This is a genomic window from Paraburkholderia sp. EG304 (genome assembly GCF_046543485.1).
GTDB classification, from domain to species: Bacteria; Pseudomonadota; Gammaproteobacteria; order Burkholderiales; family Burkholderiaceae; genus Paraburkholderia; species Paraburkholderia youngii.
Window position 1 is genome coordinate 344305 of the sequence record NZ_JBKGUA010000001.1, and the last position, 114152, is coordinate 458456.

The 114152-nt window shown below is 64.8% G+C and carries 103 protein-coding genes and 2 pseudogenes (2 of these 105 only partly in view); 68 read left to right on the forward strand and 37 right to left on the reverse strand.

Going from position 1 to position 114152, the window contains the following annotated elements:
• From bamA to ACLFKU_RS01625, 8 genes are all read left to right on the forward strand, one after another.
• Positions 1-824, forward strand: partial view of an outer membrane protein assembly factor BamA gene (gene bamA / locus ACLFKU_RS01590; protein ID WP_368587330.1) — the end only. 1489 nt of this gene lie to the left of the window's left edge; only the last 824 of its 2313 coding nucleotides appear in the window; its start codon lies beyond the left edge, outside the window; the stop codon is at positions 822-824.
• A 90-nt stretch (positions 825-914) separates the two neighbouring features.
• Positions 915-1436, forward strand: a complete 522-nt coding sequence (locus tag ACLFKU_RS01595; RefSeq protein ID WP_026225318.1) for an OmpH family outer membrane protein — start codon at positions 915-917, stop codon at positions 1434-1436.
• Positions 1437-1520: 84 nt separating this feature from the next.
• Positions 1521-2633, forward strand: a complete 1113-nt coding sequence (gene lpxD / locus ACLFKU_RS01600) for a UDP-3-O-(3-hydroxymyristoyl)glucosamine N-acyltransferase (RefSeq protein WP_410847954.1) — start codon at positions 1521-1523, stop codon at positions 2631-2633.
• Between the two features lie 185 nt (positions 2634-2818).
• Positions 2819-3283 (forward strand): 3-hydroxyacyl-ACP dehydratase FabZ, encoded by a 465-nt coding sequence (fabZ, locus tag ACLFKU_RS01605; protein WP_006048683.1) that lies wholly within the window; start codon positions 2819-2821, stop codon positions 3281-3283.
• 100 nt (positions 3284-3383) lie between these two features.
• Positions 3384-4172, forward strand: a complete 789-nt coding sequence (lpxA, locus tag ACLFKU_RS01610; protein WP_176108295.1) for an acyl-ACP--UDP-N-acetylglucosamine O-acyltransferase — start codon at positions 3384-3386, stop codon at positions 4170-4172.
• Positions 4173-4175: 3 nt separating this feature from the next.
• Positions 4176-5345, forward strand: coding sequence for a lipid-A-disaccharide synthase (gene lpxB / locus ACLFKU_RS01615; RefSeq protein WP_410847955.1), 1170 nt, complete (start codon positions 4176-4178; stop codon positions 5343-5345).
• Positions 5342-6091 carry a ribonuclease HII gene (gene rnhB, locus ACLFKU_RS01620; protein WP_368587327.1) on the forward strand — a complete coding sequence of 250 codons (750 nt, stop codon included), beginning with the start codon at positions 5342-5344 and terminating at the stop codon, positions 6089-6091. Before lpxB ends, rnhB begins: the two co-directional genes overlap by 4 nt.
• Before the next feature lie 105 nt (positions 6092-6196).
• A complete protein-coding gene (locus ACLFKU_RS01625) occupies positions 6197-6985 on the forward strand; it encodes a TrmH family RNA methyltransferase (RefSeq protein WP_410847956.1) in 789 nt (262 codons plus the stop codon).
• A 58-nt stretch (positions 6986-7043) separates the two neighbouring features.
• On the opposite strand, the gene ACLFKU_RS01630 is transcribed toward ACLFKU_RS01625, so the two are convergent.
• A complete protein-coding gene (locus ACLFKU_RS01630; RefSeq protein WP_013089690.1) occupies positions 7044-7859 on the reverse strand; it encodes a pyruvate, water dikinase regulatory protein in 816 nt (271 codons plus the stop codon).
• A gap of 491 nt (positions 7860-8350) precedes the next feature.
• Here ACLFKU_RS01630 and ppsA point away from each other — a divergent pair, with 491 nt between their 5' ends.
• The 3 genes from ppsA to ACLFKU_RS01645 all read left to right on the forward strand — a co-directional run bounded on the left by ppsA (position 8351) and on the right by ACLFKU_RS01645 (position 12420).
• Positions 8351-10753 carry a phosphoenolpyruvate synthase gene (gene ppsA / locus ACLFKU_RS01635; protein WP_368587325.1) on the forward strand — a complete coding sequence of 801 codons (2403 nt, stop codon included), beginning with the start codon at positions 8351-8353 and terminating at the stop codon, positions 10751-10753.
• Between the two features lie 116 nt (positions 10754-10869).
• Complete coding sequence (locus ACLFKU_RS01640) at positions 10870-11325, forward strand: NfeD family protein (protein ID WP_410847957.1); 456 nt, start codon at positions 10870-10872, stop codon at positions 11323-11325.
• Between the two features lie 147 nt (positions 11326-11472).
• Positions 11473-12420, forward strand: coding sequence for an SPFH domain-containing protein (locus tag ACLFKU_RS01645; RefSeq protein ID WP_176108302.1), 948 nt, complete (start codon positions 11473-11475; stop codon positions 12418-12420).
• 101 nt (positions 12421-12521) lie between these two features.
• Here the strand turns inward: ACLFKU_RS01645 and smpB are convergent, their stop codons facing one another.
• Entirely contained in the window at positions 12522-12968 is a 447-nt protein-coding gene (gene smpB, locus ACLFKU_RS01650; RefSeq protein ID WP_013089686.1) for an SsrA-binding protein SmpB, read from the reverse strand.
• Positions 12969-13068: 100 nt separating this feature from the next.
• Here smpB and ACLFKU_RS01655 point away from each other — a divergent pair, with 100 nt between their 5' ends.
• The gene (locus ACLFKU_RS01655) at positions 13069-13506 is read left to right on the forward strand and encodes a type II toxin-antitoxin system RatA family toxin (protein ID WP_013089685.1); all 438 of its coding nucleotides are present in this window, start codon (positions 13069-13071) and stop codon (positions 13504-13506) included.
• The gene (locus ACLFKU_RS01660) at positions 13503-13835 is read left to right on the forward strand and encodes an RnfH family protein (protein WP_410847958.1); all 333 of its coding nucleotides are present in this window, start codon (positions 13503-13505) and stop codon (positions 13833-13835) included. Before ACLFKU_RS01655 ends, ACLFKU_RS01660 begins: the two co-directional genes overlap by 4 nt.
• 71 nt (positions 13836-13906) lie before the next feature.
• Here the strand turns inward: ACLFKU_RS01660 and ACLFKU_RS01665 are convergent, their stop codons facing one another.
• Positions 13907-14893, reverse strand: coding sequence for a DMT family transporter (locus ACLFKU_RS01665; RefSeq protein WP_410847959.1), 987 nt, complete (start codon positions 14891-14893; stop codon positions 13907-13909).
• Between the two features lie 63 nt (positions 14894-14956).
• On the opposite strand from ACLFKU_RS01665, the gene ACLFKU_RS01670 reads away from it, so the two are divergent.
• The 4 genes from ACLFKU_RS01670 to guaA all read left to right on the forward strand — a co-directional run bounded on the left by ACLFKU_RS01670 (position 14957) and on the right by guaA (position 19173).
• Positions 14957-15136: a hypothetical protein gene (locus ACLFKU_RS01670; RefSeq protein WP_410847960.1), complete on the forward strand. Its 180-nt coding sequence runs from the start codon at positions 14957-14959 to the stop codon at positions 15134-15136.
• Positions 15137-15187: 51 nt separating this feature from the next.
• Complete coding sequence (gene guaB / locus ACLFKU_RS01675; protein WP_410847961.1) at positions 15188-16648, forward strand: IMP dehydrogenase; 1461 nt, start codon at positions 15188-15190, stop codon at positions 16646-16648.
• 6 nt (positions 16649-16654) lie between these two features.
• Complete coding sequence (locus tag ACLFKU_RS01680; RefSeq protein ID WP_410847962.1) at positions 16655-17374, forward strand: hypothetical protein; 720 nt, start codon at positions 16655-16657, stop codon at positions 17372-17374.
• Positions 17375-17589: 215 nt separating this feature from the next.
• Complete coding sequence (gene guaA / locus ACLFKU_RS01685) at positions 17590-19173, forward strand: glutamine-hydrolyzing GMP synthase (RefSeq protein ID WP_013089680.1); 1584 nt, start codon at positions 17590-17592, stop codon at positions 19171-19173.
• Positions 19174-19303: 130 nt separating this feature from the next.
• On the opposite strand, the gene ACLFKU_RS01690 is transcribed toward guaA, so the two are convergent.
• Positions 19304-19744 carry a KUP/HAK/KT family potassium transporter gene (locus tag ACLFKU_RS01690; protein ID WP_410848073.1) on the reverse strand — a complete coding sequence of 147 codons (441 nt, stop codon included), beginning with the start codon at positions 19742-19744 and terminating at the stop codon, positions 19304-19306.
• A gap of 111 nt (positions 19745-19855) precedes the next feature.
• Positions 19856-21173: pseudogene (locus ACLFKU_RS01695) on the reverse strand (KUP/HAK/KT family potassium transporter); the annotation flags it as partial.
• A gap of 436 nt (positions 21174-21609) precedes the next feature.
• Here ACLFKU_RS01695 and ACLFKU_RS01700 point away from each other — a divergent pair.
• The 12 genes from ACLFKU_RS01700 to ACLFKU_RS01755 all read left to right on the forward strand — a co-directional run bounded on the left by ACLFKU_RS01700 (position 21610) and on the right by ACLFKU_RS01755 (position 33002).
• Complete coding sequence (locus ACLFKU_RS01700) at positions 21610-22650, forward strand: DUF2827 family protein (protein ID WP_410847963.1); 1041 nt, start codon at positions 21610-21612, stop codon at positions 22648-22650.
• Positions 22651-22771: 121 nt separating this feature from the next.
• Entirely contained in the window at positions 22772-23371 is a 600-nt protein-coding gene (locus ACLFKU_RS01705) for a 2'-5' RNA ligase family protein (protein ID WP_410847964.1), read from the forward strand.
• A 516-nt stretch (positions 23372-23887) separates the two neighbouring features.
• The gene (locus tag ACLFKU_RS01710; protein WP_368587594.1) at positions 23888-24289 is read left to right on the forward strand and encodes a DnaJ family domain-containing protein; all 402 of its coding nucleotides are present in this window, start codon (positions 23888-23890) and stop codon (positions 24287-24289) included.
• Complete coding sequence (gene tadA, locus ACLFKU_RS01715) at positions 24286-25026, forward strand: tRNA adenosine(34) deaminase TadA (RefSeq protein ID WP_410847965.1); 741 nt, start codon at positions 24286-24288, stop codon at positions 25024-25026. Before ACLFKU_RS01710 ends, tadA begins: the two co-directional genes overlap by 4 nt.
• A gap of 26 nt (positions 25027-25052) precedes the next feature.
• The gene (ldcA, locus tag ACLFKU_RS01720; RefSeq protein WP_410847966.1) at positions 25053-25979 is read left to right on the forward strand and encodes a muramoyltetrapeptide carboxypeptidase; all 927 of its coding nucleotides are present in this window, start codon (positions 25053-25055) and stop codon (positions 25977-25979) included.
• A 318-nt stretch (positions 25980-26297) separates the two neighbouring features.
• Complete coding sequence (locus ACLFKU_RS01725; RefSeq protein WP_368587591.1) at positions 26298-27011, forward strand: GntR family transcriptional regulator; 714 nt, start codon at positions 26298-26300, stop codon at positions 27009-27011.
• 368 nt (positions 27012-27379) lie between these two features.
• Positions 27380-28861 carry an NCS1 family nucleobase:cation symporter-1 gene (locus ACLFKU_RS01730; RefSeq protein WP_410847967.1) on the forward strand — a complete coding sequence of 494 codons (1482 nt, stop codon included), beginning with the start codon at positions 27380-27382 and terminating at the stop codon, positions 28859-28861.
• A 56-nt stretch (positions 28862-28917) separates the two neighbouring features.
• Positions 28918-29736 (forward strand): aspartate/glutamate racemase family protein, encoded by an 819-nt coding sequence (locus ACLFKU_RS01735; RefSeq protein WP_410847968.1) that lies wholly within the window; start codon positions 28918-28920, stop codon positions 29734-29736.
• Positions 29737-29946: 210 nt separating this feature from the next.
• Positions 29947-30897: an allantoinase PuuE gene (puuE, locus tag ACLFKU_RS01740; RefSeq protein WP_410847969.1), complete on the forward strand. Its 951-nt coding sequence runs from the start codon at positions 29947-29949 to the stop codon at positions 30895-30897.
• Entirely contained in the window at positions 30894-31415 is a 522-nt protein-coding gene (gene uraD, locus ACLFKU_RS01745) for a 2-oxo-4-hydroxy-4-carboxy-5-ureidoimidazoline decarboxylase (RefSeq protein WP_410847970.1), read from the forward strand. The genes puuE and uraD overlap by 4 nt, the downstream gene beginning before the upstream one ends.
• A gap of 67 nt (positions 31416-31482) precedes the next feature.
• Positions 31483-32493, forward strand: a complete 1011-nt coding sequence (gene alc, locus ACLFKU_RS01750; RefSeq protein ID WP_410847971.1) for an allantoicase — start codon at positions 31483-31485, stop codon at positions 32491-32493.
• A complete protein-coding gene (locus ACLFKU_RS01755; protein ID WP_410847972.1) occupies positions 32490-33002 on the forward strand; it encodes an ureidoglycolate lyase in 513 nt (170 codons plus the stop codon). The genes alc and ACLFKU_RS01755 overlap by 4 nt, the downstream gene beginning before the upstream one ends.
• 97 nt (positions 33003-33099) lie before the next feature.
• On the opposite strand, the pseudogene ACLFKU_RS01760 reads toward ACLFKU_RS01755, so the two are convergent.
• The 4 genes and pseudogenes from ACLFKU_RS01760 to uraH form a co-directional block, all read right to left on the reverse strand.
• Positions 33100-34444, reverse strand: a pseudogene (locus tag ACLFKU_RS01760) (type II toxin-antitoxin system HipA family toxin).
• Positions 34441-34707, reverse strand: coding sequence for a helix-turn-helix domain-containing protein (locus ACLFKU_RS01765; RefSeq protein ID WP_008920757.1), 267 nt, complete (start codon positions 34705-34707; stop codon positions 34441-34443). The pseudogene ACLFKU_RS01760 and the gene ACLFKU_RS01765 overlap by 4 nt, the downstream one beginning before the upstream one ends.
• Positions 34708-34983: 276 nt before the next feature.
• Complete coding sequence (locus ACLFKU_RS01770) at positions 34984-36177, reverse strand: urate hydroxylase PuuD (protein ID WP_368587102.1); 1194 nt, start codon at positions 36175-36177, stop codon at positions 34984-34986.
• Between the two features lie 170 nt (positions 36178-36347).
• Positions 36348-36701, reverse strand: coding sequence for a hydroxyisourate hydrolase (gene uraH / locus ACLFKU_RS01775; RefSeq protein WP_410847973.1), 354 nt, complete (start codon positions 36699-36701; stop codon positions 36348-36350).
• Positions 36702-37200: 499 nt separating this feature from the next.
• Here uraH and ACLFKU_RS01780 point away from each other — a divergent pair, with 499 nt between their 5' ends.
• Complete coding sequence (locus ACLFKU_RS01780) at positions 37201-38589, forward strand: 8-oxoguanine deaminase (protein ID WP_410847974.1); 1389 nt, start codon at positions 37201-37203, stop codon at positions 38587-38589.
• A gap of 106 nt (positions 38590-38695) precedes the next feature.
• Here the strand turns inward: ACLFKU_RS01780 and ACLFKU_RS01785 are convergent, their stop codons facing one another.
• Positions 38696-39628 (reverse strand): LysR substrate-binding domain-containing protein, encoded by a 933-nt coding sequence (locus ACLFKU_RS01785; protein WP_129960693.1) that lies wholly within the window; start codon positions 39626-39628, stop codon positions 38696-38698.
• Positions 39629-39900: 272 nt separating this feature from the next.
• On the opposite strand from ACLFKU_RS01785, the gene ACLFKU_RS01790 reads away from it, so the two are divergent.
• The 4 genes from ACLFKU_RS01790 to ACLFKU_RS01805 all read left to right on the forward strand — a co-directional run bounded on the left by ACLFKU_RS01790 (position 39901) and on the right by ACLFKU_RS01805 (position 44827).
• Entirely contained in the window at positions 39901-41499 is a 1599-nt protein-coding gene (locus ACLFKU_RS01790) for an ABC transporter ATP-binding protein (protein WP_368587098.1), read from the forward strand.
• Between the two features lie 93 nt (positions 41500-41592).
• Complete coding sequence (locus tag ACLFKU_RS01795; RefSeq protein ID WP_410847975.1) at positions 41593-42699, forward strand: ABC transporter permease; 1107 nt, start codon at positions 41593-41595, stop codon at positions 42697-42699.
• Between the two features lie 40 nt (positions 42700-42739).
• The gene (locus ACLFKU_RS01800) at positions 42740-43669 is read left to right on the forward strand and encodes an ABC transporter permease (RefSeq protein WP_176108325.1); all 930 of its coding nucleotides are present in this window, start codon (positions 42740-42742) and stop codon (positions 43667-43669) included.
• Positions 43670-43732: 63 nt separating this feature from the next.
• Positions 43733-44827 carry a BMP family ABC transporter substrate-binding protein gene (locus tag ACLFKU_RS01805; RefSeq protein WP_368587095.1) on the forward strand — a complete coding sequence of 365 codons (1095 nt, stop codon included), beginning with the start codon at positions 43733-43735 and terminating at the stop codon, positions 44825-44827.
• A 112-nt stretch (positions 44828-44939) separates the two neighbouring features.
• Here ACLFKU_RS01805 and ACLFKU_RS01810 read toward each other — a convergent pair whose 3' ends face one another.
• Entirely contained in the window at positions 44940-45149 is a 210-nt protein-coding gene (locus tag ACLFKU_RS01810; protein ID WP_018435559.1) for a dodecin, read from the reverse strand.
• A gap of 265 nt (positions 45150-45414) precedes the next feature.
• On the opposite strand from ACLFKU_RS01810, the gene ACLFKU_RS01815 reads away from it, so the two are divergent.
• The gene (locus ACLFKU_RS01815; RefSeq protein ID WP_410847976.1) at positions 45415-46356 is read left to right on the forward strand and encodes an NAD(P)-dependent oxidoreductase; all 942 of its coding nucleotides are present in this window, start codon (positions 45415-45417) and stop codon (positions 46354-46356) included.
• A gap of 93 nt (positions 46357-46449) precedes the next feature.
• Positions 46450-48042: an ABC-F family ATPase gene (locus ACLFKU_RS01820; RefSeq protein ID WP_368587093.1), complete on the forward strand. Its 1593-nt coding sequence runs from the start codon at positions 46450-46452 to the stop codon at positions 48040-48042.
• A gap of 92 nt (positions 48043-48134) precedes the next feature.
• Here ACLFKU_RS01820 and ACLFKU_RS01825 read toward each other — a convergent pair whose 3' ends face one another.
• The 3 genes from ACLFKU_RS01825 to ACLFKU_RS01835 form a co-directional block, all read right to left on the reverse strand.
• Positions 48135-48923 carry a uracil-DNA glycosylase gene (locus tag ACLFKU_RS01825; RefSeq protein WP_410847977.1) on the reverse strand — a complete coding sequence of 263 codons (789 nt, stop codon included), beginning with the start codon at positions 48921-48923 and terminating at the stop codon, positions 48135-48137.
• A gap of 153 nt (positions 48924-49076) precedes the next feature.
• Positions 49077-49280 (reverse strand): DUF1289 domain-containing protein, encoded by a 204-nt coding sequence (locus ACLFKU_RS01830; protein WP_013089654.1) that lies wholly within the window; start codon positions 49278-49280, stop codon positions 49077-49079.
• Positions 49281-49404: 124 nt separating this feature from the next.
• The gene (locus ACLFKU_RS01835) at positions 49405-50706 is read right to left on the reverse strand and encodes an Nramp family divalent metal transporter (protein ID WP_368587090.1); all 1302 of its coding nucleotides are present in this window, start codon (positions 50704-50706) and stop codon (positions 49405-49407) included.
• Between the two features lie 534 nt (positions 50707-51240).
• Here ACLFKU_RS01835 and ACLFKU_RS01840 point away from each other — a divergent pair.
• The 4 genes from ACLFKU_RS01840 to ACLFKU_RS01855 all read left to right on the forward strand — a co-directional run bounded on the left by ACLFKU_RS01840 (position 51241) and on the right by ACLFKU_RS01855 (position 55345).
• Positions 51241-52341 (forward strand): polyamine ABC transporter substrate-binding protein, encoded by a 1101-nt coding sequence (locus tag ACLFKU_RS01840; RefSeq protein WP_410847978.1) that lies wholly within the window; start codon positions 51241-51243, stop codon positions 52339-52341.
• A 93-nt stretch (positions 52342-52434) separates the two neighbouring features.
• Entirely contained in the window at positions 52435-53601 is a 1167-nt protein-coding gene (locus ACLFKU_RS01845; RefSeq protein ID WP_368587088.1) for an ABC transporter ATP-binding protein, read from the forward strand.
• Positions 53598-54530, forward strand: a complete 933-nt coding sequence (locus tag ACLFKU_RS01850) for an ABC transporter permease subunit (protein WP_410847979.1) — start codon at positions 53598-53600, stop codon at positions 54528-54530. Before ACLFKU_RS01845 ends, ACLFKU_RS01850 begins: the two co-directional genes overlap by 4 nt.
• Complete coding sequence (locus ACLFKU_RS01855) at positions 54527-55345, forward strand: ABC transporter permease subunit (protein WP_368587086.1); 819 nt, start codon at positions 54527-54529, stop codon at positions 55343-55345. Before ACLFKU_RS01850 ends, ACLFKU_RS01855 begins: the two co-directional genes overlap by 4 nt.
• A gap of 198 nt (positions 55346-55543) precedes the next feature.
• Here ACLFKU_RS01855 and ACLFKU_RS01860 read toward each other — a convergent pair whose 3' ends face one another.
• On the reverse strand, positions 55544-57034 hold the full coding sequence (locus ACLFKU_RS01860; protein ID WP_410847980.1) for a flavin-containing monooxygenase: 1491 nt from the start codon (positions 57032-57034) through the stop codon (positions 55544-55546).
• 210 nt (positions 57035-57244) lie between these two features.
• On the opposite strand from ACLFKU_RS01860, the gene ACLFKU_RS01865 reads away from it, so the two are divergent.
• Positions 57245-57913 (forward strand): TetR family transcriptional regulator, encoded by a 669-nt coding sequence (locus ACLFKU_RS01865; protein WP_368587084.1) that lies wholly within the window; start codon positions 57245-57247, stop codon positions 57911-57913.
• A 93-nt stretch (positions 57914-58006) separates the two neighbouring features.
• Here ACLFKU_RS01865 and ACLFKU_RS01870 read toward each other — a convergent pair whose 3' ends face one another.
• From ACLFKU_RS01870 to ACLFKU_RS01880, 3 genes are all read right to left on the reverse strand, one after another.
• A complete protein-coding gene (locus tag ACLFKU_RS01870) occupies positions 58007-59191 on the reverse strand; it encodes a tetratricopeptide repeat protein (protein WP_410847981.1) in 1185 nt (394 codons plus the stop codon).
• A 178-nt stretch (positions 59192-59369) separates the two neighbouring features.
• On the reverse strand, positions 59370-60050 hold the full coding sequence (locus ACLFKU_RS01875; RefSeq protein WP_368587082.1) for a PspA/IM30 family protein: 681 nt from the start codon (positions 60048-60050) through the stop codon (positions 59370-59372).
• Positions 60051-60509: 459 nt separating this feature from the next.
• Positions 60510-61172 carry a hypothetical protein gene (locus tag ACLFKU_RS01880; protein ID WP_410847982.1) on the reverse strand — a complete coding sequence of 221 codons (663 nt, stop codon included), beginning with the start codon at positions 61170-61172 and terminating at the stop codon, positions 60510-60512.
• A 556-nt stretch (positions 61173-61728) separates the two neighbouring features.
• Here ACLFKU_RS01880 and ACLFKU_RS01885 point away from each other — a divergent pair.
• On the forward strand, positions 61729-64230 hold the full coding sequence (locus tag ACLFKU_RS01885) for a penicillin-binding protein 1A (RefSeq protein WP_410847983.1): 2502 nt from the start codon (positions 61729-61731) through the stop codon (positions 64228-64230).
• Positions 64231-64774: 544 nt separating this feature from the next.
• Here ACLFKU_RS01885 and ACLFKU_RS01890 read toward each other — a convergent pair.
• From ACLFKU_RS01890 to ACLFKU_RS01900, 3 genes are read right to left on the reverse strand one after another with little or no spacing between them, the layout of a single operon-like run.
• Positions 64775-66349 carry an efflux transporter outer membrane subunit gene (locus ACLFKU_RS01890; protein WP_410847984.1) on the reverse strand — a complete coding sequence of 525 codons (1575 nt, stop codon included), beginning with the start codon at positions 66347-66349 and terminating at the stop codon, positions 64775-64777.
• Between the two features lie 14 nt (positions 66350-66363).
• The gene (locus tag ACLFKU_RS01895) at positions 66364-69492 is read right to left on the reverse strand and encodes an efflux RND transporter permease subunit (RefSeq protein WP_410847985.1); all 3129 of its coding nucleotides are present in this window, start codon (positions 69490-69492) and stop codon (positions 66364-66366) included.
• Positions 69489-70637 (reverse strand): efflux RND transporter periplasmic adaptor subunit, encoded by a 1149-nt coding sequence (locus ACLFKU_RS01900; RefSeq protein WP_368587077.1) that lies wholly within the window; start codon positions 70635-70637, stop codon positions 69489-69491. Before ACLFKU_RS01900 ends, ACLFKU_RS01895 begins: the two co-directional genes overlap by 4 nt.
• A 217-nt stretch (positions 70638-70854) precedes the next feature.
• Between ACLFKU_RS01900 and ACLFKU_RS01905 the strand changes: the two genes are divergently transcribed.
• Positions 70855-71472, forward strand: coding sequence for a TetR/AcrR family transcriptional regulator (locus ACLFKU_RS01905; protein WP_368587076.1), 618 nt, complete (start codon positions 70855-70857; stop codon positions 71470-71472).
• Positions 71473-71556: 84 nt separating this feature from the next.
• On the opposite strand, the gene ACLFKU_RS01910 is transcribed toward ACLFKU_RS01905, so the two are convergent.
• Positions 71557-71769, reverse strand: a complete 213-nt coding sequence (locus ACLFKU_RS01910) for a hypothetical protein (RefSeq protein ID WP_368587075.1) — start codon at positions 71767-71769, stop codon at positions 71557-71559.
• A 266-nt stretch (positions 71770-72035) separates the two neighbouring features.
• Here ACLFKU_RS01910 and ACLFKU_RS01915 point away from each other — a divergent pair, with 266 nt between their 5' ends.
• On the forward strand, positions 72036-73103 hold the full coding sequence (locus tag ACLFKU_RS01915; RefSeq protein WP_410847986.1) for a LysR family transcriptional regulator: 1068 nt from the start codon (positions 72036-72038) through the stop codon (positions 73101-73103).
• A gap of 31 nt (positions 73104-73134) precedes the next feature.
• On the opposite strand, the gene ACLFKU_RS01920 is transcribed toward ACLFKU_RS01915, so the two are convergent.
• The 6 genes from ACLFKU_RS01920 to ACLFKU_RS01945 all read right to left on the reverse strand — a co-directional run bounded on the left by ACLFKU_RS01920 (position 73135) and on the right by ACLFKU_RS01945 (position 79385).
• Positions 73135-73365: a DUF2795 domain-containing protein gene (locus ACLFKU_RS01920; protein ID WP_368587074.1), complete on the reverse strand. Its 231-nt coding sequence runs from the start codon at positions 73363-73365 to the stop codon at positions 73135-73137.
• A 192-nt stretch (positions 73366-73557) separates the two neighbouring features.
• Positions 73558-73812 (reverse strand): hypothetical protein, encoded by a 255-nt coding sequence (locus ACLFKU_RS01925; RefSeq protein WP_368587073.1) that lies wholly within the window; start codon positions 73810-73812, stop codon positions 73558-73560.
• A gap of 216 nt (positions 73813-74028) precedes the next feature.
• Positions 74029-75366, reverse strand: coding sequence for a C45 family autoproteolytic acyltransferase/hydolase (locus ACLFKU_RS01930; RefSeq protein ID WP_410847987.1), 1338 nt, complete (start codon positions 75364-75366; stop codon positions 74029-74031).
• A gap of 153 nt (positions 75367-75519) precedes the next feature.
• On the reverse strand, positions 75520-77253 hold the full coding sequence (locus ACLFKU_RS01935) for a ClcB-like voltage-gated chloride channel protein (RefSeq protein ID WP_410847988.1): 1734 nt from the start codon (positions 77251-77253) through the stop codon (positions 75520-75522).
• A 112-nt stretch (positions 77254-77365) separates the two neighbouring features.
• Positions 77366-78103: a glutathione S-transferase gene (locus ACLFKU_RS01940; RefSeq protein WP_410847989.1), complete on the reverse strand. Its 738-nt coding sequence runs from the start codon at positions 78101-78103 to the stop codon at positions 77366-77368.
• A gap of 202 nt (positions 78104-78305) precedes the next feature.
• On the reverse strand, positions 78306-79385 hold the full coding sequence (locus tag ACLFKU_RS01945) for a YeiH family protein (protein ID WP_410847990.1): 1080 nt from the start codon (positions 79383-79385) through the stop codon (positions 78306-78308).
• Positions 79386-79522: 137 nt separating this feature from the next.
• Here ACLFKU_RS01945 and ACLFKU_RS01950 point away from each other — a divergent pair, with 137 nt between their 5' ends.
• The 8 genes from ACLFKU_RS01950 to ACLFKU_RS01985 all read left to right on the forward strand — a co-directional run bounded on the left by ACLFKU_RS01950 (position 79523) and on the right by ACLFKU_RS01985 (position 87399).
• On the forward strand, positions 79523-80413 hold the full coding sequence (locus ACLFKU_RS01950; RefSeq protein WP_410847991.1) for a LysR family transcriptional regulator: 891 nt from the start codon (positions 79523-79525) through the stop codon (positions 80411-80413).
• Between the two features lie 167 nt (positions 80414-80580).
• The gene (locus tag ACLFKU_RS01955) at positions 80581-81375 is read left to right on the forward strand and encodes a sugar phosphate isomerase/epimerase family protein (protein WP_410847992.1); all 795 of its coding nucleotides are present in this window, start codon (positions 80581-80583) and stop codon (positions 81373-81375) included.
• A 100-nt stretch (positions 81376-81475) separates the two neighbouring features.
• Positions 81476-82459 carry a sugar kinase gene (locus tag ACLFKU_RS01960; protein ID WP_410847993.1) on the forward strand — a complete coding sequence of 328 codons (984 nt, stop codon included), beginning with the start codon at positions 81476-81478 and terminating at the stop codon, positions 82457-82459.
• A gap of 113 nt (positions 82460-82572) precedes the next feature.
• Positions 82573-83862 (forward strand): MFS transporter, encoded by a 1290-nt coding sequence (locus ACLFKU_RS01965; protein ID WP_410847994.1) that lies wholly within the window; start codon positions 82573-82575, stop codon positions 83860-83862.
• Positions 83862-84827 (forward strand): 2-hydroxyacid dehydrogenase, encoded by a 966-nt coding sequence (locus tag ACLFKU_RS01970; protein WP_410847995.1) that lies wholly within the window; start codon positions 83862-83864, stop codon positions 84825-84827. The genes ACLFKU_RS01965 and ACLFKU_RS01970 overlap by 1 nt, the downstream gene beginning before the upstream one ends.
• Positions 84828-84881: 54 nt before the next feature.
• Complete coding sequence (locus tag ACLFKU_RS01975) at positions 84882-85955, forward strand: LacI family DNA-binding transcriptional regulator (RefSeq protein ID WP_368587255.1); 1074 nt, start codon at positions 84882-84884, stop codon at positions 85953-85955.
• 84 nt (positions 85956-86039) lie between these two features.
• Positions 86040-86939 (forward strand): YhfC family intramembrane metalloprotease, encoded by a 900-nt coding sequence (locus tag ACLFKU_RS01980; RefSeq protein WP_410847996.1) that lies wholly within the window; start codon positions 86040-86042, stop codon positions 86937-86939.
• 94 nt (positions 86940-87033) lie between these two features.
• Positions 87034-87399, forward strand: coding sequence for a DUF3022 domain-containing protein (locus tag ACLFKU_RS01985; protein WP_018435589.1), 366 nt, complete (start codon positions 87034-87036; stop codon positions 87397-87399).
• 18 nt (positions 87400-87417) lie between these two features.
• Here the strand turns inward: ACLFKU_RS01985 and ACLFKU_RS01990 are convergent, their stop codons facing one another.
• The gene (locus ACLFKU_RS01990) at positions 87418-87855 is read right to left on the reverse strand and encodes a PGDYG domain-containing protein (RefSeq protein WP_368587253.1); all 438 of its coding nucleotides are present in this window, start codon (positions 87853-87855) and stop codon (positions 87418-87420) included.
• 112 nt (positions 87856-87967) lie between these two features.
• The gene (locus ACLFKU_RS01995; protein ID WP_368587252.1) at positions 87968-88486 is read right to left on the reverse strand and encodes a Spy/CpxP family protein refolding chaperone; all 519 of its coding nucleotides are present in this window, start codon (positions 88484-88486) and stop codon (positions 87968-87970) included.
• Positions 88487-88804: 318 nt separating this feature from the next.
• Between ACLFKU_RS01995 and ACLFKU_RS02000 the strand changes: the two genes are divergently transcribed.
• Positions 88805-89263 (forward strand): Lrp/AsnC family transcriptional regulator, encoded by a 459-nt coding sequence (locus ACLFKU_RS02000; RefSeq protein WP_008922942.1) that lies wholly within the window; start codon positions 88805-88807, stop codon positions 89261-89263.
• A gap of 257 nt (positions 89264-89520) precedes the next feature.
• A complete protein-coding gene (locus ACLFKU_RS02005) occupies positions 89521-90618 on the forward strand; it encodes a saccharopine dehydrogenase C-terminal domain-containing protein (RefSeq protein WP_410847997.1) in 1098 nt (365 codons plus the stop codon).
• A 109-nt stretch (positions 90619-90727) separates the two neighbouring features.
• On the opposite strand, the gene ACLFKU_RS02010 is transcribed toward ACLFKU_RS02005, so the two are convergent.
• The gene (locus ACLFKU_RS02010) at positions 90728-91309 is read right to left on the reverse strand and encodes an AAA family ATPase (RefSeq protein WP_410847998.1); all 582 of its coding nucleotides are present in this window, start codon (positions 91307-91309) and stop codon (positions 90728-90730) included.
• Positions 91306-91452, reverse strand: a complete 147-nt coding sequence (gene cydX, locus ACLFKU_RS02015) for a cytochrome bd-I oxidase subunit CydX (RefSeq protein ID WP_026228716.1) — start codon at positions 91450-91452, stop codon at positions 91306-91308. The genes ACLFKU_RS02010 and cydX overlap by 4 nt, the downstream gene beginning before the upstream one ends.
• Before the next feature lie 238 nt (positions 91453-91690).
• Between cydX and ACLFKU_RS02020 the strand changes: the two genes are divergently transcribed.
• From ACLFKU_RS02020 to ACLFKU_RS02080, 13 genes are all read left to right on the forward strand, one after another.
• Positions 91691-92143, forward strand: coding sequence for a hypothetical protein (locus tag ACLFKU_RS02020; protein ID WP_368587250.1), 453 nt, complete (start codon positions 91691-91693; stop codon positions 92141-92143).
• A 189-nt stretch (positions 92144-92332) separates the two neighbouring features.
• A complete protein-coding gene (gene corA, locus ACLFKU_RS02025; RefSeq protein WP_368587249.1) occupies positions 92333-93310 on the forward strand; it encodes a magnesium/cobalt transporter CorA in 978 nt (325 codons plus the stop codon).
• Between the two features lie 315 nt (positions 93311-93625).
• A complete protein-coding gene (locus ACLFKU_RS02030; RefSeq protein ID WP_410847999.1) occupies positions 93626-94600 on the forward strand; it encodes a sugar ABC transporter substrate-binding protein in 975 nt (324 codons plus the stop codon).
• A 353-nt stretch (positions 94601-94953) separates the two neighbouring features.
• Positions 94954-96546: a sugar ABC transporter ATP-binding protein gene (locus ACLFKU_RS02035; protein WP_410848000.1), complete on the forward strand. Its 1593-nt coding sequence runs from the start codon at positions 94954-94956 to the stop codon at positions 96544-96546.
• Complete coding sequence (locus ACLFKU_RS02040) at positions 96546-97637, forward strand: ABC transporter permease (protein ID WP_410848001.1); 1092 nt, start codon at positions 96546-96548, stop codon at positions 97635-97637. The genes ACLFKU_RS02035 and ACLFKU_RS02040 overlap by 1 nt, the downstream gene beginning before the upstream one ends.
• A 115-nt stretch (positions 97638-97752) precedes the next feature.
• Entirely contained in the window at positions 97753-98796 is a 1044-nt protein-coding gene (locus ACLFKU_RS02045; RefSeq protein WP_368587245.1) for a LacI family DNA-binding transcriptional regulator, read from the forward strand.
• A 48-nt stretch (positions 98797-98844) separates the two neighbouring features.
• On the forward strand, positions 98845-99774 hold the full coding sequence (gene rbsK, locus ACLFKU_RS02050; protein ID WP_410848002.1) for a ribokinase: 930 nt from the start codon (positions 98845-98847) through the stop codon (positions 99772-99774).
• Between the two features lie 363 nt (positions 99775-100137).
• A complete protein-coding gene (locus tag ACLFKU_RS02055) occupies positions 100138-101916 on the forward strand; it encodes a methyl-accepting chemotaxis protein (RefSeq protein ID WP_410848003.1) in 1779 nt (592 codons plus the stop codon).
• A gap of 366 nt (positions 101917-102282) precedes the next feature.
• Entirely contained in the window at positions 102283-103044 is a 762-nt protein-coding gene (locus ACLFKU_RS02060) for a 2-keto-4-pentenoate hydratase (protein WP_368587242.1), read from the forward strand.
• Between the two features lie 721 nt (positions 103045-103765).
• Entirely contained in the window at positions 103766-105688 is a 1923-nt protein-coding gene (locus ACLFKU_RS02065; protein WP_176126234.1) for a PrkA family serine protein kinase, read from the forward strand.
• 162 nt (positions 105689-105850) lie between these two features.
• Positions 105851-107122, forward strand: coding sequence for a YeaH/YhbH family protein (locus ACLFKU_RS02070; RefSeq protein WP_176108374.1), 1272 nt, complete (start codon positions 105851-105853; stop codon positions 107120-107122).
• Between the two features lie 237 nt (positions 107123-107359).
• Positions 107360-108883: a SpoVR family protein gene (locus ACLFKU_RS02075; protein ID WP_018435604.1), complete on the forward strand. Its 1524-nt coding sequence runs from the start codon at positions 107360-107362 to the stop codon at positions 108881-108883.
• Positions 108884-109172: 289 nt separating this feature from the next.
• Positions 109173-110480 carry an MFS family transporter gene (locus ACLFKU_RS02080; RefSeq protein ID WP_368587241.1) on the forward strand — a complete coding sequence of 436 codons (1308 nt, stop codon included), beginning with the start codon at positions 109173-109175 and terminating at the stop codon, positions 110478-110480.
• 100 nt (positions 110481-110580) lie between these two features.
• On the opposite strand, the gene ACLFKU_RS02085 is transcribed toward ACLFKU_RS02080, so the two are convergent.
• Both ACLFKU_RS02085 and ACLFKU_RS02090 read right to left on the reverse strand, forming a co-directional pair.
• A complete protein-coding gene (locus tag ACLFKU_RS02085; protein ID WP_176108377.1) occupies positions 110581-110802 on the reverse strand; it encodes a hypothetical protein in 222 nt (73 codons plus the stop codon).
• A gap of 133 nt (positions 110803-110935) precedes the next feature.
• Entirely contained in the window at positions 110936-112048 is a 1113-nt protein-coding gene (locus ACLFKU_RS02090; RefSeq protein ID WP_410848004.1) for a glycosyltransferase family 2 protein, read from the reverse strand.
• A 2-nt stretch (positions 112049-112050) separates the two neighbouring features.
• Here ACLFKU_RS02090 and ACLFKU_RS02095 point away from each other — a divergent pair, with 2 nt between their 5' ends.
• Complete coding sequence (locus tag ACLFKU_RS02095; RefSeq protein WP_368587239.1) at positions 112051-112233, forward strand: hypothetical protein; 183 nt, start codon at positions 112051-112053, stop codon at positions 112231-112233.
• A gap of 39 nt (positions 112234-112272) precedes the next feature.
• Here ACLFKU_RS02095 and ACLFKU_RS02100 read toward each other — a convergent pair whose 3' ends face one another.
• The 3 genes from ACLFKU_RS02100 to ACLFKU_RS02110 all read right to left on the reverse strand — a co-directional run.
• Positions 112273-112500 (reverse strand): hypothetical protein, encoded by a 228-nt coding sequence (locus ACLFKU_RS02100; protein WP_368587238.1) that lies wholly within the window; start codon positions 112498-112500, stop codon positions 112273-112275.
• A 77-nt stretch (positions 112501-112577) separates the two neighbouring features.
• Positions 112578-113507, reverse strand: a complete 930-nt coding sequence (locus ACLFKU_RS02105) for a LysR family transcriptional regulator (RefSeq protein ID WP_410848005.1) — start codon at positions 113505-113507, stop codon at positions 112578-112580.
• 94 nt (positions 113508-113601) lie between these two features.
• Positions 113602-114152: the end of a DHA2 family efflux MFS transporter permease subunit gene (locus ACLFKU_RS02110; RefSeq protein ID WP_368587236.1), read on the reverse strand. 850 nt of this gene lie beyond the right edge of the window; 551 of the gene's 1401 nt are visible here — the last part of the coding sequence; its start codon lies off the right edge, out of view — the gene reads right to left on this strand; the stop codon is at positions 113602-113604.

Sequence of the window (114152 nt, forward strand, 5' to 3'; positions counted from 1 at the left end):
ACCGTACCTACCAGCCGCTGTACTACTCGACCGATTCGAGCTTCAAGATCGTCACGATGGGCGGCGACCTCAAGTTCGGCATTCCGTTCTCCGAAGTCGATACCGTCTACTTCGGCGCGGGCTTCGAACAGAACCAGCTGGACGTCGATGCAAATACCCCGGCTTCATATAAGCAATACGTGAATGACTTCGGCCGGGTGTCGAACAACGTGCCGCTTACGGTTGGCTGGTCGCGCGATGCGCGCGACAGCGCGCTCGTGCCAAGCCGCGGCTACTTCGCGCAGGCGAACGCGGAATACGGCACGCCGATCGGCGGCACCCAGTACTACAAGGCCGACATCAACGCGCAGTACTATTACTCGTTTGCGCGCGGCTTTGTGCTGGGCTTCAACTTCCAGGGCGGCTATGGTAACGGCCTTGCTGGCAAGCCTTATCCTATCTTCAAGAACTATTACGCGGGCGGTATCGGTTCGGTGCGTGGTTACGAGCCGAGCTCACTGGGTCCGCGTGACAAAACGACCGGCGATCCGATCGGCGGCTCGAAGCTGCTGGTGGGCAATATCGAGTTGACGTTCCCGCTGCCAGGCACCGGCTACGACCGCACGCTGCGTGTGTTCACCTTCCTGGACGCTGGTAACGTCTGGGCGGACGCGAGCACGGCAGCGACGTCGACTGGCGCGAACGGCCTGCGTTACGGCTACGGTGTGGGTCTCGCATGGATCTCGCCGATCGGCCCGCTCAAGTTGAGCCTTGGCTTCCCGCTCACGAAGCACACGGGCGACCAGTATCAGAAGTTCCAGTTCCAGATCGGGACCGCGTTCTGATTGGGGCGACGGGCGCTCCCGGCGGCCGGCTGCGGCGGCGGGTGCTCCCGGCGGCGAGCCCGGCCAAACTACAGTATCGAGAGGATGACTTTGCTAACCGGTATGTTTTCGAAACGTGTAGCGTGCGCATTGGCGCTGGCAATGACCCTCGGGGTCGGCATGGCGCACGCGCAGGAGGCGAGAATCGCCGCGGTGAATTCCGACCGCATCCTGCGCGAATCGGCTGCGGCGAAAGCCGCGCAGCTGAAGCTCGAGGCCGAATTCGCGAAGCGGGACAAGGATCTGGCCGACATGGCGCAAAAGCTCAAGTCGATGTCCGATGCACTCGACAAGAATGGCGCGACAATGTCAGCGACCGATCGCGCGCAGAAGCAGCGCGACCTGTCGCAGCTCGACTCGGACTTCCAGCGCAAGCAGCGTGAGTTCCGCGAAGACCTGAACCAGCGCCGCAACGAGGAACTCGCGGCGGTGCTCGATCGCGCGAACAAGGTCATCAAGCAGATCGCCGAAACGCAGCACTATGATCTGATCGTGCAGGAAGCCGTGTATGTGAGCCCGCGCATCGATATCACCGACCAGGTGCTAAAGGCACTGGCGGCATCGGGCAACTAAGGGCAACCGGGGGCGGCGTACGGTGGCCCGCGCGCATTGGCGCGCGCCCTCGCAATGATTGAACAGGTTGGAGACAGGATAGGCATGGCATTTAAGCTCGAGGACATCGTCCAGCGGTTCGGCGGTGAGGTTGTCGGTAACGGGTCGCAGCGCGTGAGCAGTCTCGCGCCGCTCGACCAGGCAGGCCCGGACCAGTTGGCGTTCCTCGCCAATCCGAAATATCTGTCGCAAGTCGAAACGACCCGCGCCGGCGCGGTGCTGATCAATGCCGGCGACCTCGAGAAGCTCGCTTCACGCGAAGGTCGAAACTTCATCGTCACGCCGAATCCCTACGCTTACTTTGCGCGCGTCGCGCAAACCTTCATCGAGCTCGCCGCGCCGAAGCCCGTCCCCGGCGTGCATCCGAGCGCAACCATCGATCCTTCCGCGCAGGTCGCCGCGAGCGCGATGATCGGTCCGCGTGTCACCGTGGAAGCGGGCGCGGTGATCGGCGAGCATGCGCGGCTCGACGCCAACGTCGTGATCGGCCGCGGCACGCGTGTCGGCGCGAACGCGCATCTGTATCCGAACGTGACCGTGTACCACGGCTGCAAGCTCGGCGAGCGCGTGATCGTGCACGCGGGCGCGGTGATCGGCTCGGACGGCTTCGGCTTCGCGCCCGACTTCGTCGGCGAGGGCGATGCGCGCACCGGCAGCTGGGTGAAGATTCCGCAGGTCGGCGGCGTATTGATCGCGAACGACGTCGAAATCGGTGCGAATACCACGATCGACCGCGGCGCGATGGCCGACACGATCATCGAGGAGTGCGTGAAGATCGACAACCTCGTGCAGATCGGCCACAACTGCAAGGTCGGCGCCTACACGGTGATCGCGGGCTGCGCAGGTATCGCTGGCAGCACGACCATCGGGCGTCACTGCATGATCGGCGGCGCGGTCGGCATTGCCGGACACGTGACGCTTGCCGATCATGTGATCGTCACCGCGAAGTCGGGCGTGTCGAAATCGCTGCTGAAGCCCGGCATGTACACGAGTGCGTTCCCCGCCGTGAACCACGCGGACTGGAACAGGAGCGCGGCGCTGTTGCGCAATATCGACAAGCTTCGCGATCGCATCAAGGCGCTGGAGAGCGCCGCCGCCGACAAGGCCGGCAGCGCCACTGACGGCGCCGCAGGTCAACCCGCAGGCAACAAGATCTGACAGATATCCCGGCGACCCACCGGCACCGCGTAAAATAGTGGTCGAGCATCATGAAGCAAAGCCGGTGGCCGTGACCGGGTGGCACGGCCACCGGTCATCCAAGGCGCCGGTCGCGCGCGTTTTCAACCCACCTGCACCAGCATCCGCAGTCATCATCGCGCAGTCAATGCGTGAGCAGAAACACCATGAGCACCGAAAAAATCAATCTCGACATTCATAAGATTCTCACGCTGCTGCCGCATCGTTATCCGATCCTGCTGGTCGACCGGGTGCTCGAACTCGAACCGCACAAGAGCATCAAAGCGTTGAAGAACGTGTCGATCAATGAGCCGTACTTCCAGGGACATTTCCCGACGCGGCCGGTGATGCCAGGCGTGCTGATCCTCGAAGCGCTCGCGCAGACCGCGGCGCTGCTGACGTTCTCGGAAGAGCCGAGCGATCCGTCGAACACGCTGTACCTGTTCGTCGGCATCGACAACGCGCGCTTCAAGCGCGTGGTGGAACCGGGCGATCAGCTGATCCTGAACTGCACGTTCGAGCGTCACATGCGCGGCATCTGGAAGTTCAAGGCGCGCGCCGAAGTGGATGGCGTCGTCGCGGCTGAAGCCGATCTGATGTGCGCGGTGCGTCACACGGACAAAGACGCGTGAAGCCGGCGTCCGGGCAGATCGCGGCGCGGCACGGCAAGTGCGCGGCGGCCCCGGCGTCAAGGCCATCCACACAACGCAACAGAATCAGAAGCGAGGACGCATGAGCAGGATCCATCCCACCGCGATCATCGAAGCGGGCGCGCAGCTCGACGAATCCGTCGAAGTCGGGCCCTATGCGGTGATCGGCGCACACGTGACGATCGGTGCGCGCAGCACGGTCGGCTCGCACAGCGTGATCGAGGGCTATACCACGATCGGCGAAGACAACCGCATCGGCCATTACGCATCGGTCGGCGGCCGTCCGCAGGACATGAAATACCGTGACGAGCCGACGAGGCTCGTGATCGGCAACCGCAACACGATCCGCGAATTCACCACGATCCACACCGGCACGGTGCAGGACGCGGGCGTCACCACGCTCGGCGACGACAACTGGATCATGGCCTACGTGCACATCGGTCACGACTGCCACGTCGGCAGCAACGTGATCCTGTCGAGCAACGCGCAGATGGCCGGCCACGTGACGATCGGCGACCACGCGATCATCGGCGGCATGTCGGGCGTGCATCAGTTCGTGCGCATCGGCGCGCACGCGATGCTCGGCGGCGCGTCGGCGCTCGTGCAGGACGTGCCGCCCTATGTGATCGCTGCGGGCAACAAGGCCGAGCCGCACGGCATCAACGTCGAAGGGCTGCGCCGCCGCGGTTTCTCGGCTGACGCTATCTCGGTGCTGCGCTCCGCATATCGCGTGCTGTACAAGAACGGCCTGTCGCTCGAAGAAGCGAAGGTGCAATTGAAGGAACTCGGTTCGGCCGGCGGTGACGGCGACGCCCCGGTGCAGACGCTGCTCGCGTTCGTCGAAGCGTCGCAGCGCGGCATCATCCGCTAACCGATGACGTTGCAACCCAGTCCGCTGCGCGTCGCGATGGTGGCCGGCGAGCCGTCCGGCGACCTGCTGGCCGCATCGCTGCTCGACGGTCTCGCCAGCCGGTTGCCGGCCGCCACGCAGTACTACGGCATCGGCGGTCCGCGCATGATCGCCACGGGCTTCGACGCCCACTGGCCGATGGAAAAGCTGACGGTGCGCGGCTATGTCGAAGCACTGCGGCACATCCCCGAAATCCTCGGTATCCGCAACGAGCTCAAGCGTCAATTGCTTGCCGAGCCGCCGGCCGTGTTCGTCGGTGTCGACGCGCCCGACTTCAATTTCGGGCTCGAGCATGCGCTGCGCGACGCCGGCATTCCGACCGTGCACTTCGTCTGCCCGTCCATCTGGGCATGGCGTGGGGGGCGCATCAAGAAGATCGCCAAGGCGGTCGACCACATGCTGTGCGTGTTCCCGTTCGAAACCGCGCTGCTCGAAAAGGCGGGCGTCGCGGCGTCGTACGTCGGGCATCCGCTGGCCGATCAGATCCCGCTCGAACCCGACACGCTCGGCGCGCGCCGCGCGCTCGGTCTCGCGGAAAGCGGGCCGGTGATCGCGGTGCTGCCGGGCAGCCGGCGCTCCGAGATCGACCTGATCGGCCCGACGTTCTTCGCGGCGATGGAGATGATGCAGCACCAGGAGCCCAGCGTGCGCTTCGTGATGCCGGCGGCCACGCCCACGTTGCGCGCGCTGCTGCAGCCGCTCGTCGATGCGCACCCGGGCCTCGCGCTGACCATCATCGACGGCCAGTCGCAACTCGCGATGACCGCCGCCGACGCGATTCTCGTGAAGAGCGGCACCGTCACGCTGGAAGCCGCGCTGTTGAAAAAGCCGATGGTGATTTCGTACAAGGTGCCCTGGCTAACCGGCCAGATCATGCGCCGCCAGGGCTATCTGCCGTACGTGGGCCTGCCGAACATTCTGGCCGGGCGTTTCGTGGTGCCGGAGATCCTGCAGCACTTCGCGACGCCGCAGGCGCTCGCCGAGGCGACGCTGAAACAGTTGCGCGACGAAGCGAACCGGCGCACGCTGAAGGAAATCTTCACGGAGATGCACCACGTGCTGAAGCAGAACACCGCGCAGCGCGCGGCCGAAGTCGTGGCGAGCGTCGTCGAGCAACGGGCGGGGCGGCCATGACCCCGCCGCGCGCGCCTCGCCGCAAGACTGCGGCCGCCGTTCGGGTCGTCGCGCAAGCCGGCCTGAACTTCGAAAGCGCCGACGACATCGTCTGCGGCGTCGACGAAGCAGGGCGCGGACCGCTGGCCGGACCGGTCGTCGCGGCAGCGGTGATTTTCGATCCTGCGAAACCGATGATCCGCGGCCTCGACGATTCGAAGGCGCTCACCGCACTCAAGCGTGAAGCGCTGTACGAGAAGATCGTCGATCGCGCGCTCGCGTATTGCATCGCATCGGCGACGGTCGAGGAAATCGATTCGCTGAACATCCTGCACGCGACAATGCTCGCGATGAAGCGCGCGGTCGAGGGCTTGTCGGTCGTGCCGACGCTCGTGAAGGTCGACGGCAACCGTTGCCCGACGCTCAGCATCCGTAGCGAAGCGGTGATCGGCGGCGACGCGCTCGTGAAGAGTATCTCGGCGGCGTCGATTCTCGCGAAGGTCGCGCGCGACCGCATGCTGCTCGAGCTGCACGAGGCGTATCCCGTGTATGGCTTCGACGCGCACGCCGGTTATGGTACGCCGCAGCATCTCGCGGCGCTGCGCGATCATGGGCCGTGCGAGCATCATCGGCGCTCGTTCGCGCCGGTGCGCGAAGCGCATCTGCGGCTCGGCACAGGCGTGCCGCTGCCATCGGCGGACGCCGTCATCGTGGCCGACGCGCTGCTGCTCGACGACGATGCATTCGGCGACGCCGGCCTCGCGTGACCAGCGCCATCAGCACGGCTCGAACGCGGTTCGCGCTCGAGCGCCGCTGATTCCCTACTGATTTGCCACTGATCCCATTTCCATTTCTCACCGCCTTCGCTGCCTGTGAAAGCCATCACCTCGCGGGACAATCCGCTCTACAAGCGCCTGAAGGCACTGGCCGGCTCGACGCATCAACAGCGCCGCAGCGGCCATGCGCTGCTCGAGGGCTTCCATCTTGCGAGCGCGTATCTCGACGTCGCCGGTCAGCCGGAGCTCTGCGTCGTCACCGACGGCGCGCTGCGTCACGACGAAGCGCAGGCGATCGTCTCGCGCATCGACGAGCATCGGCTCGTGACGCTGCCGGATGCGTTATTCGGACAGTTGTCGAATGTGGTGCATGGCGTCGGGATTCTGCTGCTCGTCGAGAAGCTGGACGCGCCGCTGCCCGAGCGCGTCGAGCAAAACTGTCTGGTGCTCGACGGCGTGCAGGACGCGGGCAATGTCGGCTCGATTCTGCGCAGTGCGGCGGCCGCGGGCATCGAACACGTGTTCTGCGCGCCGGGCACGGCCTACGCGTGGTCGTCGAAGGTGCTGCGCTCCGGCATGGGCGCGCACTTCCTGTTGCAGATTCATGAGGATGTCGACGCGAGCGCGTTGATCGAACGTCTGGCGGTCCCGGTCGTCATCACCGATTCGCACGGCGCCGCAGCGATTTATGACTGCGACCTGAGCGGGCCGCTTGCGTGGGTGTTCGGCAACGAAGGGGCGGGCGTGTCGCAGGTGTGGCGCGATGCCGTGTCGTTGCGGGTGACGATTCCGCAGCCTGGCGGCATGGAATCGCTGAATGTGGCGGCCGCGGCGGCCGTCTGCGTGTTCGAGCAGTGCCGGCAGCAGCGCGGCCGTAAAAAGTAGACGTCAGTGGCGTTGCGCGGGCGCTGGCCCGGCAACGCAACGCCTGCTCCGCGGTCGCTCAATACGACGGCCGATCCAGCTTGATCTCCTGCAGGATCGTCGTCGCGATCTCCTCGATCGACTTGTGCGTCGACGACAGCCACTTGATCCCCTCGCGCCGCATCATCGCTTCTGCTTCGTTGATCTCATAGCGGCAGTTTTCCAGCGCCGCGTACTTGCTGCCCGGCCGCCGCTCGTTGCGGATCTCCGACAGCCGCTGCGGATCGATCGACAACCCGAACATCTTCTGCCGATGCTCGAGCAGCGGCGTGGGCAGCTTGCCGCGCTCGAAATCTTCGGGAATCAGCGGATAGTTCGCCGCTTTCACGCCGTACTGCATCGCCAGATAAAGGCTCGTCGGCGTCTTGCCGCTGCGCGACACGCCGACGAGGATCACGTCGGCGTCCGCGAGATTGCGGTTCGATTGACCGTCGTCGTGCGCGAGCGAGAAATTGATCGCCTCGATGCGGTTCTTGTACTCCTCGGTGTCCGCGTTCTGGTGACCGCGGCCCATCGCGTGGCTCGACTTCAGCTCCAGCTCCTGCTCGAGCGGCTCGACGAAGGTTTGGAACATGTCGAGCACGAGTGCGTTCGAATCCTTCACGATCTGATTCGACGAGCTATCGACGAGCGTGGTGAACACGATCGGACGACGGCCGTCCTGCACGACCGCTTCGTTGATTTTTTCGAGCGTTGCGTAGGCCTTCTCGGTCGAGTCGACGAATGGCACGCGGACCAGGCGGAATTTCTGGTCGAACTGGGAGAGGATCGAATGCGCGAAGGTTTCGGCAGTGATCCCGGTACCGTCTGAGACGATGAATACGGTGGGCGGCATCAGTGGGGCTGTGAACGTGAAAGGCAAATGAGCGGGCAAAGCGCGGCACTAGAACGCGCTTGGATCGAACCGCAGCGGCGCGCGGCCGGCCTCGCAAAAGCCCGATGGCTGCGCCGGGGCGCGATTCGAGACGCAATTCTCGACCGACCGCCACATTTGGGGAGTCGGCACGGTAGAATAGCGGCAACCTGTTGGATAAGCAATTGCAGGCGATTGGCCGCTAAATTACTGCGAACGGTCGTTCAACCTCACGTCATCTGACCTGAACATGCGTTGAACGCAAGAGATCGAGCGGTAAGTGCGTTGATTGGCGTTCTTCGCCGCCGTCTCCGTCATGCACGCGCCGGTGTCCCCGTGCAACCGCATTCGAGCGTTAACAGCGATTGCTTATCTAACAGGTTGTGCAAGACACGGGGTCGAGCTTCCAATGGGCTGCCCGTGTTCAAGCCCACTTGCACAGTCGTGAATTTCTTTCACACTTAGGGGCTTGTATGACTAACGCAGTTACCGTCGCAAAGGACAAGGCGTATGTAGTTCCGTTCGAGCAGTTGCGGATGACCGACGTGGAAATCGTCGGCGGCAAGAACGCGTCGCTGGGCGAGATGATCAGCCAGCTCGCGGAAGCCGGTGTGCGCGTGCCGACCGGCTTCGCGACCACCGCGCTCGCGTTCCGTGACTTCCTGCAGCACAACAACCTGACCGAACGCATCGCCAAACGTCTCGAGACGCTCGACGTCGACGACGTGAAGGCGCTCGCCGAAGCGGGCAAGGAAATCCGTCAATGGATCGTCGACGCACCGCTGCAGCCGCAGCTCGAAGCTGACATTCGCGCGGGGTTCGACACGCTGCAAAAGAGCTCGCCCGAAGAGCTCTCGTTTGCCGTGCGTTCGTCCGCGACCGCGGAAGACCTGCCCGACGCATCATTCGCCGGTCAGCAGGAAAGCTATCTGAACGTGGTCGGCATCGACGACGTGCTCGATCGCATGAAGCACGTGTTCGCGTCGCTGTACAACGACCGCGCCATCTCCTATCGCGTCCACAAGGGCTTCACGCATGCTGAAGTCGCGTTGTCGGCGGGCGTACAGCGCATGGTGCGCTCGGACGTCGGCGCAGCGGGCGTGATGTTCACACTGGATACCGAATCGGGCTTCAAGGACGCTGTCTTTATCACGTCGAGCTATGGCCTCGGCGAAACCGTCGTGCAGGGCGCGGTGAATCCGGACGAGTTCTACGTCTTCAAAACCACGCTCGCGCAGGGCAAGTACCCGATCATCCGCCGCTCGATCGGCTCGAAGCTGATCAAGATGGAGTTCACGAAGCCGGGCGAGCCGGGCCGCGTGAAGACCGTCGACGTCGCGCACGAGCAGCGCAACCGTTTCTCGATCACCGACGAAGACGTGATCGAACTCGCGAAGTACGCGGTCATCATCGAGAAGCACTACCAGCGTCCGATGGACATCGAGTGGGGCAAGGACGGCCGCGACGGCAAGATCTTCATCCTGCAGGCGCGTCCGGAAACGGTGAAGAGCCAGGGCGGCGGCAAGGCCGAGCAGCGCTTCAAGCTGAAGGGCCAGTCGAACGTGCTGGCAACGGGCCGTGCGATCGGTCAGAAGATCGGCGCGGGTCCGGTGCGCGTGATCCACGATCCGTCGGAGATGGACCGCGTGCAGCCGGGCGACGTGCTCGTCGCCGACATGACCGACCCGAACTGGGAGCCCGTCATGAAGCGTGCGTCGGCGATCGTCACGAACCGTGGTGGCCGCACCTGCCACGCGGCGATCATCGCGCGTGAGCTGGGCGTGCCGGCGGTGGTCGGCTGCGGCGACGCGACCGACGTGCTGAAGGACGGCGCGCTCGTCACGGTGTCGTGCGCGGAAGGCGACGAGGGCAAGATCTACGACGGTCTGCTCGAAACCGAAGTCACCGAAGTGCAGCGCGGCGAACTGCCGGCGATTCCGGTGAAGATCATGATGAACGTCGGCAATCCGCAGCTCGCGTTCGACTTCTCGCAACTGCCGAACGCAGGTGTGGGTCTCGCGCGACTCGAATTCATCATCAACAACAACATCGGCGTGCACCCGAAGGCGATCCTCGAGTACCCGAACGTCGATCAGGACCTGAAGAAGGCGGTCGAAAGCGTCGCGCGCGGTCACGCGTCGCCGCGCGCGTTCTACGTCGACAAGCTGACCGAAGGCATCGCGACGATCGCGGCGGCGTTCTATCCGAAGCCCGTCATCGTGCGTATGTCGGACTTCAAGTCGAACGAGTACAAGAAGCTGATCGGCGGTTCGCGCTACGAGCCCGACGAGGAAAACCCGATGCTGGGCTTCCGCGGCGCATCGCGCTATATCGCGGAAGACTTCGCCGAGGCGTTCCAGATGGAATGCGTCGCGCTGAAGAAGGTGCGTGAAGAGATGGGCCTCGACAACGTCGAGATCATGGTGCCGTTCGTGCGTACGCTGAAACAGGCGGAGCGCGTGGTCGGATTGCTCGCGAAGTTCGGCCTGAAGCGCGGCGAGAACGGCCTGCGCCTGATCATGATGTGCGAAGTGCCGTCGAACGCGATCCTCGCCGAAGAGTTCCTGCAGTACTTCGACGGTTTCTCGATCGGCTCGAACGACCTGACGCAGCTCACGCTCGGCCTCGACCGCGACTCGGGCATGGAGCTGCTCGCCGTCGATTTCGACGAACGCGATCCGGCGGTCAAGTTCATGCTCAAGCGCGCAATCGAAACCTGCTTGCGTCTGGACAAGTACGTCGGTATCTGCGGCCAGGGGCCGTCGGATCACCCGGACTTCGCGCAATGGCTGACGGACGAAGGCATCAAGTCGATCTCGCTGAACCCCGACACGATCATCGATACGTGGCAGCAGCTGGCAAAGGCAAAGGCGTAACTCGCGAGGTATCGAATGCCGCTTCGCTAGCGGCATTCCGCACGCGTTAGAGCACGTCCGCTTCGTGCTATAAACACCCCGGTAGATCCGGGGTGTTTTGCTTTGTGGAGGTCGACGTGGCGCCTGGTGGACTGTTCTGGTGGATCGGGGCGGGTGTGCTTGTCGTGATGGAACTGATGAGCGGCACCTTCTATCTGTTGATGATCGCGTTCGGCTTCGTCGCGGCCGCGCTTGCGCGCATTGCCGGCGCCGGGCCCGATCTGCAGTTCGTGGTGGCGGCGCTGGTCGCGCTTGCGGCGGTCGTAGTGCTCAGACGCTCGCGCTTTGCCCGTCGCAGACGCGAGCAGGCGTCGCGCAATCCCGATGTCAACCTGGACATCGGCCAGACGCTGAATGTGCCGGCGTGGCAGGGGCGCAAAGCTCGTGCGACCTATCGTGGCGCCGCATGGGACGTCGAGCTGGCCGCGGGCGAGCCCGAAGACGCGCAGGTCTACGAGATCAGGGAATTGCGTGGCAGTTGTCTGGTCGTCGTCGCGAGCCGGCAACCGAAGGCGCGCACGAGCACGACCTGACGATCTGAACGGGAGTCTTGGGTGCGGTGTTCGCCACACGCGCTCATCGATATCCCTTCACAAAGCGAAGCACCAAAGCCTAATCTGAACACGCAGGCCCGACCAACCTGCGCACAACAATTCGAAGCAGAATCGGAGGGTAGCGATATGGATTCAACCATCGTCGGGGCAGTGCTGCTGATCGTCGTGATCGTGCTCGCGTCGCAGACCATCAAGATCGTGCCGCAGCAGCATGCGTGGGTGCTCGAGCGCCTCGGCCGTTATCACGCGACGCTGACGCCGGGTCTGAGCTTCGCGTTTCCGTTCGTCGATCGGGTCGCGTACAAGCACGTGCTGAAGGAAATTCCTCTGGAAGTGCCGAGCCAGGTCTGTATCACGCGCGACAACACGCAACTGCAGGTCGACGGCGTGCTGTATTTCCAGGTCACCGATCCGATGAAGGCCTCGTACGGATCGAGCAACTTCGTGTTCGCGATCACGCAGTTGTCGCAGACCACGCTGCGCTCGGTCATCGGCAAGCTGGAGCTCGATCGCACCTTCGAGGAGCGCGATTTCATCAATCACAGCATCGTGTCCGCGCTCGACGAGGCGGCCTCGAACTGGGGCGTAAAAGTGCTGCGCTACGAGATCAAGGACCTGACGCCGCCGAAGGAAATCCTTCACGCGATGCAGGCGCAGATCACCGCCGAGCGCGAAAAGCGCGCGCTGATCGCGGCCTCGGAAGGGCGCAAGCAGGAGCAGATCAATATCGCGTCGGGCGGCCGCGAGGCGGCGATCCAGACGTCCGAAGGCGAGCGGCAGGCGGCGATCAACCAGGCGCAGGGCCAGGCCGCGGCGATTCTGGCGGTGGCCGAGGCAAACGCGCAGGCGATCCAGAAGATCGCCGCCGCGATCCAACTGAACGGCGGGATGGACGCGGTCAATCTGAAGGTGGCCGAACAGTACGTGAACGCGTTTTCGAACCTCGCGAAGCAGGGCACGACACTGATCGTGCCGGGCGACATGTCGAACATGAGTTCGATGATCGCGTCGGCGCTGACGATCGTGAACAAGGGCAGGGCGGCAGCGGAGCCGCCGCGAAGCGACCTGCGCTGACGAACCAGGCAATCAGCGCGCAACGAGCGCGTGACAAAAAGCAAAATGGCCCGCATATCGATGTGCGGGCCATTTTTGCATGAGCCGGAAATGAACCGCGCTTACGTCGGCGAGCGCATCAAACGCGCCTTCTCGCGCTCCCAGTCGCGCTTTTTCTCGGTCTCGCGCTTGTCGTGCATCTTCTTGCCCTTCGCGAGACCGATCTCGCATTTGACGCGACCGTTCTTGTAGTGAAAATTCAGCGGCACGAGCGTGTAGCCGCGCTGCTCGACCTTGCCGATCAGCTTGCTGATTTCCTCGCTATGCAGCAGCAGCTTGCGCGTGCGCACCGGATCGGGATGGATGTGCGTCGACGCTTCGGGCAGCGGGCTGATGTGCGTGCCGATCAGGAACAGCTCGCCATTGCGGATCACCACATAGCCTTCCTTGATCTGGCCGCGCCCCGCGCGCAGCGCCTTGACCTCCCATCCTTCGAGCACGAGGCCTGCCTCATAGCGTTCTTCGACCGAATAGTCGTAGAAGGCTTTTCTGTTGTCGATGATGCTCATGAATGGAAAGTGCCCAACTCGTTTAAAATTACGATTTTAGCAAAGCGGGACCAGGAAAGCCCGCCGCGCTCGTCCACCCTTGCCGCGCGCTGTTCAATTTATGGCAGATGTCCAGAAAACCGTGTTGATTCGCCATTCGGCGGAACAGATGTTCGACCTCGTCACCGACGTCGACGATTACCCCAACTTCCTGCCATGGTGCGGCGGCATCGAAATTCGTCACCGGGACGACACCAGCATGGAGGCGCGGATCGATATCAACTTCAAGGGCATCAAGCAGCATTTCGCCACGCGCAACTCGATGGAGCGCCCCACGCGCATCGACATGGAATTCGCCGACGGTCCGTTTCGCAAGTTCACCGGTTTCTGGCGCTTCACGCCGCTGCGCGCGGATGCGTGCAAGATCGAATTCGCGCTGCACTACGAGTTCACCAGCATCCTGCTCGAGAAGATCATCGGGCCGGTGTTCAATCACATCGCCAATACCTTCGTCGAATCTTTCGTGAAGCGCGCCAATCAGCGCTACGGTCAGGCATGAACGCGCGACTAACGGTCGAGGTCTGCTATGCGCTCGCCGGCGAGCAGGCGCTGATTGCGGTCGAGTTGCCGGCGGGCGCGACGCTGAGGCAGGCGATCGACGCAAGCGGGATTCTGCAGCGTTTTCCGTCGATCGATCTGAACACGCAGAAGGTGGGCGTGTTCGGCAAGCTCAAGCCGCTCGATACGGTGCTGGCCGACCATGATCGCGTCGAGATTTACCGGCCGTTGCTGGTCGATCCGAAGGTGTCGCGCCAGCGCCGCGTCGAAAAGACGCGCAAGGCGGGATCGATCGAGGGGCGGCGCTGGTTGAACAAGGATTCGCGCTAGGCGGCGCGAGTCGGCGGGGCGGTGGACTCTTTCCGCCCGCCGCCCGTGACACCTCATCGCGTCACATCGCCTCAGGGCGCCGCCGTTTGCGCCTTCTCGTCCATGCCTTCGATGCGCGCCGCACCCGACGAATCGTCGTCCGAATGCCGGCGCACCGACCACCAGACCCCCGCCACCAGCAGCAGGATCGCCGCGAGTTCGAGTGGGCGCGGCAGGCGCTCGTCGTAAATGAACGCGTAAAGCAGCGCGAACAGCGTCTCGAATACGATCATCTGGCCGGACAGCGTCAGCGGCAGCCGTTTTGCCGCGGCATTCCACAGGCCGTTGCCGAGCCACGACGCGCCGATCGCGAGTACCAGGTTGAGCAGCCAGAACGTGTGCCACCGGGCATTGGCCAGTTCGTCCTGCGGGCCGCCGGACGGCAGCACTGCGACCACCAGCCATAATGCGCCGCCGAGCGCGCCCGTCACGACGCCCCACAGCACCGACCACTCGTTGCCGCTGAAATGCGTCTGACGCTGCAGGTAGCGGGCGTTTTCGACCGCGAACCAGGTCCAGCAAAGGAGCGCGCCGACCGCGCAGGCCACGCCGAGCAGGCGCGTCGCGATGCTCACCGGCGCCGCGCCGGCCACCGTAAACACGTCGATATTGATGCACACGATGCCCGCCATCACGGTCGCGAGCGGCCATGCGAGGCGCGCGAGCGGCACGGCGCCGTGATCGCGCCGGCCCATCAGCGTGACCGTGACCGGCAGCACGCCGACGATCAGCGAGGCCGGCGCGATCCCGATCAGGTGCACCGCGGCCGTCAGCAGCAGGTAATAGACGATGTTGCCGGCTAGCGCGAGCTTGACGAGCGCGATCAGGTCCTCGCGGCTCAGCCGTTTGGCGAGCGAGCGCGCGATCGGCAGGGCCGCGGCGAGCGACACGACGCCGTACATCGAATAGCGGCCGGCGACGAGCAGCAGCGGGGAGAAGTCGGGCAGCACGCGCGGCACCAGAAACACCATGCCCCACAAGGCTCCGGCCATGACCCCATATATGACACCGCGCTGCATCGACTGCCCCTGCTGGATAAACTGGAATGGGCGGCAGAATAGCGGTTTTGCGGACGGGGCGTCTTGTTCGATCCTGCATTCGCGTCGCTCGATCGCCGATGGCCGCCGGCCAAGGCCCGCGTTTGCCTGCGAACGCGCAAACGAAACCCGATCGAACCCGACGCGAAAAGCCAAGCGAAATCGGCGCGTGCCGGAGCGGTAAAAAATCGTCTGAAATTCGCTAAGCTGCTGTTCGCGCAGTGAAAACCGGGGTGGTATCGCGTATAATTCGCTTTTGCGCCTATAGGATTTGCCATGCGTCTGATCCAAACAGCACTCACGTTCGATGACGTGCTCCTCGTCCCGGCCTTCTCCGATGTTCTGCCGCGCGACACCAGCCTCAAGACCCGGCTGACCCGCAACATCTCCCTGAACATGCCGCTCGTGTCCGCCGCGATGGACACGGTCACCGAAGCACGTCTGGCAATCGCCATGGCGCAAATGGGCGGCGTCGGCATCATCCACAAGAACCTCACGCCGGCCGAGCAGGCGCGTGAAGTCGCGAAGGTCAAGCGTTTCGAGTCGGGCGTCGTGCGCGACCCGATCACCGTGCCGCCGCAAATGAAAGTGCGCGACGTGATCGCGCTGTCGCGCCAGCATGGCATTTCGGGCTTCCCGGTCGTCGAAGGTGCGCAACTCGTCGGTATCGTGACGAACCGCGACCTGCGCTTCGAAGAGCGTCTGGACGAGCCGGTGCGCAACATCATGACGCCGCGCGAGCGCCTCGTCACCGTCAAGGAAGGCACGCCGCTCGCCGAAGCGAAGGCGCTGATGCACAGCCACCGCCTCGAGCGCGTGCTGGTCGTCAACGACTCGTTCGAGCTGCGCGGCCTGATGACCGTCAAAGACATCACCAAACAAACCGAGCACCCGGACGCGTGCAAGGACGAGCACGGCAAGCTGCGCGCGGGCGCGGCGGTCGGCGTCGGTGCGGACAACGAAGAGCGCGTCGAGCTGCTCGTGCAGGCCGGCGTCGACGTGATCGTCGTCGATACCGCGCATGGCCACAGCAAGGGCGTGCTCGAGCGCGTCAAGTGGGTCAAGCAGAACTTCCCGCACGTCGAGGTGATCGGCGGCAACATCGCGACCGCCGCGGCTGCCAGGGCGCTTGTCGAATACGGCGCGGACGGCGTCAAGGTCGGTATCGGCCCGGGCTCGATCTGCACAACGCGAATCGTCGCAGGCGTCGGCGTGCCGCAGGTCACCGCGATCTCCAACGTGTCCGAAGCGCTGAACGGCACGGGCGTGCCGGTCATCGCCGACGGCGGCGTGCGCTTCTCGGGCGACGTCAGCAAGGCGCTCGCGGCCGGCGCGAGCGCGGTCATGATGGGCAGCATGTTCGCCGGTACCGAAGAGTCGCCGGGCGAAGTGTTCCTGTACCAGGGCCGCCAGTACAAGTCGTACCGCGGCATGGGCTCGGTCGGCGCGATGAAGGACGGCGCGGCGGACCGCTACTTCCAGGACAACTCGGCGAACATCGACAAGCTGGTGCCGGAAGGCATCGAAGGTCGCGTCGCGTACAAGGGTTCGGTCAACGCGATCCTGTTCCAGCTGATTGGCGGCGTGCGTGCGAGCATGGGCTACTGCGGTTGCCGCACCATCGCTGAAATGAACGAGAAGGCCAAGTTCGTGCAGATCACCGGCGCGGGCCTGCGCGAGTCGCATGTGCATGACGTGCAAATCACCAAGGAAGCGCCCAACTACCACGTGGACTAAACGCCCATGAAGCCACTGCTGCGCGTTGTACTGATCCTCGATGCGTTGGTGCTGCTGGCGTTAGGCCTGCTGTTCGTGCTGACGCCGTGGACCTCGCTGTACGACGCGCTGCAACTGGTGCCAACGGAGCCGATGCTGGTCGGCCAGGCGTTCGGCGTCGCGCTGATCGGGCTCGCATGGCTCGCGCTGCATGCGTCGTTCGACGGGGCGCTGACCTCGACGGTCGCGAAGGTGGTCGGTCATGTGCACTGGCTGATCGGCGTGCTGCTGCTGGTCTGGCTGCTGGGGCTGCATACGCCGTCGCTGACCGGCTTCGGGCAGATGGTGGCGGCGCTGGCCGGTGTCGCGCTGGTGGTGATCGGGCTCGGCGGCGTGCGGCTGTCGGGTGTGGTGCGGCGGCGCGAGAAGGGGGGCGTGGTCAAGTCCTCGTCGAGCAAGGCCGACGGCCGGGCTGAAAAGCGTGCCGCGAAAGAAGCCGAAAAGGATGCCGTACAGAAGCGCGAGCCACGTGCCTCAGCGGGCTTTCCGATCTATCAGGCCGAGCCGGTGCCAGAGCCCGTCGTGCCGGTCACGCGACCGGTGAATCCGGCTGACGCGGCTCCCGTTGCCACTACCGCGCCGCTTCGTCCGGCTGCCAGCGAGCCCGGCCTGAGCGAGTCCGAACGTGCCGCGCGCGACACCAGCAACGACGTACCCAGCGCACCGCGCCCGCCGTTTCATGGCTGAAGCGCCGCGCGCCAGGCCGTTTGCCGAAGCTACCGGGTTTCGTTCGCGCGCATCGCAGGCGGCAAGTTCCGCCGTTGGTCCAGCTTTTGTGCTTCATCGTAATGTTTGCTGTCCGCGCCGCGCTGAGACCGTCGCCGCGTGGACCGCTTTGAATTCATCGCCGCGCCTCGTGCGCGGCATTCCATATCCGCTCACTTCTGATTCCGTCCGCTGCCATGCATGACAAGATCCTGATTCTCGACTTCGGTTCGCAAGTCACCCAACTGATTGCACGTCGCGTTCGCGAAGCCAACGTGTATTCGGAAATCCATCCGTACGACGTCGACGCGTCGTTCATCCGCGACTTCGCACCGAAGGGCGTGATTCTGTCGGGCGGCCCGAGCTCGGTCACCGAGGAAGACACGCCGCGCGTGCCGCAAGCCGTGTTCGAACTCGGCGTGCCGGTGCTCGGCATCTGCTACGGCATGCAGGCGATGGCGCAGCAGCTCGGCGGCAAGGTCGACATTGGCCATCTGCGCGAATTCGGCTACGCCGAAGTGCGCGCACGCAACCATACGAGCCTGCTCGAAGGCATCAGCGACTTCACCACGTCCGAAGGTCACGGCATGCTGAAGGTGTGGATGAGCCACGGCGACAAGGTGCTGGAAATGCCGCCGGGCTTCGCGCTGATGGCATCGACGGAATCGTGCCCGATCGCCGCGATGGCCGACGAACAGCGCCGCTTCTACGGGCTGCAATGGCATCCGGAAGTCACCCACACGGTGCAGGGCCGCGCGATGCTCGAGCGCTTCGTACTGCAGATCTGCGGTGCGAAGGCCGATTGGGAAATGGGCCATTACATCGACGAAGCCGTCGCGAAGATTCGCGAGCAGGTCGGTAACGAGCACGTCATTCTGGGCTTGTCGGGCGGCGTGGATTCGTCGGTGGCGGCGGCGCTGCTGCATCGCGCGATCGGCGATCAACTGACCTGTGTGTTCGTCGATCACGGCCTGCTGCGCCTGAACGAAGCCGAGCAGGTGATGGCATTGTTCGCCGATCACCTCGGCGTGAAGGTGATTCACGTCGATGCGAGCGAAGCATTCCTCGGCAAGCTCGCCGGCGTGACCGATCCGGAAGCGAAGCGCAAGATCATCGGCGCCGAGTTCGTCGAAGTGTTCCAGGCCGAGGCCGGCAAGCTGACCGACGCGAAGTGGCTGGCACAAGGCACGATCTATCCGGACGTGATCGAATCGGCGGGCAAGGGCAAGAAGGCTGCGCAAACCATCAAGAGCCACCACAACGTCGGCGGTCTGCCGGAGACGTTGAACCTGAAGCTGCTCGAGCCGCTGCGCGAGCTGTTCAAGGACGAAGTGCGCGAGTTGGGCGTGAAGCTCGGTCTGCCGCACTCGATGGTGTATCGCCACCCGTTCCCGGGCCCGGGTCTGGGCGTGCGGATCCTCGGCGAAGTGAAGCGCGATTTCGCGGACCTGCTGCGTCGCGCGGACGCGATCTTCATCGAAACGCTGCGCAACACGATCGACAAGGAAACCGGCAAGTCGTGGTACGACCTGACGAGCCAGGCGTTCGCGGTGTTCCTGCCGGTGAAGAGCGTCGGCGTGATGGGCGACGGCCGTACCTACGAGTACGTCGTCGCGCTGCGCGCGGTGCAGACGCTCGACTTCATGACCGCGCATTGGGCGCATCTGCCGCACGAACTGCTCGGGCATGTGTCGAACCGAATCATCAATGAAGTGCGCGGGATCAACCGGGTCGTCTATGACATCTCGGGCAAGCCGCCTGCGACAATCGAGTGGGAGTGATCGGGCGTCTCGACCGTACCGGCACGACCTGATAACACAACACATCAAAGCCCGCGTTTTTCGCGGGCTTTTTTGTTTTGGGCCGCCGGATTCGCAGGCTTTGAACGGCGCTGCGATTGATGCCGGCATGTCAGACCAGATCGAGCCGCGCCCCCATCTCGACGACGCGATTCGGCGGCAACCCCAGGTGAGCGGTCGCATTCAATTCGTTTTTGCGCAGCAGCGAGAACAGGCTCAGCAGCAAATAGCGTCCCGGACGCCGCTTCGTCTGCACCGTCAGCGATTCCCGCCCGAGGTAGAACGTGGTCGACATCGGGTCATAAGCCGTGCATCCCGCGTGACGCAGCGCCTGTTCGAGAAGCTGCGGTACGTCCAGCATTTCCAGGTAACCGTAACGACCGACGATCCGCACGAAGCCCTGATCGAAGCGCTGCACCTTGAAGCGGTCGCTTTCGTCGACGCGCGGAATCTCCTCGGTCAGCAAGGTCAGCAGCACGACCTGTTGATGCAGCACCTGATTGTGCTTCAGGTGATGGAGCAGGGTGGTCGGCACCGAGTCGCCGGCGGCCATCAGAAATACGCCCGTGCCATGCACGCGGTACGGCGCAGCCGAGGCGATGCTTGCGACGAATGCGTCCAGCGGCAACTGCGTATCCGCGCGGGCGCGTTTCAGCGCTCGCAGCCCGATCAGCCACGACGTCGAGATCAGGAAGGTTAACGTACCGATGGTGAGCGGCAGCCAGCCGCCTTCGGCAAACTTCATCGCGTTCGCCGCGACGAAGGCCACGTCCACCACCATGAAAAGCCCGGCCACGAGCGCGACACGCCAGATCGGCCAGTTCCAGCGCACGCGCGCGAATGCGGCGAACAGCATGGTCGTGATCAACATCGTCGTCGATACGGCGATACCGAAAGCGGCCGCGAGACTATCCGAGCTGCGGAAGCCAAGCACCACCGCGATGGTCGCGATCATCAGCACCCAGTTCAGACCCGGCAGATAGATCTGCCCCTCGGCGCTCGACGACGTGTGCTTGACCGTCACGCGCGGCGACAAGCCTAGCTGCGCCGCCTGGCGCGTCAATGAGAACACAGCGGAAATCAGCGCCTGCGACGCGACGATGGTCGCCAGCGTGGCAAGCACTACCATCGGATACAGGCCCCAGGACGGCACTGTCGTATAGAACGGCCGCGACGCGGCACTCGCATCGCGCAGCAGCAATGCGCCCTGACCCAGATAGCTGACGGTCAGCGCGGGCAACGCGAGTCCATACCACGCGAGACGGATCGGCCGCGCGCCGAAGTGGCCCATGTCGGCGTACAGCGCTTCGCCGCCGGTCAGGCACAACACGACGGCGCCCAGTGCTACGAAGCCCTTGAAGCCGTTATGCGCGAAGAACTCGATACCGGTAAGCGGGTTGAACGCAGCGAGGATGGCAGGTGTTTGCACGAGCGACGCCAGCCCCAAGCCGAAGATGACGACGAACCAGACCGTCAGAATCGGACCGAATGCGACGCCCACGCGTCCGGAGCCCAGCGGCTGCACCGCGAATAGCGCCACCAGGATCACCACGGTGATCGGCACCGTGTAATGCGCGAAGGCGGGCGTCGCCACTTCGATCCCTTCGATCGCGGCCGAACATCGCCATGAACACCCAGCGCAACGCGCCCGCGCGAGTCACGCGGCCGGTGCGCTCGCCGACCAGCAACGCGAGCAGCGCAAGCAGTCCGCCTTCGCCGCGGTTGTCGGCCTGCATCAGCACCAGCACGTACTTGCCGCTGACCATCAGCAGCAGCGACCACAGGAACAGCGAGACGATGCCGATCACGTTCGCGTGCGTCGGCGCGACGCCGAGCGAGCCGCCGAAAGCGGCTTGCAATGCATACAGCGGGCTCGTCCCGAGGTCGCCAAATACGATGCCGAGCGCGGAGAGTGCGAGTGCGGCCGTACCAGTCGCGCGATGCGGGGACGGCGAAGCCCGCAGAGTTTGGACGTTGTTCATGGGTTATTCAGATCCGGAGATGACGTCGGCAGGCGAGGGCGATGGCATCGACGGTCTGCTCGACAGAATGTTGCTGTGCCGATTGCAATGCTTTGAATCCCATGAGTCGGATTGACGATCGAATTCGGTGTCGTGCTGCGCGTACCATGCAACGAATCGCGCCTGTCCGCAATGACGGTTAACCCAAGGCACACGTAGCTAAGAGTGATGAGTCGACTGGATGCGTAAGGTGAGTGTTCAGATAATGAAAGAAGGGTTTGCGTACGCGCGCAGGTTGGGAACTGACTTCATACGGCGCAGCGCCTTGATTCGACGAACTTCGCCTCGGGTCGAAGTCGCCAAACCCGGCGGGATGCTCAGTAATCCTGCTGACACTAATCGACGGCCAGCCAGCACAATCCGCTCGAAAGGCGGTTCGGCCCTCTGTTCACATTTGATGACATTGGCGCAAACATCATCGAGGAAAATGGGCGCCGACCACGCGACCATGCTGCACTTCGCGAACTCGCTGAATCTCGTACGCGAGCACAAGGCGGTGTTTCATGGGCGTCACCATATCGTCGTTGCACATCGGTGGCGCAACGAGCAGAACTACAGCTTCCCCGACGCGTTGTACGGCGACTATCCGCTGATCCACAATTCCGCGTGGCTGAAGGACGCGGGCTACTGCTACCCGGCCTTCGAGATTCGCCAGGGCGCGGCGCAACTGCAGCGTGCGGTCGATCACCACGCGGCGCAACTCGATGGACTTCTGATTGCCGCCGCTCCCTATCACGAGATCTGGACGCTGCCCGAATATGAAGCGAGCTGTGCGCCGTATTTCGAGAGCCTGTTCCGCTGCCCGGTGCGCCTGATGCCCCATCTATGGAGCCCGATGGTATTGGAGCGCGAGGCGACGAAGCTGCCGCCACATCGGAACTTCGGTTACCGGCCCGGACGCAGGCGCTGGCGCGCGGGCATCTTCGAACCGTACATCTGCATGGTGAAGACGAGCTACGTGCCGCTGCTGGCCTGCGAGACCGCGCACTGCGATAACCCCGACATGCTCGAGCACGTGTTCGCGTACAACAGGTTTCATCTGAAGGAGCACGTGAGCTTCAACGGCTTCGCGCGCAGCCTCGATATCGTGCATCACGGGCTCGCGTCGTTCGAAGGGCGTTTTCCGTTTCGCCAGGTGGTGGCCGGCGACTTCGATGTGATCGTCAGCCATCAGTGGGAAAACGCGCAGAACTATGTGTACTACGAGGCGCTGTATGGCGGCTATCCGCTGATCCACAACTCGCATCTGATCGGCGCTTGCGGGTATCGCTACGACGACTTCGATTGCGAGGAGGGTGCACGCGCGTTGCAACTCGCGTATGCGGAGCACGACGCCGATCTCGATGCCTACCGGCGCGCCGAGCATTCGTTGTCGCCGGCCGCTGAGTCCTTCATCGAGCTTTGGTACAAGCGTATCGGCAAGCCGGCCGTCCTGTAGCGCGTTGTCATTGCGCATGGCCTGTCATACTGTATGAATATACAGTAACATGGCTGCAATGAGCCGCTTGTGCGGCGGTGTGCGAATCGGTGGAAAAATACAGCGAGGGGAACGAGGCGCGATGCCTGAACAACTGTGGTTGCCCGGGCTAGAGGCGCCGCCGCCGCCCACCGACGGGCTCTTTTTCGCCGTTTATCCGGATGCCAATACCGCGGTCGGCATGGCGAAGTTCGCGCAGCAGCTTTGCGCGGACGTGCGCGGGCGCACCGGCGTGCGCGGCAAAGCGCTCACGGCGAACCGTTTGCACGTGACGCTGAGGCATCTCGGCAATTTCGCGGGCGGCTTGCCGGAGGATGTGGCGGAGGCGGCGAAACGGGCGGCCGCCGCGGTCGGCATGGCACCGTTTACGGTCGAATTCGACGCGATCGCCAGCTTCGCGAAAAGGCCGCGGCTCGGGCCGGCGGTGCTGGTCGGCGAGCACGGTGTGCGCGGACTGCAGGCGCTTCACGATGCGCTCGAAGCGAGCTTGCGGGACGACGGCATCGAGCCCGATACACGCTTTACGCCGCACGTGACGCTGGCGTACGGGATGCCGTGGATCGAGCGCCGTCCGGCCGAGCCGGCATGCTGGAACGTGCGCGAGTTTGCGCTGATGCACAGCCTGCTGGGGCGAACCAAACATATCGTTCTCGCGCGCTGGCCGTTGGTGGGGCAAAGCTGAGGGAGGGGCGAGGGCGCGTTGGCCACCGCGGTGTCGAATGCGCGGGTGTATCACCTGGCAACCGTTAGAACCGCACGCTTGTCCCGCAGCCCCCGGCATAGGCGCCACCGTTTGCCGCGGCGCCGGCGCAAAAGACGCCGCAGCCGGAAAGCAGCAAGGCCGCGGCAATCGCCGCCAGCGCGGTACCCACGCCGATGCGCCGGGACGCGTGCGGGCTCCCTCGCACTGCCTGCATCGCGCCGATAGGGCGCGGATGCACGACGGGGAAAGTACTGGGACGGCTGATCGGTTTGAATGACATCGCGGCATCGACTTCGACGGGAGGCCAATCCTGGCGTGCCGCGCCAGTCAAGCGCTGCGCGCATCGTACGGCTCGATGACTTACTCTAAGTCGACGCTGAAGCACCGTCAAAGGCCGAATAGCCGGGAAATCGGCGCTTTTATGCCGTCGACGGAGCACTGAACGCCCGTGCGCTCCCTGATAGAATGCTCGGGCCGCAACGTAGTGGACTGCAGATGAAATTGCTTGATGCGCTTGTCGAACAGCGTATTGCCGCCGCCGCCGCGCGCGGAGAGTTCGACGACTTGCCGGGTGCGGGCGCGCCGCTGGCCCTCGATGACGATGCGTTGGTGCCGGAAGAGGTGCGCGTCGCCAACCGGATTCTGAAAAACGCGGGCTTCGTGCCGCCCGCCGTCGAGCAGCTTCGCGCGCTGCGCGACCTGCAAACGGAGCTGAATGCCGTGAGCGATCAGGCGACCCGTTGCCGTCTCCAGGCCCGCATGCTCGCGCTCGATATGGCGCTCGAATCGCTGCGCGGCGGCCCGATGGTCCTGCCGCGCGAATATTGCCGCCGAATCGCCGAACGTCTGTCGGAACGCGTGGGCAATGTCGATGTGGCCGAAGCAGGTTCACAGTGAACGAGCCGCTCGCGTGTGCTGTCTCGATCGGCTCTTCGGCGCAAACCGAGGACGGCGAGAAATCCGTCGACGCTAGCATCGGCGCAGTGTCCGCGCCGGCGCCAGTGCAACCTGTGGCCGGTCCCGCCATCCCTCCCGGCAATTCCGAAGCGCCCATCGTCTCCGAACGCGACTTGCGCTTCATGGCGCTCGCTCAGGCCGCCGCCGAAGAAGCGCGCGCAGCCGGCGAAGTACCGGTCGGCGCGGTGCTGGTGCGCGGCGACGAAGTCATCGCCACAGGCTTCAATCATCCGATCGGCGCGCACGATCCGTCCGCGCACGCCGAAATGGTTGCACTGCGCGCGGCTGCGCAGTCGCTCGAAAACTATCGTCTGCCGGGTTGCGAACTCTATGTGACGCTCGAGCCTTGCCTGATGTGCGCCGGCGCGATCATGCACGCGCGCATCGCGCGTGTCGTGTTCGGTGCGCGCGATCCGAAAACGGGCGCGTGCGGCAGCGTAGTCGATGCGTTCGCGAATCCTCAGCTGAACCATCACACGACGGTCAGCGGAGGTGTCCTCGAAGCCGAATGCGGTGCCGCGCTCAAGTCGTTTTTTGCCGAGCGTCGTCGCGCGAGCCGCGCAGCGCGCGCGGCGGCACGTGGTGAAGCGACTGGAGTGGCTGAAGGCTCCGTTGGCACCGCCACGGACTCCGCCGCACCCCCCAGCAGCGAACCGTCTCCAACCACGCCGCTCTAAAACAACAACGTCCAACGGGTCTCGCCATGACCGCTCATCGCACCATCGAACTGATTGCGCCATCCGGCTATCCGCATGATCCGGAGGTGCTGCATCGCGCGTTGCATCGGCTGCGGGCGCAGGGGCATCGGGTCGACGGCGAGGAGGCCGCGAAGCGCCGCTACCAGCGCTTCGCCGGCACCGACGGCGAGCGCGCGGCCGATCTGAACCGGCTTGCCGATCCATCGCGCGAATTACCCGATGTCGTGCTGGCCGTGCGCGGCGGCTACGGCGCGGTGCGCATCCTGCACGGTCTCGACTACGAAGGGCTGCAGCGGCGGCTCATCGATCAGCCGATCGCGCTCGTCGGTCACAGCGACTTCACCGCGATCCAACTGGCGCTGCTCGCGCGTGCCGGCGTGAAGACCTTCGGCGGCCCGATGCTGATGAGCGATTTCGGCGCCGAGGAGCTCAGCGAATTCACGATGCGGCATTTCTGGTCGGCATTGACGCAGCCGACGCTCACGATCGCGAGCAACACGCCGCAAGCGCAGAACGTCGACGTGACGGGCACGCTGTGGGGCGGCAATCTGGCGGTGGTGGCGTCGCTGGTCGGCACGCCGTACATGCCGCCGGTGCAGGGCGGCATCCTGTTCGTCGAAGACGTCAACGAGCAGCCGTTCCGGATCGAGCGGATGATCTATCAGCTGCATCTGGCCGGCATCCTCGCGCAGCAGCAAGCGCTCGTGCTCGGTGACTTCACGGGCGGCAAGCCCTACGACTACGACAACGGCTACGACCTGCAGGCGATGGTCGAGCAAGTGCGTTCGCTGATCGGCATTCCGGTCGTGACGGGGCTGCAGTTCGGGCATGTCCACAACATGGTGACGCTGCCGGTCGGCGCTAATGCGCATCTGGTCGCCGATGCGCATGGCTTCAGGCTGACGGCGTCGGGCTATCCGAGCCTTGGCTGAAGCCCGCGTGGGTGAGGAGAGGCGGGCGGATAGCCCGCTTTTTTTGCGTCATTAATGCAACTAACCGTCAGCATTATTCAGCTCGCCACCTCCCACACCCTTCGCCAATGTTTTCAGTTTTTGTTGACAAAAATCGAGCCGACAACAATCGGCTTGGCCGCGCCATAACGCGGTAAGATTCCCGCCAGACAGCCGCGCCGCTTGACTTACAGACTGTCTCTGACGCAACGCAGCACGATAACTGTCGAAAATCGACGCAAAAATTGTTGACAATATTTGTGTCCGTCCTATGATGACCAACATACCGAGACGCCAATCATGTCCGACACCGAATCAGTCGCGGGCAGTTCGAAGCCCGAAGCAATCGCCGAGCGCATCCGCGCCGCGATCCTCGAGCATCGGCTGGCACCCGGCGCGAAGCTCACCGAAGCTCAGCTATGCGAAGTATTCGGTGTGAAGCGCGGCCCGATCCGCCAGGCGCTTTCGCAGCTGGCGGGTGAGCGGCTCGTCGATCTCGAGCCTAACCGTGGCGCGTTCGTCGCGAGTCCGTCGTTGCAGGAGGTGCACGAGGTGTTCGAAATGCGCCGCATCATCGAGCTGGCCGTCGTCGAAAAGATCTGTAGCGGACACGGCATGCGGCGTCTGAAGAACATCGGCGGCATGATCGGCCGGGAGCGCAAGGCATTCGAAACGCGCGATTTTCCGGCATGGATCCGTTTGTCGGGCGAGTTTCATACGGAGCTTGCGAACCTGACCGGCAACTCGGTGCTGTGCGATTGCCTGAACGGGCTGGTCGCGCGTTCCACGCTGATTTCCGCGCTGTACGAATCGCTCGGACGCAGCCCGTGCTCGTTCGAGGACCACGAAGCGATTCTCGCCGCGCTCGACGCCGGCGATGCGAAGCAGGCGGCCGCGCTGATGTCGCGCCATCTGCAAAGCGTCGAGTTGAAGATGCTGGAGCGCCCCGCGCGCGGTGCAGCGGATCTGCACGAAGTATTCGGCGCGCTCGCGCCGAAAGAAACATCCACGTAAAGAGCCGAAGCCGACTCCACCCCAGGCTGAGGCAAGTAGCAGGCGAGCGCCCGTTGCCGGTGCGCGCCGCACTGAATTGAACTGAACCGATAGATGCACGGCAGGGCGGCCTCGCGTGAGCGCCGCCGGCCTGAGCACGCACGTCCGTCGCAAGACGACGGACCTCAGGGTAGCGACGCATCGCCGGAAATCCGCGGCGGCTGGCGATGCGACAACCACAAGTACGTCAGTACGGAGACACGCGCGGCACGGTCCGGGACCACGACGCCGACTTCTGCGACCCACACAGGGCAAGAAGCGAGCAACTGGCATGGCCGATGCAATGTCCGTCGATGCGCTTTCGACGGTCCCTATCCAAAGGAGGAATCATGGCTCAGTTCAGTGCAGCGCCAGGCAGTCACCCCATCTCCAACTATCCGGAAGGCACGGCCCAAACCGATCCGTCGATGCCGGCTGGCTACAGCGAGCGACTCTACAACGCGGACCTCGCGCCGCTGCGCGCGCAGAACTGGACCGCGTACAACATCTTCGCGTTCTGGATGTCGGACGTGCATAGCGTGGGTGGCTACGTATTCGCGGGGAGTCTCTTCGCGCTCGGCCTGACGAGCTGGCAGGTGCTGGTCGCGTTGCTCGTCGGCATCACGCTCGTGAACGTGCTGTGCAACCTGATCGCGAAGCCGAGCCAGCTGAACGGCGTGCCGTACCCGGTCGCGTGCCGGGCGACCTTCGGCGTGCTCGGCGCGAACGTTCCCGCGGTGATCCGCGGCCTGATCGCGGTCGCGTGGTATGGCATCCAGACCTATCTCGCGTCGAGCGCGCTCGTGATCGTCGTGCTGAAGTTCGTGCCGCAACTGCTGCCCTATGCCGACGTGCATCGGCATGGCCTGCTCGGTCTGTCGACGCTCGGCTGGGCCGGCTTCATGCTGCTGTGGATACTGCAGGCGCTGGTGTTCTGGCACGGCATGGAGACCATCAAAAAGTTCATCGACTTCGCCGGGCCGGCCGTCTACGTCGTGATGTTCATTCTCGCCGGCTACATGGTGTATCGCGCGGGCTGGCGCAACATCGGCATCAACCTCGGCGGCGTCAAATATCACGGCATGGAAGTGGTGCCGGTGATGATCACGGCGATCTCGCTGGTGGTGTCGTACTTCTCCGGACCGATGCTGAATTTCGGCGACTTCTCTCGCTACGGCAAGAGCTTTCGCAGCGTCAAGCGCGGCAACTTCTGGGGCCTGCCGGTCAACTTCCTCGCGTTCTCGCTGGTGACGGTGATCACGACCGCGGCCACGCTGCCGGTGTTCGGCGAGCTGATCACGGACCCGGTCGAGACGGTGGGCCGCATCGACTATCCGATGGCCGTGATTCTCGGCGCGCTGACCTTCACGATCGCGACGATCGGCATCAACATCGTCGCGAACTTCGTGTCGCCGGCCTTCGACTTCTCGAACGTCGCACCGCGTCTGATCAGCTGGCGTGCGGGCGGCATGCTCGCGGCGGTCGCGTCGGTGTTCATCACGCCGTGGAACCTGTTCAACAATCCCGCCGTGATCCACTACACGCTCGACGTGCTCGGCAGCTTCATCGGACCTTTGTACGGCGTCCTGATCGTCGATTTCTACCTGGTCAAGCGTCAGAAGATCGTGCTCGACGATCTGTACACGGTCGCGCCGAACGGCTCGTACTGGTATCGCAACGGCGTCAACTATCGCGCGGTGGCCGCGTTGCTGCCGGCCGCGGTGATCGCGGTGATCTGCGTGATGGTGCCGGGACTCGACGGCCTCGCGAATTTCTCGTGGTTCATCGGCGCGGGACTCGGCGCGTTGTTTTACCGGATGCTCGCACGCTGAGCTTCATGGAGCGCCAGGTTTTCGCCGCTGCAATAACGAGTCGAACAGGAGTCGCCATGCGTATCAAACTGATCAATCCGAACACGACGCGCCGCATGACCGAGGCGATGGGGCGCTGCGCCCGCGAGGTCGCCGCGCCCGGCACCGAAGTGATCGCCATCAATCCGACGATGGGCCCGCCGTCGATCGAAGGCTATTACGACGAGGCGCTCGCCACGCCGGGTCTCCTCGCCGAAGTCGCGGCCGGGGAGCGCGAAGGCTGCGACGGCTACGTGATCGCGTGCTTCGGCGACCCGGGTCTCTATGCGGCGCGCGAGTTGGCGCGCGGTCCGGTGATCGGCATTGCCGAGGCGGCGATGCATGCGGCGAGCGTGCTCGCGCCGGGCTTTTCAGTCGTGACGACGCTCGCGCGCACCTGCGGCATGGCCTGGCATCTGGCCGAGCGCTACGGGATGAAGCGCTTCTGCCGCAACGTGCGTGCCACCGACGTCGCCGTGCTCGATCTCGACAAGCCGGGCTCCGCGGCGCGCTGCATCATCCTCGACGAATGCCGGCGTGCGCTCGACGAGGACGGCTCGGACGCGATCGTGCTCGGTTGCGCGGGCATGGCCGAGCTATGCGCGGAGATCGAGGACGCGCTCGGCGCGCCGGTGATCGAAGGCGTGACGGCGGCCGTCAAATGGACCGAGGCGCTGGTGGCGCTGCGACTCGCGACGGCCAAGCGCGGCGACTACGCACGGCCGCTCACGAAGCGCTACGACGGCGCGCTGGCGTCGTTCAGCCCCGGCCTGCTGCGGGTAAACGCCGACTCGGCGCAGACCCAGGCGGACACCCAGGCGGACACCCAGCCGGACACCCACATACACTCGCTGTAACACGCACTATCTGCCCGGCCGTATGGGCTCACCGGGGTGTTTTCGCTACACTGGGTCAACTCGGTGCGGCGGCTTCGGCCGCCGCTGAAGCCTCCAGACGAGCGCTTGCAAAAGCCAATCCCGCCGTCGTTGCCGAGCGGTTTCGAGCCCGAGCTTCATGCGTGAGCTTCACGCGAATTCCTGGTCCCGTCACTACGCATCCGTCAAACCATGCCACTCGACCCGAACTACCCACGCGATCTGATCGGCTACGGCCGCCACCCGGTGCACGCGAACTGGCCGGGGCGAGCGCGCGTCGCGGTGCAATTCGTCCTCAACTACGAAGAGGGCGGCGAGAACTGCGTGCTGCACGGCGATCCCGCATCCGAGCAGTTCCTGTCGGAGATCGTCGGCGCGGCGGCCTATCCGGCGCGGCATATGAGCATGGAGTCGATCTACGAATACGGCTCGCGCGCGGGCGTGTGGCGCATCCTGCGCGAATTCGAAAGACGTGACCTCGCGCTGACGGTGTTCGGCGTCGGCATGGCGATCGAGCGGAATCCGGAAGTCGCGCGGGCCTTCGTCGAACTCGGGCATGAGATCGCATGCCACGGCTATCGCTGGATTCACTATCAGGACATGTCGCCGGAGAAGGAAGCGGAGCACATGCGCCTTGGCATGGAGGCGATCGAGCGCGTGACCGGCGTGCGGCCGCTCGGCTGGTACACCGGCCGCGACAGTCCGAACACCCGTCGGCTGGTCGCCGAATACGGCGGCTTCCTGTACGACTCCGACTACTACGGCGACGACCTGCCGTTCTGGATGGACGTCGAGGTGGCGGGCGGCAAGAGCGTGCCGCAACTGATCGTGCCGTACACGCTCGACACCAACGACATGCGCTTCGCGACGCCGCAAGGCTTCAATACCGCGGACCACTTCTTCACCTACCTGCGCGACGCGTTCGACGTGCTGTACGAAGAGGGCGACGAAGTGCCGAAGATGCTGTCGATCGGCATGCACTGCCGGCTGCTCGGCCGGCCGGGGCGTTTCCGCGCGCTGCAGCGCTTTCTCGACCACATCGAACAGCACGATCGCGTATGGGTGTCGCGGCGCGTCGATATCGCGCGGCACTGGCACGAAACTCATCCTTACCAACAGGACGACCGCGAGGCTGCGGCATGAAGGCGATGCAATACACCCTGGACCAACTCAACAGCCTCTCGACCGACGCGTTCGTCGCGACGCTGTCGGGCATCTTCGAGCACTCGCCTTGGGTCGCGGAGATGGCGGCGCGGCAGCGGCCGTTCGCGAGCATCGACGAGTTGCATCAGAGCATGTCGCAGATCGTCGAAACCTCGGGCGAGGACAAGCAGCTCGCGCTGATCAACGCGCACCCGGAACTCGCCGGCAAGGCCGCGGTGCGTGGCGAGCTGACCGCCGAATCGACCCGCGAGCAAAGCGGCGCGGGGCTCGCACGATGCACGCAGGAAGAGTTCGACAAACTGCATGCGCTCAATCACGCGTATCGCGAGAAATTCGGCTTTCCGTTCATTCTCGCGGTGCGCGGCTACGACCGCCACGGCATCATCGCGAACTTCGAATCGCGCGTGAACAACAGCCGCGCCGACGAAATGCGCGCGAACCTCGATCAGATCTATCGCATTGCACGTTTCCGGCTCGTCGACCTGATCGGCGCGTGACGCGCACCGCGTCACGCAGCGAGCCGAGACGTTTTTTCCGCACCAATCGATATCAAGGACGACAAAGATGGCACTTCCGATTCTCGACCCCAACGCACCGGAATTCACGCGCCGTTACGTGAACCTGGCGGACCCGCGTCTGGGCGCGCAGGCGCTCGAGGCTAGCGACGAATTCTTCGCGCCGAAGGACCGCATGCTGAATCCGGAACCGGCCGTCTTCATTCCGGGCAAGTACGACGACAACGGCAAGTGGATGGACGGCTGGGAAACGCGCCGCAAACGCACGACCGGCTACGACTGGTGCGTCGTCAAGCTCGCGCGGCCAGGCGTGATCAAGGGACTCGACCTCGACACCAGCCACTTCACCGGCAATTACCCGCCGGCGGCGTCGGTGGAAGCGGCGCGCGTCGTCGATGGCGAGCCGAACCAGTCGACGCAATGGACCGAGATCGTGCCGTCCACCACGTTGCAGGGCAATAGCCACCATTACCTCGAAGTCGGCGACGCGAACGCGTACACGCATCTGCGCGTGAATATCTATCCGGACGGCGGCATTGCGCGTCTGCGCGTGTACGGTCAGCCGCAGGTGGACTGGGCCGGCGCGAGCCGCACCCAGCAGTTCGATCTCGCGGCGATGGAAAACGGCGCGTATCTGGTCGGCGCGAACAACCAGCACTTCGGCGCGGCCTCGACGCTGCTGATGCCGGGTCGCGGCGTGAATATGGGCGACGGCTGGGAAACGCGCCGTCGTCGCGAGCCGGGCAACGACTGGGCGATCATCGCGCTCGCACAGCCGGGCGTGATCCGCAAGATCGAAGTCGACACCGCGCACTTCAAGGGCAACTATCCGGATCGCTGCTCGATCCAGGCCGCGTACGTGAAGGGCGGCACCGACAGCTCGCTCGTCACACAGGCGATGTTCTGGCCGGTGCTGCTCGGCGAACAGAAACTGCAGATGGACAAGCAGCATTTCTTCGAAAGCGAGATCGCGGCGCTCGGGCCCGTCACGCATGTGCGCTTCAACATCTATCCGGACGGCGGCGTGTCGCGTCTGCGTCTGTGGGGGACGCTCGAATGAAAACGCTCGCCATCGAACCGCTGACGAAAGAGGCGTTCGCCGCATTCGGCGACGTGATCGAACTCGAAGGCGCGAAGCAGATTCCGATCAACCTCGGCACGACGATCCGCTATCACGACCTCGCGAAAGTCGACGTGACCGACGAGCACGGCCGCACGCTCGTCAATCTGTTTCGTGGCCAGCCGCGCGCGCTGCCGTTCGAAGTGAAGATGCTCGAGCGTCATCCGCTCGGCAGCCAGGCATTCGTGCCGCTGAACGACAAGCCGTATCTGGTCGTCGTCGCGCCAGCGGGCGAACTCGATGCGGCGAAGATCCGCGCGTTCGTCACGAGTGGCTGGCAGGGCGTCAACTACGCGAAGGGCGTATGGCACCATCCGCTGATCGCGTTGGGCGAGGTGAGCGACTTTATCGTCGTCGATCGTGGCGGCGAGGGGCTCAATCTGAACGAACAGGATCTGGCGGAGTCGCTGTGGCTCACGGAAGATGCGTTGAGCGCGGTGGCGGTTTGATGGCAATGCAGCTGCCGGGTCGCCGGCAGGGTTGTGGTTGAAAAGAAAAGCCCGCGACGTGCGTTACGTCGCGGGCTTTTTCTTGCATGGATCACGATCACTTGCGCCTGCCGAGCAGCGGCGAATGCCCGATGACTTCCCTTGACCGCTCGGGCGGCTCCGGCGCCGAAAATCCCGCTGCTTCGATGGCTGGCTTGAGGCCCCTGAATTGCAGGCTTTTCCTTGGCGAGCGCAGCGATGTCATGCCGTCGTCCCACGCATGCAGCATCTGCTTGGCGACCGTGCGCCACTGCGGTTCGTTGCGCGCTGCTTCGATCAACTCGTGGCCGACGTCGACAGCCGAGTCGCACAGCGCTTCAACCATTTGCGCATATTGCCGCGGAGCGATGCCCATGCGCGTGTTGAAAAAGCGTTCCAGCGTTTTACCCGCTGCCCAGGTTTTGCGGCCGTCGATGGCGAGGCCCGGCGGATTGGCGGCGAAGCGCGGATAAGCCTGGGTCGTCACGACATCGTAGACGGGCGTGAACGCGACATCGTCGACCGACGTATAGAACAGCGCGACGTTCTTGGTGTGGCAGTCCGCATTGCGCACGACGTAGTTGGTCAGCAGATGCCAGCCGAGCTGCTGGAGCTGCACCCGCAAGGTGTCGCGATCGAGCAGATACGCTCTTGCCGCGTTGAGCATTTTCTCGCTGGTCGAATTGTATTTTTCGTGCGGCGGCAAACCGAGCAGCCCGCACAGGTCTTCGACGCCGTACGCCGGCAGTCCTTGTGCGTCGACATCGAAGCGCTCGACGACGAGCGCCCGGCCATCGTCCGACATCTGCGTGCGCGCAACGGGCGCCACCCCCAGCCGCTCCAGCACCCGCATCGAATGGAATTCGTTGAAACCGAGAAAGGGCGTGTTGTCGTCCGAACCTTTGACGATGTGACGGCTCGTTCGAATCGTCGGCTTTCCGAGCTGCAGCGGTGTCGATGCGGCAGGCTGCGCTTCGGGCGCGATGAACTTCGGCACGACCCCTGAAATAGCCGCTCGCGCGTATTCACGCACCAGTCGCGCGAAATGTTCGGCGGTGTTGTCGCCGTGCAGGATGTGCTGGACGTCGAGCGCCTCCAGTTCGGTGCCCGGCGCGACGCCTTCGGGCGTGACGGTGACCCGGCCGATCCCCATCGATCCCACCACGGCGAGCAGCGACAGATCGGTTCCGTCGAGCAAGGGCCCGAATTGCTCGCGGATCAGATTCAGCATAGCCCTCGGGCAGGTTCTGCCGGAAAAACGGATGCAGGTCGCGCGGCCAGCGCCAGGCCTCGTCGCGCACCGGCATCGTCAGACTGACGAAGTCGGCCGCGCTCGCATCGCGGTTGTATTTGAGGACATAGTCGTCGCGCTCGCGAAACAGCGTGGCGACGTTCCTGCCTCGTACCTGAACGTCGAGCTTCATGGCTGCGCGTCCGGACTGCGCTGTTCAGCGAGAATGTCTTCCAGCGTGCGGCCATGTCCATGCGCGACGAACTTGAGGTCGTAACCGGCGGCTTCGAGCAGGCGCACGAGCACGGACACGCTCATATCGTTCTTGGCGAGCGTCTCCATCCGCGCGACGGTCGTGCGGGCCACGCCCGCGCGACGTGCAAGCTCTTCCTGCGATAGCTTGCTGTCGCGGCGTACGGCTTTCAGCATGTCCGAGACATCGGCGAGGTTGGTCATTTGTAGCCTCAGGGCGTCAAATTCAGCGCATCTGCCATTTATTGTAGCCCAAGAGACACAGCAACGTTGCATGTCTTTGTGCCTCTAGGGCTACATTTTACGTATCTTTGGCGTTTTTGTAGCCCAACGGCGACAAATTTTTCGATGTATCGATGCCACTGACTGCACCCGGCACCCTGTCCAAACGACAACGGGCTTGCCGCTGTCGCGACAAGCCCGCTTCACCCTCCAGCCTCCACCTCGGCACCGGATGATCCGTGATCCTGACAGACCTTCTTACTTCGCCGCGCCGCCTTCGAACCACGCGGCGATCTTCATCCGCTCGTCGTCGGTCATGTGCGTGACGTTGCCGAGCGGCATCGCCTTCAACGTGACCGCCTGCTGGTAAATGCGCTGCGCGTTCTGCGAGATCTCGTCGGGGGTATCCATCAGCACGCCGGCGGGCGCGCTGCCCATCATCGTCGGATGCGCGGAGTGGCAGGCCACGCAGCGCTGCTGCAGCACCGGCGCGATGTCGGCGACCTTCAGCGTCGGCGCGTTGGCGGCCTGCGCCTGCGGCACCACCGGACGCGGCATGGTCCACACGAGCGCCGTGCACATCAGCGCGACGCCGACGAGCGGCAGATACCACAACACCTGGCCGCGATGGCGCATCACGAAGAACTGACGGATCAGCGCGCCGGCCAGCATGATGACGACGAGCACCGCCCAGTTGTACGGATGCGTGTAGGTCATCGCGTAGTGGTTCGACAGCATCGCGAACACGACCGGCAGCGTGAAGTAGGTGTTGTGCACCGAGCGCTGCTTGCCGCGCTTGCCGTAGATCGGGTTCGGCGTGTCGCCCTTGAGCATCGCGTCGACCATCTTGCGCTGGCCCGGAATGATCACGAAGAACACGTTGGCCGACATGATCGTCGCGAGCATTGCGCCCATGATCAGATACGCCGCGCGGCCCGCGAAGATATGACACGCGAGATACGCCGCGATCAGCACATAAACGCCGACGCAGATGCCGAGCAGTTTGTCGCGCGTGCCGAGAATGCGGCACAGCGAGTCGTAGACGATCCAGCCGGCCGCGAGGAAACCGATCGCCGAGGCGACCGCGACCACCGGTCCCATGTCGAGCACGTTCTTGTCGATCAGATAGGTGCTCGGCGAGAACAGATACAGCACGGTAAAGAGACCGAAGCCCGACAGCCACGTCGTGTACGACGGCCATTTGGACCAGTGCAGGTCTTCGGGCATTTCCGGCGGCGCGACCGTGTACTTCTGCATGTTGTAGAAGCCGCCGCCATGCACGTGCCACAACTCGCCGAACACGCCGCGACGGCGCTGGTTCGGATCGGTCGGCGGTTTCAGACTGTTGTCGAGCGCGACGAAATAGAACGATTCGCCGATCCATGCGATGGCGGCGATGACGTGGAACCAGCGAATCGCGAGGTTCAACCAGTCGGTGATAAAGCCTTCCATGAAACTCCTCCACTTCTGATTCGTTGTGCCCGCGACGACGTTCGACGTCGCCGGTCATCGCGCCGACTGCGGATAGAAGACGCAGCGCGGCTTGTTATGGGTATCGCGGGGCGCTTATGCGTATTTGTGTCTGTTCGTGCCGAAGCGGATGCGGCTCGCATCCGGCAGGGCTAGCTGCCCCGATACGTGCTGTAGGAAAACGGCGACACCAGCAGCGGCACGTGATAGTGCGCGTTGACATCGGCGACGCCGAAGCGCAGCACGACGCGATCGACGAAGCGCGGCTCCGGCAAGCTGGTGCCGAGCGACGCGAAGTAGTCGCCCGCGCCGAACACGAGTTCGTACTCGCCCGCGACGAGCGCGTCGCCTTCGAGCAGCGGCTCGTCGCAGCGGCCGTCGTGATTGGTCACCGTGGTTTTGAGTGCGCGGCGCGCGTCTCCGGCGAGCGCGAAGAGTTCGACCTTGATGCCTGCGCCGGGACGGCCGTTCGCGGTGTCGAGCACGTGGGTAGTGAGCTTGCCCATTCGCAATTGTCCTTGTGTGAATGCGAGGTGTCGGCGGCGGCCCGATCCAGTACGTTTGCGGCGGATCGAGGCTCCACGTCAGTGGCTACATACCCGTCGGCGAATTGAAGCGAGCGCCGTGGCAGCCATTGTAAAAAGGATGCCCCGTTCAGCGCGCGAGCGATAGGAAAGATAATAGTTCGCGCATGATGGGCAGCCAGTCGAAAGCCGCGCCGGCTCATCGGCCGATCGTACCGGCGCCAAAAATGCACCACTATATTGGCGGTGTGAAGTTGGGTATCGCAGCCGCGCGAGTTGCCAGCGGGATTTTGGCTACCGAAGGTAAGCGCTGTGCGAAACACCCGTGCAAAGGCAGGACTTTGGCACGGCAAACCCCGAAGACGGCGATTCACGCCGGGTAACCGGGCCAACGGCGTTCAAGCGAACGCGGCGGCGCGGTGGCGTGCCGCCGCATCGCGTTCGAACGGCTTTGCATGCAGGCAATCAGGCGGACAGACGAATGACGATGAATGAAGCACTGAAACAACCCGGCAAAACGATGCTCGTGAAGCACGCGGACGTGCTGGTCACGATGGATGGCGAGCGGCGGGAATTGCGCGACGCCGGGCTGTACATCCAGGAAAACCGGATCGTCGCGGTCGGACCAACCGCGCAACTGCCGCAAACGGCCGATCAGGTACTCGACCTGCGCGGCCATCTGGTGATCCCGGGCCTCGTCAATACGCATCACCACATGTACCAGAGCCTCACGCGCGCGATTCCCGCCGCGCAGAACGCCGAGCTGTTCGGCTGGCTGACGAATCTGTACAAGGTGTGGGCGAACCTCACGCCCGACATGATCGAAGTATCGACGCTGACCGCGATGGCCGAGCTGCTGCTGTCGGGCTGCACGACCTCGAGCGACCATCTGTATATCTATCCGAACGGCAGCCGCCTCGACGACAGCATCGCCGCGGCGCGCCGCATCGGCATGCGCTTTCATGCGGCGCGCGGCAGCATGAGCGTGGGGCGCAAAGACGGCGGCTTGCCGCCGGATTCGGTGGTCGAGCGCGAAGCGGACATCCTGAAGGACACGCAGCGCCTGATCGAGACGTATCACGACGACGGCCGCTACGCGATGCTGCGCGTCGTCGTGGCGCCGTGCTCGCCGTTTTCGGTCAGCCAGGACCTGATGCGCGAATCGGCGGTGCTTGCGCGCCAGTACGGCGTGTCGCTGCACACGCATCTGGCGGAGAACGTCAACGACGTCGAGTACAGCCGCGAGAAGTTCGGCATGACGCCGGCCGAGTACGCACACGATCTCGGCTGGATCGGCCGCGACGTATGGCATGCGCACTGCGTGCAACTCGACGACGCCGGCATCGCGCTGTTCGCGCGCACCGGCACCGGCGTCGCGCACTGTCCGTGCTCGAACATGCGGCTCGCGTCGGGCATCGCGCCTGTCAAGCGCATGCGGCTCGCGGGCGTGCCGGTTGGGCTCGGTGTCGACGGCTCGGCGTCGAACGACGGTGCGCAGATGGTCGCCGAAGTGCGCCAGGCGCTGCTGCTGCAGCGCGTCGGTTTCGGGCCCGATGCGATGACCGCGCGCGAGGCGCTCGAAATCGCGACGGTGGGCGGCGCGCGCGTGCTCAATCGCGACGACATCGGCGCGCTCGCGCCCGGCATGGCCGCGGATTTCGTCGCGTTCGATCTGCGCTCGCCGCACTTTGCCGGCGCATTGCACGATCCGGTGGCGGCTCTGGTATTCTGCGCGCCGTCGCAGGTCAGCTATAGCGTGATCGACGGCAAGGTGGTGGTGAAGGAGGGGCGGTTGGCGACGCTCGAACTCGAGCCGGTGATCGAGCGGCATAACGCGCTCGCGCGGCAGCTCTATGAGGCGGCGGCTTGAGCTTGAGCTTGAGCTTGAGCTTGAGCTTGAGCGGAAGGGGCGGCGCTCACGCCCTGATGCGCGGGTGCCGCGAATCGTTGATATCCGAGCGGCGCCGCATGCGGGCTCAGGGTTTGTCGATCAACGTCCGGGTCGCCTCGCCAACCAGACCGCGCAGCCAGCGCACTTCGTCGGAGTAGTGCACGCGCTCGTGCCACAGCTGGTAGTACTGCATCGGCGGAAAGTCGAGCGGCGCGGGCACCACGGTCAGCGGCAGGAACTTCGCGTAGTAGTCGGCAAAGAGGCGCGTCGTCGTGAAGATCAGATCGGATTTGATCAGCACGTACGGCGCCAGATTGAAGTAGGGCAGCGTGACGACCACATGGCGCTTGAGCCGCTCGCGCGCGAGATGCACGTCGATCGCGCCGCGCTGGCCGACCGAGTACGGCGTCGGCGCGAGATGCGGCGCGTTCAGGTACTGGTCGAGTGTGAGCCCGCCACGTTTGGCGAACGGATGCGTGTTGCTCATCAGGCAGACGATCTGATCGACGAACAGGTTCGACAGATGCAGCTGCTCGGGCGGCTCCGGCCAGTTGCCGACCACAATGTCGAGCTTGCCGTCTTCGAGCGCGAGTTCGTAGTCGAACGCCGGGCCGAGCGAATGGAATTCGAGCGTCGCGTTCGGCGCAGCCTGGCGAAAACGTTCGACGACGGTCGGCACGAATAGCACATTGAGGTAGTCGGGACAGCCGATCCGGTAGCAGCGGATCGACGTGGCCGGATCGAAGTTGTGCTGCTGGAACTTGATGCGCTCGATTTCGCGCAGCGCGTTCTGCACCGGTTCGAGCAGGCGCAGGCCGTACTCGGTCGGCACCATGCCGGATTTGCCGCGCACCAGCAGCGGGTCGCCGGTGATGTCGCGCAGACGGCGCAGCGCCGCGCTGATCGCGGGTTGGGACTGGTTCAGTTTGACGGCGGCGCGCGTGACGCTGCGCTCCATCAGAAGCGTGTGCAACACGCGCAGCAGGTACGTGTCGATCGCCTCGCGTTGCTGGCTCATGGATTCTCCGAAATATATGTGCTGGCTGATCGAACGGACGTTGGGGTATATGCGTTTTAATATGGACGAAAAACGTCGTCAAGGGTGACATACCCGCAGAGCTTGTAGCGGCGCGGGTTTGCGGGAATTTTGGCAACTCGACTGAGTGGGGCGAATTAGGTATCGTCATTCGGTTGTAGTGACGGATCGCCCGTCGGCACGGTGGACGTTTTCGACGTCAAGCCGGCGGTATTCAGGCAGCATGCGGCGTCTCGAACGCACTACGGAATCTCATGAGCGACACTCCACTTAGCGACGGCGCACAACTCACCAGCCAGGCGGTGCCCCGGCTCGCGCTGACGGGGATCACGAAGCAGTACCCGGCCGTGCGCGCCAACGACGACGTCACGCTCGTCGTCGCGCCCGGCGAGATCCACGCGGTGCTCGGCGAGAACGGCGCGGGCAAGAGCACGCTGATGAAGATCATCTACGGCGCGGTCCGGCCCGATGCCGGCGAGATCCGCTGGGAAGGCGAGACGGTCGACATCGCGAGCCCGGCGGCCGCGCGCAAGCTCGGCGTCGGCATGGTGTTCCAGCACTTCTCGCTGTTCGAGACGCTGACGGTCGGCGAAAACATCGCGCTCGCGCTCGACGAACCTTTCGATCTGAAGTCCCTTGCGAAACGCATTCGCGAGGTGTCGGCCGACTACGGGCTCGACATCGATCCGCAACGGCACGTGCACAGCCTCACCGTCGGCGAACGTCAGCGCGTCGAAATCGTGCGCTGCCTGCTGCAGAATCCGCGTCTGCTGATCATGGACGAACCGACCTCGGTGTTGACGCCGCAGGCGGTCCGCAAGCTGTTCACGACGCTGCGCCGGCTCGCGGCCGAAGGCTGCAGCATTCTCTACATCAGCCATAAGCTCGACGAAATCCAGGAGTTGTGCGACACCGCTACCGTAATGCGCGGCGGTCGCGTCACCGGCAATGTGACGCCGAAGAACGAGACGCATGCGTCGCTCGCGCAGTTGATGGTCGGCCACTCGCTGCCCGACTACACGCGGCGCGAGCACAAGCCGGGCGCGGTGCTGCTCGACGTCAGGCAGTTGTCGGTCGCGAGCGACGATCCGTTCGGTACCTCGTTGCGCGACGTGTCGTTCAGCGTGCATGCGGGCGAGATCTTCGGCATTGCCGGTGTGTCGGGCAACGGCCAGGCGGAACTGCTCGCGGCGTTGTCCGGAGAAAAGCGCGCTGAAAAACGCAGCCTGCCGGCCGACGCGATCACGATCTGCGGCAAGCCGGCCGCGCGCCTCGGCGCGGGCCGGCGGCGCGCGCTCGGCTTTGGCTTCGTGCCTGAGGAGCGGCTCGGCCGCGGCGCGGTGCCGGCGATGAGCCTGGCCGACAACGCGCTCCTTACCGCGCATCGGCAGAGCATGGTCAAGTCGGGCTGGATCCGGGCGGGCGCGATGCGCGCGTTCGCGAAGCGCTGCATCGACGCATTCGACGTGCGCTGCGGCGGCCCCGACGCGCTCGCGCAAAGCCTGTCGGGCGGCAATCTGCAGAAATACATCATGGGCCGCGAGATTTTGCAGGCGCCGAAGGTGCTGGTGGTCGCGCAGCCGACGTGGGGCGTCGATGTCGGCGCGTCTGCATTCATCCGTCAGCAGTTGCTCGATCTGTCGGCGCGCGGCGTCGCGATTCTGGTGATCTCGGAGGAACTGGAAGAGCTGTTCGATATCTGCGACCGCATCGCGGTGCTCGCGGGCGGGCGGCTTTCGCCGGTGCGCGCGACCGGCGCGACCAACGCCGAGGAAATCGGCCGCTGGATGGCCGGGCTGTTCGGCGACCGCGAGGGCGCGGCGCCCGCGGCGGACCAGCCGGCGCATGCATGACGCGAGGCGCGGTCTACCGGTCACACCAAAAAGCTAAGCACGCACGCGAACGCGGACCCTGAAGAACAGAACCCGAACAATTTCACGCTACCCATGACGCTTCCTTATCGACTCGAAGCCCGCACCACGCCCTCGCGCACGATGCAACTCGCCGTGCCGCTGATCGCCGCAGTGCTGACGCTCGCGATCGGCTTCCTGATTTTCGGCCTCGTCGGCCGCGACCCGTTGCAGGCGATGCACGCGTTCTTCATCGAGCCGCTGTCGAGCATCAACGGCTGGTCGGAGCTATTGCTGAAGGCGTCGCCGTTGTGCCTGATCGGCCTTGGGCTCGCGATCGGTTATCGCGCGAACGTGTGGAACATCGGCGCCGAAGGGCAGATGCTGCTCGGCGGCATCGCGGCGAGCGGCGTCGCGATCTATTTCGATCAGGCGAGCGGCTGGTGGATCCTGCCGACGATGATGCTCGCGGGCATCCTTGGCGGCATGGCTTGGGCTGCGATTCCGGCGTTCCTGAAGAGCCGCTTCAACACCAACGAGATTCTCGTGAGCCTGATGCTCACGTACGTCGCGACCCAACTGCTGATCTACCTGGTGAGCGGCCCGTGGCGCGATCCGCAGGGCATGAACTTTCCGCTGTCGGAGATGTTCAGCGGCGACGCGCTGTTTCCGACGCTGTATGGCGACTGGCACTGGAAATTTCTGCGCGGCACGCGCCTGAACGCGTCCGTGTTCCTCACGCTGATCGCGATTCCGCTCGTCTGGCTGTTCATGCGCAAGAGCTTCGCGGGCTACCGGATGAACGTCGGCGGACTCGCGCCGCTCGCCGCGCGCTACGCGGGCTTCTCCGACAAGAAGACGATCTGGACCTCGCTGCTGATTAGCGGCGGCCTCGCGGGCCTCGCCGGCATGGGCGAGATCGCCGGTCCGATCGGCCAGTTGCAGGCGACGTGGTCGCCGGGCTACGGCTTCACCGCGATCATCGTCGTGTTCGTCGGCCGCTTGCATCCGCTCGGCATCGTGCTCGCCAGTCTGCTGATGGCGCTGCTGTATCTCGGCGGCGAAGCGGTGCAGACCTCGATGCAATTGCCGCAAGCGCTTTCGGGCGTGTTCCAGGGGTTGCTGCTGTTCTGCCTGCTGGGCGCCGACCTGTTCGTGAACTACCGCGTGCGGCGCCGCTCGGCCGTGGCAGTGAGTCATTGAGTTTGCCAATAAGCTCGCTAATACGCCTTTAGAACTCGATATGGATATCCAGCAAGCCAGCGCGCTCACGTCGAGCGCGATCACCGCGTCGATCCCGCTGATGTTCGCGGGCGCCGGCGAACTCGTCGCCGAAAAATCGGGCGTGCTCAACCTAGGCGTGGAAGGGATGATGCTGATGGGCGCCGTCAGCGGCTACGCGGTCACGTCGATCACCGGCAGCCCGTGGCTCGGCGTGCTCGCCGCGATCGGCGCCGGTCTCGCGATGTCGCTGCTGTTCGCGTTCCTCACGCTGACGATGCTCGCCAACCAGGTCGCGACCGGCCTGTCGCTGACGATCTTCGGCATCGGACTGTCCGCGTATGTCGGCAAGCCGTACACGTCGGCCGCGGTGCGCGCGACGATCGATACGTGGACGATTCCCGGCCTGTCGAAAATCCCGGTGCTCGGTCCCGCGCTGTTTACCCTCACGCCGCTCGATTACCTCGCGTTCCTGATGTTCGCGGCGATCGGCTGGTTCCTGTATCGCACGCGCGCGGGGCTCGTGCTGCGCTCGGTCGGCGAATCGCCGCAGGTCGCACACTCGGTCGGCTTTCCGGTGGTCGGTGTGCGCTATGGCGCGGTCGCGTTCGGCGGCGGCATGGCGGGGCTCGCGGGCGGCTACTATTCGATCGTCAATCTGCACCTGTGGCAGGAAAATTTGACGTCGGGCCGCGGCTGGATCGCGCTCGCGCTCGTGGTGTTCGCGACGTGGCGCCCGGGCCGTCTGCTGATCGGCTCGCTGCTGTTCGGCGCGGTGACGGGGCTGCAGTTCTACGCGCAGGCGATCGGCGTGCCGGTGCCGACGCAGTTCCTCGCGATGCTGCCCTACGTCGCGACGATCGTCGTGCTGGCGCTGATCTCACGCAATCCGAACACGATTCGCCTGAATGCGCCCGCGTCGCTCGGCAAGCCGTTTTTTTCGGCGGGCTGACGGCGCCACAGGTTTTTTGTCGATTCGCTCACTACTATTCGCTCATCACGACAGGGGAAAAACATGAAGAGAAGAAATCTGCTGACCGCTTTCGCGTGGGGCGCGGCGTCGCTCGCACTTGCAGCGCCGCTCGCGCAAACCGCGCAGGCCGCCGACGTGCCGGGCGTTGCGTTCGTCTATCTCGGCAATCCGGGCGATGCCGGCTGGACCTTCGCGCACGACCAGGGCTCGCGCGAAGCCGAAGCGAAGTTCGGTAACCGGATCAAGGTCACGCGCGTCGAGAACGTGCCGGAATCGGCCGACTCGGAGCGCGTGTTCCGCGATCTCGCCAACAAGGGCAACAAGATCATCTTCGGCACGAGCTTCGGCTTCCAGGACTTTCAGCTGAAGGTCGCGAAGGACTTCCCGGACACCATCTTCCTGCACGCGACCGGCTACAAGAAGGCGCCGAACTTCGGCACCTACGACGTGCGCATGTATCAGGGCGCGTATCTGGCCGGCGTCGCCGCGGGCTACGTGACGAAGAGCAACACGCTCGGCTTCGTCGCGTCGGTACCGATTCCGGAAGTGGTGCGCAACATCAACGCGTTTACGCTGGGTGCGCGCTCGGTGAATCCGAAGGTGCATACGAAGGTGATCTGGATCAACAGCTGGTTCGATCCGGGCAAGGAAAAGCAGGCCGCCGAAACGTTGATCGGCCAGGGCGCGGACGTGCTGCTGCAGAACACCGATTCGAGCGCGACGCTCGCCACAGCTTCGGAGAAGCACGTGCACGCGTTCGGCTGGGATTCGGACATGAAGAAGTTCGGTCCTGATGCCCATCTCGGCTCGGTGGTCGCGCACTGGGGCGTGTACTACAGCGCGGTGATCCAGCAGGTGCTCGACGGCAAGTGGAAGAACGATCCGGTGTGGTGGGGTATTCCGCAGAAGGCCGTCAACCTCGAGAACCTGAACACGTCGGCGATTCCGGCCGATGGGCAGAAACAGGTCGCCGCCAGGCGCGAAGAACTCGCGAGCGGCAAGCGCGACGTGTTCACGGGCCCGATCAAGGATCAGTCGGGCACGGTGAAGGTGCCGGAAGGCAAGACCTTGACCGATCCGGAGTTGCAGCGCCTGAACTGGTACGTCGAGGGTGTCGACGGGTCGCTGCCGAAGTAAATCGGGCGGTCCGCTGTTGAAAAAAGCTGCGTCCAGCGTGGGCTGGACGCAGCTTTTCTGTTTGCGGCCTGCGCGTGGCAGCGCGCAAGCGTGCGTGTCGTGCGGTCGCCGCTCAGTCCTCGATGCGCAGGCCGACCTTCAGCGTCACCTGCCAGTACGCGACCTTGCCGTTCTCGATCTGGCCACGCGTTTCCGTGACCTCGAACCAGTGCAGATTGCGCAGCGTTTCCGACGCTTTGGCAATCGCGGTGGTGATCGCGTCGTCGATCGATTTCTTCGACGAACCGGTCAGTTCGATCTTCTTGTAAACGTGTTCTGACATGAATTCCTCCTTGGTGTGCGCCGCTGGTCGATAAAACGCTGCTCGGAAACGCGCTTGAAAAAAGTATAGGCAACGGTTCGCGCAGTCCGTCGGACATATGCGTGCTCGCGAGCGTCATCGCCTGCGCGGCGGATCGAACGTCGCGCCCGCACCATCGATGCCGCAGGTCGCGTGCCCGCTGCTGCGCGACTTCGGCGCATGGCATGGTCGTTATCATGTGGACGCAACATAATCCATTCAATCTGATAGCCGACGAGGTTCGAACGTGGAAATTGGTTTTTGCGGCCCCGGTCTGATGGGTGCGCCGATGATCCGGCACCTGCTGCGCGCGGGTCATACCGTGCATGTGTGGAATCGCACGCGAGCGAAGGCCGAGGCATTGCGGGCCGAGGGCGCGCACGTCGTCGACACGCCGCGTGAGCTGGCGGCGCGCTGCGACGCGGTGCTGCTGTGCGTCGCGGACGCGGCGGCGGTCGAACAGACCGTGTTCGGCGCGGCGGGGCTGCTCGGTGGCGATCCTTCGACCCCGCGCCGTGTGTGCTGGATCGTCGATCATTCGAGCATTCCGCCTGCCGCGACGCGCGCAATGGCGCGACGGGTGGCGGATTTCGCCGGGCAGGGCGGCGCGGCGGGCACCGGAGTTTCCCGGGATGGCGCGTCGATCGGCTGGATCGACGCGCCGGTGTCGGGCGGAGTCGCCGGCGCCACGGCGGGCACGCTCGCGATCATGGCAGGCGGTGAGGCGAGCGATCTCGCCGTGGTGCGCCCCTTGCTCGACGCCTATGCCGCCCGCGTCACGCACATGGGCGCGGTCGGCGCCGGGCAAACCGCGAAGCTGTGCAATCAGGCGATCGTCACCGCGACCGTTGCCGCGATCGCCGAGGCGGTGAGCCTCGCGCAGCGCAGCGGCATCGACGCCGCGAAGTTGCCCGAGGCGCTCGCCGGCGGCTGGGCCGATTCGGTGCTGCTGCGGACCTTCGTGCCGCGGATGACGCAAAGCGATCTCGCGCCGATCGGCGCGTTGCGCACGTTCCAGAAGGACGTCGATACAGTCGCGGCGACCGCCTACGAGACCGGCACGCCGATGCCGGTCGCGTCGACGGTCCAGCAATTGCTGCGACTCGGTGCCGCGATGGGGCTCGCCGATGCGGATTTTTCGGCCTTCATCGACATTCTGCAGACGCCGCGCGACGGCTCGAACGGGTAATGCGAGCCGGGGCGGGCGAACTGTCGGGTTGAAATCTCTAAACCTGCTAAAATATTGGGTTTTTCGCCGATATCACATTCAAAGGGACGCGCCGTGCTGTCTACTGCCAATATCACCATGCAATTCGGGCCGAAGCCCCTCTTCGAGAACATTTCGGTCAAATTCGGGGAAGGGAACCGCTATGGCCTGATCGGTGCGAACGGCTGCGGTAAATCCACCTTCATGAAGATTCTCGGTTCGGATCTCGAGCCGAGCTCGGGCAACGTGATGCTCGAGCCGAACGTGCGCCTCGGTAAGCTGCGTCAGGACCAGTTCGCATACGAAGACGTGCGCGTGCTCGACGTCGTGATGATGGGCCACACGGAAATGTGGGCCGCGATGACCGAGCGCGACGCGATCTACGCGAACCCCGACGCGACCGACGACGACTACATGCACGCCGCCGAACTCGAAGCGAAATTCGCCGAGTACGACGGCTACACGGCCGAAGCGCGCGCGGGCGAACTGCTGCTCGGCATCGGCATCGCGATCGAAGACCACAACGGCCCGATGAGCAACGTCGCACCGGGCTGGAAGCTGCGCGTGCTGCTCGCGCAGGCGCTGTTCTCGAAGCCGGACGTGCTGCTGCTCGATGAGCCGACCAACAACCTCGACATCAACTCGATCCGTTGGCTGGAAGATGTTCTCAACCAGTACAACTCGACGATGATCATCATCTCGCACGACCGGCACTTCCTGAACCAGGTCTGCACGCATATGGCCGACATGGACTACGGCACGCTGAAGGTCTATCCAGGCAACTACGACGACTACATGCTCGCGAGCACCCAGGCGCGCGAGCGTCAGCAGGCCGCCAACGCAAAAGCGAAGGAGCGCGTGGCCGATCTGCAGGACTTCGTGCGCCGCTTCTCGGCGAACAAGTCGAAGGCACGCCAGGCGACCAGTCGTCTGAAGATGATCGACAAGATCAAGATCGAGGAATTCAAGCCGTCGTCGCGGCAGAACCCGTTCATCCGCTTCGAGTTCGAGAAGAAGCTGCACAACATCGCGGTGGTCGCCGAGAACATTTCGAAGAAGTACGAGCGCTCGATCTTCAATAACTTCAGCATCAGCGTGCAGCCGGGCGAGCGTATCGCGATCATCGGCGAGAACGGCGCGGGCAAGACCACGCTGCTGCGCTCGCTGCTCGGCAATCTGCAGCTCGATCACGGCACCGTGAAGTGGGCGGAAAACGCGAACGTCGGCTACATGCCGCAGGACACCTACGAAGAGTTTCCGAACGACGTCACGTTGATGGACTGGATCGACCAGTACCGCAAGGAAGGCGACGACGAGCAGATGGTGCGCGGCACGCTCGGCCGCCTGCTGTTCAATGCGGACGACATCCGCAAGTCGGTCAAGGTGTTGTCCGGTGGCGAGAAGGGCCGCATGATCTGGGGCAAGCTGATGCTCGGCCGCCATAACGTGCTGCTGATGGACGAGCCGACCAACCACATGGACATGGAGTCGATCGAGTCGCTGCAGATCGCGCTGGACAAGTTCGAAGGCACGCTGATTTTCGTGTCGCACGACCGGGAATTCGTCAGCGGGTTGGCGAACCGGATCATCGAAGTGCGCACGGACGGCACCCTGAACGACTTCGGCGGCAACTACGAGGACTTCCTGACGAGTCAGGGCGTTCAATAAGCGCTGGGTCGCTGGTTTTCAGCGATCCCCCAAAGGCCCATGCCGGCAGTTTGCCGGCATGGGCCTTTTTGTTTTGGTGGCTAACCGGTGCCTCAGGCGCTGGACTCATGCCCGCTCTGCGCGAGCCGTCGAATGACTTCATCCAGCTTACCCATGATGCGATTCTTCGCTTGAGACGCGCTATTTGCAGGCTTTGCCGCTCTAGCTGTAGGGTGCCTGACGAGCTCGTGCAGGGGCTGCATCGGATGGCTGAGCAGCGCACTTTCCGCTTCCCGCCCAAGCGCGACGAACCGCACGTTTCCAGGGAACAGGCTGATGAAGCCGGTCAGAATCTGGGCTGTCGCATGTAGCTCTGGATTGGTTGGGCGGCGGTTGCTCTCGGTGTCTTCGTCAGCGAACGGATGAAACGGGAATGCATTCCATAGCGCAAACTCGGTTGGGCCGAAGCCATTGGAAAGCATCGTCTGCCAGACGATCGAGGCGGTTCTCTCATAGACACCGTATTCGCGGTCCGTCATTCGAGGCAACGCATCGCGGCAACTGGTGCGGGTTGCCGAACCCGGCAAATAGTCCGGCAGCGGGCCGCGGTCTGTTCTCGTGGCGACGCCGTTGAGCTTCGTATCGTTGCCAAGCAGAATCCGCTCGGAGGTCATCGCGATGCCCGTGAAGCGCCCGCCGCGGCAGCTCAGCGCTTCCGCAATCAGGATCACCTTGACGCTCGTCCGGCGGGCCTGCAGGTAGGCGGCGAGCTGTTGCTGGCGAATCAGTGGCGCGTTGATGCCCGGCTGGTCGCGTTCATCGGTCTCGGACCATGGATTGAACACGTGGGCCATTCGGCGCCATTGCGCGAGGCACTGAACGAAGTCCCGGGTGGTCGTCATGGAGCCGAAGTTTTCCGAAAAGTTCTCGGGTTTGGATGCATTCGTATCTGCAGCAATTAGAGGAAAACGCAAACCAATAAAAAATGCCGGGACATCCCGGCATTCTTCATGGTTGCAAGCAACCTCGAACTGCGATGCGTGCAGACGACCGGCTCACACCTTGTCGTTCTGAAAGCGCATCGCCGTGCCTTCCCGTTCGATCCGGGTCCAGATCGCGCGTTTTTCCTCGTCGCTGAGGAACACCCAGTTCGACACTTCGGCCGCGGTGCGGCCGCAGCCTTTGCAGACCTCGTCGAAGAGCGTGGAGCAGACGCCGATGCACGGGCTGTCGGGAAGATCGTGGAGATTCGAAGTCATCGGAAACCTTGGGGCGGGGGGCGAAGTCCCGCTATGTTAACCGATGTGCGGCGCGTGCCTTGCACGCGGCGCTCAGCGCGATGCGAAGTTCACGATACCCGCGCACCGACGTGCGCGGCTGCCGTCATGCCCCGGTCGCCAGTTGCCACATCAGCGCGCCATTGAGCGCAATGATGAACCACGCCGATAGCCACGACAGCACCAGCGGCACGCCGTGCACGCGCCAGCCGCGCATCAGCGCCGGATCGGACGCACAGCGGATCAGCGGCACGACCGCGAGAGGCAATTGCAGGCTCAGCACGACCTGGCTCGCGACCAGCAACTGGTTCGAGCCATGCTGGCCGAACATGCCCACCGCGAGCAGGGCCGGCCCGATCGCGAGCGCACGCGTGAGCAGTGCGCGTTTCCAGCGCGGCAAGCGCAGCCGCAGGAAGCCTTCCATCACCGCCTGACCGGCCAGCGTGCCGGTGACCGTCGCGCTGAGTCCGCACGCAAGCAGTGCCGCGGCGAACAGGATGCCGGCCCAGCGGTTGCCGACGAGCGGCGCGATCAGCCGATGCGCATCGGCCAGATCGGTCACGTCGCGATGACCGCTGGCATAGAACACGGCGGCCGCGACGATCAGCAGCGCCGCGTTGATCACGAACGCGAACGCAAGCGAGCCGAAGGTATCGAGATTGACGACGTGCAGCGCGGCCTTGATCTGCGCGTCGCTGCTGTCGGGCGCGTGATGCTTGACGAGAGCCGAATGCAGATACAGGTTGTGCGGCATGACCGTCGCGCCGACGATGCCCGCCGCGAGCCACAGCATGCCCGCGTTTCTGATCAGCTCGATGCTCGGCGCGGTGCCGGCCAGCGCCGCGTGCCAGTCGGGCCGCGCGAGCGCGAGCTGCACGACGAAGCACAGGCCGACGAAGCCGATCAGCGCGGCGATCACCGCTTCCAGCCGGCGGCCGCCCTTGTGCTGGAGCGCGAGCAGCGCGAACGTGCAGACCGCCGACATCAGGACGCCGACTGTCAGCGACACGCCGAGCAGCAGTTGCAGCGCGACCGCGCTGCCGACCACCTCGGCGACATCGCAGGCGATGATCGCGACTTCGCTCGTCAGCCACAGGAACAGCGTCGCGCGCCGGCCATTGCGCTCGCGGCACAGCTGCGCAAGATCGCGCCCGGTCACGACGCCAAGGCGCGACGACAGCCATTGCATCAGCATCCCCATCATGCTCGACAGCAGCACGATGCCGAGCAGGCCGTAGCCGTAGCCCGCGCCGGCGCCGAGCGCGGTCGCCCAGTTGCCGGGGTCGATATAGCCGACCGCGATCAGCGCGCCGGCGCCGAGGAACGAGAACCAGTGCGCCGGACGCGTCGGCTCACCCGGCAGACGCCGGCGCCGGTTGGGACGCATCGCGAAAGGATTGGTGTTCATCGTGCCAGAGCTTCTGGGAAACGCATCCTGTTGCAAGTGATATGCCCATCGCAGTCGCGCAGCGGCTGGCCGGCCGTCGCGCGACGACGTCGCGCAATCCGCATCAAAGGATCATGATAGGAGCAATCGAGCCGTCGTGGCGAAGCCGGTGCGCATGAAAGGTGCGCTGCCGCGCCGACGCGGCTCTGCACCTACCTGCACCGTCCGGCACCCGCGCGGGCGTGAGCGGCGCCCCGGCGAAGCGCGAGCCGACGCCGACCTGACAGGCAGATAACAGCGCCGCGACGAAACCCCCGCAACCTGCGCCAGCGCGGGGAAAGCGCGACCGCGGCGCGCGTATTTTCCGGTAGACACGCGCCGATAACCCGTTAAAATTGCGGCCATTTTGCAAGGGTGCGGCCACAGCCTGTACCGTTTGCGCGACAGCTCCGGGTTTTTTTTGGAGTGGGCAATAATTGGTGGTAGTTTTCGGGGTTTTCAGGGGGCCGTGCGCGCGAGGGCGCGGCTTGAGTGACGACGGGAGCGGAGAACGGGATGAACAAACGGATAGTGGGGCATGTGGCGGCGCTGATCTTGTGCGCGGCGCCGTGGTTGACGGCCGCTGCGAAAGATACGCAGCTGAACGTGTATAACTGGTCCGACTATATCGCGAAGGATACGATCCCGAACTTCACGAAACAGACCGGCGTTCAGGTCAAGTACGACAACTACGACAGCGACGACACGCTGCAGGCGAAGCTGCTCACCGGCAACTCGGGATACGACATCGTCGTGCCGACCAGCAACTACGCGGGCAAGCAGATTGCCGCGGGCATCTTCGAGCCGCTCGACAAATCGAAGCTGCCGAACCTGAAGTACCTCGACCCGTCGCTGATGGCGCTCGTCGCCGGCGCCGATCCGGGCAACAAGTACGTGGTGCCCTGGGCGTACGGCACGACCGGCCTCGGCTACAACGTGACGAAGGTCCAGCAGATCCTCGGCAAGGACGTGCCGCTCGATAACTGGGACATCCTGTTCAAGCCGGAAAACATCTCGAAGCTGAAGGCCTGCGGCGTGTCGGTGCTCGACGCGCCGGACCAGATGTTCGCGGCCGCGCTGCACTACATGGGCAAGGACCCGATGAGCACGAACCCGGCCGACTACCGCGCCGCGCTCGAGATGCTGAAGAAAATCCGTCCGTACATCACGCAGTTCAACTCGTCGGGCTACATCAACGACCTCGTCGGGGGTGATGTCTGCTTCGCGTACGGCTGGTCGGGCGACGTCGTGATCGCCAAGCATCGCGCGATCGAGGCGAAGAAGCCGTACAAGATCGAGTACTTCGTGCCGAAGGGCGGCGCGCCGGTGTGGTTCGACGTGATGGCGATTCCGAAGGATGCGAAGCACAAGGAAGCCGCGCTCGAGTGGATCAACTACATCGAGACGCCGCAGGTGCACGCCGCGATCACCAACGCCGTGTACTACCCGAGCGTCAATATGGAAGCGCGCAAGTACGTGGACAAGGACGTCGCGAACGATCCGGCCGTGTACCCGTCGCCGGAAACCATCAAGACGCTGTTCCTGTTGAAACCGCTGCCGCAGGAAATCCAGCGGCTGCAAACGCGACTGTGGACCGAGTTCAAGTCCGGCCGCTAAGCGTGGCAACAACAAACAGATAAGAAGCCTATGAAGCCCTCGGTGTTCACCGGGGGCTTTGTTCGTCAAACGCCGGAGTGAAGCAGCATTATGATGAGTAGTGACCAGCCGGGCGCGCTGGCCGGGACGGCCGTGCCGTCGACGGGCCCGAGCGCCGTTACGGGAGACGCAGCGGAGCAGTTTATCCAGATCGTCGACGTCGTGAAGAAGTTCGGCGAGACCGTCGCGGTCAAAGGGGTCAACCTGACGGTAAAGAAGGGCGAGCTGTTCGCGCTGCTCGGCAGTTCGGGCTGCGGCAAGTCGACCTTGCTGCGCATGATGGCCGGGCTCGAAACCGTGACGTCGGGCAAGATCCTGATCGATGGCGAAGACCTCGCGCAACTGCCGCCGTATCGCCGGCCGGTCAACATGATGTTCCAGTCGTACGCGCTGTTTCCGCACATGACGGTCGAGGCGAACGTCGCGTTCGGCCTGAAGCAGGAGGGCGTGCCGAAGGCCGAGCTGAAAGACCGCGTGCACAACGCGCTCGAACTCGTGCAAATGGGCCGCTTCGCGAAGCGCAAGCCGCACCAGCTGTCGGGCGGGCAGCAGCAGCGCGTGGCGCTCGCGCGCTCGCTCGTCAAGCGGCCGAAGCTGCTGCTGCTCGACGAGCCGATGTCGGCGCTCGACAAGCAGATCCGCCAGCGCACACAGATCGAGCTCGTCAACATTCTCGACCAGGTCGGCGTCACCTGCATGATGGTCACGCACGATCAGGAAGAAGCGATGACGATGGCCAACCGCCTCGCCGTGATGAGCGAAGGCCAGATCGTGCAGCTCGGCACGCCGCATGAAGTCTACGAGTATCCGAACAGCCGTTTCTCGGCGGAATTCATCGGCTCGACCAATCTGTTCGAAGGCCGCACGGTCGAGGACGAACCCGATCACGTGTTCATCGAAACGCCGGATCTGACTTGCCGTTTGCACGTCAATCACGGCATCACCGGTCCGCTCGGCATGCCGGTGACGATCTCGGTGCGGCCCGAACGCATCGCGCTCACGCGCAAGCCGCCCGAGGGCGCGTACAACTGGGGCAAGGGCGTCGTCACGAATATCGCGTACATGGGCGGCTATTCGCTGTATCACGTGAAGCTCGAGGGCGGCAAGACCGTGATCGCGAACGTGACGAGCCTCGCGCTCACCGAAATCGATCCGCCGTCCTGGGGCGACGAAGTCTACGTGCGCTGGAGCGCATCGGCCGGCGTGGTGCTGACGTCATGAAAGAAGCGCTTCGCTCGTTTTTCGCGTGGCCGGTGCGGCGTCTGAAGCTCACGGGACGTAGCGCGGTGGTGGCGGGGCCGTTCATCTGGCTCCTGCTGTTTTTTCTCGTGCCGTTCCTGCTGGTCGTGAAGATCAGCTTCGCCGATTCGCAGCTCGGCATTCCGCCGTACACGCAGCTCGTCACCTTCGCGGAAGGCGCGCTGCACATCACGCTCGATCTATCGCACTACGCGTTTCTGCTGACCGACAGCCTGTACTTCGCAACCTATGTGAATTCGGTCGTGGTTGCGGCGATTTCGACCTTGCTGTGTCTGCTGATCGGCTATCCGATGGCGTACTACATCGCGCGCTCCAATGCAGCCACCCGCAATCTGCTGATGATGGCCGTGATGCTGCCGTTCTGGACTTCGTTCCTGATCCGCGTGTACGCATGGATCGGCATTCTGAAGAACAACGGGCTGCTGAATAACTTCCTCATGTCGGTCGGCCTGATCCATTCGCCGATCGAGCTGTATCACACGAACACGGCGGTCTATATCGGCATGGTCTATTCGTACCTGCCGTTTCTCGTGATGCCGCTTTACGCTCACCTCGTGAAAATGGACCTCACCCTGCTCGAAGCCGCGTACGACCTCGGCGCGAAGCCGTGGAAGGCGTTCTGGCAGATCACGCTGCCGCTGTCGAAGAACGGCATCGTCGCCGGCTGTCTGCTGGTGTTCATTCCGGCGGTCGGCGAGTACGTGATTCCTGAGCTGCTCGGCGGCGCGAACACGCTGATGATCGGCCGCGTGATGTGGAACGAGTTCTTCGACAACGCCGACTGGCCGATGGCGTCCGCCGTCACCTGTGCGATGGTGTTGCTGCTGCTGGTGCCGATGGCGCTGTTCCAGCATGCGCAGGCGAAGGCATTGGAGGAGGGCCGCCAATGAAACCGAATCGCATGCTGCAGCTGATTGCTCTCGGCATCGGCTTTCTGTTTCTGTATATCCCGATCGTCAGCCTCGTCGTGTATTCGTTCAACGAATCGCAACTGGTCACGGTGTGGACGCGCTTTTCGACGCGCTGGTACGCGGCGCTGCTGCGGGACGACGAACTCATTGCGTCGGCATGGCTGTCGCTGCGGATCGGCTTGCTGACGGCGTTCGCGTCGGTGATCATCGGTACGTGGGCCGGTTTCGTGCTCGCGCGCATGGGGCGCTTTCGCGGCTTCACGCTGTACACGGGCATGATCAACGCGCCGCTGGTGATCCCCGAGGTGATTCAGGGCATCTCGCTGCTGCTGCTGTTCATCGAAATGGCGCGCTGGATCGGCTGGCCGGCTGAACGCGGCATCTTCACGATCTGGATCGGTCACGTGATGCTGTGTATTTCGTACGTCGCGATCATCGTGCAGTCGCGCGTGCGGGAGCTGCATCCGTCGCTCGAGGAAGCCGCGCTCGACCTCGGCGCGACCCCGTTGCGCGTGTTCTTCTCCGTCACGCTGCCGCTGATTTCACAGGCGCTGGTGTCGGGCTGGCTGCTGTCGTTTACGCTGTCGATCGACGACCTCGTGCTGTCCGCGTTCCTGTCGGGTCCCGGCTCGACGACCTTGCCGCTCGTCGTGTTCTCGCGCGTGCGCCTCGGCTTGAACCCGGAGATGAATGCGCTCGCGACGCTGTTCATCGCAGTCGTCACGGTCGGCGTCGTCGCGGCGAACTTCTTCATGCAGCGCGCGGAGCGCAAGCGGGCCGTGATGGCGGTTTGAGGTTGCGCGACGCGTTGAGCGCCTTCACTTCTTCTGACGATGGCGATAATCGAGTCCCTTCTGCGCGTGCTGGACTGGCAGCCGCTTTATCGGCTGTGGGAACTGATCGTGATCATCGTGAAGTTTCTATGGGAGCTGTTGCGGTTGCTGAGCGGCGGTGGAGGGCAGTGACTGCGCCTGCCTCCGCGCGGCGCCGATTCAACGCGCGAAGCGGTAATCCTGCGGCCGCACGCGCCGCGTACGCTTGCGAAAGCTGAACGTGAAGCCGGGCCAGATCGCGGTGACCTTGCCGCTGTGCGTCTGATACCAGCTATGGCAGCCGCTCGTCCATACCGCGTGCCGCATCTCCTGCTGCAAACGCGCATTGAAATCGCGCTGCACGTCCGCGCGCAAGGTCATCGTGCGCGCATTCCGTTTGCGCAGCACACGCAGGCAATCGCCGATGTAGCGCAGTTGCGACTCGATCATGTAGATCATCGAGTTATGGCCGAGCCCCGTGTTCGGGCCGACGATCATGAAGAAGTTCGGGAAGTTCGCGATGCTCGTGCCGAGATAGGCCTCGGGGCCATCGCGTAGCCATAGCGTGCTGAGGTCGGTGCCGTCGAGACCGGTCACTTCGAACGGTGCGGGCACGTCGTTGACCTGGAAGCCGGTGCCGCAGATGATCGCGTCCGCGTGGTGGTGCACGCCGTCCTCGGTCACGATGCCATCCGCGACGATCTCGCGAATGCCACTCGTCACGACATCGACGTTCGGCTGGCACACGGCCGGGTAATAGTCGCTCGACAGCAGCACGCGCTTGCAGCCGAGCCGGTAGTTCGGCGTGAGCTTCGCGCGCAGCGCCGGGTCCTTGACGCGTCGCTCCAGATAGCTGAGGCCGAACTTCATCGGCATCTCCATCAGCTTCGGATTGACGACGAACGCGATCCCACGCGATTCGAGCTGCCAATAGATCGCGCTGCGAACGAAGCGCTGCGTGAACGGCAGCGTACGGAACAGCCATTGCGCGCGCGGGCCGATCGGCTTGTCGCGCTTCGGCATCACCCACGGCGCGGTGCGCTGGAACAGGTCCAGATGCGCGACGCGCGGCTGGATTTTCGGCACGAACTGGATCGCGCTCGCGCCGGTGCCGATTACCGCGACGCGTTTGCCGTCGAGCGCATACGCGTGATCCCAGCGCGCCGAATGAAACAGCTTGCCTTCGAAACGTTCGATGCCGGCGATGCGCGGCAGCGCGGGACGCGACAACGGACCGTTCGCGGCGATCAGCACGTCGGCCTCGATGATTTCGCGCGCGCCGTTCGTGTCGAGTTCGACGAGCCAGATCTGCCGCGCTTCGTCGAAACGCGCGGCGCTCACTCTCGCATTGCAACGCACATAGCGATCGACGCCGTACTTGCGCGCGCAGTGCTGAAGATACGCGAGAATTTCGGCCTGGCTGCTGAACGAGCGCGACCACGCCGGGTTCGCCTCGAATGAAAACGAATACAGATGGGAGGGGACGTCGCAGGCCGCGCCGGGGTAGGTATTGTCGCGCCACGTGCCGCCGATGCTGCTCGCCGCCTCGTAGACGGTAAACGACGTGATGCCCATCTGCTGCAGACGGATCGCCATGCCGATGCCGGCAAAGCCACTGCCGACGATCGCAATGCGCGGCGCGGTGGATGAAGGGGAGGGGGCAGGCGTCACGACGGTCTCCGGCACGGGCGAAAGCGGGGGTGAAGCGACAGCGGCTACGGCGCGGCGGGCTCGCGCGGCGCGGACGGCCGGGGCCGAAACGCGCGTCTACACCTGTCTATACATGGCTTATCGCGCAGGGTAGACAAGCGTACACATCGCGTCAAGATCGTTTAGAGTGCAGCTATTAAACGCGTATATCGCGCGATGATTGAACGCACGATGAGCACTGTCCCCGAAGCATCGTCCGTCGCCGGTCCGGAGTTGCCGCCCGGCAAGCGCAAGCTGATCGAAGCCGCGCTGCGGTTGACCGCCGGCGGCCGCAGTTTCGCGAGCCTCGGCTTGCGCGAGCTCGCGCGCGAGGCGGGGCTCAATCCGAACACGTTCTACCGTCATTTCAGCGCGCTCGACGAACTCGCGCGCGAAGCCGTCGCCGCCGTGAGCCGTCGGCTTCGGCCGATGCTGCGGCGCGAGCGCTGGCTCGCCGCGCACGACGAACCGCACAGCGTGCCACGGCGCGCATGCGTCGCGTTTTTCGCATTCGCGCTGGCGAACCGCGAGGCGTTCCTGAGCGCGCTGGCCGAATATCACGGCATGTCGCCGGCTTTGCGCGAAGCGGTGCGCGCGAACCTGCACGAGGTGTCGGCGGAAATGGCGGACGACGTCGTGCAGCTCCAACTGATGCCGCAACTCGCGCGGGAGACCGTCGACGAGGTCTGCACGCAGATCGTGCTGCAACTGTTTCATCTATCCGCTGAATACATCGACGCGAACGACGCGCGCCGCGACGCATTGATCGATTACGCCGAGCGTTTCATCGTGCGGCTGTTCGCGGGGGCGGTCGTGCTCGCGCAGCACGAGGGTAGCCAGGCCGAATCGGCGCGGGCCTGAAATAAACGAAAGCGGTACACAAAACCGGCAGGCAAAAAAACAGGCTCCGCGACGGAGCCTGTGTTTCATTCGACGCGGATCGATTGAATTCGATCAGGTATCGGTCCAACCGCCGGAATCGTCGTTGCTGCCCATGTCGACGCCGCCGCCGGTGCCGTCATCGTTCCAGTCGTTCGAACCCTGGCCGAAGTCGAGGCCGCCGCCGTTTGCGCCGTCGTTGCCGCGCCGGCGCAGTTCGTCGGGGTCGACGATCACGTCGCGCTCGATCACGCGGTCACGCCCATGACTGAGCGCCTCGCCAAGCAGCACGCCGGTCAGCAGACCGCCCATGCCGCCACCCATGCCACCGCCTTGCTGCACGATGACCTGCGGCTGCTGCTGAACCGGACCCTGTTGCGGATAAGGCGGCTGCGGATTGCCGAAGCGTTCGGCCTCCTGCGCATACGCCGATTGCTGGCCGGTGCCCACCGACGCGGCGGTCGGATCGGGCCTGCCGTCGGCGCGCGCACGCAGGCTCGCGATGCGCTGCTCGAACTCGTCGAGTGCATAAGGCGGCAGCGGATTCTTGCCGTTCGACAGCGTTTCGACGGTGCCGCGCAACTGCTCTTCGGTCGCTTCGACGTCTTTCTCGAGCAGCTCGTGACCCGGCGCGGTGGACAGCTTCACGTCGAGCTTGATCGAGCGCACGGTGTTCAGCATGTCGGTTGCGCGCTTCAATTGCGCGCGGCGGTCATCGTCGGCGCGGGTGTCTTCCTGGCTGCGCGCGCGGCGCAAGGTCCAGCGCAGCACGAACGCGATCGCGACGATCAGAACAACGATACCGATCCACATACCCACCCCCGGACCATGCCGTAGTTGCGCTTGCGACATCATCGCCGACTGTTGCTGCACGGCAGGCGCATTCTGCTGCGCGAACGGATTGGCGGCGTGACGGGTGACGTTGTTGCCCGCGCGTTCTGCGTCGCGGCGCAGGCGCGCTTCGGTTTGCGCGAAGCGGCTCGGGTCGGTGAAGCGGATCTGCGGATCGAGCGTCTTCGCCTGTTGGAGTTGCGCGAGCGCCTCGGCCGAACGGCCTTCGCGATCGAGCACCTGGGCGTACAGATAGTGCGCGTGTGCGTTGTTCGGATGCGCTTGCAACACTTCGGTGAGGCCGGCGTCGGCCTGCTGCCAGTTGCCCTGCGCCATCGCCGATTCGATTTGCTGAGCGGTCGGCACCGCGAACGCCGCGGCCGACACGAGCAGCAGCGAAGCGAAAGCGGTTGCGAAAAGTTTTTTCATTTGCGGACCGGGCGGCGCGCGCCCGTCTCCATCAGTCGATTGCGGTGGCTGCCTGCGGCGGCCGATATGCCGGTGCGTTCAGGAGCGAGCGCACCGGCATCTACTGCTACTTCTGCGGTCATTGCCGCGCGTACCTGCTGTGCGTAGTTGCCGTGGAGCCGGTACACGCATCCAGCATTTACTGCGCCGGCGTATTGAGCTGCTTCTTCAGCGCTTCGAGCCGGTCGTCGATGGACGGGCCGCGGTTCAGATCCGCGAGCTTGTCGTCGAGCGCCTTGCCGCTTTTCTCGTCGGCGGAGTTCAGACGTGCGTCGGAACGCGCGTTCGACAGCGCGACTTTATCTTCGAGTTTCTGGAAATCTTCGGACAGGTTCTTGCCGCCGATGCCGCCGAGTGCCGTGGCCGCGGTATCTTTCGCCTGCGCGATCTGCTGCTTGGCTTGCAGGATGTTCGAGCGCGCATTCAGGTCGTTGCGGCGCGTGCGCATGTCGTCGATCTGGCTCTTCAGTTGCGCGACCGACGGCTCCAGCGAGGTCAGTTCTTTCGTCAGTGCATCGCGTTCGGCTTCGGCGGTGGCCTGCGCGCCGAGCGCTTCACGCGCGAGCGCTTCGTCGCCGGATTGCAGTGCACGGCGAGCACCGTCCTCATACTTCTTCGCCTTGTCCGCGGCAACATCGCGCTTGCTTTGCTGGGTGGCGACCTGCGCCTGAATCTCGATCAGCGAGTTCTCGGCCTTGCCGATGCTGTCGTCGAGTTCGCGCACGATCTGGCGCGAGTCACGCGACGGATCCTGCACCGAGTCAGCCGCATCGTTCAGAAGACCCTTGAGCGTGCGCGAAATGCTGTCAAAAAGCGACATGAAAACCTCCAGAGAATGTGAGCGGCGCCGACGATGCGTGCGCCCCTGACTGCTTTGAACTACTGCTACTTTACGCCGCCGCGCGCGATGCTGCGCAACGTTCGGACCGGAGTTCGGGGCGCACTTGCCAATTGCAATAGCGCGCTCCGTTTTTGTTGGGGCGCAATGCCGGGTCGAGGCTTGCCTGGACGATGGAAAGCCGCGACGGGCATGGACTTGACGGCGGATATTACACCATCGGCTGTCTTAAAGATGGCTTGAACGATGCGGCCTTTACGAAGCTCGAACGACGCTGGAAAGCCACTGTTTGCACGTGTGTGCGGGCATTATCGAGCAGCGGTTCACACGGGTGTCACTGATGTAACGATATGCAACGGGGTCGCGTTGCGAACCCCCGCCTGTTCGCCCGGATGCAGTGCCCGGGGCTCGATGCTCGGTAATTTTCCGTCACGCTTTCGGTCACGCGAAGCGGCCGCCTTCGGCGCTCGGGTCGCTGTGCGGTTCGTCGTCGTCGGGGGCGGGCTCGTTGGGGCGGCGCTTCAGAGAGTTGCGCAGACGCGCCGAGGTGCTGGACAGCCGTTGCGACGCGGCTTGTTCGATCGCGTCCGTCTCGGTGTTTTCGGCGTTGTCGGCGGCTCGTGCCGCGGTCAGGCGCGCGACCGCTTCGGCGGTGGCCGCGGCCTGTTCGTCCTGCTCGGCGGCGAGCGCGGCGGCGACACCTGCGGGAAGCAGCGGGGCGGGGGAATCGGCAGAGTCGGCTGCGACGGCGGGGCGACCGGCTTGCGGCACCGCGGCCGGGTTCACGGTATTGGCGGCACCGGTAGCCGCGCCTGCCGCATCTTTGTCAGGCGCTTGTAGCGATGCCGGCAGCGCGGCGCGCGCATAGCGGGTACCGCGCGCGACGCGTTGTAGCGCCGCGTTCAGCGCATCGGGCGCGCGCGGCGCACGCAGCCGGTCGACGATGCTCGCGGCCTTGACCTGCTCGCTGGTCGCGCCGAAGCTCAGCACCGCGCGCCGCATCAGTTCGCTTACGCTGATGCCCAGTTCCTCCGCAGTAGCGGTGATCGCACGTTTTTGCGCAGTCGTGACGAATACGACGATGCGCTCGCTGGGCTTGGACATGATCGACTCGCAGTCTTGTTGGCATGGGCGGGTCGGCGCGTGCCCCCGGATACGGTGTCGGAACCCGTCAACGGAGCTGCCGTTGGAACCCGCCGCTGGGTCCCCGTCGCGCGCATCGAAAGACGTGCGCGGGGTTCATCATATGACGAGTTGCGCCGCCACGGAATAAGCGTGATGCGAAAATCCCGTGACATCAATGAGTTGTAGTGATTGCGGCCGGTTTGTCCACAGCCCTTTCAACAGAAAATGTTGATAACCCCGCATAAACCGCGCTTCGCACGCACGCTGCAATCCGCACTGCGCGAAATTACAGAGCCCTACTAGGAAAAGGCGGCCGTCGAAGGGAATTCTTACAAAAAAACTGCGTTGGACCGCTGCCGATTTCTTTAAAATGCGCTGTTACGTTGCGCCGGACATGGTCGGAGGCGTGCCGTGCGGCCGGCCGGGGGCAAGGTCCGCAGGGCGGCGTACGTCCCGGCCCGGATGTCGATCACGACCCATGCGCGCCATGCGCGCGTGCAGACAGGCGCGCAGTTGCGGGCCCATTACTCCAGTCATGCCAATCATCAAACGACCGCATTCCTCGAATTCTCCGGCCGGTGAAGACCGGGACTCCCATCAACGCACCCCTGGACGCAACGCCGCTTCGCGCGACGCCGAGTACGGCCGTCGTTCGATCGGGGCCTCGCTCGTGCTGTGGTTCTTCGGGCTGATCGCGACCGTCGCGGTGATCGGCGCGCTGATCGTCGGCTATGCGCTCGTCGTGATGGGGCCGCAGTTGCCGTCGCTCGACGCGCTCACCGACTATCGCCCGAAAGTGCCGCTGCGCGTCTACACCGCTGATCACGTGCTGATCGGCGAATTCGGCGAGGAGCGCCGCAGCCTCGTGCGCTTCCAGGATATCCCCGACCAGATGAAAAAAGCGGTGCTCGCGATCGAGGACTACCGCTTCTACGAACACGGCGGCGTCGATTTCCTCGGTATTCTGCGCGCCGGTTTTGCGGACCTCGCGCATGGCGGCGCATCGCAGGGCGCGAGCACGATCACGATGCAGGTCGCGCGCAACTTCTTCCTCTCCAGCGAGAAGACCTACACCCGCAAGGTCTACGAAATGCTGCTCGCGTACAAGATCGAGCGCGCGCTGACGAAAGACCAGATCCTCGAGCTGTACATGAACCAGATCTATCTGGGCGAGCGCGCGTACGGCTTCGCCGCGGCCGCGCGCGTGTACTTCGGCAAGGACCTGAAGGACATTTCGCTGGCCCAGGCCGCGATGCTCGCGGGCTTGCCGAAGGCGCCGTCCGCTTATAACCCGGTCGTCAATCCGAAGCGCGCGAAGATCCGTCAGGAGTACATCCTGCGACGCATGCTCGAACTGCGCTACATCACGCGAGAGCAGTACGACCAGGCCGTGAAGGAAGAGATTCACACGAAGAATCCGGGCAACGAGTACAGCGTGCATGCCGAGTACGTCGCCGAAATGGTGCGGCAGATGATGTACGCGCAGTACAAGGACGAAACCTACACGCGCGGCCTGAACGTCACGACGACGATCGATTCCGCCGACCAGGACGCCGCGTATCGCGCGGTGCGCAAGGGCGTGATGGACTACGAGCGGCGCCACGGCTATCGCGGACCGGAAGGGTACGTGCAGTTGCCGGAGGCCGGCGACGACCGCGACCAGACGATCGACGACGCGCTGACCGATCACCCGGACAACGGCGAGATCATCGCCGGCGTGGTGACGGCCGCGAACGCGAAGCAGGTGGTCGCGCAACTGGTCGACGGCACGCAGGTGACGGTGTCGGGCGACGGCCTGCGCTTCGTCGCTGCCGCGCTGAGCCCGCGCGCGAACCAGCCGCTGCGCATCAGGCCGGGTTCGATCGTGCGCCTCGTCGCCGACGACAAGGGCAACTGGCAGATCACGCAGCTTCCGCAGGTCGAGGGCGCGCTGGTGTCGCTGACGCCGCAGGACGGCGCGATCCGTGCGCTGATCGGCGGCTTCGACTTCAACAAGAACAAGTTCAACCACGTGACGCAAGCGTGGCGCCAGCCGGGTTCGAGCTTCAAGCCGTTTATCTATTCGGCCGCGCTCAACAAGGGTCTCGCTCCGGCGACGATCATCAACGACGCGCCGCTGTACTTCCCGCCGAGCACGCCGGGCGGCGACGCGTGGGAGCCGAAGGACGACGACCAGCCTGATGGTCCGATGTCGATGCGCCTCGCGCTGCAGAAGTCGAAGAACCTCGTGTCGATCCGCATCCTGTCGTTCATCGGCACCAAGTATGCGCAGGACTTCGTCACGCAGCGCTTCGGCTTCGACGCCGACAAGACCCCACCATATCTGCCGATGGCACTCGGCGCGGGCCTCGTCACGCCGCTGCAGTCGGCGGGCGCGTACTCGGTGTTCGCGAACGGCGGCTACCGGATCAATCCGTATCTGATCAACGAAGTGACCGACGCGCGTGGCGTGGCGATCTCGCGCGCGCAGCCGCTCGTCGCGGGGCACGACGCGCCGCGCACGCTCGAGCCGCGCAACGCGTACATCATGAACAGCCTGTTGCACTCGGTCGCGACCGCGGGTACGGGGGCGGGCACCAACGTGCTGAAGCGCTCGGACCTGCAGGGCAAAACCGGCACGACCAACGACGCGAAGGACGGCTGGTTCGCCGGCTATCAGCAGTCGCTGGTGGCGGTCGCGTGGATGGGCTACGACCAGCCGAAGAGTCTGGGCAGTCGCGAATTCGGCGCGCAGCTCGCGCTGCCGATCTGGGTCGAGTACATGCAGCGCGCGCTGCGCGGTGTGCCGCAGGCCGAGCCGCCGCAACCCGACGGCGTGACGGTGGTGGACGGTGAGCTGTTCTTCAGTGACAAGTTGCCGGGGCAAGGCTTCGTCGCGAGCATCGGTCTCGATACGAGCAATCCGATGGCCGGCGCGACCGATGCGGTGGGCGGTGTCGGGCCGGCGGGCATGACGCCGCCGGTGGTGCCGCCGCCGAGCGTGTCGACGACCGAGAAGAAGCAAATTATGGATCTGTTCGAGTCGAACAAGCCTTGATGTTTTTGACAGCGCGTACGCGGTCGGCTTCGGCGGGCCGCGCACGCGTTCACCCCTTCGGGTCGGATTCCTGACCTATCCTTCGTTCTTGCGCGATGCGTGCGCGAATGCATCGTCGCCTGAATCCATCGCGCGCTCAAGCACTTGGGCGCGATCTCCAGGCCTTATCAACAGGTCTTTCAACACATTCTGTGGATAACGGCGTGGGCCGATATTTTCCGGTCGTGAGTCCGCTTGAGCGCGTCGTTGCTTCGAAATTGCTGCGCCCAGTAACGCGCGGGACAAAGCGATTCGCCTCAAGCACTTAGACGCTCCGCCCCAGGCTTATCAACAAGTCTGTCAACACAAACTGGGGATAACGTTGAGGGATCCCAGGCGCTGGCGCGGCGAAAAACTCCGTCACGCGCACATGCTGTGCGATTTCGCACCTCATCCGCAAATCTCCGCGCGCTCAATGCGTTAGCCCGTTTTTCAGACGGTTTTCAACAGGCTCATCAACACGAACTGGGGATAAGTGCGCGGCGTTCCATAGGGAATCCCAGGTTTAGTCGGATGCGGTCGGGTTCGGTGTACCGACGGACGCCGACGCGGACGCGGCAGTGGAAGCCGCCGCCGCCGGCGCGGACGACGTCCCGCCCTGATCGAGCGGCGGATTGCCCATCGCCTGCAACAGCGCAGCCGTATCAGTCAGCCGCGCGCTCGTATAGCGGATCTCGTCGAGCTGCGCATTGCGCCATTGCTGCTCGCTCGAACGCGTCGCCGCGACGGGCAGCGAGCCGAGCCGATAGCGCGCCGACGTCTCGTTGAACACGCCCTGTGCCGAACGCGCGGCGATGTTCGCGGCATCGAGCGACTGCGCGTCGTGCTCGAGCGAGGCGAGCGTATCGGCGACGTTCTGGAACGCGGCCAGCACCGTCTGTTTGTACTGCGACACGCTGGCTTCGTACGCGTGTTGCGCCGCGCGACGCTGCGCGAGCAGCGCGCCGCCATGGAACAGCGGCTGCGACAGCGACGCGCCGATGCTCCAGATCGCCCCCGCACCGGACATCGCGACCGGCCAGCTAAACCCGCCTTGTCCCATCGATGCCGACAGCGACAGACTCGGGAACATCTGCGCGGTGGCGACGCCGACATCGGTCGCAGCGGCCTTCAGCGCGGCGTCGGCGGCCTCGATGTCCGGCCGCGTGCGCAGCAGCTCCGACGGCACCACGACCGGCACCTGCTCGGGCAAATGCAACTGCGCGAGATCGATGTCGTCGGGCGCTGCATCGGGCGTGCGGCCGAGCAGCACCGCGAGCGCGTGACGCGTGGTGAGCCACTGTTGCTTCAGCGCCGGCAGACTCGCCGACACGCTCGCCGCGCTCTGCTGCGCGTTCAGCAGATCGGCATGCGAGACCGCGCCGAGCGCGAAGCGCCGTTCGGTATCGCGCGCCTGATCGTTGGCGAGGACCACGAGCCGCCCGGTCGTATCGATCTGCGCGTGCAGCGCGGCGCTCGTGATCGTCGCGGTCACGATGTTCGCCGCGAGCGCGCGCCGCGCCGCCTCGAGCTGGTAGACCTGCACGTTCACGCGCGCGGCGAGCGCCGCGTTCGCGAGGCGCGCGGAGCCGAACAGATCGAACGTATAGTGCGCCTGCAACTGGCCGACGAACACGTTGTACAGAAACGTGTTCGGTCCGATCTCCGGGATCGCGAGCGCGCGATTGCGGGTGGCCTGGCCGCCGGCGTCGATGGTCGGCAGCAGCGAACTGCCGACCTGCGCGCGCAACTGCTCGCGCGCGGCGGCGAGACTGCGGTCGGTCGCGTCGAGCGTCGGACTATTGCGCAAGCCTTCGTCGACGAGCGCGTTCAGCGCCTCCGAGCGGTACAGCTTCCACCATTCGGGCACCGGCTGCGCACCGGTCACGAACTGCTGCGTGATGCCCTGCGCGGGCACGGTTTGCGTCGGCAGCGGCTCGGCACCGTAGTGCGCGGGCTCCGGCATCGCGGGCGCGTCGCCGTTCGGTCCGAACGAGCAGGCGCCGAGCAGGCAGGTGATGCTCGCGATGCCGGTGGCGAGCGTGGTGCGGGCCAGCGCATCGAAGCGCGCCCGGCGGCGGGATAGGGCGGGAATAGTCATGCTCGTGCTCATGCTCAGTTACCCGTGTGCGTGGCGTCGGAACCGGACGGCGTCTGCGGCTCGCGCTCGTCGGCACGCACGCGGAACGACGCGGCGTACAACGCGGGCAGATAGAACAGCGTCAGGATCGTCGCGCTCGTGATGCCGCCCATCAGCGCGGTCGCCATCGGCCCGAAGAAGTTCGAGCGCAGCAGCGGGATCAGCGCGAGCACGGCCGCGGCGGCGGTCAGCGTGATCGGCCGGAACCGCCGCACGGTCGCGCCGACGATCGCATCGAAACGCTTGTGCCCCGACGCGATGTCCTGCTCGATCTGATCGACGAGAATCACCGAGTTGCGCATGATGATGCCGAACATCGCGATCACACCGAGCATCGCGACGAAGCCGAACGGCTGGCCGAACAGCAGCAACGTCAGCACCACGCCGATCAGGCCGAGCGGCGCGGTCAGCACGACCATCAGCACGCGCGCGAAGCTTTGCAGCTGGATCATCAGCAGCGTGAGCACCGCGATCACCATGATCGGAATCTGCGCATTGATCGAGGTTTGACCCTTGGCGCTTTCCTCGACCGAGCCACCGATCTCGATCCGGTAGCCGACCGGCAGCGTCGCACGGATCGGCGCGAGCGCGCGGTCCACCGCGTGCGTCACGTCGATGCCTTGCGCGCCGGCCGACACGTCGGACTGCACGGTAATGGTCGGCTGGCGGTCGCGTTCCCAGATCACGCCGTATTCGAGGTCGTTGCGCAGATGTCCGAGGGTGCCGAGCGGCACCGGCCCGTTCGGCGTCGGCATCGCGAGCGCGATCAGCTGCGACGGGTCGACGCGTTCGGCGCGCGGCGCGCGCAGATCGACGCTGATCAGCTTGTCGCGCTCGCGATACTGCGTGACCGTGTAGCCGGACATCGTCAGCGCGAGGAAGCTGGAGATGTCTGCGGATGTCACGCCGAGCTCGCGCGCGCGTTTCTGGTCGATCTCGAAGCGCACCGAGCGCTCGGCGGGTTCGTCCCAGTCGAACTGCACGTTGCGCGTGCCGCGATTGGCGCGCATCGTCGCGGCGACGCGTTCGGCGATCGAGCGCACGGTCGCGATGTCGTCACCGCTCACCCGGAACTGCACCGGATAGCCGACCGGCGGCCCGTTCTCGAGGCGCGACAGGCGCGTGCGGATCGCCGGGAAGTTGTTGCGCAACTCTGGTTCGAGCCACTGCGCGAGCTTCTCGCGATCCTTGACCGACTTCGCGGTGATCACGAACTGCGCGAAGTTCGGCTGCTGCAATTGCTGATCGAGCGGCAGATAGAAGCGCGGCGCGCCGGTGCCGACGAAGCTGACCGAGTGATCGATTTCCGGCCGCCCCTTGAGAACCTGTTCGAGGCGCTGCGCCTGACGCAGCGTTGCATCGAACGACGCGCCTTCGGGCAGCCTCACATCGACCAGCAACTCCGGCCGGTCGGAACTCGGGAAGAACTGCTGCGGCACCAGCGAGAAGCCGGCCATCGCGAGCACGAACAGCAGCACGGTGATCGCGAGCACCACGAAGCGACGCTCGATGCACCAGCCGATCCAGCCGCGCAAGCGCGTGTAGAAGCGCGTGTCGTAGATGTCGTGTTCGTGATCGTCGGGCTCGTGCGCATGCCGCTTGCGCTCGGGCAGCATGTGATAGCCGAGCAGCGGAATCAGCACGACCGCCGCGAGCCACGACGCGATCAGCGCGATCGCCGACACTTCGAAGATCGAGCGCGTGTACTCGCCGGTGCTCGACTTCGCGAGCGCGATCGGCAGGAATCCGGACACGGTCACGAGCGTGCCGGTCAGCATCGGAAACGCGGTGCTGGTGTATGCGAAGGCTGCGGCGCGGGTGCGGTTCCAGCCTTGCTCGAGCTTCACCGACATCATTTCGACCGCGATGATCGCATCGTCGACGAGCAGGCCGAGCGCGAGCACGAGGGTGCCGAGCGATACCTTGTGCAGGCCGATATCGAACAGGTACATGCAAAGCGCGGTGACCGCGAGCACCACCGGAATCGAGATCACGACGACCATGCCGGTGCGCACGCCGAGCGATACGAGACTCACGATCAGCACGATCGCGACCGCTTCGGCGACCGCTTCGAGGAAGTCGTCGACCGAGCGCGCGACCGCATGCGGCATGCTCGATACTTCGACCAGATTCAATCCGACGGGCAGCGCGGCGCGCAGTTGGGTCATCTGCTGATCGAGTGCGCGGCCAAGGCGGATCACGTCGCCGCCCGGCTGCATCGTCACGCCGATGCCCAGCACCGGTTTGCCGCCGAAGCGCATCTGCGTGACGATCGGGTCGTCGTAGCCGCGCCTGATGGTCGCGATGTCGCCGAGACGGAAGGTGCGGTTGTTGATGCGGATCAGCGTGTCGGCCAGCGCGTTGACGTCGTTGAACTGGCCGCTCGGGCGCACGAACACGCGGTCGTCCGTGGTGGTCAGCGTGCCCGCGGGCGCGATCGTGTTCTGCGCGTTGATCGCCTGGCCGAGCTGTTGCGGCGAGATGCCGAGACGCGTCAACTGCGTGTTCGCGATCTCGATGTAGATGTGCTGATCGGGGTCGCCGAAATAGTCGACCTTGCCGACGCCCGGCACGCGCAGCAGCACCGTGCGCAGCTGGTCCGCGTAATCGTGCAGTTGCGCGGCGGAAAAGCCGTCGCCTTCGAGCGTGTAAATGTTGGTGTAGACGTCGCCGAATTCATCGTTGAAGAACGGGCCCTGGATGCCCGGCGGCAAGGTCGCCGTGATGTCGCCGACTTTCTTGCGCACCTGGTACCACGTCTCGGGTACCTGGCTCACTGGCGCCGAGTCCTTCATCGTGAAGAAGATCAGCGATTCGCCGGGGCGCGAGTAGCTGCGCACGAAATCGATGTACGGCGTCTCCTGCAGCTTGCGGCCGATGCGATCGGTCACCTGCTCCTGCACCTGGCGCGCGTTGGCGCCGGGCCAGAACGTGCGGATCACCATCACGCGGAACGTGAAGGGCGGGTCCTCCGACTGCGCGAGCCGCGTGTAGGCGAGGATGCCGAATGCGGTGGCGAGCGCGATCAGGAACACCACCAGCGCCTGATGACGCAACGCCCACGCGGAAAGATTGAAGCGGCCTTCTTCGTGCGCCGTGCTCATGAAGCGAAGTCCTCGGGATGCAGCGGCGCTATCGCGCGGACTTTCTCGCCGGCGCTCACGGTGTGCACCCCTTGCAGTACGACGCTTTCGCCATCTTTCAGGCCCTCGCTGACGACGAACGTGCGCTCGTAGTAGCGCGTGACAGTTACGCGACGCAGTTCGAGCGTGTTGTCCGCGGCGCGCACGACCCACACGGCCGGTTCGCGCCCCTCGTGAAACAGCGCGGTGACCGGCAGCGTGAACACGCCGTGCTGCGCGGCCGCCGCGGTGAGCGGCACGGCCGGCGTGACGTCGGCGGTCATGCCTAGGCGCACGTCGGCTCCGGCGTCGAGCAGCGTCAGACGCGCGCGCCACGTGCGGCTTTGCGGATCGGCGGCCGGCGACAGCTCGCGCACGCGCGCGCTGAGCTTGCGGCCCGGCAGCGCGGCGAGCGTGACGCTCGCGTTCTGGCCGACCGCGAATGCGGCGAGCGCGCTCTCGGGCACGTCGCACAGCACGTCGACGTCGCCGCTCCACGCGAGGTTGTAGACGGCCTGACCCGCCGACACGTTTTGTCCCGTGTCCGCCTGTTCAGCCGTGATGACGCCCGCATGACCGGCGGTGAGCGTCGTGTATTGCAGCTGATTCTTCGCGAGCGCCGCCTGCTGCTGCGCCTGATCGCGCTGCGCGAGCGCGGACGCGTACGCGTTGGTGGTCTGTTCGAGCTGGGCCGGCGCGATCAGGTTTTCTTTGGCCTGCGCCTTGTCGCGTTCGAGCTGTTGCTGTGCGTAGACGAGGTTGTGCTGCGCGGCATCGAGCTGCGCCTGCGTGCTCGCGGCGTTTTTCTGCGCATCGGCCGGGTCGAGCAATGCGACGACTTCGCCGCTCTTCACCGTGTCGCCGAGCCGCACCCGCCGCTCGATGATCTTGCCGGCGACGCGAAACGACAGCGGCGTCGAATAGCGCGCCTGCACTTCGCCGGGCAGCGACGCCGCCTGCAGCGCGTGACCGTCCGCATGCACGGCGAGCGCGACCACCGGGCGCGGCGCGGGTGCCGCGGCTTCCTTCTTCGAGCAGGCCGCGAGCGCGAGCACGCCTGCCAGCGCGAGCGCGCAGGTTTGCCTGGAGAAACCGCGGTGATGGAATGGGGGAGACTGCTGGCGCATCGCTGACGATGCGGGAGAACCGGGACGCTTCACAATTACCCCAACTGGAGACAGCGAACGAACACGGCAAGCCGCGCGGCCCGCCAGCGAAGATCTGCACGCCGTTCATGCTAATGGCATACAAGTATGGCTTTGGATGACGGAATGAATTCTAATACACTCATGTATCTGAATGTATAGATGGATTTGAATTCTTTTGGGTGCTAGGCTTGCGGCCATGAAACGTCAAAGACTGACACGAGAGCAGAGCAAGGACCAGACGCGGGGGCGGCTGCTCGATGCTGCGCAGGCAACTTTCATGAAGAAGGGCTTCGTCGCGGCGAGTGTCGAGGACATCGCGGCGGCGGCCGGCTATACGCGCGGTGCGTTCTATTCGAACTTCCGCAGCAAGACCGAGCTGTTTCTGGAGCTGTTGCGGCGTGATCACGAAGCGATGCAGACGGGCCTGCATGCGATCTTCGAAAACGCGGCTTCGCGCGAGGAGATGGAGGAGCGCGTGCTGCGCTACTACAGTTCGCTGCATCGCGAGAACAAGTGTTTTCTGCTGTGGGTCGAGGCGAAGCTGCTGGCGGTGCGCGACGGCCGTTTCCGGCTACGCTTCAACGCGTTCATGCACGAGAAGATCGAACAGTTGAGCGCCTATGTGCGCGAGTTCTCGGCACGCGTGGGCACGCCGATGTCGATGCCGCCCGAGCAACTCGCGATCGGACTGATGGGGCTGTGCGACGGCGTGCAGTTCTTCTACACGGTCGATCCGCAGAATGTGCCGACTGAGATGGCCGAAATGGTGCTGGCGGGGTTTTTCTCGCGCGTGGTGTTCGGGCGCGATGCGTGACAGTGGGCGTTCAGCCCGATGCGCGGATGCAAGAACGCGCGACCCGGACGGATCGCGCGTCAGATACGGCTAAAACCTTAAAAATCAGTCGGCCGGCAGTTGCGCGCAGGCTTCGGCGGCGGGCGCCGTGCACGCGAACGCGTACTGGCCGCTGGCGTCGAGGATCTTTGCCCCTGCGTGCAGGGCCACCTTGATATCCGGGCAACGCTCGTAAGCGATATATGCCGAGCTGGCGGCGGCCGACCAGCAAACCAGCGAAAACGCGATTTTTTCCAGCAGATGAAAACGATGTGGCATGGCGATGTGGCGGTAATTTCTTTCGGCCGCCATTTTACCAAGAGACTAGGGTTTATACCTAGCCAAAATCCACAATAGACGGCGCAATAGTGGCGAGAGCGATACGCCACCTCGAATCTGACCGGAATGTCATGTCCGGGTCAGGGTTGGGACATGTCCGATAGCTAGAATCGGTTGGATTGGGCAGGCCCACACGCATGCGGCGCGGGGCCACACAGGCGGCAACAGTTGCGCCGGCCCGGCTTTACCGAGGCAGGAGTCGTCCCATGAATCAACTGCAGTCGATGCGCGTGTTCGTCAAGGTGGCGGACCTCGGCAGTTTCGTTGGCGCGGCGGGCGCGCTGGATCTATCCACCGCGGTCGTCACGCGGCACGTCGCGGATCTCGAAGCGCGGCTCGGCACCCGATTGCTGAACCGCACGACCCGCCGTCTGTCGCTGACCGAATCCGGCGCGACCTATCTGGAGCGTGTACGTCATATCCTCGCCGATCTCGAAGGCGTCGAGCAGATGGTGGTGGCGCGCAATCACGAGCCGGTCGGCACGCTGCGCATCGTCGCGCCGGTCGTGTTCGGGCTGCATAGTCTCGCGCCGGTCGTGCAGTCGTACGCGGCGCGCTATCCGGACGTGGTGCCCGACGTCACGCTCGCCGACCGCCACGTCGATCTCGTCGAAGAGGGCTTCGACGTCGGTATCCTGGTTGCGCGGCAGATGCGCAGCGCGAGCATCGTCACGCGGCGGCTCACGACCGGCTACATGACGGTGTGCGCGACGCCCGAGTACCTCGCGCAGCACGGCACGCCGAAACGCCCCGAGGATCTGCTCAGGCATTCGTGCCTGAGCCGGCCGGCCGAGCAGGGCGGCGGCGAGGAGCGCGTGTTCAGCGGGCCGGACGGCGAAGTGCGGGTGCGGCCGACCAACGCGATCGCGGCGAACAACGCCGAGATGCTGCGCCAGTTCGCGCTGCTGGGCATGGGCGTGGCGATTCTGCCGAGCTACCTGATCGGGCGGGATCTGGCGGCTGGGCGGCTCGTGCGTCTGCTCGACGAGTACAGCCTGCCGCCCATCGAAATCACGATTGCGTATCCGAGCCGGCTGCATCTGCCGGCGAAGGTCCGGACGTTCATCGATCATCTGGTCGAGCATTTCCAGCCGGAAAGCGCACAGGCGCGAGGTTCGCGTAGTGCGGCGCTGGTGCGGGCGGTAGCGGCGGTGAGCGGGTCCGACGATCAGGCCGCGCGCGAGATGTCCGAAGACGGGCTCGAAAGCACCCGCACGACACGCCGTGTGATACGGGTGCCGCGCACGCGGATCGCGGCGTCGTCGCAGTTCTGAAGGGTGAGGTGACGCGTGTCTGAATCAGGCTTCAGATGCCTAGGCCCGGACCGTAATTGCCGCCGATCAGGCGCGTGACCGACTCGATATCGACGTAATCCTGCTCCGGCATGCTATCGAGCATCGCCAGCACCTCGTTGCTCGCGCCGGCTTCGCGCGCCGCGTCGACGAGCGCATCCTTGTTGGTCGGAAATTGGACTTCGCTGAGAAGGTCGGCGATCTGCAGATCGATCGATTCGCCGGGGATGTCCGAGGCCGTCATGCGCATGCTCCTGTCGAGCTCGAGTTGGTCACGTCGTTATTACCGCCGCGAAAAGCCAGTGCCTCGCCGCGATGAGTTTCTCGCAGTGTGTCGCAATCCCGCGCGCATCGCCACCCCATCTTCATGACAGCCGGCGCAAGCCGGGCCGGCGCGCCGTCGCGGCCGCGCGATCGCCCGCCGTTGCGGCCGCCCTCACGTGGTCAAATGCTCGTGCTGCCCGGTCAGGCTGCGTTCCAGATGTCGGGACTTTGGCAGCGCAATATGCTCCCAGTGCTGCGGACGGTTCGCGTCCGCGCTCGCCACGTCCGGGGCAGGAGGCGCGACCGGGGCGGCGTCCACGCGTTGCGCAAGCGTAATGGAATCCTTGCTGTCCGGCGCGGTATGAACCGGCGCGGCGAAACACGAGGCTGACAGCGTCACCATGATTAACAGTGTCGAGGTTTTCATCGCCCGACCTCCTAAAGCTCATGCGGCGCTGACAATCGAGCAAACCCTGTGCCGTCCCGCGTCGAAAGGACGGTGCAAGCCAAGGACGGCGTGGCGCTGCGCGGCCCGAACTCCTTACCATCTTAGATGGCAATTACTGCAAAGCGCGCACATTTGCGACAAAACCGTTTTGTAGATTCCATCATCGCACGAACCGGCGCGCGCGTCCGCCATGCGTTAGCGCAGCACGTCGAAGCGCGTCCACGGCCACGACGGCCGGTCGCGCATATAGCCGTTCAGCCAGTTCCACTGCGGATGCCGCTTCATGAACGCCTGCGCGTCGAACGGCCGGCCGCACGGATGGCCCCAGCGCGCGGAGAACGCCATCTCGCGCGCCATTTCGCTATCGACCACCTTGCCGTCGTTCGCGCCCCACGGATTGAACGGGCCGTGATCGGTGCCGCCGAAGCGCGCGTCGTCGAGCTCCAGATGCCCGCAGATCGTGCGCGAGCACGGGTTGTCGTTGCGATCGAGATAGACGTCGTGATGATCGGCGATCATCTGCTTCGCGAGTTCGACGTCGATGCTGCCGCGATGCATTTCCTCGAGCTGCATGAAACGCAGACGCCGCGCGCCGTTCTTGCGCACGTCGGTATAGTCCTCGCCTTCGCCGATGCATTCCTGGTTGCGGATCTTCAGATCCGTCGCGGTGTTGTAGCCGCTGTAGAAACCGTCTTTGGTGGTCTCGAAGCCCGAATAGTGCAGGCCGAGTTCGTAACGGGCGATCTCGCCGGTCTTCGTGTCGCCGAGCAGCCAGCTGTTCGCGTAGCCGCCGTTGTTCGCGAGCGAGAACATGTCGCACCATTCCTTGATGCTGTTCGCATATTGGGACGCGCGCCGCGAGCGATAGAACTCGGGCGCGCCGGCCGGGTTGTAGCCCGCGAAGTTCGAGATCGTCGTTTCGGTGATCATCAGCCCGGCCGCCGTGACCCAGAAATCGGTCAGGCTCGAGATGCAGCCCGGCAGGCCCTGCATCAGGATGCGGTTGCCGCGGTCGGGCACGATGTCGAACACGACGTTGAACGCGTCGCCGGCCGCGTAGCGGTCCCATGAGTTGTGCGCCATCACGATGCGGCCGTCGCGCGTCGCGTTGCCGGTCGCGATGAACGCGCTGCAGTGGTGACCACGCCGGCCGCGCCACAGTTTCGCGCCCAGATGCGGCTGAGCTTGCGCCGCATGCGTCGGCCACCAGCTTTGCAGCAGATCCATGTAGCCGTTCCACGCGAGCACTTCGGCGAACGGCAGCTTTGCGCCGTCGGCGATGCCATGAATTTCGTCGGCGAATTCGGTGTCGAGCTTGCTCGCGAACTGGCTCGTCGCGGCGTTGACGAAGGTGTCGAACTCTTCGCCGGTGTCCCACCTGGCGAGGTAGCGTGCGGTGCGGATCGCGTTTCTGATTTCGTCGGCGAGCAACTGGCCGTGCTGCTCGCCGCGATCGTACGGCTCGCCTTCGATATGCACGAAAATCCAGCCGGCCTGATCGCGGCGTACGGCCTCGGGGGACGGTTCGCTCATCTGCGGCTCCGACTACACGGCGTATAAGGCGGGCGCTGCCTCTGCGCCCATGCTGGGCTCACGCGTGCCGGCCGCATAAAGGGCCGGCGGTCTGTTCATTGTAGAGAATCCGCGGCGCTTTGCATCGCACGCCGCGAAGCTTGCGCGAAGGCCCTAGCGCGACGGATTCATGCGGAAGTACGCGTCGAGCAGCGAGGTCTTGTAGACGACCCCGGCGAGCTTGGGATGCGCGGTGCTTTCGATCACCGGCAGCCGCTCGCCCTGAAACGCCATGAAGTGCTGTAACGCGACAGCGAGCGACATGTCCGGCGTCAGCACGTCGAAATGCGGTTGCAGATAATCGGCGGCGGTTTTCATCGACGTGTCGGTCCGGTCGAGCAGATCGGATGTGATGTCCTTCAGCGCGACCACGCCGAGAAACGCGCCCGAGTCGTTCGCGACGTACAGATACTTGACCGGATATTCGAGGAACACGCGCGTCATGTCGTGCACGGTCGCGTTCGGCGGCACGACGGTCTGCGCGGGGCGGATCAGCTCGCGCATCTGCGTCGCTCGCAGCCGCGTGCGTTCCTGCTCCTCGCGATTGCGGCGCAGCGTGATCTCGTACATCGAGGTCTTGCCGATCGCACGCGCGATGAAGTACGCGACCACGCACGACACCATCAGCGGCAGCACGACCTGATAGCTCAAGGTCATCTCGAAGATCATCAGGATCGCCATCAGCGGCGCCTGGGTCGCGCCCGCGAGGAACGCGCCCATGCCGACCATCGCATACGCATAAGCGGCCGACGTCGCATGCGGCCACAACGCGTGCATGCCCTGACCGAACAGCGAGCCGACCGCCGCGCCGACGAACAGCGTCGGCGTGAACACGCCGCCGACCGCGCCCGAGCCGGCCGTCGCCGCGGTCGCCGCAAGCTTGCAGACGAGCACGAGCACGAGCGCGGTCCACGTCCACGGCGAATGCAGGATCGAGTTCACGACGCTATAGCCGTTGCCCCACACCTCGGGCTCCGCGACCGAAATGATGCCGACCACGAGACCGCCGATTGCGAGCCGCACCGGCAGCGCCACCGGCAGCTTGCGAAAGGTCCGCTTCGAGGCATCGAGCAATCGCAGGAACTGTGGCGCGGCCGCGCCGCACAGCGCGCCGAGCGCGACGAACAGCAGCACCTCGGGACCGGTCACGGTCGGAAACTCCGGCATCTCGTAAGGCGGCTTGTAGCCGGCGAATTCGCGCATCGTGATGTTAGCGACGACCGCCGCGACCACCACCGGCCCGAAGCTCTCCATCGCGATCGAGCCGAGCACGATCTCGGTGACGAAAAACGCGCCCGCGATCGGCGCGCTGTACGCGGACGTGATGCCGGCCGCCGCGCCGCATGCGACCAGCAGGCGCAGCCGCGGCGGATCGAAGTGGACCCAGCGGCCGATCAGCGACGAGGCGAGCGCCGCGAGCTGCACCATCGGACCTTCACGGCCGATCGAGCCGCCGCTCGCGATCGTAAACAGCGACGACACGCTGCGCCACAGGCTCAGGCGCACCGGCACGGCGCCGTCGCCGATCGCGACCGCTTCCATGTAGTCGGAGTGCGGGTGCCTGTCGGCGTGACGCTGCGCGATCAGCAAAAACACGCCGGCGACCAGACCGCCCGCGGCCGGCACCCAGATGCGCACGGTCCACCGCAGGCTGCGCGCCGTTTCGACGAAGCTGCCGGAGTGGCCGGTGATCGCCAGTTGCAGCAGTTCGATGCCTTTACGAAACGCAACGGTCGCGAACGCGCCGACAATGCCGACCACGACCGACCAGACCAGCATCGTGTGGGCATCGGAGAGGCGGAAAAGGCGTTGGGCGCGGGTGCGCAGCTTCAGCAGGAATGAAAGCACGTCGACGGTACGGGGCGTGATGGGGGGGTGAAAAACGCGCGCCATAACAGCAGCGCGCCCGCCTCGAATGGCGGGCGCGCGGCGGCGAGCAGGCGGTGGAGGGCGGCGCGGTTCAAGTCGCCGCCTTGTCGAGTTCCGGATAGTGCCGGAAGACGCAGCTTTCGTTATGGGCGATGCGCCGGTCCGAGTTCAGGTACGCGGCGATGTTCGGTCTGGCGATCACCCTGTCGTGCAGCGCGGCGAGCCGCGGATAGTGCCCGCCGAAGCGCTTCAGCGCGCGCGGAAACGCATACAGCAGACCATCGATCAGCTGGAACATCGACAGGTCCACATAGGTCAGCGCGTCGCCGACCATGAAGCTGTCGCCGGCTGGATTCTGCGCGAGCACGCGCTCGAAGTACGACATGAACTTCGGAATCCGATGGTCGATGAAATCGTGCGCGCGCACCTTCGCCGCGTCTTTCTGCTCCTCGTAGTAGAGGCCACTCGCGAGCGGATGGTGGGTGTCGTGCGCTTCGGTGACGACGTCGGCGATCGTCAGTTGCAGGCCGTTCGCGACGTAGCGCAGGCTCTCCACCCTGGGCGCGAGATTGAGCCGCGGGCCGAGATAGAACAGGATGTTGGCGGTCTGCGGGATCACCAGATCGCCGTCTTTCAGAAACGGTGGCGCGAATGGCGGATACGGCTCGTCGGGGCTGTCCATCACGGCCATCATCGCCTCGGTGCCGAGGCCCTTCGAAGGCTTGCCGCGAGCGACTTCGACGTAGTCGACGCCGGCTTCCTCCAGCGCGAGCCGCACGAATTCGCCGCGGCCTTGCAGGCCATCCCAGTAGTACAGTTCCAGGCTCATCGATCGATCCTCATTCCGGTCGCCGGGACGCGTCGCGGGAAGGCGGTTTCACCGCTGCCATCGGACCATGCGTACAGGCGGGTTGTGGAAGCAAAGTTCGCAGCAACGAGTATGCCGTGTGAGCGGGCCGGATGGGGCGCCAGAAAGCCCAAAACCCCGCGCGCGGCGGGGTGTCGGGGAAGGCGGCGAAGCCGGCGGCGGCTTAGCGCAACAGGTGCTGGACGGCCCATGTGATGCCCAGTCCGCCGGCGATCAGCCACACATACAGGATCAGGCCGGTGGTCAGCGCGCGAGGACCCGCTTCGCGAATCTGCGAGATCCGCGTTTCCATGCCGAGTGCGGTCATCGCCATCGTCAGCGCGAAGGTGTCGAGCAGGTTCAGCGACGAGGTGGCGCTTTGCGGCAGCACATGCAGCGAGTTGATCGCGACGCAGGCAAGAAAGCCGAGTGCGAACCAGGGGATCGCAAGCTTGCGCGGGGCGGCGCCGTCCGTGCTGCCATCGTTCGCGCCGCGCGCCGCGCGGTTCACCCACAGGCCGACCACCAGCAATACCGGCACGAGCAGCATCACGCGGGTCATCTTGACGATCGTCGCGATATGCGTCGCTTCCGGGCTCACGTTGCTCGCCGCGCCGACCACCTGCGCGACCTCGTGGATCGTGCCGCCGAAGAACAGCCCGGCGCCGACCGTATCGAGATGCAGCCAGCCTGCGTTGAACAGCACCGGGTACAGGAACATCGACAGCGTGCCGAACAGCACGACGGTGCCGACCGCCATCGCGCTCTTGTGCGGCTTCGATTGCAGCGTCGATTCGAACGCGAGCACCGCGGCCGCGCCGCAGATCGCGCTGCCGGCCGCCGTCAGCAGAGCGGTGTCGCGATCGAGCTTCATGATCTTGATACCGGCCCAGGTGCCGATCAGGAGCGTGCTGACGACGATCAGCACCGATTCCGCGAGACCCGGCAGACCGACCTGGGCGATTTCCTGCAGGCTCACGCGCAAGCCGAAAAACGCGACCGCGATGCGCAGCAGCTTGCGCGCCGAGAAGTTGACGCCCGCCGCCCAGCTGGCCGGCATGCTGTCGCGCAGCGCGTTGCCATAGATCGCACCGGCGACGATGCCGACGATCAGCGGACTCAGGCCAAGACCGGCAACCGCCGGAATCGCGGCGATGCGCGTGACGGCGGCGGCGAACAACGCGACGAACAGCACGCCATTGAGCTGGCCGCGGGTGGACAGCGCGGGCGAGGCGGCAGTGAGCGGGACGGTGGATGTGGACATGATTGGGTGCCTGACTTCGTAGCGAACTTGCACGGAACTGCATGAGCAGCAATGGGGCTAATCCTAAATTAGATATATCAATATGAAAAATCGTGATTTAGAATGTGAAGTATCGGCCTCACGGATATTTCATCGAGATGACCCCGGATCAACTTATAACGTTCGCTGCCGTCGCTGAGCATCGCAATATCAGCCGGGCGGCGGTGGCGCTGCATCTGTCGCAACCGGCGGTGTCCGGACAGCTACGGCAATTGCAGGACGAGTTCGGCGAGCCGCTGTATCAGCGCGACGGCCGCGGCGTGCGGCTGACGCCGGCCGGCGAGCAGCTCGCCAGCTATGCGGCGCGGCTGCGCGATACCTGGCGGCAGGCGCATGCGTATCGCGACGCGCTGCGCGGTCTGGAGCAGGGCACGTTGCGGATCGGCGCGAGCACGACGCCGGCGAGCTACCTGCTGCCGTACCTGATCGCCGAATTCCATCGCCGCTATCCGGACGTGACCGTGCACACCGCCAACGGCAACACGACCGAGATCGTCGGCGCGCTCGGCTCGGTCGACATCGCGATGATCGAGGGTCCCGCCGGCGCCGATCTGCCGCCGGACACGGTCGTCCATGCGTGGCGCGAGGACGAGATCGTTGCGATCATGCCGCGCTCGCATCCGCTCGCGCAGGCGGACAACGGCGGGCGCATCGAGCTGGCCGCGTTCGGCGCGTATCCGCTGGTGCTGCGCGAGGAAGGCTCCGGTGTGCGGCAGACGGTCGAGCGAGAGTTCGCGCGCGCGGGCGTGCCGATGCGCGCAGCGCTCGAGATCGCGGGGGTCGAAGGCGTGAAGGAGGCGGTGCGGGCCGGCATGGGCGTCGGCTTTGTGTCGGCGATGTCGATGCGGCACGAGAACGGTGCGCTGCGCCTGATGTCGCTAAGCCCGCAGCCGCTGACGCGGCGGCTGTCGATTCTGGTGCCGCATGCGAGCGCGCCGTCGCGGGTGGTCGAACAGTTTCTGGCGATGTGTATCGCGGACGAGGGCTGACCGCAGCGCTGGCAGCATGCGGCCGCCGCCCCTGGGGATTTCCTCTATGGTGCGGGAGGGCTGCCCCGCGCACTATTCGCAAATCGCAGCGCCTCGGTGCTTTTTTTTGAAGTTTGGTTGGAACCGGTTCCAAAGCCGGTTTCGCGTCAGAATTGAGTGAGTTGGGCATGGCTGATGCAATTGACATCGTGATCGTCGCCAGCGCGTTCGGTGTGAACGCCGTGCGCGCCGACGGCCATCTGAAATGGGCGCAGGCGGCAAAGCGGGCCGGCGCGGCGGGTTTCGAAGTGCGCCGCGAGCTGTTTGCGAGCGACGCGGACGCGGACCCGCAACGGCTGCGCGTGCTCGGCGCTGCAATCGCCGATCTCGGGCTGTGGCCGGTGTTCTCGACCCCGGCATCGTTGTACGCGGCTAACGGCCAGCTCGATACCGGCGCGCTGCGTCTGGCGCTCGACGAAGCGGCCGCGCTCGGCGCGCGCTTCGTCAAGCTGCAACTCGGCGGCTTCGCGGGCGAGGCTCACGGCGCGGCGATCGTCGCGCACGTGGCGAGCGCCACCGGCACCACGGGCGGCGCGCAGCCACGGCTCGTCGTCGAAAATGGGCAACTGGCGCAGGGCGGCTCGCCCGCGCAGTTCGTCGGGCTGTTCGACGCGCTCGCGCGTGAAGGCCACGCGGGCGCGCTCGGTATGACTTTCGATACCGGCAACTGGGCGTGGCTCGACGTCGCGCCGCTCCAGATCGCGCCGCAGCTTGCGCGATACGTCGAATACATCCATTGCAAGACCACCACGGGCGAAGGCGCGCGGCGCTTCGCGATCGCGCCGGCCGACGATGACGCGACATTCCGCGCGGTCCTCGACCAGCTGCCGCGCGATGTGCCGCGCGGCATCGAGTTTCCGTTGGACCCAAGCCGGATCGACGCAGATGCCGCGCACTATGTGAGCTGGCTCGCGCGGGTTTAGACCCACGGGCGCGGCAAGCAAGGCAGCAACCGAAGCAGCAAACAACGCAACGCAACGCAACATGAATCATCGGCATCAGAAGCACCACCAGGAGCCCAGCATGACCCAGTCGTACCCAGCCCTCGACGTGATCACCTACGGCGAAGCGATGGCGATGTTCGTCGCCGCCGAAACCGGCCCGCTCGCGGGCGTTGGGCACTTCACGAAGCGCATCGCCGGCGCGGATCTGAACGTCGCGATCGGCTTGTCCCGACTCGGCTTCAGGGTGGGCTGGATGAGCCGCGTCGGCGACGATTCGTTCGGCCAGTATGTGCGCGACACGCTGACGAAAGAGGGCATCGACCAGCAATGCGTGAGCACCGACGCGCGCTATCCGACCGGCTTCCAGCTGAAGTCGAAGAACGACGACGGCAGCGACCCGGCGGTCGAATACTTCCGCAAAGGCTCGGCGGCGAGCCATCTGTCGCTCGACGACTACGTCGCCGACTACGTGCTGCCCGCCCGTCATTTGCATCTGACCGGGGTCGCGCCGGCGATCTCGGCGAGTTCGCGCGAACTCGCGTTCCATCTGGCCCGCGAAATGCGTGCGGCAGGCAGGACGATTTCGTTCGACCCGAACCTGCGCCCGACGCTGTGGCCGTCGCGCGCGGCGATGGTCGAAGGCCTGAACGCGCTCGCGGCACTCGCCGACTGGGTGCTGCCCGGCATCGGCGAGGGTGAGATTCTGACCGGCTACACGCAGCCGGAGGACATCGCGCAGTTCTACCTCGAGCGCGGCGCGCGCGGCGTGATCGTCAAGCTCGGCGCGCAGGGCGCGTATTACCGCACCGCGACCGATGCCGCGACGATCGCCGGCCGGCCGGTCGCGAACGTCGTCGATACGGTCGGCGCCGGCGATGGTTTCGCGGTCGGCGTGATCAGCGCGCTGCTCGAAGGCCGCACGCTCGCACAGGCGGTCGCGCGCGGCAACCGGATCGGCGCGCTCGCGATCCAGGTGATCGGCGATTCCGAAGGCTTGCCGAGCCGCGCCGAACTCGACGCGCTGGAACTGGCGGAGGTGCCGGGCATCGCAAGCGCGGCCTGACGCGCAGCGGACTGCGAGGCATCGACGACCCGCATCGACGACAACAAGAGCGCTCTCAGCGCCCAGATTTTTTCATCATTGATTCGAGGACGACGCCGTCCAGGGAGACTTTCATGACCTCATCACTTGCGATTCGCCGCTGGTGGACGATCATGCCGATCGTGTTCATCACCTACAGCCTCGCGTATCTGGATCGCGCGAATTTCGGCTTCGCGGCGGCGGCCGGCATCAACCAGGATCTCGGCATCAGCAAGGGGCTCGCGTCGCTGATCGGCGCGCTGTTTTTCCTCGGCTATTTCTTCTTCCAGATCCCGGGTGCGATCTACGCCGAGCGCCGCAGCGTGAAGAAGCTCGTGTTCTGGAGCCTCATTCTGTGGGGCGGCTGCGCGGCGTTGACCGGCATGGTCAGCAACATCCCGTCGCTGATGGCGATTCGTTTCGTGCTGGGCGTCGTCGAAGCCGCGGTGATGCCGGCGATGCTGATCTTCATCAGCAACTGGTTCACGAAGAGCGAACGCTCGCGCGCCAACACGTTCCTGATTCTCGGCAATCCGGTCACGGTGCTGTGGATGTCGGTCGTATCGGGCTATCTGGTGCATTCGTTCGGCTGGCGGCAGATGTTCATCGCCGAGGGCGTGCCCGCGATCCTCTGGGCGGTGTGCTGGTGGTTCCTCGTGAAGGACAAGCCCGAGCAGGTGTCCTGGCTCACGCAGCCGGAAAAGGACGCGCTCGCGCAGACGCTGCGCGCCGAGCAGGCCGCGATCAAGCCGGTGCGCAACTACAGCGAGGCGTTTCGCACGCCCGCGGTCATCAAGCTGTGCGCGCAGTATTTCTGCTGGAGCATCGGCGTGTACGGTTTCGTGCTGTGGCTGCCGTCGATCCTGAAGAACGGCTCGTCGATCGGCATGGTCGAGACGGGCTGGCTGTCTGCGCTGCCGTATGCGGTCGCGACGATCGCGATGCTTGCAGCTTCGTGGGCATCGGATAAACTCAACCGCCGCAAGGTGTTCGTGTGGCCGTTCCTGCTGATCGGCGCGATTGCGTTCGCGGCGTCGTACGGACTCGGCTCCGCGCACTTCTGGATCTCGTATGCGCTGCTCGTGATCGCGGGCGCCGCGATGTATGCGCCGTACGGCCCGTTCTTTGCGATCGTGCCGGAGCTGCTGCCCAGGAACGTCGCGGGCGGCGCGATGGCGCTGATCAACAGCATGGGCGCGCTCGGCTCGTTCGTCGGCTCGTACCTGGTCGGCTATCTGAACGGCGCGACCGGCTCGCCCGCGGCATCGTATGCGTTCATGAGCGTGGCGCTCGTCGCCGCGGTGATCCTGACGCTCGCCGTCAAGCCGGCCGCCGCCGAACAACGCGACCCCGCTCGTCCCCCCGTCGCAAGGAAAATTAGCTGATGAACAAGATCGTCGCCTGGAAGTCGCTGCCCGAGGATGTGCTCGGCTATCTGCAACAGCATGCGCAGGTCGTGCAAGTCGATCCGTCACAGCATGATGCTTTCGTCGCCGCGTTGCGCGATGCCGACGGCGGCATCGGCGCGAGCGTGAAGATCGCGCCGGCGATGCTCGAAGGCGCGAGCCGGCTTAAGGCGCTTTCGACGATCTCGGTCGGCTACGACCAGTTCGACGTCGACGACCTCACGCGCCGCGGCATCGTGCTCGCGCACACGCCGGACGTGCTGACCGAATCGACCGCCGATACCGTGTTCTCGCTGATCCTCGCGTCCGCGCGGCGGGTCGTCGAGCTGGCCGACTGGGTCAAGGCGGGCCAGTGGCGCACCAGCATCGGGCCCGCGCAGTTCGGGCTCGACGTGCAGGGCAAGACGATCGGCATCGTCGGCCTGGGGCGGATCGGCGGCGCGGTCGCACGACGCGCGGCGCTCGGCTTCAACATGAAGGTGCTGTACACCAACCGCAGCGCGAACCGCCAGGCGGAAGACGCATATGGCGCGCGACGCGTCGAGCTGGCGGAATTGCTCGCGCAGTCCGATTTCGTCTGTCTGCAGGTGCCGCTCACGCCACAGACGCGGCATCTGATCGGCGCGGCCGAACTGCGGGCGATGAAGAAGAGCGCGATCCTGATCAACGCGTCGCGCGGCGCGACCGTCGACGAACCGGCGCTGATCGACGCATTGAAGAACGGCACGATTCACGGCGCGGGCCTCGACGTGTTCGACACCGAACCGTTGCCGGCCGACTCGCCGTTGCTGTCGATGCCGAACGTGGTCGCGCTGCCGCATATCGGCTCGGCGACGCATGAGACCCGTCATGCAATGGCGCTCAACGCGGCGCAGAACCTGGTCGCCGCGCTCGACGGCACGTTGACGACCAACATCGTCAATCGTGAAGTCCTGGCGAAGTGAATCGCAGGGCGGCGCGCAAGCTGCCGCCCTCGGACCGACACGAACGATCAGCGAATGAGCACGACCCCGCCGGGCACGCCACCCAATCCGTCGTCCGCGCCGACGCGCCGCGCGACCATCACCGATGTCGCGCGGGAAGCCGGCACCGGCAAGACCAGCATCTCGCGCTATCTGAACGGCGAGTTCAGCGCGCTGTCGCCCGAGCTGCGCGCGCGCATCGAAGCCGCGATCGCGCGGCTCGACTACCAGCCGAACCAGATGGCGCGCGGCCTGAAGCGCGGCCGCAACCGGCTGATCGGCATGCTGGTCGCCGACCTGACCAATCCGTACTCCGTCGAAGTGCTGCAAGGCGTCGAGGCCGCGTGCCACGCGCTCGGTTTGATGCCGCTGATCTGCCACGCGGCGAACGAAGTCGAGATGGAGCGCCGTTACCTGCAACTGCTGACCACGTATCGCGTGGAAGGCGTGATCGTCAATGCGTTAGGCGTGCGCGAGGAGACGTTGCGGCCGGTCGGCGAGGGCGGGATTCCGGCGGTGCTGGTCGATCGGCGCGTGGAGGGGCTGGTCGCCGACATGGTCGGTCTCGACAATGGCGCGGCCGCCGAGCTCGGCACGCGGCATCTGCTCGAACGGGGCTTCGAGCATATCTGGTTCGTCGTGCAGCCGTTCGAGCAGGTCAGCTCGCGGCGGCTGCGCGTCGACGCGTTCGATCGCGCGATGCGCGACGAGGGCCGCGCGCGCGGTCATACGCTGGTGCTCGATCTCGCCGATGAAACTGCGGTCGAGCGCGGCCTTGCGCAGCTGGATCGTGCGATCGACTCGCCGGGCGAGGCCGGCACCGCTCCACGCGTCGCGCTGTTCGCGGCCAACGCGCCGGTCGCGTTGCGCCTCGCGCTGCACCTGAACGCGCGTTACGGCGCGCACTGGCAGAGCCGCGTCGCGCTGCTTTCGATCGACGATCCGGACTGGGCCGAGCTCGCCGGCATCACGACGATCCGTCAGCCGACCTATGACATCGGTTATCGCGCGGTCGAATTCCTGCACGAGCGCATCGAAGGCGCGCAGACGGGCGCGCGCGACTGCCTGCTGCCCGGCGAGCTGATCGTGCGTGCATCGACCGCGCGCTGATTTCCGGTCAATCTGCGATCATTCGGGGCTGCGGCGCGCAGCGGTTGCGCGCCGGGGATTGCAAGGAACCCCGCAAGGATACTCATGGTCGTGTCACCGCTTACCCTCGCGAGCCTCGCGCTCGCCACGCTCGTCATCGCCGCTTTACCTTTTCTGCTTTACCGGCAGTTGCGCCGTCCGCTCGCGCTCAGGCCGCGCGACGCGATCGCCGGCGTCGCGGTGTTCGCGCTGTTCGCGATGGTGATCGAGCGTGCGCTGAACGACTATCTGCTGCGCGGCAACGCGGCGACGGCGGCGTTCCTTTCGCAGCCGCTCGCGTTCGTCGTCTATGGTGCGCTGGTGGCGGGCGTTTGCGAGGAAGTGGGGCGGTTCTTCGGTATGCGGCTGCTGATGACGCGCGCGGCGGCGCGGCCGCCAGTGCGAAAAAAGTCGATCGTGGAAGCGCCCACCGGTGTCGCTGCAAGCGCGGGGGCCAACCCCGCCGCCAGCCCGGCCGCCGACACGCGCACCGCCGCGTTGCGCGCCGACGATGGCGCCGCGCTGAGCTACGGCCTCGGCCATGGCGGTGCGGAAGCATGGATGGTCGGCGTGCTCGTGCAGTTCCAGTGGCTCGTGTTCGCGGTGCTCGAAAACCGCGGACGGCTCGGCGATTACCTCGGCAATCTGCCGGCCGAAGCCGTGATGCGCGTGCATCTGATTCTCGCGAGCCTGACGCCGCAACTGGCCGGCATTTTCGCGCTCGAACGGATCGCGGCGCTGGTGTTCCAGATCGGCCTGTCGGTGCTGATGTGGCGCGGCGTGCGGGCCGGCTCGCGCGGCATCCTGCCGCTCGCGATCGTGGTGCACGCGCTGATCGACGCGCCTGCCGCGATGACGCAGGCGCGACTGCTGCCGCTCGCGGCGGTCGATACGATCTATGCGGTGGCGGCGGTGTGCGTCGCGGGACTGTTGATCCGGAGTTACCGGCGGCCGGCGGCGGCGTAAGCGGATGAACCTGGACCGCAGGCGCCTCGCTATCCCTTCAGCGTTTCTCTAAAATGCGCCTACGTTTCAGGACCTTCTTTTCCCGGCAGCCTTCATGGAAGCTTACCAATACGACTGCGCGCATCCGGAGTTCGACGAGCTCGCGCGCGTCATCAGCGATCTGTTTCCCGAGCAGACGCAGTTCATCGAGCGTGCCGCCGACAATGGCACGCCCACACTGACGATTCACTGGGTAGCGATGCGCTTCGGTTCGACCGCACGCCGGATCGAGATGACGGTCGCGATCGCGCCCGCGGCGCTCGCGCGTTATCGCGCGATGCCGGCGCGGCTGCGTGGCCGCAGCTTCGCGGTATTGCGCGCGTACGTCGAAGCGAGCCTGGGCTCGCTCGAAGAGATGTACGCGAACGGCGAGGCGGTGCCGCGCGAAGTCACGGTCGAGCTCGGCGACGAGTTCGCATGAAGCGCGGGTGAATCTGCTTCAATCCGCGAGCCGATAGACCTTCGCGAAACGCGCGGCCTGCACGACGCCATAGTCGCCGGGAGCGTACTGCATCACCCAGTCGCCGGCCGCGCCGTGCAGCACGTCGCCGCCGCTCGCCGAGCGCGCGAGCGAGAAGGACTCGTCCATCCGGCGGGCAAGCACGACTGCCGGGCGGTTGCGATAGGCGCCGGCTTCGCCGTGCGCGAGCGCCGGGTCGGCGGGCAGGTACTTGGCGTCGAAGCGCTCGCGCGACACGACCCAGCGGTCGCCGGTCGAGCCGGTGATCAGCGCATCGCCGCGCACATAGCGGTTCGGGCCTTCGAGGCTCATCAACTGGCCAACGGCCGCGGCGAATTCGACGCTTACCGTTTCGTCCTTGACGACGCGTTGGGCGTGCGGATCGTCACGCAGATCGAGATTCCTGAGTTCGGTCATGAAGCGGGTGGGAGATTAGGGGAGGGGCGTTGCGGCGAGACTCGCCGCTTTGCGCACCCGAATGATGCCAGATGCCCACAGCGGGGCAACCCCCGCCGCGGGCGATCTTGCATTACGGCTTGACGGTCGCGTCGCTCGCGGCTTCGGCCGCGGGCTTGCCGCTCTTGCTCTTGCCATGGCCGCGATGATGACCCTCGGGGCCGCCATGGTGGAACGTCGCATCGGCGAGCTTCTTCTGCTCCGGCGACAGGCTGCTATACAGCGGCTCGAACGCATCGACGAGCTTCTTCATGCCGTCCGCATGCGCCTGCGCAATCGTTGCGTACTGTTTCATGTCGTCGAGCGCGCTCACGTTGGTGGCAGCTTTGCGCTGCTCGAACAGCTGGCCCATCGTTTCGCCGTTGCTGCGCATCACGTCGGCGAACGCCTTCCATTGCGTTTCCTGCGCGGGTGTGATCTTCAGTTGCGAATGCAGATAAGCGATACGGTCTTCGACGTTGCGTTCGTGACCGGCCTTGGCTGCCGAAGCCGTTGCCGTTGTGTCCGGTGCCGAGGCAGGCGCGGCGGCGGTTTGAGCGAACGCGCCGCCCATCGAAACGGCCGTAGCCAGCATAACCAGTGCTTTTTTCATCGAAACTCCTGATGTCTGTTCGTATTGAGACTCGGCGCGCGGCGTGCGTATCGCCTCGCGCCAGCGACGAATAGCGGCGCACTGCAACCGGCCGCCGCATTCGCCCGTCGCCGCTATTAGTAACACGATATCCCTACAATACGGCTCCTGTGCGACAAACGCTTACAACCGAAACGAAAGCGAAACGGCTCGCGCCTGAGCGGCAATCACCGATGCCGGGCACACTGTGCGGCGACCGCACTCTCCGTGACACAGCGCCGCTGCCCGTGCAGACGCGCGATAATCCGCGACATTCCATACCAACTTCCCGCCCCTTCGATGAGACCTCCGCGCCTCGACCAGCTCGACGACCTCGACCGTAATCTCGTTGCACTGCTGCAAGCCAACGCGCGCGAGAGCGTCGCGAATCTCGCGCGACAGCTCGGCGTCGCGCGCACGACCGTGATCGCGCGCATTGCGCGGCTCGAGCGCAGCAACGTGATCGCCGGCTACAGCGTGCGGCTGGGCCAGGACGTGCTCGATTCGAGCATCGTCGCTTATGTCGGCATCATCATCGCGCCGAAGCACGGGCCGGCCGTGCAGAAGCGCCTCGGCAAGATGCCTGAGGTGCAGCTGCTGTGCGCGGTCAGCGGCGAGTTCGACTACGTGGCATGGCTGCGTGCCGATTCGCCCGAGCGGCTCAACGATCTGCTCGATCAGATCGGCGGGCTCGAAGGTGTTGAGCGGACCACGACGTCGATCATTCTGGCGCGCAAGATCGACCGCGGCACGGTGTGAGTCGGGGCGCGCCGTAAGCTCTTCGCGAATGCTTCGACAGTCCTTCGATTACGCGCTTTTTGCGCGTTTTCGACAAATCGTTTGATCACTTCGTCGGAACGTCGAACTTGATGGTCATACCGCAGCATTTTGCGCGTATGAACTGTTTTTGCTTCTTCCTACACTGTCATTCAAGGGTTCGGCCCGCAGGCGCCGCGCGCAATACGCGGCGCACTTCCCAAGCTCAGAGACAGCACATGGATAACAAGGAGAAGCAGATGAAAGTAGCTATCGTTGGCGCAGGTCTGATCGGTCACACCATTGCTCATATGCTGCGCGAGACGGGCGACTACGAGGTCGTCGCGTTCGACCGTGACCAGCACGCACTCGACAAGCTCGCCGCCCAGGGCATTCCGACCCGCCGCATCGATTCCGCCGACGCCGCCGTGCTGCGCGCCGCGATTCAGGGCTTCGACGTGCTGATCAACGCGCTGCCGTACTACCTCGCGGTGAACGTCGCATCGGCCGCGAAGGGCGTGGGTGTCCATTACTTCGACCTGACCGAGGACGTGCGCGCGACGCACGCGATCCGCGCGATCGCCGACGATGCCGATCACGCTTTCATGCCGCAGTGCGGCCTCGCGCCGGGCTTCATCGGCATCGCCGCGCACGAGCTCGCGAATCGCTTCACGGAAATCCGCGACGTGAAGATGCGCGTCGGCGCGCTGCCCGAGTTTCCGACCAATGCGCTGAAGTACAACCTGACGTGGAGCGTCGACGGCCTGATCAACGAGTACTGTCAGCCGTGCGAGGCGATCCGCGACGGCCGCACGCAGTGGGTGCAGCCGCTCGAAGGCCTCGAGCATTTCTCGCTCGACGGCACCGAGTACGAAGCGTTCAACACGTCGGGCGGGCTGGGCACGCTGTGCGAGACGCTGGCGGGCCGCGTCGAATCGCTCGACTACAAGTCGGTGCGCTATCCGGGGCATCGCAACCTGATGCAGTTCCTGCTGGAAGACCTGCGTCTGTCGAGCGACCGCGATACGCTGAAGACCATCATGCGCCGCTCGGTGCCGTCGACCGCGCAGGACGTCGTGCTGGTGTTCATCACCGTGAGCGGCATGCGCGACGGTCAGCTCGTGCAGGAGGTGTTTACGCGCAAGATCTTCGCGAAGACGGTCTGCGGCGTGCCGATGAGCGCGATCCAGATCACCACCGCCGGTGCGATGTGCGCGGTGCTCGATCTGTTCCGCGAGCGCAAGCTGCCGCAAAAGGGCTTCGTGCGGCAGGAGCAGGTGTCGCTTGGCGATTTCCTCGCGAACCGCTTCGGCAAGCTGTACGAAGGGCAGTCGCTGGAGGCGATGGCGACGGTTTGAGGTTCGAATGGCTCGGGTCAAATGAAAATCCCCGTACGTCACCGACGTACGGGGATTTTTTGTTTTTCAGCCGATCAGCGGGCTGTGCTGCGCCGCACTCGCGAGGCGCTCATCCAGCGACAATTTGCGCAACGAGCGCTTGATAGTCCGCCGGACTGGGCGCGGTATTGTCGAACATCAGCAGACCCTCGCGGCTCGCGCCGCTCGGCTCGAAGCGCCGCCGCCGGTAGTCGTCCCAGTGCGCGAGCTTGTACGCATCGTTGGGGTTCGCGCGCGCGACGATCCGCTGCCGTGCCACGTCCTCCGAGGTTAGCACCCACACGACCCGCAACCTCACGTCCGGCGCGACGCCGAGCCACGCATGATCGAACAGCCGCCGCTCGCGCACCTCGCGCGACAGTGGCCCGACGACCAATGCGCTGATGCCGAGTTCGAGATTGTCGCGCGCGGTATCGATGAGGCCGCGATATTCGGGGTCGCGCAGATGCTGCAGGAAAAGAGGGCTGTCGCGATCGTTCGGATCGCCGGTCACCATCGCCATCGCGGCCGCGCTATAGCCGCCGTACAGCGTGTCCTTGTCGAGCAGGCAGAAGGGGGTGCCGCTCGCTTTCATCAGCGGGCCGAACAGCTTTTTCGCCAGCGTCGTCTTGCCCGTGCCCGCATGACCGCAAAAGAAAACCAGAGAAGTCACGCAGGCTTGTCCTCACGCGGCGCGGCGGCCGCATCGGGGCGCGGATCGCGCGCGAACTTGCCGTTGGTCTCGAGCCACATCACGTTGATGATGCCGAAGCCGAGCGCCACACCCACGCCGAGAATCCAGGTGAAATACCACATCGCAGTCTCCTTGATCGTGCGTCCGGCGACGCGGATCGACAGGCTTGCCAGTTGCCGACGGCGGCCAGCCGTGAGCGCGGCCGCCTTCAACGATCATGAAGAAGAACGCCGCGCCATGCAAGTGGGTGCGGCGCCCGAGTTCCGCGCGCGTTGCTATGATGCGGAACAGTCATGCGTAAGACGCGCACCGCGTAGTCACAAACCCGGCCCACCATCGAGAGCACACGGGAGAACCAGCATGCCGATGCGCGTGTCTTGCCGCGCCGCGTTCGCCGCGTTCGCCGCATGCGTCGCGCTCGGCGTGCTTACGCTGGCCGGCTGCGCATCGACGCCGGCCGAGCCGCTGCCGTTCAAACCGGTGCCGGCCGAGCGCATCGTCAGACAGGGCTATACGCAGCCGGGCCCCGGCCTCGTCGCGGTGGACGTGCGGCGCGAGCGTTCGCGCGACGTGATCGTGCGGTTCCGCGATGCGCTCGTCTATATCGACGGCGAGCGCGTCACCGACCTGATGAACGGCGAGCACGTGGTGTTCTATCTGCCGCCCGGCACGCATCGGATCGGCGTATCGACCCAGTTCGATCCGGTCATCGAGCTGAACTTCATCGTGACGGCCGACCCGCGCTACACGAACCGCGCGTCGGTCACGTTCAACGACGATCACCGCATCGGCCTGCAGCGGGTCGCGCAGTAGCCGCAGCAGCATGTCGCCGGGCATTAACAATTCGAAACGCGCGCCTTACGCAGCGGGCCTTAACATGGCGGCAGATCCAAGCCTGCTGAAAGCGTGCTTGTCCGTTCACGCGAGACAGGTCGCCCGTCTTACGCAATGCTTACGCGAGAGGGCGGCCCGGTCTGTTTTCGTATCCAGGGTAATCCGAACATGCTGATCAATTGCGCCGCCTATCAGGACGGCCGTAAGCTCGCCGACATCGATATCGACGCCATCAGCGACTACGTCGCGCGGCCCGAGTGCTTCGTCTGGGTCGCATTGAAAGACCCGAGTCCCGAAGAACTCGCGGTCATGAAAGAGGAGTTCGATCTGCACGAACTCGCGATCGAAGATGCTCAACACGGCCATCAGCGCCCGAAGATCGAGGAGTACGGCGATTCGCTGTTCACCGTGATGCACACGGTTGAGATGGACGAGAACGGCGAGTTCGTGATCGGCGAAGTCGCCGTATTCGTCGGCAGCAACTATGTGCTGTCGGTGCGGCGCGGCACGCGCGCCGGTTTTCAGAGCGTGCGCACGCGCTGCGAGCACGAGCCGCATCTGTTGAAGGAAGGCTCGGCGTTCGTGCTGTATGCGCTGATCGACGACGTGGTCGACCGTTATTTCCCAATCGTCGAGGCGATGAGCACCGAACTCGAAGCGCTCGAGGACCGCATCTTCGAGAAGAACGATTCGGCCGCCTCGCGCGCGATCGTGCAGGACCTGTACACGATGAAGCGCCGGCTCGTGACCCTGCAACACCACATCCAGCCGCTGCGCGAAGCGGTGGGCAAACTGACCGGCGGGCGCATTCCGAGCATCTGCGCGGGCATGCAGGCGTACTTCCGCGATGTCTACGACCACCTCGACCGGATCGTCAGAACCATCGAGGGACGCCGCGAAATCGTCGTCACGGCGGTGCAGGTGAACCTCGGCATGATCTCGCTCGCCGAGAGCGAGATCACCAAGCGGCTCGGCTCGTTCGCGGCGCTGTTCGCGGTGCCGACGATGATCGCCGGTATCTACGGGATGAACTTCGAGCGCATTCCCGAGCTGCATTTCAAGTTCGGCTATCCGGTCGTGCTGATCGTGATGCTGGCGATCGACTTCGTGCTGTACAGGCGTTTTCGCAAGGCCGGCTGGCTGTAGCCGGCGCGCCTTTCGATATCCTCGCGGTTTCGCTTGCAGCGCGCGCGATACCAGGCCAGCATAAGCGGCCGGTGTGTCGCACCGCATGCGACGCATCGGCGTTCTCGACTGCACGGACTGAGCGAGGGGACCTTGCCACACGCTGCCCGGATCGATCGAGCGCATCGCGGCGCCGTACATGCTGCGCGCCGGTGCGTTGCAACACCGCGAATCGTTGACATTCCGAAAAGCTTGCGCTGAGAATAGGCCTCGCAAACGTTTGCGCATCAAAAAAAATACGGCTCGCCCGCGAGCCTGACAACCTTGGAGATACGCATGAGCCATCGAACCCGTCGTCGCATTCTTGCCGCCGCAGTTCTCGCCACCGCCTCCGCCGTCCTGCCTTTTTCCGTCGCCCACGCACAGAACGCCCCGGCTCATAAACCCAAGGTCGCGCTCGTGATGAAGTCGCTCGCCAACGAGTTCTTCCTGACCATGGAGACCGGCGCGAAGGACTATCAGAAGCAGAACCCGGCCAAGTTCGACCTGATCACCAACGGCATCAAGGACGAAACCGACACCGCCAACCAGATCCGCATCGTCGAGCAGATGATCGTGTCGAAGGTCGATGCGATCGTGCTCGCGCCGGCTGATTCGAAAGCGCTCGTGCCGGTCGTCAAGAAGGCGGTCGACGCGGGCATCATCGTCGTCAACATCGACAACCGGCTCGATCAGGACGTGCTGAAGTCCAAAGAGCTGAACGTGCCGTTCGTCGGCCCCGACAACCGCAAGGGCGCGCGGCTCGTCGGCGACTACCTCGCGAAGCGGCTGAAGGCCGGCGACGAAGTCGGCATCCTCGAAGGCGTGTCGACCACCACCAACGCGCAGCAGCGTACCGCCGGCTTCAAGGACGCGATGCAGGCGGTCGGCGCGAAGATCGTGTCGGTGCAGTCGGGCGAGTGGGAAATCGACAAGGGCAACGCGGTCGCGTCGGCGATGCTCAACGAATATCCGAACCTGAAGGCGCTGCTCGCCGGCAACGACAACATGGCGATCGGCGCGGTGTCGGCGGTGCGCGCGGCCGGCAAGCAGGGCAAGGTGCTGGTGGTCGGCTACGACAACATCAACGCGATCCATCCGATGCTGAAGGACGGCCGCGTGCTCGCCACCGCCGACCAGTTCGCGGCGAAGCAGGCCGTGTTCGGCATCGATACCGCGCTGAAGGCGTTGAGCGAACACAGGAAGCAGTCGGAGCTGTCGGGCGTCGTCGAAACGCCGGTCGTTCTGGTGACCAAAGACACGCTGAAGTAAGCGCGGCGCGCCCGGCGTCGAGCGCGAGCCGGGCGCGGCCGGACCGGCCCGCGGGAAACCGCCCGTGCCGCCGCGAAGCGCGCACCGCACGCTTGAGCGGCACTGCGGCAACCTGCCGATCCGCTTTTATTCAACGAACGCTCAAGAATTCCGCGGGGCCGCCGTTAATTCCAGAGATAAGCGTCATGACGGCGGCTCGCGCGATGAGAGAAGCGCGGCCGTGAGCGCCTGCGCATTCCGCGCAGTGGGCCGGCATGACTCGTGGCAGCCAGGAGCGATGTGCCGTGCGGCAAGCGCGGCGGACCGCCAGGGTGTCACGAAGGCGCCAGAAGCGCCATGCAATCAGGAGCGCGATGGATTCGACCGACCACGACGCCTTGCCTGTCGTGCTGACCGTCAGCGGTATCGGCAAGACCTATGCCGAACCGGTGCTCGCCGACGTATCGCTGTCGCTGCGAGCAGGCGAGGTATTGGCGTTGACCGGCGAGAACGGCGCGGGCAAGAGCACGCTGTCGAAGATCGTCGGCGGGCTGGTCGAGCCGAGCGCAGGCACGATGCAGCTCGCCGGCGCGCCGTACGCGCCCGCGAGCCGCACCGAGGCCGAGGCGCTCGGCGTGCGCATGGTGATGCAGGAGTTGAATCTGCTGCCGACCTTGTCGGTCGCCGAGAACCTGTTCCTGAACCGGCTGCCGCGCGCGGGCGCGTTCAGCTTCGGCTGGATCGATCGCGGCAAGCTGCGCGAGAACGCGCGCGAGGCAATGGCGCAGGTCGGGCTCGACGCGATCGATCCCGACACGCTGGTCGGCGAACTCGGTATCGGTCATCAGCAGATGGTCGAGATCGCCCGCAACCTGATCGGCGACTGCCGCGTGCTGATCCTCGACGAGCCGACCGCGATGCTGACCGCGCGCGAGGTCGATCTGCTGTTCGAGCAGATCGGCCGGCTGAAGGCGCGCGGCGTCGCGCTCGTCTATATCTCGCACCGGCTCGAAGAGCTGGCGCGGGTCGCCGAACGGGTCGCGGTGCTGCGCGACGGCCGCCTCGTGCATGTCGACGCGATGGCGGACATCACGAGCGAGCAGATCGTCACGTGGATGGTCGGCCGCGAGCTCGGCGAACATATCGATCTTGGCGAGCGCAACATCGGCGCGCCGTTGTTGAAGGTGGAGCGGCTCGCGCGCGGCAAGGTGGTGCGCGACGTGTCGTTCGAAGTGCGCGCGGGCGAGATTTTCGGTATCAGCGGGCTGATCGGCGCGGGCCGCACCGAGCTGATGCGGCTCATCTACGGCGCTGACCGCAAGGACGGCGGCAGGGTGTCGCTCGCCCCGACGCCGGGCGCGCCGCCCACCCCGGTGCAGATCGACTCGCCGGCGGACGCGGTGCGCGCGGGAATCGCGCTGATCACCGAGGACCGCAAAGGCGAAGGCCTGCTGCTGCCGCAACCGATCGCGGCCAACCTGTCGCTCGGCAATCTCGGCAGCGTCGCGCGGCATGGCGTGGTCGACGCGAAGCGCGAGAACGCGCTGGCGAACAGGCAGATCGCCGCGATGCGGATTCGCAGCTCGGGGCCCGCGCAGATCGTCGGCGAGCTGTCGGGCGGCAACCAGCAGAAGGTCGTGATCGGCCGCTGGCTCGCGCGCGAGTGCCGCGTGCTGTTGTTCGACGAACCGACGCGCGGCATCGACGTCGGCGCGAAGTTCGATATTTACGCCCTGATGGGCGCGCTCGCGCGTGAAGGCCGCGCGCTCGTGGTGGTGTCGAGCGATCTGCGTGAGCTGATGCTGATCTGCGACCGGATCGGCGTGATGTCGGCGGGCAGCATGACGGGCGTGTTCGAGCGCGCGAGCTGGAGCCAGGATGCGCTGCTCGCGGCCGCGTTCGCCGGTTACCGCGGCCGCGAGGCGCTGCTGCACACGCATGCCGTCAACGAAGCAGGGAGTCTGTGATGACCGATCAATCGTGGCGCGAGGCGGCGGGTGTCAAACCGGGCGACCCGCAGGGCGGCAAGCAGGGCGAAAAGCAGGCCGGCGCGCCGGACGCGCCCGTCGTGACGCCGCCGGCCGATCCGTCGGCGCCGCTCGCGAGCGGCAAGCCGGCCGGCACGCGGCTCGGCTTTTCGAACTACCTGGGCCTCGCCGGCGCGCTGCTCGCGATGATCGTGCTGTTCTCGCTGCTGAGTTCGCACTTTCTGACCTACGACACGTTCAGCACGATCGCGAACCAGATTCCGGATCTCGTCGTGATGTCGGTCGGCATGACCTTCGTGCTGATCATCGCGGGGATCGATCTGTCGGTCGGCTCGGTGCTCGCGCTCGGGGCGTCGGTGGTCAGCGTGGTGACGCTGAAGTGGGGCTGGGGGCCGGCCGCGGGGGCGCTGCTGGGTGTCGCGGTCGCGGCGCTGACCGGCACCGTGACCGGCGCGGTGACGGTGGGCTGGCGGATTCCGTCGTTCATCGTGTCGCTCGGGGTTCTCGAGGCCGCGCGCGGCATGGCGTATCAGATGACCAATTCGCGCACCGCGTACATCGGCGACGCGTTCGACTTTCTGTCGAACCCGATCGCGCTCGGCATCTCGCCGGCCTTTCTGGTCGCGGTCGCGGTGATGGTGATCGCTCAGTTGGTGCTCACGCGCACGGTGTTCGGGCGCTATCTGGTCGGGATCGGCACCAACGAGGAAGCGGTGCGGCTCGCGGGCGTCAATCCGCGGCCGTACAAGGTGATCGTGTTCGCGCTGATGGGCGCGCTGTCGGGACTCGCGGCGCTGTTCCAGATCTCGCGGCTCGAGGCGGCCGATCCGAATGCGGGCGTCGGCCTCGAACTGCAGGTGATCGCGGCGGTCGTGATCGGCGGCACGAGTCTGATGGGCGGGCGTGGTTCGGTGATCAGCACGTTCTTTGGCGTGCTGATCATTTCGGTGCTGGCGGCGGGCCTCGCGCAGATCGGCGCGAACGAGCCGACCAAGCGCATGATCACCGGCGCGGTGATCGTGGTGGCGGTGGTGCTCGATACCTACCGCAGCCACCGCAAGCGCGGCTGAGGGGTGCGCCGCGGCGCAACGATCAACGAGTGTGGTGTGTCTTCGATGAAGACGTCCGCGGGTCGCCAGGCGGCGCATCCGGCGGGAACAACAGGCAGTAGGAGAGCAACAGGTTATGGCGACGATCAAGGATGTAGCGGCCGTGGCGGGCGTGTCGTTCACGACGGTATCGCACGTCGTGAACAACTCGCGTCCGGTGTCGGCCGATGTGCGCGCGAAAGTCGAGCACGCGATCCGTCAACTGCACTATGTGCCGTCGGCGGTGGCACGCTCGCTGAAGGCGCGCGCGACCGCGACGATCGGACTGGTGGTGCCGAACAGCACCAACCCGTATTTCGCGGAGCTCGCGCGCGGCATCGAGGACGGCTGCGCGCGCAACGGCTACTGCGTGTTCTTCTGCAATTCCGACGATGACCCCGCGAAGCAGCGCAACTATCTGCGCGTGTTGCAGGAAAAGCGCATCGATGGGCTGATCGTCGCGTCGGCCGGCGACGACGCCGTGCTCGCGCAGACGCTCGCCGACTCGCGTGAGCCGCTCGTCGTGGTGGACCGCAACATCGAGGGGCTCACCGCGGACCTCGTGCAGATCGATCACGAGAAGGGCGCGTATCTGGCCACCCGTCATCTGCTCGAGCTCGGACATGTGCGGATCGGCTGCATCACCGGGCCGGTGGAGACCGCGGTCAGCGCGATGCGCGTGCACGGCTTCATTCGCGCGATGGCCGAGCGCGGCATCGAGATTCCGGCCGATGCAATCGTCGAAAGCGATTTTTCGGGGACGGGCGGTCACCGCGCGGCCGCGCAGCTGTTCGACACGGTCAGGCCGTCGGCGATTTTCGCGGTCAACGACATGATGGGCATCGGCGCGTTGCGTGCGGCGGCGGAGCGCAATATCAGCGTGCCGCGCGATTGCTCGATCATCGGTTTCGACGATATCGAACTGGGCCGCTTCACGTTCCCGTCGCTGTCGACGGTCGGGCAGTCGGTGCGCGCGCTTGGCGACACGGCCGCGCAGACGCTGATCGACCGGATCGCCGAGGCGGCGTCGAACAGCGCGGCGCGCACCCCGGCGCGCCGACGCGTGGTGTCGCCGCGGTTGATCGTGCGCGAGTCCACCGCGACATGGGCGGGCGACGCACGGCGGAATCTGGCGGCCTGACGCGTTCGCGATAGCAACGCGACGCGTCGCGTAATGGAGGGCACACGAGTGGCAAGCAACCCAACGCGTTCACGCGTCACGGTGGTCGGTAGTTTGAACATGGACCTCGTGGTGCGCTCGCCGCGCCTGCCGCAGCCGGGCGAGACGCTGGCCGGCCGCGGCTTCGCGCAGGTCGCGGGCGGCAAGGGCGGCAATCAGGCGGTCGCCGCCGCGCGGCTCGGCGCGCAGGTGTCGATGCTCGGCTGCGTCGGCGCCGATGCGAACGGCGCGCAGCTGCGCGCGGGGCTCGAAGCGGAGCGCATCGACTGCGCGGCGCTGGAAACCGGCAGCGAACCGAGCGGCGTGGCGCTGATCGTCGTCGACGATGCGAGCCAGAACACGATCGTGATCGTCGCGGGCAGCAACGGCGAGGTGACGCCGGCCACCATCGCGCGACACGAAGCGACGCTCGCCGCCGCCGATGTCGTGATCTGCCAGCTCGAAACCCCGCCCGAATCGGTGCATGCGGCGCTGGCCGCGGCGCGGCGCCTCGGCAAGATCGTGATCCTGAATCCGGCGCCCGCGACCGGCCCGTTGCCGGCCGCCTGGCTGCCGCTGATCGACTATCTGATTCCAAACGAACTCGAAGCCGCCGCGCTGAGCGGTGTCGTCGTCGACTCGCCGGTGGACGCCGCGCGAGCCGCCGCCGCATTGCGCGCGGCCGGCGCGCGCAACGTGCTGGTCACGCTCGGTGCGCGCGGCGTGCACGCGGCGCTCGAGGGCGCTGCCGCGACGCTGTACGACGCGCCCCGCGTCGAGGCGGTCGATACGACCGCCGCCGGCGACACCTTCATCGGCGGCTTCGCGGCGCAGCTCGCTCAGGGTGCGAGCGTCGAAGCGGCGATCCGCTTCGGGCAACGCGCCGCTGCGTTGTCGGTGACGCGCGCGGGCGCACAGCCGTCGATCCCGACGCGCGCCGAAGTCGACGCATTGGGCTGATGCCATCGCGGCGTTAGCGACCTCGCGAGCCGCCTGACGGCGCTGTGCTGCGATCGCTTCGGGCGACTCCGAACGGCTCGTATTCCACCCATTTCCCCGCCGCTCAAACGTCAAAAGCCGTGCTCTGACGAAAACCGTCGCGTTTCTTCCACGCGACGCGAACCCACACGTTCCCAGTCAATTCGCTTTCAACGTCTTACATCGTCTTTGTTCATACCTTTTAAATGCTTCAAGTCTATGAACGCGCTGCCGTAAACGGGAATTAGAGCGCTGATTCGAAAAAAGCGCCGGACCCAAAACTCACGCCGCCCCCACGCTGCGCAAGCAGCAGCCTCTCATCGAGTACAGCACACAGGAACAAGCATGTTGAATAAAGGCATCACGATCAAGGCGCGAATTGGACTCACGATGGCATTCCTTGCCGCGTTGCTGGTTGCGATCGGCGTTTTCGGTCTGTTCGGCATGGGCCGTTCGAACGACGCCTATGAGGACACCTTCACCAACGCGATGCCGGGTGCCGTGGACATCGGCAACGCGGAAATCTTCGCGGCCCGCGAACGACTCGCGCTCGACCGCGCCGCGTTCCTCGTCGGCACGCCGGAAGCGGCATCGACGATCGAGCGCGCGCGCATGCTCGGCACTACGTCCGACATGTGGTGGAAAAAATATCTCGATCTGCCGCGCGACGCGGACGAAGACCGGCTCGCGCAGGACGTCGCCGCGAAGCGCAACGCGCTGCATCAGCAACTCGAAAGCTTCGCGACGGCAATCGAGGCGAACGATCAGAGCAAGCTGGTCGAGCACGCGAAGAATCTGCAGGCCGTCTTCAACGACCTCGTCGGCGCCGACGACGCACTGCGCAAATACCAGTTCGATTCGGCGAAGCAGGGCTTCGACTCCGCGCAGAACAGTTTCCATCTGTTCCGGATGGTCAGCATCGGCGCGCTGGTGCTCGGCGTGCTGGCGGCGGCGCTGTCGTATCTGACGCTGAGCCGTGCGATCGCGCGTCCGCTCGACGAAGCGCTCGGCCACTTCGAGGCGATCGCAGCCGGCGATCTGCGTCGTCCGGTGGTCGTGACTTCGCGCGACGAAATGGGGCAACTGCTCGAAGGAATCGCCAGAATGCAGCGCAGCCTCACCGAAACGGTGCGCAGCGTGCGCGGCGGCAGCGAGTCGATCGCGACCGCGACGCGGCAGATCGCGGCGGGCAACGTCGACCTGTCGTCGCGGACCGAGGAGCAGGCGTCCGCGCTGCAGGAAACCGCGTCGAGCATGGAGCAGCTGACCGGCACCGTGCGCCAGAACGCCGATAACGCCCGTCAGGCGAGCGCGCTTGCCGCCAACGCGTCGGAGATCGCCAATAAGGGCAGCGCGGTGGTCGGCCAGGTGGTCGGCACGATGGGCGACATCAACCAGAGTTCGGCGAAGATCGCCGACATCATCTCGATCATCGAGGGCATTGCCTTCCAGACCAACATCCTCGCGCTGAACGCAGCCGTCGAGGCGGCGCGCGCCGGCGAGGAAGGGCGCGGCTTCGCGGTCGTCGCGGGCGAGGTGCGCAGTCTCGCGCAGCGTTCGTCGGCGGCCGCCAAGGAGATCAAGGAGCTGATCGATACGTCGGTCGAGCGCGTGCAGTCGGGCTCGGCGCTGGTCGACGAGGCGGGCCGCACGATGAGCGAAATCATCGGCGCGGTGCAGCGCGTGACCGACATCATGGGCGAGATCGCGTCGGCGTCGGAAGAGCAGAGCGGCGGCATCGACCAGGTCGCGCGCGCGGTCACGCAGATGGACGAGGTCACGCAGCAGAACGCGGCCCTCGTCGAGGAAGCGGCCGCCGCGGCGGCGTCGCTCGAAGAGCAGGCAGCCCGGTTGCTCAACGTGGTCGCGGTGTTCCAGGTCGACGACAGCGGCCGTGGCGGTCACGACGGGGCGTCCGCGCTCGCGGCGCCGAAGCGCCCGGTGAGCCCGGTCGCCAAGCGCGCACACAAGCACACGCCGGCCGCGGCGCAGGCGGCGATGCCGGCAAAGGCGCCCACGGCGGCCGCTGTCGCGCCGCAGGTTGCCGCCGCACCCGCGCCTACCCGCGCGCCGGCCAGGTCCGCGGCGACGGCCGGCGGCGATCAGGATTGGGAAACCTTCTGAGCGGGCTCGGGTTCACGTGTACATGGACGGCGGCGCTGTCGCGCGTTAGGTGACTGGACGCGCGCCGTTCGTTGCAACATCCGTTCCCGTCCGCTCGCCGGCTGTCCGGCATCCGCGCCGCACGAAGGACGATAGCTTCGCGAAAAGCCGCGCCTGGCTCCCCAGGCGCGGCTTTTTTTCGGCTCGCGCAAGAAATAACGTTTGCGCGCCGCGCGGCTTTCACCGGCGCGTGTCGCGATCCGGTACATTGACGGGCACGGCCCCGATCCGCTGCGCGGCGCGCGGCTGCCCGCACCTTCCACAGGTGGTTCCCACTTATTGCTACGTCCTGCGAACCCTGCCATGCGCCAGCCACAAAGAACCGACATGACGCGTTACGATCTTGCGCAACACCTCGTCGAGGCACGCCGGCAGCACCTGCCGATCGACGCCCCCGCACCCGACAGCCTGCCGCCCGACGCGGCGACCGCTTACGCGATCCAGCAGGCGGTGATCGCGGGGCTAGGCGAGTCGACCGGTGCGTGGAAGATCGGCGCGAAGTCCCCGGGCGGCGCCACCTCGGGCGCGCCGATTCCGGCCTCGCTGGTGGTGCCGTCGCCCGCGCGGCTCGCGCATGACGGATTCTTTCGCGTGCTGGTCGAACTGGAGGTCGCATTTCGCTTCGACGTGACGATCGAGCCGCGCGCCCAGGCGTATGCGCGCGACGAGGTGCTGGCGAGGCTCGGCGCTGTGCTGCCGGCCATCGAGATCGTCGACAGCCGCTTCGCCGAGTGGCCGAACGTCGCGCCGCTCGCGCAGCTAGCCGACGCGCAGAACAACGGCGCGCTGATCACCGGCCATCCGGCCGTCTATGCGAGCCTCGCGCGCGGCTTCGACTTCGTGTCACCGGAACTGGAGCTGAGCTTCAACGGCCGCTCGCTGATTCCGGAAGTGACCGGCAATCCGGCCGGCGATCCGCGCGAACTGCTCGTCTGGTTCGTCAACCATTGCGCGGCGATGGGGATCACGATCGAGCGCGACTGGACCCTGACCACCGGCTCATACGTCGGCGCGCACAAGATCGACGAGCCCGGCATCGTGCGCGGACATATCGATGGATTGGGTGAAGTGGAAATCGAACTGACCTGATCGATGCTGCGGCGCTTGTAACCGCAAATTACAACGCTTCATTCATTCCAAACGGCTGCCTTCGTGCAGCCGTTTTTATTTTGGCGATTTTGAAACGGTGGCAGGCTTTGAATCGTTAGCCTGTTCGAATCCATTTGTTGCAACTTTGCCGCTTCTTTCCGTATACACCTATGAGAGCGACGCGAGCGGCTGCCGTCATCCAGTCATACGGATCAGGGGTCCAACAGCGAGGGGCCATGAGGTGAATGGGGCGGAACCACGCTCGCCACGCGCGGACGAATCGCCTGACGCGTTGGGCGCCACGCGTCGGAAACGTCACCACGTGCGTGCTTTTTGTGACGAAGTGTGCGTGCGCAGACAGCCGCATTTTTGTGAAGGGCCGACGGTGCAGGTACGGGATGTGCAATAGCAACGCGATGTCATGGCGCGATGCAGCGGTAACGCGAAGTCGTGCAGGAGCACTGAATAGCGATGCGGTACTGAAGAAAGTAACGGTACAGCGGAGCAGCGGATGATTTGATTCGTTGCGGCGTGAGTGAAAAATTGTAGGTGGTCGATTCTTTGTTTCCAAGTGAGGATTGTAGCTTCGCGGTTACGGAGCGATTTTCGCAACGTAGTCCGTGAAAAAAAATTTAAAAGGGTTTAGGATGAATTCGAGCGATGTCGTTTCCGAATAGCGCGCCGCGCACGACATCGCCCCAGACTTCGGCGAGGAGGTAGCATGGATATCTACAGCAGTTTCGCGACCCGCTTCGAGAAAACCCGGGAGGATGAACTCTCGCTCGAGGAGTATCTCGCGCTCTGCAAAGACAATCCCGCCGCGTACGCCACTGCAGGCGAACGCATGTTGACGGCAATCGGAGAACCGGAACAGATCGACACTCGTAACGATCCGCGTTTATCGCGTATCTTCGCGAACAAGGTCATCAAGGTATACCCCGCATTCCGTGAGTTCTACGGAATGGAAGAGGTGATCGAGCAGGTGGTCGCCTACTTCCGGCATTCGGCCCAGGGGCTCGAAGAAAAGAAGCAGATACTGTATCTGTTAGGACCGGTCGGCGGCGGCAAGTCGTCGATCGCGGAACGGCTCAAGCAACTGATGGAACGCGTACCCTTCTATGCGATCAAGGGCTCGCCTGTCAATGAATCGCCGCTCGGCCTGTTCGACTACGAGGAAGACGGTCCGATCCTCGAAGAGCAATATGGCATTCCTCGCCGCTACCTGCGAGGCATCCTGAGTCCGTGGGCGGTCAAGCGCCTGCACGAGTACAACGGCGACATCCGCAAGTTCCGCGTGGTGCGCCGCTATCCGTCGATCCTTCGTCAGATCGCTATCTCCAAGACCGAACCGGGCGACGAGAACAATCAGGACATTTCGTCGCTGGTCGGCAAGGTCGACATCCGCAAGCTCGAACAGTATGCGCAGGACGACGCCGACGCGTACAGCTACTCGGGCGGCCTGTGCCTCGCCAATCAGGGCCTGCTCGAGTTCGTCGAAATGTTCAAGGCGCCGATCAAGGTGTTGCACCCGCTGCTCACCGCGACCCAGGAGGGCAACTTCAAGGGTACGGAAGGCTTCGGCGCGATCCCGTTCGACGGCATCATCCTCGCTCACTCGAACGAGTCGGAGTGGAAGGCGTTCCGCAACAACCGGAACAACGAAGCGCTGCTCGACCGGATCTTCGTCGTCAAGGTGCCGTACTGCCTGCGCTATAGCGAAGAGGTCAAGATCTACGAGAAGCTGCTGCGCAACTCGTCGCTGGCCAACGCGGTCTGCGCGCCGGGCACGCTGAAGATGATGGCGCAGATGTCCGTGCTCACGCGTTTGCAGGAGCCGGAAAATTCGAGCCTGTTCTCGAAGATGCAGGTCTACGACGGCGAGAATCTGAAGGATACGGACCCGAAGGCGAAGTCGTACCAGGAGTACCGCGACTTCGCGGGCGTCGACGAGGGCATGACCGGGGTGTCGACCCGCTTCGCGTTCAAGATTCTGTCGCGCGTGTTCAACTTCGACTCGACGGAGGTCGCGGCCAATCCGGTGCATCTGATGTACGTGCTCGAACAGCAGATCGAACGCGAGCAGTTCCCGCCGGAAACCGAGCAGAAGTATCTGTCCTTCATCAAGGACGTGCTGGCGTCGCGCTATGCGGAGTTCATCGGCAAGGAGATTCAGACCGCGTATCTGGAGTCGTACTCCGAGTATGGTCAAAACATCTTCGACCGCTACGTCACGTATGCGGACTTCTGGATTCAGGATCAGGAGTTCCGCGATCACGACACCGGCGAGAGCTTCGACCGTGCCGCGTTGAACGCGGAGCTGGAGAAGATCGAGAAGCCGGCGGGCATCAGCAACCCGAAGGACTTCCGCAACGAGATCGTGAACTTCGTGCTGCGCGCGCGGGCTGCGAATGCAGGCAAGAACCCCGCATGGATCAGCTACGAGAAGCTGCGCGTCGTGATCGAAAAGAAGATGTTCTCGAATACGGAGGAACTGTTGCCGGTGATCTCCTTCAACGCGAAGGGCTCGGCCGAAGAGCAGCGCAAGCACGAAGACTTCGTCAATCGCATGGTGGCGAAGGGCTATACGCCGAAACAGGTGCGCTTGCTGTGCGACTGGTATCTGCGCGTGCGCAAGTCATCGTGATGCGCGCATGATACTCATGATGTGCCGCCCGTACGGTTCGACCGTACGGGCAACCGGCGAGGCGCAAGCCGCATAGCATGCACTGCGCGGTGGGCGTCTCGCGCACCGGAAATATTAGTGCGGCCGCAGCGGAAACGCGGTTGCACGGACGGGAGACCGGGCGTGCTTCATCAAATCATCGACCGCAGGTTGGCAGGCAAGAACAAGAGTATTGCGAATCGCGAGCGTTTTTTGCGCCGCGTCAAAAACTATATCCGTCGCGCCGTTTCGGAGGCGGTGCGCGACCGCAGCATCAAAGACATCCAGAACACCCAGAGCATCACCATTCCGCGCAAGGACATCGCGGAGCCGTCGTTCCGTCACGGACCGGGCGGCCGGCGCGAGATGGTGCATCCGGGCAACTCGGATTACATCCGCGGCGACAAGATCCAGCGCCCGCAAGGCGGCGGTGGCGGCGGCGGAGGCAGTCAGGCCAGCAACGAGGGCGAGGGTCAGGACGACTTCGTGTTCGAGCTGAGCCGCGAAGAGTTCATGCAGTATTTCTTCGACGACCTCGAACTGCCGCGGCTCGTCAAAACCCATCTGATGGCCGTGCCGACGTGGAAAAGCATCCGCGCGGGCTGGGCCGCGGAGGGCACGCCGAACAACATCGACGTGGTGCGCTCGCTGCGCAGCGCGCTCGGCCGGCGCATCGCGCTCGGCGCGCCGCTCGTCAACCAGTTGCACGAAATGGAGCGGCAACTCGAAGAGCTGAAGGCCGACCCCGCCGATCGCCGCGAAGAGATCAAGCTGCTCGAAGACGACATCCACCATCTGAAAGGACGCATCTGGCGGATTCCGTTCATCGATCCGTTCGATCTGCGCTACGTGAATCGCGTGAAACAGCCCACGCCGTCGAGCCAGGCGGTGATGTTCTGCCTGATGGACGTGTCCGGCTCGATGGACGAGCAGCGCAAGGATCTCGCGAAGCGCTTTTTCATCCTGCTGTATCTGTTCCTGAAGCGTAACTACGAGCGCATCGAAGTGGTGTTCATTCGCCACCACACGCGCGCGGAGGAGGTCGACGAAGACACGTTCTTCCATTCGACCGAAAGCGGCGGCACGGTGGTGTCGAGCGCGCTCGAACTGATGCGCAAGGTGATGGAGGAACGCTACTCGCCAACTGAATGGAACATTTACGGGGCGCAGGCTTCGGACGGCGACAATTGGACCGACGATTCGCCGAAGTGCCGCAAGATTCTGTCGGATGACATCCTGGAGAAGGTGCGGTATTTTGCGTATATTCAGGTGACGCCCGAAGAGCAGAATCTGTGGCTCGAATACGCGCAACTGGCGCTATCGCAACCGCATATGGCGATGAAGAAAGTCGAAACCGCGGCCGATATCTATCCGGTATTTCGCGAGCTGTTCGAGAAGCAGGCGGCGACTTCGTGATGGAACGCTGATTGCGCACCAGGCATCTGGATCACGACGCGTGCGGCGATGAATCGTACGACTTGAGGCAAGCCGTCGTATGACTGCGCCGCAGCGCAACAAAGGCGTGCCGCAGCAACTGTCGGGGCATGCCGAGGCACGAGCAGCTAGCACGGCAGCCGCTTGCGCCGGAGCAGTCCGCAATGCTGCAGCACGGGACACACCGGAACGCCCACCGAGGGGCAAAGGGAAGTCCGTATGAACGTAGCCGATAGACGGCCTCTGCCGTGCCCGTCCGACTGGACCTTCGAATTGATCGAAGAGTACGACTCGCATATTGCCCGTGTTGCGGAGCAATACGAGCTCGACGTGTATCCGATCCAGCTCGAACTCATCAGCGCTGAACAAATGATGGACGCCTACGCGTCCGTCGGCATGCCGGTGAACTACCGTCACTGGTCGTTCGGCAAACATTTTCTCTCTACCGAAAAAAGCTATCGTCGCGGCCAGATGGGGCTCGCGTACGAAATCGTCATCAATTCGAATCCCTGCATCGCGTATCTGATGGAAGAGAACACGATGACGATGCAGGCGCTCGTCATTGCCCATGCGGCGTATGGCCACAACTCGTTCTTCAAGGGCAACTATCTGTTCCGCTTGTGGACGGATGCACACGCGATCATCGACTACCTCGTCTACGCGAAGAACTACATCGCGGAATGCGAGGAGCGCTATGGGCTCGATCGCGTCGAGGAATTGCTCGATTCGTGCCACGCGCTGATGAATTACGGCGTGGACCGCTACAAGCGGCCGCAGAAGCTGTCGCTCGAGAAAGAGTTCGCCGCGCGGCGCGAGCGCGAGGCGTATCTGCAGTCGCAGGTCAACGAGTTGTGGCGCACGCTGCCCACGCGCCATACGCCGCTGCCCGAAGAGGTCGAAGAGCGCTATCCGCCCGAGCCACAGGAAAACCTGCTGTATTTCGCGGAGAAAAACGCGCCGCTGCTCGAACCGTGGGAGCGCGAGGTGATCCGCATCGTGCGCAAGATCGGTCAGTATTTCTATCCGCAGCGGCAGACCCAGGTGATGAACGAAGGCTGGGCGACGTTCTGGCACTACACGCTGCTCAACACGATGTACAACCAGGGCAAGCTGGAAGACGGCTTCATGATGGAGTTTCTCCATTCGCACAGCAACGTCGTCTATCAGCCGCCGGTCACGAAGCCGTATTACAGCGGCATCAATCCGTATGCGCTCGGTTTTTCGATGATGAGCGACATCCGCCGCATCTGCGAAGCGCCGACCGACGAAGACCGCAAGTGGTTTCCGGATCTGGCCGGCAGTCCGTGGCTGCCCGCGATGCACTACGCGATGCGCAACTTCAAGGACGAAAGCTTCGTCGCGCAGTACCTGTCGCCGCATCTGATCCGCGAGATGCGCCTGTTCTCGGTGCTCGACGATGACATGCGCGACGCGCTCGAAGTGTCGGCGATTCACGACGACAGCGGCTACCAGTACGTGCGCCAGGCGCTGTCGCGGCAGTACGACATGCATCACCGCGAGCCGAACATTCAGGTATGGGCCGTCAATACGCGCGGCGATCGCAGCCTGACGTTGCGGCATTTCATGAGCGACAACCGGCACCTGTCGTCGGATAGCGACGAGGTGCTCAAGCACATGGCGCGCTTGTGGCAATTCGACGTGTACCTCGAAAGCGTCGACGAAAACGGTACCGTCAGAAAGCGCTACGAGTGCCGGTACGTGCCGCCGTCCGTGAGAATCTGACGTCTCCATCCGGGCGCGGCAGCGCATCGCAACGTTGCCCGGGCGGTCCGCGCCGATTCCCCGAAGCCCCCGCAGCCTCGCGCCTGGCGGGGGCTTCGTTTTGGTTGCAGTTCTAACTTCGCCGCGGGCCCGTACCCAGGGCTTTCCTGCAGTTCCGCAGACAAAACCCCATCTGAACTTTTCACTTATGTAAAATTCGCCGCGCGCGCGTGTGCGGTTGTCCGTGACGCGCATGAAGGCGACGTCACGAGCGTCATCCTCGTTTAGAGAAAAAAGGACCGACATCAGCATGAACGATTTAACCGACCAACCCGTCGTCGCACAAGCCGACGACACCCGGCGCCGCATCTTCGCGATCGTCGGCGCTTCATCGGGCAATCTTGTCGAATGGTTCGACTTCTACGTGTATTCGTTCACGGCACTGTATTTCGCGCCGTCGTTCTTTCCTAGCGGCAACACCACCACGCAGTTGCTCAACACGGCCGGTGTGTTCGCCGCCGGCTTCCTGATGCGCCCGATCGGCGGCTGGTTCTTCGGCCGGCTCGCCGACAAGCGCGGCCGCCGCACCGCGATGATGGTGTCGGTATTCATGATGTGCGGCGGCTCGCTCGTGATCGCGATGTTGCCCACCTACGCGCAGATCGGCGCGCTCGCGCCGGCGCTGCTGCTGATCGCGCGGCTGTTCCAGGGCCTGTCGGTGGGCGGCGAATATGGCACCAGCGCGACCTATATGAGCGAAGTGGCGTTGAAAGGCCGGCGCGGCTTTTTCGCGTCGTTCCAGTATGTAACGCTGATCGGCGGTCAACTGTTCGCGCTGCTCGTACTGGTGGTCCTGCAACAGTTGCTGACGACCGACGAACTGAAGGCATGGGGCTGGCGCGTGCCGTTTGCAATCGGTGCGATCTCTGCGCTGGTCTCGCTCTATCTGCGTAAATCGCTCGACGAAACCACCACCGCCGCGACGCGTCAGCGCAAGGAAGCGGGCACGCTGCGCGGCTTGTGGGAGCACAAGGCCGCGTTCATGACGGTGCTCGGCTTCACGGCCGGCGGCTCGCTGATCTTCTATACGTTCACGACGTATATGCAGAAATACCTGGTCAACACGGCCGGCATGCACGCCAAAACCGCGAGCTCGGTGATGACCGCCGCGCTGTTCGTCTACATGCTGATGCAGCCGGCGTTCGGCGCGCTGTCCGACAGGATCGGCCGACGCAATTCGATGCTGTGCTTCGGTTTGTTCGCGACGCTCGGCACGGTGCCGCTGCTGCATGCGCTGAAGGACGTGACGAGTCCGGTCGCGGCGTTCGCGCTCGTCGTCGTCGCGCTCGCGATCGTCAGCTTCTACACGTCGATCAGCGGCCTGATCAAGGCGGAAATGTTCCCGCCGCAAGTGCGTGCGCTCGGCGTGGGGCTGTCGTATGCGGTGGCGAATGCGATCTTCGGCGGGTCGGCGGAATATGTCGCGCTGTGGCTGAAGTCGGCCGGCGTCGAGACAATGTTCTTCTGGTACGTGACGGCGCTGTGCGCACTCGCGGGTATCGTTTCGCTGCGCATGCGCGATCCGTCGACGGAAGGGTATCTGCGGCACGAGCCGTGAGCCGCTAACCCGGCACGGCGAAACGTCGTGCCGCGATGAAGCATTCAGGCGGCGGTCCGGGGCAACCGGACCGCCGTTTTTCATGGCATCGGCGCTTCGCTCAACTGACGACGATCCGTGTCCCCCACGCATGCAGCAGGTCGCGCAAGCTCTCGGCCTGTTCCATCCTCGCGCCGCTGCGCAGATGAATCTGCACCGCGCGCCCCGCGATGCCGTCGATCGGTTGAGCAAACCACAACTCGACCGCGAGGCCGAGTCCTTCGGGTTGATCCTCGACGACCGGCTCGATCACGCGCGGTCTGAAACACGCATTGTCTGACATGGCGAAGCACCTCTGCGATGACGGGTCGTGCCCATCGTAATCAGCGGCGCGCTCGGGACCAAGTAACGAATACGCGTTTGCTAAGCAGGCAATGCTTAGCAGAAAATCGGCTTGCGCACGGACTTGTCGCAGTTCATACCGGCTTCGACCGGTCGCCGACGAACTCGTCGACCAGCTTGTCGACGAACTCCTCGACCCGCGCGGCCTCATTCGCCGCGACCGTCGCGATCGACGGCGCGCGCGCGGCAGCATCGGCCGAGGCGCTCGCCGTCGGCAGACGTCCGCGCCAGGCTGCGCACGCCAGCATCAGCAGATGGAAGTAAAGCCGCGCGCTAAAGCCGTAGTTGTAGGCGAACAGATGCGCGCGCGCGATCCGCCAGCCCGCGCGCGCGTCGCCGTTTCTCGCGTGTATCGACACCACGATCGGTACCAGTCGCCGCAGCGCCTGCCGCCGCGACGCTTCGAGCCGCGCCGGCAGACGCAGCGACTTCACGAACCCATACGCGCTCAACGGGGCGGCCGTGCTCGTGCCCCGCGTGCTGTGCGAGATCGACGTCGCGGTCTTCCGATACACCGACACATAGTCGTGCAGATAAAACACCTCACGCGCGGCAAGGCATAGCTCGGTGCCGAACACGTAGTCGCAGCAGACGCCATACCGCGCGTCGTAGCCGATCCGCTTGACGAGCCGCGCGTCGGCCATCCAGCCATTGTTCGGAAACATCTGGATCAGGCCGGTGCGGCCCGCGAGCGGCTGCAGACCCTCGTTGGCCCGGGTGCGCCGGAACGCCGCGTTCAGGCGCTCGCTCGCGGCGAGATCGATCGTGCCGTCGTGATCCGCTTCGTACTGCGCGCCGAATGCTGCATCGAGCCCCGGATAGCATTGCCAGAGCGACACGAGTTTTTCGACGGCGTCGCTCGTCAGCAAATCGTCGTCGTGGATCAACAGGATCTTTTCGCCGCGAGCCCGCTCGAACAGGGTCGACACATTGCGCGCCTGGCCAAGCGGCGATTCGTGCTTCTGGTAGCGCACGCGCGGCTCGTCACGGTAACGCTGCAAGATCAGTTGCCCTGAGCGCGCGTCCGTCGAATCGTCGCCAATCACGATTTCCACATGCGGATAGCTTTGCGCGAGGCACGAGTCGACGCACTCGACGAGCAGTTCCGGACGATTGCAGGTCGGCACGCAGATGGACACCTGCGCGATGGCCGCGCGGGCGTGGGGAGAACTTGACGCGTTGGACATGGATGACGCCTTTTAACGATCGGAAGCGGCATAAACCGGCGCAAAGCGGAGCGGCCGGTTCGGAGGGCGCACACTTCGCTGCTAGCAGCAAAATAGTCCAAGGCGCCGAAAAAATATTCGGTAAAAACAAGGAAGAAATGTTTGCTTACAGAAAGGCGCTCGAAGGGAAAAGCGATGCGGCCTGAATGCATGAAGCAGTTCAGGCCGCTCCGGTACGGGTTTTTTCAACCGACCGACGGTTCGCCGTCACCGCGTTGTTTGCCGGGACGGTCCGCCGGGGACTGCTTGTGGCCCTCGCTCTGGCGCTCGGGCATCTTGCTCTTTGCGTTGTCGCTATGCACGGCGTGGTGCGGATGCGCTAAATCCTCGGTCTGGGTGCCGGCCTCGGGTTTTGATTCGTCTTTGTCCGCGCTTTTTGCTTCGCCTTGGGATTTTTCCGTCGTCTTGCTCATCGCTGCTCTCCTGGAGGGAAGACAAGGGTCCGACAGCAAGACGCGGACCGCGGCGGGCGGCAAACAGAAGGTCTGCGCTAGGCGGCCGGGTGGCGCGGCCTGGCGCCGGTCAGCGACAGGATGAAGTCGAGAAACGCGCGCACCTTGGCCGGCGGATGGTGCCGCGACGGATACAGCGCATACAGCGGATAGACCTCGTCGCCCCAATCCGGAAAGACCTCGATCAGCTTGCCGCTCGCGAGCAGCGACTCCGCGCCGAGCGCGAGAATCTGCGCGATCCCCTGGCCTGCGACGCATACGCTATGCAGCGTGCCGACGTCGTTGACGGTCAGCCGGCCCTGCGGCGTCAGCGAGAACTTCTTGCGGCCTCGATGGAATTCCCAGGTGAACGGATAACCGGTGAGCGGATCGCGAAACTTGATGCAAATATGCCGGCCGTCTTCGAGCTCGGCCGGATTCTCCGGCTTGCCATGCTTCTTCAGATACGACGGCGCCGCCACGGTCAGGATGCGCGTATCGAGCAGCTTGCGAGCGACGAGTGTCGACACCGGCGGCTCGCCGAAGCGGATCGCGACATCGAAGCCGTCCGCGATCATGTCGCCCAACTGGTCGCGCGTGATCAGTTCGAGCTGCAGGTCCGGATGTTCGTCGATGAAGCCGCCAAGGCGCGGCCCGAGCACGAGCCGTGAAAAGAACGGGTCCATGTTGACGCGCAGACGCCCGCGCACCGCGGTCGCGCCCTGCGCGGCGGAGGCCGCCGCCTCCTCGAGTCCGCCGAGCAGCGGCACGATCTGCTCGTAGAAACGCCGGCCTTCGTCGGTCAGCGTAACCGAGCGCGTGGTGCGGTCGAACAGGCGAATGCCGAGGCGCGCTTCGAGCCGGGCAACCGAACGGCTTACGCCCGATTGCGACATGTCGAGCGCTTCGCCCGCGGCCGCGAAACTGCCGCAATCGACGATCGCCGTCAGCACGCCCATGCCGTTCAGCACGCGCTCATCGAATGGCATCGGGGGTACCTGCCGGGTAGCCATGGATGCCAGACATGCTAACGCGGAGAGCTTTCGAATTCATGCGCTGACACGCGTTGAAACGCGTCGCGTGTCAACGCCCCGCGCTCTGCGCAGCCTGGCCGCGAATCACGCGGGTGCCCGACGGATCGTCGAGGTGGCGGAAGATCCACGCGGACACGAGCGTGATCACGCCGACGCACACGAACGCGAGCCGGAAGCCGAGTGCCGCCGAGCCCCATTGATCCGCGAACAGATTGACGAGCCCGCCGCCGATCGACACGCCGAGCCCGATCGCGAGCATCTGCACCATCGAGAAAAGGCTGTTGCCCATGCCCGCGTCTTCGTGCGACAGGTCCTTCAGCGTGACGCTGTTCATCGCCGCGTACTGCATCGAGTTGGCCGCGCCGAAAACGGCGAGGATCGCGACTTCGATCACGAGCGGTGTGCCGCGCGAAATCAGCGAGAACGCGACGATCGCCGAGCCGACGATGATCGTGTTGACCAGCAGGAACGTGTCGTAGCCGTAGCGGCGCACGAGCGGCGCGATCCAGCGTTTCGCGAGCGTGCCGGCGAGCGCCGCGGGCAGCATCATCAGACCGGAGTGCAGCGGCGAGTAGCCGAGCTGCAATTGCAGCAGGAGCG

Bases quoted from the DNA above. Each gene is read 5' to 3' on its own strand.
- lpxD (WP_410847954.1), top strand. From the start codon at position 1,521: ATGGCATTTAAGCTCGAGGACATCGTCCAGCGGTTCGGCGGTGAGGTT.
- fabZ (WP_006048683.1), top strand. From the start codon at position 2,819: ATGAGCACCGAAAAAATCAATCTCGACATTCATAAGATTCTCACGCTG.
- lpxA (WP_176108295.1), top strand. From the start codon at position 3,384: ATGAGCAGGATCCATCCCACCGCGATCATCGAAGCGGGCGCGCAGCTC.
- lpxB (WP_410847955.1), top strand. From the start codon at position 4,176: ATGACGTTGCAACCCAGTCCGCTGCGCGTCGCGATGGTGGCCGGCGAG.
- rnhB (WP_368587327.1), top strand. From the start codon at position 5,342: ATGACCCCGCCGCGCGCGCCTCGCCGCAAGACTGCGGCCGCCGTTCGG.
- ACLFKU_RS01630 (WP_013089690.1), bottom strand. From the start codon at position 7,859: ATGCCGCCCACCGTATTCATCGTCTCAGACGGTACCGGGATCACTGCC.
- ppsA (WP_368587325.1), top strand. From the start codon at position 8,351: ATGACTAACGCAGTTACCGTCGCAAAGGACAAGGCGTATGTAGTTCCG.
- ACLFKU_RS01645 (WP_176108302.1), top strand. From the start codon at position 11,473: ATGGATTCAACCATCGTCGGGGCAGTGCTGCTGATCGTCGTGATCGTG.
- smpB (WP_013089686.1), bottom strand. From the start codon at position 12,968: ATGAGCATCATCGACAACAGAAAAGCCTTCTACGACTATTCGGTCGAA.
- ACLFKU_RS01655 (WP_013089685.1), top strand. From the start codon at position 13,069: ATGGCAGATGTCCAGAAAACCGTGTTGATTCGCCATTCGGCGGAACAG.
- ACLFKU_RS01660 (WP_410847958.1), top strand. From the start codon at position 13,503: ATGAACGCGCGACTAACGGTCGAGGTCTGCTATGCGCTCGCCGGCGAG.
- ACLFKU_RS01665 (WP_410847959.1), bottom strand. From the start codon at position 14,893: ATGCAGCGCGGTGTCATATATGGGGTCATGGCCGGAGCCTTGTGGGGC.
- guaB (WP_410847961.1), top strand. From the start codon at position 15,188: ATGCGTCTGATCCAAACAGCACTCACGTTCGATGACGTGCTCCTCGTC.
- ACLFKU_RS01680 (WP_410847962.1), top strand. From the start codon at position 16,655: ATGAAGCCACTGCTGCGCGTTGTACTGATCCTCGATGCGTTGGTGCTG.
- guaA (WP_013089680.1), top strand. From the start codon at position 17,590: ATGCATGACAAGATCCTGATTCTCGACTTCGGTTCGCAAGTCACCCAA.
- ACLFKU_RS01690 (WP_410848073.1), bottom strand. From the start codon at position 19,744: ATGGCCGCCGGCGACTCGGTGCCGACCACCCTGCTCCATCACCTGAAG.
- ACLFKU_RS01700 (WP_410847963.1), top strand. From the start codon at position 21,610: ATGACATTGGCGCAAACATCATCGAGGAAAATGGGCGCCGACCACGCG.
- ACLFKU_RS01705 (WP_410847964.1), top strand. From the start codon at position 22,772: ATGCCTGAACAACTGTGGTTGCCCGGGCTAGAGGCGCCGCCGCCGCCC.
- ACLFKU_RS01710 (WP_368587594.1), top strand. From the start codon at position 23,888: ATGAAATTGCTTGATGCGCTTGTCGAACAGCGTATTGCCGCCGCCGCC.
- ldcA (WP_410847966.1), top strand. From the start codon at position 25,053: ATGACCGCTCATCGCACCATCGAACTGATTGCGCCATCCGGCTATCCG.
- ACLFKU_RS01725 (WP_368587591.1), top strand. From the start codon at position 26,298: ATGTCCGACACCGAATCAGTCGCGGGCAGTTCGAAGCCCGAAGCAATC.
- ACLFKU_RS01730 (WP_410847967.1), top strand. From the start codon at position 27,380: ATGGCTCAGTTCAGTGCAGCGCCAGGCAGTCACCCCATCTCCAACTAT.
- ACLFKU_RS01735 (WP_410847968.1), top strand. From the start codon at position 28,918: ATGCGTATCAAACTGATCAATCCGAACACGACGCGCCGCATGACCGAG.
- puuE (WP_410847969.1), top strand. From the start codon at position 29,947: ATGCCACTCGACCCGAACTACCCACGCGATCTGATCGGCTACGGCCGC.
- uraD (WP_410847970.1), top strand. From the start codon at position 30,894: ATGAAGGCGATGCAATACACCCTGGACCAACTCAACAGCCTCTCGACC.
- alc (WP_410847971.1), top strand. From the start codon at position 31,483: ATGGCACTTCCGATTCTCGACCCCAACGCACCGGAATTCACGCGCCGT.
- ACLFKU_RS01755 (WP_410847972.1), top strand. From the start codon at position 32,490: ATGAAAACGCTCGCCATCGAACCGCTGACGAAAGAGGCGTTCGCCGCA.
- ACLFKU_RS01765 (WP_008920757.1), bottom strand. From the start codon at position 34,707: ATGACCAACCTCGCCGATGTCTCGGACATGCTGAAAGCCGTACGCCGC.
- ACLFKU_RS01770 (WP_368587102.1), bottom strand. From the start codon at position 36,177: ATGGAAGGCTTTATCACCGACTGGTTGAACCTCGCGATTCGCTGGTTC.
- uraH (WP_410847973.1), bottom strand. From the start codon at position 36,701: ATGGGCAAGCTCACTACCCACGTGCTCGACACCGCGAACGGCCGTCCC.
- ACLFKU_RS01780 (WP_410847974.1), top strand. From the start codon at position 37,201: ATGACGATGAATGAAGCACTGAAACAACCCGGCAAAACGATGCTCGTG.
- ACLFKU_RS01785 (WP_129960693.1), bottom strand. From the start codon at position 39,628: ATGAGCCAGCAACGCGAGGCGATCGACACGTACCTGCTGCGCGTGTTG.
- ACLFKU_RS01790 (WP_368587098.1), top strand. From the start codon at position 39,901: ATGAGCGACACTCCACTTAGCGACGGCGCACAACTCACCAGCCAGGCG.
- ACLFKU_RS01795 (WP_410847975.1), top strand. From the start codon at position 41,593: ATGACGCTTCCTTATCGACTCGAAGCCCGCACCACGCCCTCGCGCACG.
- ACLFKU_RS01800 (WP_176108325.1), top strand. From the start codon at position 42,740: ATGGATATCCAGCAAGCCAGCGCGCTCACGTCGAGCGCGATCACCGCG.
- ACLFKU_RS01805 (WP_368587095.1), top strand. From the start codon at position 43,733: ATGAAGAGAAGAAATCTGCTGACCGCTTTCGCGTGGGGCGCGGCGTCG.
- ACLFKU_RS01810 (WP_018435559.1), bottom strand. From the start codon at position 45,149: ATGTCAGAACACGTTTACAAGAAGATCGAACTGACCGGTTCGTCGAAG.
- ACLFKU_RS01825 (WP_410847977.1), bottom strand. From the start codon at position 48,923: ATGACGACCACCCGGGACTTCGTTCAGTGCCTCGCGCAATGGCGCCGA.
- ACLFKU_RS01830 (WP_013089654.1), bottom strand. From the start codon at position 49,280: ATGACTTCGAATCTCCACGATCTTCCCGACAGCCCGTGCATCGGCGTC.
- ACLFKU_RS01835 (WP_368587090.1), bottom strand. From the start codon at position 50,706: ATGAACACCAATCCTTTCGCGATGCGTCCCAACCGGCGCCGGCGTCTG.
- ACLFKU_RS01840 (WP_410847978.1), top strand. From the start codon at position 51,241: ATGAACAAACGGATAGTGGGGCATGTGGCGGCGCTGATCTTGTGCGCG.
- ACLFKU_RS01845 (WP_368587088.1), top strand. From the start codon at position 52,435: ATGAGTAGTGACCAGCCGGGCGCGCTGGCCGGGACGGCCGTGCCGTCG.
- ACLFKU_RS01850 (WP_410847979.1), top strand. From the start codon at position 53,598: ATGAAAGAAGCGCTTCGCTCGTTTTTCGCGTGGCCGGTGCGGCGTCTG.
- ACLFKU_RS01855 (WP_368587086.1), top strand. From the start codon at position 54,527: ATGAAACCGAATCGCATGCTGCAGCTGATTGCTCTCGGCATCGGCTTT.
- ACLFKU_RS01865 (WP_368587084.1), top strand. From the start codon at position 57,245: ATGAGCACTGTCCCCGAAGCATCGTCCGTCGCCGGTCCGGAGTTGCCG.
- ACLFKU_RS01870 (WP_410847981.1), bottom strand. From the start codon at position 59,191: ATGAAAAAACTTTTCGCAACCGCTTTCGCTTCGCTGCTGCTCGTGTCG.
- ACLFKU_RS01875 (WP_368587082.1), bottom strand. From the start codon at position 60,050: ATGTCGCTTTTTGACAGCATTTCGCGCACGCTCAAGGGTCTTCTGAAC.
- ACLFKU_RS01880 (WP_410847982.1), bottom strand. From the start codon at position 61,172: ATGTCCAAGCCCAGCGAGCGCATCGTCGTATTCGTCACGACTGCGCAA.
- ACLFKU_RS01885 (WP_410847983.1), top strand. From the start codon at position 61,729: ATGCCAATCATCAAACGACCGCATTCCTCGAATTCTCCGGCCGGTGAA.
- ACLFKU_RS01890 (WP_410847984.1), bottom strand. From the start codon at position 66,349: ATGACTATTCCCGCCCTATCCCGCCGCCGGGCGCGCTTCGATGCGCTG.
- ACLFKU_RS01895 (WP_410847985.1), bottom strand. From the start codon at position 69,492: ATGAGCACGGCGCACGAAGAAGGCCGCTTCAATCTTTCCGCGTGGGCG.
- ACLFKU_RS01900 (WP_368587077.1), bottom strand. From the start codon at position 70,637: ATGCGCCAGCAGTCTCCCCCATTCCATCACCGCGGTTTCTCCAGGCAA.
- ACLFKU_RS01905 (WP_368587076.1), top strand. From the start codon at position 70,855: ATGAAACGTCAAAGACTGACACGAGAGCAGAGCAAGGACCAGACGCGG.
- ACLFKU_RS01910 (WP_368587075.1), bottom strand. From the start codon at position 71,769: ATGCCACATCGTTTTCATCTGCTGGAAAAAATCGCGTTTTCGCTGGTT.
- ACLFKU_RS01915 (WP_410847986.1), top strand. From the start codon at position 72,036: ATGAATCAACTGCAGTCGATGCGCGTGTTCGTCAAGGTGGCGGACCTC.
- ACLFKU_RS01920 (WP_368587074.1), bottom strand. From the start codon at position 73,365: ATGACGGCCTCGGACATCCCCGGCGAATCGATCGATCTGCAGATCGCC.
- ACLFKU_RS01925 (WP_368587073.1), bottom strand. From the start codon at position 73,812: ATGAAAACCTCGACACTGTTAATCATGGTGACGCTGTCAGCCTCGTGT.
- ACLFKU_RS01930 (WP_410847987.1), bottom strand. From the start codon at position 75,366: ATGAGCGAACCGTCCCCCGAGGCCGTACGCCGCGATCAGGCCGGCTGG.
- ACLFKU_RS01940 (WP_410847989.1), bottom strand. From the start codon at position 78,103: ATGAGCCTGGAACTGTACTACTGGGATGGCCTGCAAGGCCGCGGCGAA.
- ACLFKU_RS01945 (WP_410847990.1), bottom strand. From the start codon at position 79,385: ATGTCCACATCCACCGTCCCGCTCACTGCCGCCTCGCCCGCGCTGTCC.
- ACLFKU_RS01950 (WP_410847991.1), top strand. From the start codon at position 79,523: ATGACCCCGGATCAACTTATAACGTTCGCTGCCGTCGCTGAGCATCGC.
- ACLFKU_RS01955 (WP_410847992.1), top strand. From the start codon at position 80,581: ATGGCTGATGCAATTGACATCGTGATCGTCGCCAGCGCGTTCGGTGTG.
- ACLFKU_RS01960 (WP_410847993.1), top strand. From the start codon at position 81,476: ATGACCCAGTCGTACCCAGCCCTCGACGTGATCACCTACGGCGAAGCG.
- ACLFKU_RS01965 (WP_410847994.1), top strand. From the start codon at position 82,573: ATGACCTCATCACTTGCGATTCGCCGCTGGTGGACGATCATGCCGATC.
- ACLFKU_RS01970 (WP_410847995.1), top strand. From the start codon at position 83,862: ATGAACAAGATCGTCGCCTGGAAGTCGCTGCCCGAGGATGTGCTCGGC.
- ACLFKU_RS01975 (WP_368587255.1), top strand. From the start codon at position 84,882: ATGAGCACGACCCCGCCGGGCACGCCACCCAATCCGTCGTCCGCGCCG.
- ACLFKU_RS01980 (WP_410847996.1), top strand. From the start codon at position 86,040: ATGGTCGTGTCACCGCTTACCCTCGCGAGCCTCGCGCTCGCCACGCTC.
- ACLFKU_RS01985 (WP_018435589.1), top strand. From the start codon at position 87,034: ATGGAAGCTTACCAATACGACTGCGCGCATCCGGAGTTCGACGAGCTC.
- ACLFKU_RS01990 (WP_368587253.1), bottom strand. From the start codon at position 87,855: ATGACCGAACTCAGGAATCTCGATCTGCGTGACGATCCGCACGCCCAA.
- ACLFKU_RS01995 (WP_368587252.1), bottom strand. From the start codon at position 88,486: ATGAAAAAAGCACTGGTTATGCTGGCTACGGCCGTTTCGATGGGCGGC.
- ACLFKU_RS02000 (WP_008922942.1), top strand. From the start codon at position 88,805: ATGAGACCTCCGCGCCTCGACCAGCTCGACGACCTCGACCGTAATCTC.
- ACLFKU_RS02005 (WP_410847997.1), top strand. From the start codon at position 89,521: ATGAAAGTAGCTATCGTTGGCGCAGGTCTGATCGGTCACACCATTGCT.
- cydX (WP_026228716.1), bottom strand. From the start codon at position 91,452: ATGTGGTATTTCACCTGGATTCTCGGCGTGGGTGTGGCGCTCGGCTTC.
- ACLFKU_RS02020 (WP_368587250.1), top strand. From the start codon at position 91,691: ATGCCGATGCGCGTGTCTTGCCGCGCCGCGTTCGCCGCGTTCGCCGCA.
- corA (WP_368587249.1), top strand. From the start codon at position 92,333: ATGCTGATCAATTGCGCCGCCTATCAGGACGGCCGTAAGCTCGCCGAC.
- ACLFKU_RS02030 (WP_410847999.1), top strand. From the start codon at position 93,626: ATGAGCCATCGAACCCGTCGTCGCATTCTTGCCGCCGCAGTTCTCGCC.
- ACLFKU_RS02035 (WP_410848000.1), top strand. From the start codon at position 94,954: ATGGATTCGACCGACCACGACGCCTTGCCTGTCGTGCTGACCGTCAGC.
- ACLFKU_RS02040 (WP_410848001.1), top strand. From the start codon at position 96,546: ATGACCGATCAATCGTGGCGCGAGGCGGCGGGTGTCAAACCGGGCGAC.
- ACLFKU_RS02045 (WP_368587245.1), top strand. From the start codon at position 97,753: ATGGCGACGATCAAGGATGTAGCGGCCGTGGCGGGCGTGTCGTTCACG.
- ACLFKU_RS02055 (WP_410848003.1), top strand. From the start codon at position 100,138: ATGTTGAATAAAGGCATCACGATCAAGGCGCGAATTGGACTCACGATG.
- ACLFKU_RS02060 (WP_368587242.1), top strand. From the start codon at position 102,283: ATGACGCGTTACGATCTTGCGCAACACCTCGTCGAGGCACGCCGGCAG.
- ACLFKU_RS02065 (WP_176126234.1), top strand. From the start codon at position 103,766: ATGGATATCTACAGCAGTTTCGCGACCCGCTTCGAGAAAACCCGGGAG.
- ACLFKU_RS02075 (WP_018435604.1), top strand. From the start codon at position 107,360: ATGAACGTAGCCGATAGACGGCCTCTGCCGTGCCCGTCCGACTGGACC.
- ACLFKU_RS02080 (WP_368587241.1), top strand. From the start codon at position 109,173: ATGAACGATTTAACCGACCAACCCGTCGTCGCACAAGCCGACGACACC.
- ACLFKU_RS02085 (WP_176108377.1), bottom strand. From the start codon at position 110,802: ATGTCAGACAATGCGTGTTTCAGACCGCGCGTGATCGAGCCGGTCGTC.
- ACLFKU_RS02090 (WP_410848004.1), bottom strand. From the start codon at position 112,048: ATGTCCAACGCGTCAAGTTCTCCCCACGCCCGCGCGGCCATCGCGCAG.
- ACLFKU_RS02095 (WP_368587239.1), top strand. From the start codon at position 112,051: ATGACGCCTTTTAACGATCGGAAGCGGCATAAACCGGCGCAAAGCGGA.
- ACLFKU_RS02100 (WP_368587238.1), bottom strand. From the start codon at position 112,500: ATGAGCAAGACGACGGAAAAATCCCAAGGCGAAGCAAAAAGCGCGGAC.
- ACLFKU_RS02105 (WP_410848005.1), bottom strand. From the start codon at position 113,507: ATGCCATTCGATGAGCGCGTGCTGAACGGCATGGGCGTGCTGACGGCG.